104 protein-coding genes and 2 tRNA genes (2 of these 106 only partly in view) are annotated in these 115343 nt (G+C 35.1%); 86 read left to right on the top strand and 20 right to left on the bottom strand.

What is annotated here, in order from left to right:
- The 3 genes from K412_RS0120120 to K412_RS0120110 all read left to right on the top strand — a co-directional run.
- Positions 1 to 126 carry the 3' end of a hypothetical protein gene (locus K412_RS0120120; protein ID WP_157833863.1) on the top strand. It extends 339 nt beyond the left edge of the window, so 126 of the gene's 465 nt are visible here — the last part of the coding sequence; its start codon lies beyond the left edge, outside the window; its stop codon occupies positions 124 to 126.
- 183 nt (positions 127 to 309) lie between these two features.
- Positions 310 to 855: a hypothetical protein gene (locus K412_RS0120115; RefSeq protein ID WP_024834759.1), complete on the top strand. Its 546-nt coding sequence runs from the start codon at positions 310 to 312 to the stop codon at positions 853 to 855.
- A gap of 490 nt (positions 856 to 1345) precedes the next feature.
- A complete protein-coding gene (locus K412_RS0120110) occupies positions 1346 to 2407 on the top strand; it encodes a beta family protein (protein WP_024834758.1) in 1062 nt (353 codons plus the stop codon).
- Here K412_RS0120110 and K412_RS0120105 read toward each other — a convergent pair.
- Together K412_RS0120105 and K412_RS22440 are read right to left on the bottom strand one after the other, a co-directional pair.
- Positions 2388 to 3236 (bottom strand): sce7726 family protein, encoded by an 849-nt coding sequence (locus tag K412_RS0120105; RefSeq protein ID WP_024834757.1) that lies wholly within the window; start codon positions 3234 to 3236, stop codon positions 2388 to 2390. The two genes, K412_RS0120110 and K412_RS0120105, sit on opposite strands and share 20 nt — an antisense overlap.
- Positions 3237 to 3412: 176 nt before the next feature.
- Positions 3413 to 3580, bottom strand: coding sequence for a hypothetical protein (locus K412_RS22440; RefSeq protein ID WP_157833862.1), 168 nt, complete (start codon positions 3578 to 3580; stop codon positions 3413 to 3415).
- 726 nt (positions 3581 to 4306) lie between these two features.
- Here K412_RS22440 and K412_RS0120090 point away from each other — a divergent pair.
- The 6 genes from K412_RS0120090 to K412_RS0120060 all read left to right on the top strand — a co-directional run bounded on the left by K412_RS0120090 (position 4307) and on the right by K412_RS0120060 (position 9006).
- Positions 4307 to 4930, top strand: a complete 624-nt coding sequence (locus K412_RS0120090; protein WP_024834756.1) for a hypothetical protein — start codon at positions 4307 to 4309, stop codon at positions 4928 to 4930.
- Positions 4931 to 4970: 40 nt separating this feature from the next.
- Complete coding sequence (locus tag K412_RS0120085) at positions 4971 to 5810, top strand: hypothetical protein (RefSeq protein ID WP_024834755.1); 840 nt, start codon at positions 4971 to 4973, stop codon at positions 5808 to 5810.
- A 230-nt stretch (positions 5811 to 6040) separates the two neighbouring features.
- Complete coding sequence (locus tag K412_RS21575; protein ID WP_024834754.1) at positions 6041 to 6955, top strand: DUF4062 domain-containing protein; 915 nt, start codon at positions 6041 to 6043, stop codon at positions 6953 to 6955.
- A gap of 958 nt (positions 6956 to 7913) precedes the next feature.
- The gene (locus K412_RS0120075) at positions 7914 to 8099 is read left to right on the top strand and encodes a helix-turn-helix domain-containing protein (RefSeq protein ID WP_024834753.1); all 186 of its coding nucleotides are present in this window, start codon (positions 7914 to 7916) and stop codon (positions 8097 to 8099) included.
- A 131-nt stretch (positions 8100 to 8230) separates the two neighbouring features.
- Positions 8231 to 8515, top strand: a complete 285-nt coding sequence (locus tag K412_RS0120065) for a hypothetical protein (RefSeq protein ID WP_024834752.1) — start codon at positions 8231 to 8233, stop codon at positions 8513 to 8515.
- 107 nt (positions 8516 to 8622) lie between these two features.
- A complete protein-coding gene (locus K412_RS0120060) occupies positions 8623 to 9006 on the top strand; it encodes a helix-turn-helix transcriptional regulator (protein WP_024834751.1) in 384 nt (127 codons plus the stop codon).
- 634 nt (positions 9007 to 9640) lie between these two features.
- Here K412_RS0120060 and K412_RS0120055 read toward each other — a convergent pair.
- Positions 9641 to 9716: transfer RNA gene (locus K412_RS0120055), tRNA-Trp, on the bottom strand.
- A 156-nt stretch (positions 9717 to 9872) separates the two neighbouring features.
- Between K412_RS0120055 and K412_RS0120050 the strand changes: the two genes are divergently transcribed.
- From K412_RS0120050 to K412_RS0119960, 18 genes are all read left to right on the top strand, one after another.
- A complete protein-coding gene (locus K412_RS0120050; RefSeq protein ID WP_024834750.1) occupies positions 9873 to 10604 on the top strand; it encodes a DUF881 domain-containing protein in 732 nt (243 codons plus the stop codon).
- Positions 10582 to 11286 (top strand): DUF881 domain-containing protein, encoded by a 705-nt coding sequence (locus tag K412_RS0120045; RefSeq protein WP_024834749.1) that lies wholly within the window; start codon positions 10582 to 10584, stop codon positions 11284 to 11286. Before K412_RS0120050 ends, K412_RS0120045 begins: the two co-directional genes overlap by 23 nt.
- Positions 11287 to 11458: 172 nt before the next feature.
- A complete protein-coding gene (gene pdaA / locus K412_RS0120040) occupies positions 11459 to 12388 on the top strand; it encodes a delta-lactam-biosynthetic de-N-acetylase (protein ID WP_024834748.1) in 930 nt (309 codons plus the stop codon).
- 18 nt (positions 12389 to 12406) lie between these two features.
- Positions 12407 to 12748 (top strand): sporulation protein YqfC, encoded by a 342-nt coding sequence (gene yqfC / locus K412_RS0120035; protein WP_024834747.1) that lies wholly within the window; start codon positions 12407 to 12409, stop codon positions 12746 to 12748.
- Positions 12749 to 12780: 32 nt separating this feature from the next.
- Positions 12781 to 13977: a sporulation protein YqfD gene (gene yqfD / locus K412_RS0120030; protein WP_024834746.1), complete on the top strand. Its 1197-nt coding sequence runs from the start codon at positions 12781 to 12783 to the stop codon at positions 13975 to 13977.
- A gap of 6 nt (positions 13978 to 13983) precedes the next feature.
- Positions 13984 to 14964 (top strand): PhoH family protein, encoded by a 981-nt coding sequence (locus K412_RS0120025; RefSeq protein ID WP_024834745.1) that lies wholly within the window; start codon positions 13984 to 13986, stop codon positions 14962 to 14964.
- 22 nt (positions 14965 to 14986) lie between these two features.
- Positions 14987 to 17224 (top strand): HD family phosphohydrolase, encoded by a 2238-nt coding sequence (locus K412_RS0120020; RefSeq protein WP_024834744.1) that lies wholly within the window; start codon positions 14987 to 14989, stop codon positions 17222 to 17224.
- Positions 17211 to 17696 (top strand): rRNA maturation RNase YbeY, encoded by a 486-nt coding sequence (gene ybeY, locus K412_RS0120015; RefSeq protein ID WP_024834743.1) that lies wholly within the window; start codon positions 17211 to 17213, stop codon positions 17694 to 17696. Before K412_RS0120020 ends, ybeY begins: the two co-directional genes overlap by 14 nt.
- An 8-nt stretch (positions 17697 to 17704) precedes the next feature.
- Entirely contained in the window at positions 17705 to 18094 is a 390-nt protein-coding gene (locus K412_RS0120010) for a diacylglycerol kinase family protein (RefSeq protein WP_024834742.1), read from the top strand.
- A gap of 16 nt (positions 18095 to 18110) precedes the next feature.
- Positions 18111 to 18500, top strand: a complete 390-nt coding sequence (cdd, locus tag K412_RS0120005; RefSeq protein WP_024834741.1) for a cytidine deaminase — start codon at positions 18111 to 18113, stop codon at positions 18498 to 18500.
- Between the two features lie 19 nt (positions 18501 to 18519).
- Positions 18520 to 19416, top strand: coding sequence for a GTPase Era (era, locus tag K412_RS0120000; protein WP_024834740.1), 897 nt, complete (start codon positions 18520 to 18522; stop codon positions 19414 to 19416).
- Between the two features lie 88 nt (positions 19417 to 19504).
- On the top strand, positions 19505 to 19639 hold the full coding sequence (locus tag K412_RS22090) for a YqzL family protein (protein WP_081741838.1): 135 nt from the start codon (positions 19505 to 19507) through the stop codon (positions 19637 to 19639).
- Positions 19640 to 19659: 20 nt separating this feature from the next.
- Positions 19660 to 20409: a DNA repair protein RecO gene (gene recO / locus K412_RS0119990; protein ID WP_024834739.1), complete on the top strand. Its 750-nt coding sequence runs from the start codon at positions 19660 to 19662 to the stop codon at positions 20407 to 20409.
- Between the two features lie 3 nt (positions 20410 to 20412).
- On the top strand, positions 20413 to 21873 hold the full coding sequence (gene cls, locus K412_RS0119985) for a cardiolipin synthase (protein WP_024834738.1): 1461 nt from the start codon (positions 20413 to 20415) through the stop codon (positions 21871 to 21873).
- A 490-nt stretch (positions 21874 to 22363) separates the two neighbouring features.
- On the top strand, positions 22364 to 22855 hold the full coding sequence (locus K412_RS0119975; RefSeq protein WP_024834737.1) for an HD domain-containing protein: 492 nt from the start codon (positions 22364 to 22366) through the stop codon (positions 22853 to 22855).
- 53 nt (positions 22856 to 22908) lie between these two features.
- A complete protein-coding gene (locus K412_RS0119970; RefSeq protein WP_024834736.1) occupies positions 22909 to 24660 on the top strand; it encodes an ABC transporter ATP-binding protein in 1752 nt (583 codons plus the stop codon).
- Positions 24657 to 26402, top strand: coding sequence for an ABC transporter ATP-binding protein (locus tag K412_RS0119965; protein ID WP_024834735.1), 1746 nt, complete (start codon positions 24657 to 24659; stop codon positions 26400 to 26402). Before K412_RS0119970 ends, K412_RS0119965 begins: the two co-directional genes overlap by 4 nt.
- 23 nt (positions 26403 to 26425) lie before the next feature.
- Entirely contained in the window at positions 26426 to 27214 is a 789-nt protein-coding gene (locus K412_RS0119960; protein WP_024834734.1) for a hypothetical protein, read from the top strand.
- Positions 27215 to 27300: 86 nt separating this feature from the next.
- On the opposite strand, the gene K412_RS0119955 is transcribed toward K412_RS0119960, so the two are convergent.
- Positions 27301 to 27504, bottom strand: coding sequence for a DUF896 domain-containing protein (locus K412_RS0119955; RefSeq protein WP_024834733.1), 204 nt, complete (start codon positions 27502 to 27504; stop codon positions 27301 to 27303).
- Positions 27505 to 27667: 163 nt separating this feature from the next.
- Between K412_RS0119955 and K412_RS0119950 the strand changes: the two genes are divergently transcribed.
- Complete coding sequence (locus K412_RS0119950; protein WP_024834732.1) at positions 27668 to 28135, top strand: chemotaxis protein CheW; 468 nt, start codon at positions 27668 to 27670, stop codon at positions 28133 to 28135.
- 161 nt (positions 28136 to 28296) lie between these two features.
- On the top strand, positions 28297 to 28590 hold the full coding sequence (locus K412_RS0119945) for a YmaF family protein (protein ID WP_024834731.1): 294 nt from the start codon (positions 28297 to 28299) through the stop codon (positions 28588 to 28590).
- Positions 28591 to 28687: 97 nt separating this feature from the next.
- On the opposite strand, the gene ychF is transcribed toward K412_RS0119945, so the two are convergent.
- Complete coding sequence (gene ychF / locus K412_RS0119940; protein WP_024834730.1) at positions 28688 to 29782, bottom strand: redox-regulated ATPase YchF; 1095 nt, start codon at positions 29780 to 29782, stop codon at positions 28688 to 28690.
- A 270-nt stretch (positions 29783 to 30052) separates the two neighbouring features.
- On the opposite strand from ychF, the gene K412_RS0119935 reads away from it, so the two are divergent.
- Complete coding sequence (locus tag K412_RS0119935) at positions 30053 to 30451, top strand: NINE protein (RefSeq protein ID WP_024834729.1); 399 nt, start codon at positions 30053 to 30055, stop codon at positions 30449 to 30451.
- Positions 30452 to 30514: 63 nt separating this feature from the next.
- Here the strand turns inward: K412_RS0119935 and K412_RS0119930 are convergent, their stop codons facing one another.
- Positions 30515 to 31105, bottom strand: coding sequence for a MerR family transcriptional regulator (locus tag K412_RS0119930; RefSeq protein WP_024834728.1), 591 nt, complete (start codon positions 31103 to 31105; stop codon positions 30515 to 30517).
- A gap of 93 nt (positions 31106 to 31198) precedes the next feature.
- On the bottom strand, positions 31199 to 32098 hold the full coding sequence (locus K412_RS0119925; protein WP_024834727.1) for an RluA family pseudouridine synthase: 900 nt from the start codon (positions 32096 to 32098) through the stop codon (positions 31199 to 31201).
- 164 nt (positions 32099 to 32262) lie between these two features.
- On the opposite strand from K412_RS0119925, the gene K412_RS0119920 reads away from it, so the two are divergent.
- From K412_RS0119920 to K412_RS0119770, 31 genes are all read left to right on the top strand, one after another.
- Complete coding sequence (locus tag K412_RS0119920; protein ID WP_024834726.1) at positions 32263 to 33549, top strand: methionine gamma-lyase family protein; 1287 nt, start codon at positions 32263 to 32265, stop codon at positions 33547 to 33549.
- 48 nt (positions 33550 to 33597) lie between these two features.
- Positions 33598 to 34851, top strand: a complete 1254-nt coding sequence (locus K412_RS0119915) for a biotin/lipoyl attachment domain-containing protein (protein ID WP_024834725.1) — start codon at positions 33598 to 33600, stop codon at positions 34849 to 34851.
- Positions 34844 to 35551, top strand: coding sequence for a YggS family pyridoxal phosphate-dependent enzyme (locus K412_RS0119910; RefSeq protein ID WP_024834724.1), 708 nt, complete (start codon positions 34844 to 34846; stop codon positions 35549 to 35551). The genes K412_RS0119915 and K412_RS0119910 overlap by 8 nt, the downstream gene beginning before the upstream one ends.
- 57 nt (positions 35552 to 35608) lie before the next feature.
- A complete protein-coding gene (locus K412_RS0119905) occupies positions 35609 to 36079 on the top strand; it encodes a cell division protein SepF (RefSeq protein WP_024834723.1) in 471 nt (156 codons plus the stop codon).
- A 31-nt stretch (positions 36080 to 36110) separates the two neighbouring features.
- Positions 36111 to 36401 (top strand): YggT family protein, encoded by a 291-nt coding sequence (locus K412_RS0119900; RefSeq protein ID WP_024834722.1) that lies wholly within the window; start codon positions 36111 to 36113, stop codon positions 36399 to 36401.
- Between the two features lie 6 nt (positions 36402 to 36407).
- Positions 36408 to 37190 (top strand): YlmH family RNA-binding protein, encoded by a 783-nt coding sequence (locus K412_RS0119895; protein WP_024834721.1) that lies wholly within the window; start codon positions 36408 to 36410, stop codon positions 37188 to 37190.
- A gap of 29 nt (positions 37191 to 37219) precedes the next feature.
- Complete coding sequence (locus tag K412_RS0119890; protein WP_024834720.1) at positions 37220 to 37684, top strand: DivIVA domain-containing protein; 465 nt, start codon at positions 37220 to 37222, stop codon at positions 37682 to 37684.
- Between the two features lie 147 nt (positions 37685 to 37831).
- Complete coding sequence (locus K412_RS0119885; protein ID WP_198527710.1) at positions 37832 to 40363, top strand: DNA translocase FtsK; 2532 nt, start codon at positions 37832 to 37834, stop codon at positions 40361 to 40363.
- 198 nt (positions 40364 to 40561) lie between these two features.
- Positions 40562 to 42325: a tetratricopeptide repeat protein gene (locus K412_RS0119880; protein WP_024834718.1), complete on the top strand. Its 1764-nt coding sequence runs from the start codon at positions 40562 to 40564 to the stop codon at positions 42323 to 42325.
- A 102-nt stretch (positions 42326 to 42427) separates the two neighbouring features.
- Positions 42428 to 44482: a YgiQ family radical SAM protein gene (locus K412_RS0119875; protein WP_024834717.1), complete on the top strand. Its 2055-nt coding sequence runs from the start codon at positions 42428 to 42430 to the stop codon at positions 44480 to 44482.
- A gap of 52 nt (positions 44483 to 44534) precedes the next feature.
- Positions 44535 to 45389 carry a bifunctional methylenetetrahydrofolate dehydrogenase/methenyltetrahydrofolate cyclohydrolase FolD gene (gene folD, locus K412_RS0119870; RefSeq protein WP_024834716.1) on the top strand — a complete coding sequence of 285 codons (855 nt, stop codon included), beginning with the start codon at positions 44535 to 44537 and terminating at the stop codon, positions 45387 to 45389.
- Positions 45390 to 45834: 445 nt separating this feature from the next.
- Complete coding sequence (gene rny / locus K412_RS0119865) at positions 45835 to 47403, top strand: ribonuclease Y (RefSeq protein WP_024834715.1); 1569 nt, start codon at positions 45835 to 45837, stop codon at positions 47401 to 47403.
- Positions 47404 to 47587: 184 nt separating this feature from the next.
- Positions 47588 to 48382: a TIGR00282 family metallophosphoesterase gene (locus tag K412_RS0119860; RefSeq protein WP_024834714.1), complete on the top strand. Its 795-nt coding sequence runs from the start codon at positions 47588 to 47590 to the stop codon at positions 48380 to 48382.
- A 10-nt stretch (positions 48383 to 48392) separates the two neighbouring features.
- Positions 48393 to 49220, top strand: a complete 828-nt coding sequence (pgeF, locus tag K412_RS0119855; RefSeq protein ID WP_024834713.1) for a peptidoglycan editing factor PgeF — start codon at positions 48393 to 48395, stop codon at positions 49218 to 49220.
- Positions 49221 to 49261: 41 nt separating this feature from the next.
- The gene (locus K412_RS0119850; RefSeq protein WP_024834712.1) at positions 49262 to 50908 is read left to right on the top strand and encodes a peptide ABC transporter substrate-binding protein; all 1647 of its coding nucleotides are present in this window, start codon (positions 49262 to 49264) and stop codon (positions 50906 to 50908) included.
- Between the two features lie 31 nt (positions 50909 to 50939).
- On the top strand, positions 50940 to 51431 hold the full coding sequence (lspA, locus tag K412_RS0119845) for a signal peptidase II (RefSeq protein ID WP_024834711.1): 492 nt from the start codon (positions 50940 to 50942) through the stop codon (positions 51429 to 51431).
- 25 nt (positions 51432 to 51456) lie between these two features.
- Positions 51457 to 52371 carry an RluA family pseudouridine synthase gene (locus K412_RS0119840; protein WP_024834710.1) on the top strand — a complete coding sequence of 305 codons (915 nt, stop codon included), beginning with the start codon at positions 51457 to 51459 and terminating at the stop codon, positions 52369 to 52371.
- Between the two features lie 255 nt (positions 52372 to 52626).
- The gene (gene pyrR, locus K412_RS0119835) at positions 52627 to 53163 is read left to right on the top strand and encodes a bifunctional pyr operon transcriptional regulator/uracil phosphoribosyltransferase PyrR (protein ID WP_024834709.1); all 537 of its coding nucleotides are present in this window, start codon (positions 52627 to 52629) and stop codon (positions 53161 to 53163) included.
- 13 nt (positions 53164 to 53176) lie between these two features.
- Entirely contained in the window at positions 53177 to 54118 is a 942-nt protein-coding gene (locus tag K412_RS0119830) for an aspartate carbamoyltransferase catalytic subunit (protein WP_024834708.1), read from the top strand.
- A complete protein-coding gene (locus K412_RS0119825) occupies positions 54102 to 55388 on the top strand; it encodes a dihydroorotase (protein ID WP_024834707.1) in 1287 nt (428 codons plus the stop codon). The genes K412_RS0119830 and K412_RS0119825 overlap by 17 nt, the downstream gene beginning before the upstream one ends.
- Before the next feature lie 60 nt (positions 55389 to 55448).
- Positions 55449 to 56387 carry an orotidine-5'-phosphate decarboxylase gene (pyrF, locus tag K412_RS0119820; RefSeq protein ID WP_024834706.1) on the top strand — a complete coding sequence of 313 codons (939 nt, stop codon included), beginning with the start codon at positions 55449 to 55451 and terminating at the stop codon, positions 56385 to 56387.
- Positions 56388 to 56414: 27 nt separating this feature from the next.
- Positions 56415 to 57497: a carbamoyl phosphate synthase small subunit gene (locus tag K412_RS0119815; protein WP_024834705.1), complete on the top strand. Its 1083-nt coding sequence runs from the start codon at positions 56415 to 56417 to the stop codon at positions 57495 to 57497.
- Between the two features lie 22 nt (positions 57498 to 57519).
- Positions 57520 to 60735 carry a carbamoyl-phosphate synthase large subunit gene (gene carB / locus K412_RS0119810; protein ID WP_024834704.1) on the top strand — a complete coding sequence of 1072 codons (3216 nt, stop codon included), beginning with the start codon at positions 57520 to 57522 and terminating at the stop codon, positions 60733 to 60735.
- Positions 60736 to 60751: 16 nt separating this feature from the next.
- Entirely contained in the window at positions 60752 to 61528 is a 777-nt protein-coding gene (locus K412_RS0119805) for a dihydroorotate dehydrogenase electron transfer subunit (protein WP_024834703.1), read from the top strand.
- A 15-nt stretch (positions 61529 to 61543) separates the two neighbouring features.
- Entirely contained in the window at positions 61544 to 62467 is a 924-nt protein-coding gene (locus K412_RS0119800) for a dihydroorotate dehydrogenase (protein WP_024834702.1), read from the top strand.
- A 54-nt stretch (positions 62468 to 62521) separates the two neighbouring features.
- Positions 62522 to 63208, top strand: coding sequence for a histidine phosphatase family protein (locus K412_RS0119795; protein WP_024834701.1), 687 nt, complete (start codon positions 62522 to 62524; stop codon positions 63206 to 63208).
- Between the two features lie 20 nt (positions 63209 to 63228).
- Positions 63229 to 64086, top strand: coding sequence for an orotate phosphoribosyltransferase (locus K412_RS0119790; RefSeq protein WP_024834700.1), 858 nt, complete (start codon positions 63229 to 63231; stop codon positions 64084 to 64086).
- A gap of 73 nt (positions 64087 to 64159) precedes the next feature.
- Entirely contained in the window at positions 64160 to 64852 is a 693-nt protein-coding gene (locus K412_RS0119785) for a DUF1287 domain-containing protein (RefSeq protein ID WP_024834699.1), read from the top strand.
- A gap of 20 nt (positions 64853 to 64872) precedes the next feature.
- A complete protein-coding gene (gene ybaK, locus K412_RS0119780; RefSeq protein ID WP_024834698.1) occupies positions 64873 to 65349 on the top strand; it encodes a Cys-tRNA(Pro) deacylase in 477 nt (158 codons plus the stop codon).
- 11 nt (positions 65350 to 65360) lie between these two features.
- Positions 65361 to 65636 carry a hypothetical protein gene (locus tag K412_RS0119775; RefSeq protein WP_024834697.1) on the top strand — a complete coding sequence of 92 codons (276 nt, stop codon included), beginning with the start codon at positions 65361 to 65363 and terminating at the stop codon, positions 65634 to 65636.
- A 114-nt stretch (positions 65637 to 65750) separates the two neighbouring features.
- Positions 65751 to 67592 carry a beta propeller repeat protein gene (locus tag K412_RS0119770; RefSeq protein ID WP_024834696.1) on the top strand — a complete coding sequence of 614 codons (1842 nt, stop codon included), beginning with the start codon at positions 65751 to 65753 and terminating at the stop codon, positions 67590 to 67592.
- 126 nt (positions 67593 to 67718) lie between these two features.
- Here K412_RS0119770 and K412_RS0119765 read toward each other — a convergent pair whose 3' ends face one another.
- Entirely contained in the window at positions 67719 to 68969 is a 1251-nt protein-coding gene (locus K412_RS0119765; RefSeq protein ID WP_024834695.1) for a YibE/F family protein, read from the bottom strand.
- A gap of 11 nt (positions 68970 to 68980) precedes the next feature.
- Positions 68981 to 69334 carry a DMT family protein gene (locus K412_RS0119760; RefSeq protein ID WP_034848393.1) on the bottom strand — a complete coding sequence of 118 codons (354 nt, stop codon included), beginning with the start codon at positions 69332 to 69334 and terminating at the stop codon, positions 68981 to 68983.
- 242 nt (positions 69335 to 69576) lie between these two features.
- Here K412_RS0119760 and K412_RS0119755 point away from each other — a divergent pair, with 242 nt between their 5' ends.
- The 5 genes from K412_RS0119755 (at position 69577) to K412_RS0119735 (ending at position 75210) form a co-directional block, all read left to right on the top strand.
- Complete coding sequence (locus K412_RS0119755) at positions 69577 to 72150, top strand: ABC transporter substrate binding protein (protein WP_024834693.1); 2574 nt, start codon at positions 69577 to 69579, stop codon at positions 72148 to 72150.
- 150 nt (positions 72151 to 72300) lie between these two features.
- The gene (locus tag K412_RS0119750) at positions 72301 to 72684 is read left to right on the top strand and encodes a DUF134 domain-containing protein (RefSeq protein ID WP_024834692.1); all 384 of its coding nucleotides are present in this window, start codon (positions 72301 to 72303) and stop codon (positions 72682 to 72684) included.
- 13 nt (positions 72685 to 72697) lie between these two features.
- A complete protein-coding gene (locus K412_RS0119745; RefSeq protein ID WP_024834691.1) occupies positions 72698 to 73945 on the top strand; it encodes an iron-sulfur cluster carrier protein MrpORP in 1248 nt (415 codons plus the stop codon).
- Between the two features lie 238 nt (positions 73946 to 74183).
- The gene (locus K412_RS0119740; protein WP_024834690.1) at positions 74184 to 74834 is read left to right on the top strand and encodes a 4Fe-4S binding protein; all 651 of its coding nucleotides are present in this window, start codon (positions 74184 to 74186) and stop codon (positions 74832 to 74834) included.
- 28 nt (positions 74835 to 74862) lie between these two features.
- Entirely contained in the window at positions 74863 to 75210 is a 348-nt protein-coding gene (locus K412_RS0119735; RefSeq protein ID WP_024834689.1) for a C-GCAxxG-C-C family (seleno)protein, read from the top strand.
- A 250-nt stretch (positions 75211 to 75460) separates the two neighbouring features.
- Here the strand turns inward: K412_RS0119735 and K412_RS0119730 are convergent.
- A tRNA-Lys gene (locus K412_RS0119730) sits at positions 75461 to 75536 on the bottom strand.
- Positions 75537 to 75782: 246 nt separating this feature from the next.
- Between K412_RS0119730 and K412_RS0119725 the strand changes: the two genes are divergently transcribed.
- Together K412_RS0119725 and K412_RS0119720 are read left to right on the top strand one after the other, a co-directional pair.
- A complete protein-coding gene (locus K412_RS0119725) occupies positions 75783 to 76550 on the top strand; it encodes a DUF2087 domain-containing protein (protein ID WP_024834688.1) in 768 nt (255 codons plus the stop codon).
- A gap of 88 nt (positions 76551 to 76638) precedes the next feature.
- Positions 76639 to 77403: an SDR family oxidoreductase gene (locus K412_RS0119720; RefSeq protein ID WP_024834687.1), complete on the top strand. Its 765-nt coding sequence runs from the start codon at positions 76639 to 76641 to the stop codon at positions 77401 to 77403.
- Between the two features lie 26 nt (positions 77404 to 77429).
- Here K412_RS0119720 and K412_RS0119715 read toward each other — a convergent pair whose 3' ends face one another.
- From K412_RS0119715 to K412_RS0119700, 4 genes are all read right to left on the bottom strand, one after another.
- Positions 77430 to 78140, bottom strand: coding sequence for an SDR family oxidoreductase (locus K412_RS0119715; protein WP_024834686.1), 711 nt, complete (start codon positions 78138 to 78140; stop codon positions 77430 to 77432).
- Positions 78137 to 79150, bottom strand: a complete 1014-nt coding sequence (locus K412_RS0119710; RefSeq protein WP_024834685.1) for an SPL family radical SAM protein — start codon at positions 79148 to 79150, stop codon at positions 78137 to 78139. Before K412_RS0119710 ends, K412_RS0119715 begins: the two co-directional genes overlap by 4 nt.
- Entirely contained in the window at positions 79110 to 79949 is an 840-nt protein-coding gene (locus K412_RS0119705; RefSeq protein WP_024834684.1) for a 5'-methylthioadenosine/S-adenosylhomocysteine nucleosidase family protein, read from the bottom strand. Before K412_RS0119705 ends, K412_RS0119710 begins: the two co-directional genes overlap by 41 nt.
- 157 nt (positions 79950 to 80106) lie before the next feature.
- Positions 80107 to 80652 carry a DUF6512 family protein gene (locus K412_RS0119700; protein WP_024834683.1) on the bottom strand — a complete coding sequence of 182 codons (546 nt, stop codon included), beginning with the start codon at positions 80650 to 80652 and terminating at the stop codon, positions 80107 to 80109.
- Between the two features lie 191 nt (positions 80653 to 80843).
- Between K412_RS0119700 and K412_RS0119695 the strand changes: the two genes are divergently transcribed.
- The 4 genes from K412_RS0119695 (at position 80844) to K412_RS0119680 (ending at position 87340) form a co-directional block, all read left to right on the top strand.
- On the top strand, positions 80844 to 82562 hold the full coding sequence (locus tag K412_RS0119695) for an ABC transporter ATP-binding protein (RefSeq protein ID WP_024834682.1): 1719 nt from the start codon (positions 80844 to 80846) through the stop codon (positions 82560 to 82562).
- Complete coding sequence (locus K412_RS0119690; RefSeq protein ID WP_024834681.1) at positions 82562 to 84412, top strand: ABC transporter ATP-binding protein; 1851 nt, start codon at positions 82562 to 82564, stop codon at positions 84410 to 84412. Before K412_RS0119695 ends, K412_RS0119690 begins: the two co-directional genes overlap by 1 nt.
- 123 nt (positions 84413 to 84535) lie before the next feature.
- Positions 84536 to 85177 (top strand): FMN-dependent NADH-azoreductase, encoded by a 642-nt coding sequence (locus tag K412_RS0119685; RefSeq protein WP_024834680.1) that lies wholly within the window; start codon positions 84536 to 84538, stop codon positions 85175 to 85177.
- Positions 85178 to 85645: 468 nt separating this feature from the next.
- Positions 85646 to 87340 carry a S8 family serine peptidase gene (locus K412_RS0119680; protein WP_024834679.1) on the top strand — a complete coding sequence of 565 codons (1695 nt, stop codon included), beginning with the start codon at positions 85646 to 85648 and terminating at the stop codon, positions 87338 to 87340.
- 66 nt (positions 87341 to 87406) lie between these two features.
- Here K412_RS0119680 and K412_RS0119675 read toward each other — a convergent pair whose 3' ends face one another.
- Positions 87407 to 89035, bottom strand: coding sequence for an S-layer homology domain-containing protein (locus K412_RS0119675; RefSeq protein ID WP_024834678.1), 1629 nt, complete (start codon positions 89033 to 89035; stop codon positions 87407 to 87409).
- 174 nt (positions 89036 to 89209) lie between these two features.
- Between K412_RS0119675 and cobU the strand changes: the two genes are divergently transcribed.
- Genes cobU through cobT form a run of 3 tightly spaced genes read left to right on the top strand, consistent with a single transcriptional unit; the run spans position 89210 to position 91645 of the window.
- A complete protein-coding gene (gene cobU, locus K412_RS0119670; protein WP_024834677.1) occupies positions 89210 to 89782 on the top strand; it encodes a bifunctional adenosylcobinamide kinase/adenosylcobinamide-phosphate guanylyltransferase in 573 nt (190 codons plus the stop codon).
- Positions 89783 to 89802: 20 nt separating this feature from the next.
- Entirely contained in the window at positions 89803 to 90555 is a 753-nt protein-coding gene (cobS, locus tag K412_RS0119665; RefSeq protein WP_024834676.1) for an adenosylcobinamide-GDP ribazoletransferase, read from the top strand.
- A 31-nt stretch (positions 90556 to 90586) separates the two neighbouring features.
- Entirely contained in the window at positions 90587 to 91645 is a 1059-nt protein-coding gene (gene cobT / locus K412_RS0119660) for a nicotinate-nucleotide--dimethylbenzimidazole phosphoribosyltransferase (RefSeq protein WP_024834675.1), read from the top strand.
- 94 nt (positions 91646 to 91739) lie between these two features.
- Here cobT and K412_RS0119655 read toward each other — a convergent pair whose 3' ends face one another.
- Positions 91740 to 93419 carry a carbohydrate-binding protein gene (locus tag K412_RS0119655; RefSeq protein WP_024834674.1) on the bottom strand — a complete coding sequence of 560 codons (1680 nt, stop codon included), beginning with the start codon at positions 93417 to 93419 and terminating at the stop codon, positions 91740 to 91742.
- Between the two features lie 340 nt (positions 93420 to 93759).
- Between K412_RS0119655 and K412_RS0119650 the strand changes: the two genes are divergently transcribed.
- Positions 93760 to 99147 (top strand): OmpL47-type beta-barrel domain-containing protein, encoded by a 5388-nt coding sequence (locus K412_RS0119650; RefSeq protein ID WP_024834673.1) that lies wholly within the window; start codon positions 93760 to 93762, stop codon positions 99145 to 99147.
- Positions 99148 to 99625: 478 nt separating this feature from the next.
- Entirely contained in the window at positions 99626 to 101224 is a 1599-nt protein-coding gene (locus tag K412_RS0119645; RefSeq protein WP_024834672.1) for a dockerin type I domain-containing protein, read from the top strand.
- A 219-nt stretch (positions 101225 to 101443) separates the two neighbouring features.
- On the opposite strand, the gene K412_RS0119640 is transcribed toward K412_RS0119645, so the two are convergent.
- On the bottom strand, positions 101444 to 101749 hold the full coding sequence (locus K412_RS0119640; protein WP_024834671.1) for a hypothetical protein: 306 nt from the start codon (positions 101747 to 101749) through the stop codon (positions 101444 to 101446).
- A 234-nt stretch (positions 101750 to 101983) separates the two neighbouring features.
- Between K412_RS0119640 and K412_RS0119635 the strand changes: the two genes are divergently transcribed.
- From K412_RS0119635 to K412_RS0119615, 5 genes are all read left to right on the top strand, one after another.
- Positions 101984 to 104344 carry an ATP-dependent DNA helicase gene (locus K412_RS0119635; protein ID WP_024834670.1) on the top strand — a complete coding sequence of 787 codons (2361 nt, stop codon included), beginning with the start codon at positions 101984 to 101986 and terminating at the stop codon, positions 104342 to 104344.
- An 8-nt stretch (positions 104345 to 104352) separates the two neighbouring features.
- The gene (locus K412_RS0119630) at positions 104353 to 106479 is read left to right on the top strand and encodes an ATP-dependent helicase (RefSeq protein ID WP_024834669.1); all 2127 of its coding nucleotides are present in this window, start codon (positions 104353 to 104355) and stop codon (positions 106477 to 106479) included.
- 81 nt (positions 106480 to 106560) lie between these two features.
- Entirely contained in the window at positions 106561 to 107127 is a 567-nt protein-coding gene (locus K412_RS0119625) for a YqeG family HAD IIIA-type phosphatase (protein ID WP_024834668.1), read from the top strand.
- 21 nt (positions 107128 to 107148) lie between these two features.
- Positions 107149 to 108033, top strand: a complete 885-nt coding sequence (gene aroE, locus K412_RS0119620) for a shikimate dehydrogenase (protein WP_024834667.1) — start codon at positions 107149 to 107151, stop codon at positions 108031 to 108033.
- Positions 108034 to 108094: 61 nt separating this feature from the next.
- Positions 108095 to 108361 (top strand): late competence development ComFB family protein, encoded by a 267-nt coding sequence (locus tag K412_RS0119615; protein ID WP_024834666.1) that lies wholly within the window; start codon positions 108095 to 108097, stop codon positions 108359 to 108361.
- Positions 108362 to 108369: 8 nt separating this feature from the next.
- Here the strand turns inward: K412_RS0119615 and K412_RS0119610 are convergent, their stop codons facing one another.
- Both K412_RS0119610 and K412_RS0119605 read right to left on the bottom strand, forming a co-directional pair.
- Complete coding sequence (locus K412_RS0119610; protein ID WP_024834665.1) at positions 108370 to 109014, bottom strand: DedA family protein; 645 nt, start codon at positions 109012 to 109014, stop codon at positions 108370 to 108372.
- Positions 109015 to 109031: 17 nt separating this feature from the next.
- The gene (locus tag K412_RS0119605; protein ID WP_024834664.1) at positions 109032 to 110165 is read right to left on the bottom strand and encodes an LCP family protein; all 1134 of its coding nucleotides are present in this window, start codon (positions 110163 to 110165) and stop codon (positions 109032 to 109034) included.
- 274 nt (positions 110166 to 110439) lie between these two features.
- Between K412_RS0119605 and iorA the strand changes: the two genes are divergently transcribed.
- From iorA to K412_RS0119585, 4 genes are all read left to right on the top strand, one after another.
- Entirely contained in the window at positions 110440 to 112176 is a 1737-nt protein-coding gene (iorA, locus tag K412_RS0119600) for an indolepyruvate ferredoxin oxidoreductase subunit alpha (protein ID WP_024834663.1), read from the top strand.
- A 1-nt stretch (position 112177) separates the two neighbouring features.
- Positions 112178 to 112753 (top strand): indolepyruvate oxidoreductase subunit beta, encoded by a 576-nt coding sequence (locus K412_RS0119595; RefSeq protein WP_024834662.1) that lies wholly within the window; start codon positions 112178 to 112180, stop codon positions 112751 to 112753.
- A gap of 122 nt (positions 112754 to 112875) precedes the next feature.
- Positions 112876 to 114180 carry a phenylacetate--CoA ligase family protein gene (locus K412_RS0119590; RefSeq protein ID WP_024834661.1) on the top strand — a complete coding sequence of 435 codons (1305 nt, stop codon included), beginning with the start codon at positions 112876 to 112878 and terminating at the stop codon, positions 114178 to 114180.
- Between the two features lie 49 nt (positions 114181 to 114229).
- The gene (locus K412_RS0119585) at positions 114230 to 114661 is read left to right on the top strand and encodes an ACT domain-containing protein (RefSeq protein ID WP_024834660.1); all 432 of its coding nucleotides are present in this window, start codon (positions 114230 to 114232) and stop codon (positions 114659 to 114661) included.
- Positions 114662 to 114711: 50 nt separating this feature from the next.
- Here the strand turns inward: K412_RS0119585 and K412_RS0119580 are convergent, their stop codons facing one another.
- A protein-coding gene (locus K412_RS0119580) for a 4'-phosphopantetheinyl transferase family protein (RefSeq protein ID WP_024834659.1) crosses the window boundary here: on the bottom strand, positions 114712 to 115343 show its 3' portion. 58 nt of this gene lie beyond the right edge of the window; 632 of the gene's 690 nt are visible here — the last part of the coding sequence; the start codon falls outside the window, past its right edge — the gene reads right to left on this strand; it ends in the stop codon at positions 114712 to 114714.

The raw sequence follows: 115343 nt of genomic DNA, 5'->3' as shown, positions 1-115343 counted from the left end.
TATGAGGAAGCAAGGCAATATTGGGAAGAAGCTATTAGTGATGGGTACTTTGATGATGCTAATGAAATTTATATTTATCTACCAGAGAAACTAAAAAGAATGATTGAACATTATGAAAATAAATAATGAGAGCCTTCGGGCTCTTTTTTATAGATTATTTTTTAAGAAAGTGGTTGTAAAAAACACATTTTTATTTATAAAGGTAGATTAAGTTAGTGATAGCTGTGGGCATTGAGGGGTGTAATTTGACTACATAATGTTTAGATAATATTGTGAGAAATATGAAAAATGTGAATAGAGGTGTAATGTTTGAATGATACTCAAATAGCTCTATTAAGTGCTGGAGCAGGACTTACAGGAGCACTAGTTGGTTTTATAGGAGCAATAGTAAGTGGTCATATTGGTGGTAAATGGTCATATAAAGGTGCAATGGATGCAGTTACTAGAGAAATTACTGAAGAAAGAAATAGGCTAAAAGAACAGAAGAAAGAGAATAAGATATTAGCTGAATTTTTTATTAATTCTTTTTTAATACAAGAAATTGAAAGAAACTATACTCAAATAGATGACCGGTTAATGATGGCATTAAATTCAGGGTTGAAACAGGGACCACCAAACTTGAATTGGTCATATAAATTTTACTTTGATGAATATGATAAAGTTAAATATGATCTCGTGAAATTTAATGCTGAAATTATAAATGACTATTCATATATCTATAAATTATTTGCTATATTAGCAAATAAAAGGAATTACTACGACCTTACTGAAAATGAAAGGAAATTTGTAGCAAAAGCATTAAGAAAATGTAAAGAAATACTAAAAAATAAAGACGCTGAATATAACCAAACTTGAATGTTATATAAAAAGGAGATAGTCTTATCTATCTCTTTTTTGTTATTTAAGAAACAAGCACAAGGTAGCAAAAAGGTACTTCCGGGAAGTCAAAAAAGCTTGCGGTGCTCGCGAACCCCGGAAAAACGCTAGATAAATAAATTATGTTGTATTTCCTTCCAAGATGCACTTCTTACCTTAATTTATATTAAGGAAATTTTATGGAAATGAATATTGATCATTTCGTAAATAAATTATTGTTTACCTTTGTCCCTTTCTTAGGGATCAAAGTGCAAAATTATTTCGAAGAAGTGGATAAAATCCATAGCACTTTATCAAGTGGATGCGGCCTACTATGAGTATTAGTATATTTCCAGTTCATCACGTTCTCAAAATGCTATTAATCTAATACTTTAAAAAATGTAAAATATTGTATAGATATGTAAGTATATGGTATAATGCAATTAAGTGACACATTAACGTAATTACTAAATTTTCAAGGGGGATTTAAATGAAGTATGTACCTGCATTAATGAGCTTAGATGGGGAGCTCAATGCACTGTCTCATCAATTCTTTAGTGACAATGTAATGCCGCTTATCCGAATAGTTAAGGATATTAAGAAAGAGAAGGGAAAAGCAAGTATAATTGATGATATCGAAGAACTAATTAAATCGAAACCTGATAACGATTTTTTTATAACGATCCCAAGAAATCTAAATCTGTCACATAAAAAATTAAAAAAGCCTGTTGAAGCCTTTTATAAAAATATTAATTCAAATAGGAACTTCCATAGAGATATATTAATTAGATTTGCAAAATATACGAATGTTATACCTGTAATTGAAGTAAATCTTGATAATTACAAGGCTGGGGATTTAGCTGATCTAAAAAAATCACTCTCAAATATATCAAGCAGAATAGCTTATATGGTTGAGGTGAAGAAGCTGGCAACAATAGAAGCAGAACTTTTCAATTTAATTGGGAAAAAAGATTTTCTTATTTATAATTTAGAGAACTTTAGCTTTGAAAAAGCATCTATATCGAGAGAAGTAAAGAAAATCCAGTCATTTCAAGTACAAAAAGGATTTAAATCCATTGTAATTAAACAAATATATTCTGAATTGACTTTCCCAAAGCTTCCTAATAGAGATATCAGAATAAATGATGTTGCTTACGAATGTATAGATTTTGACTACTATGATGATTTTAAAAAATACTTTAATTATTTTGGTGATACGGCAGGTATAAGAACTAACCCAATATACAGTGGAGGTGTCTCTTATCCTGCATATCTGACAATTGAAATGGATACTTTTGTACATCATGGCTTTAGGGGAATAGAGAAGGATCCAAATTCATACGAGACTGATCTCTTAGTCAAATATCTAAAATCGGATCACTGGAATAATAAATTGACACCAAAACATAAAACTTCGTGTAATGGCTGTTCAATAATTAATAATTTTAATGGCAGAATTGAAAATCCAAATAATCCAACAAAATGGAAGACTGTAACAATAAGTCATTTTATTGATACAATGGACTATAAGATTAGCAATTCAATTGTTTAATATCATATTCATAAATATAGGCGTCTTGTAATTCAATGGGTTTAAGCATATCAAAATTATCTTTGATATGCTTCCATTTTTTTGACTGTTTATTTTTTATAGCTTCCTTAAATACATCGTTAAATTGGTATTTATTAAAATGCTTATTTACAAACTTAAGTTTCTCAGACTTAAACCTTGGAACTTGACTAACATTAATTATTTTTTTAATTATATAGTCTAGGTCGTCTGTATTCATAATTTCTAGCTGACTTAACTTTTTCATGTTTTTATTTTCTTTAGGCTTTCTGATTGAATCAAAAGCCATTCCATTTTCGTTGAATGTATATTGGATTATACCCACATTCCTGGGGATGAGAGATTTAATTTTTGATAAATGCTTTTCGTGTATAACAACATTTATGAATTCAAATACATTAATATAGTCGGATAACTGATCCAATAGCCTATTTGTATTGTCTAATTCAGTTTTGATTTCATATGCGTATGATCTGCCATTAATTCTTCCGAAATCTAATCTACTATTACCAACATTAAATTCATATAAGCATACTTCATTATCATTATTGATAAATTCTTTAGTTAAATAATATTTGACAATCCTTTCGGTTTTTCCGTATTTCATAATAATAGCATTATAAATATCTCTATAGAGATATTTTGACTTAAGATCATTTATATTTAAATTGACATTGTAAAATACTTGTTCCAATTCTAGCCAGCCATTCCAAAAGCTATTTAGGCGGAATGTCTTGTCTAGCTTTGTAGCAATTTTTTGTAATTCAATAAGGCTATATTTGCTTTCAAGTATGCTTAGTAGTTCCTCCATGATTTACCCCTTGTCACCCATTGTTATACTTAACATTATAACAATATACATTCCCAATTTCACCGCAACTTACAATCAATTTAGACAATTAAATGATATTGATTCTTTAAAAATAACTGTTTCAGTTCGAATCTATGTATTTCCTCTGACATACGCTGCAGAGGATAAGTATTTAATTACCTCTTTGAATTATAATATTCAAAATATGTCCTTTCACGATTCACATAAAGCTCAATTAACTCATCAAGTATGATTGGATTAAAGCCTGCAGATTCAATAATCCTCCTTACCATAAAATACTGCTCAGGATACCAAATATAAGATAATGACATTTTGTCTCTCATTGTATCAGACCCCTTTCAATAATAAATGCGTATGTAATAGAGGTCCACAGAAGGATATAAAAAGGCCAGAAAACATATTCTATGTAATCTGACCTACACTTTAATAATATAACAATTGGATAATATTGTCAACTATTAATTGCATGACTATTGATTACTGATATATCGTCAAAAATTTTGACAATATAATTAATGCAGAAAAGCTTCAGCCATCACTTTTATTCGTTGTAGGAGATGAAAATGAGGATCTGAAGGACTAGATCGAAAATATAATTAGCCAGTTTAAACAGAAAATTGAAGCCCTTATGGATAAAAATATCAGAACTGAATATTTAGACAAGAAGGATCTCGAAATTGATTGCTGAACCTCAGAAAATGGTTCGGGAACTAGAACTGTTGGACAAGCCTATTAAATCTGCTGTCATTGGAGAAGGTGGCAGCTGAAATCCAGTTGAGATTATACGGTACACTTCTGGAGACTCAGATGATTACTGCCTGTAACTCTACCAATCAGTTTGGTTGATTGAAAATACTTTTGCAAAATTTGCAAAACTCCACAAATTTAATTAGGCCCTAGTGATGCGGTAGTCGACGTTGAGAGAGTGAAAAGTAATGCTCAAGATCGAACTTTTTGGTTTTAGCTGTGAAAATGTCTATTTTTAAAAAGGAAAATTATGTATGAATGAAGAATAAATAACTATATAAGGGGTTTATATGGAGGATACTATGGGTTATGATTATGACAAATGGTCAAAAAGATTTTTAAACCGATCAGATATAACAGCAACACTTACACATTTAACAAGGGAACAATTACAAGACGATGGAAGTATACTAAGTTCAGTAGATGTGTTGCTAAAAATATTAAATGATAAACAAATAATTGGAAGTGATGTTAGGGGGTATATTCGTGGGGGGCACACTGCTGTCTGTTTTCAAGATGCTCCCATCTATGGTATTGGGCAAAATATATTGCATGAAAAGGAATTTCGAGAAGAACTAGGGGGTAAAACACGATATTCCTCAGACGGGCTTATTTTCTTAAAAAGAAACGTGTTCAAAAAAGGAGGAAGGCCTGTATTCTATGAAAAACCTGAAATTGCTGAAGGAATTTTGCCAAAAGAGGAATGGTGGCGTATAGTGTCATATAATTTAGATGACAAAGAAAATATTATAGATTGGTCTCATGAAAGAGAGTGGAGGGTTAAAGGAAACTTTGATTTTGATTTAAAATCCGTATACGTCTTATTAGGAACCAGTAAATCCTACAAAGAATTCATGGATAAAGCTGGCAAACATATACTCGAAAATATAGCTGGTATTACAGCGATTACGCCTATAGTGAAATAATTAAGTACTAAAATAATTTATAAATTAAACGGGGGCTATTATGTTTTCAAAACAAGTTATAACTGATATTGTAATGTCAATGCCAGAAGATCACGCGTCTTTAGACATGTATCTTTTGAAGTATGATTTGGATGATAAGATAGTTCTGGCACCTGCGGATTCTATAAAAAAGAAAAAAGTAGCAATAGCAAAATTCCTTGTTCAAAATCAAGGTATTCGGGATAATTATAAGAATGATATTGTAACTCTTATTGTTGAGGACCGAATATCCTATTTATTATCAAATTACAGTTGTTATAATTTCTATAGCACAGAAAGTATATGTTTTGATAAATATCCTAATTTGTACAAATATTTAAGATTTGACGGTTACGATATTGACATCGAAAACAATAAATTAATACGAAAATTACCGGAAGATTTTGAAATTTCGAATAAAGAAGATTCTATTATTGACATTCTCAATATCTATGGATTCGCTACAACAAAAGGTCATTATGAACAAGCTAAGGGAAGCTATTTGGGAGCAAATTATGCGGCATTAAACAGCCAATTAAGAACCTATACTGAAAGTTTATTTGTAGAAATGGCTCAATTCATAAAAAATAAGGAGACTTCAAACAGTAATATTGCAAGCATTGTTCCAGCAAATACTCCAACAGCAATGCAGGTTTTAGTAAAATGCTTTAAGCCAATACTTGATATAAATCTAAATGAATGGACAGGGGATAATAAAGGTTATATCCAAGGATTGTGGAATAGGCTCCATCCACAAGGATGTCATCCGGGATTGCCTTCTATTGATGAGGCGATATTTAGGTTCCAATTGGTGATTTTAAATACACATAATTTGCTTTGCAGATTTCAGTCCTTTTATTAATAATATACGTCGTTTTCAAGGAATACTTGAATGTAATTACTTATATGCAGTGTTAAGGTTAGAAATTTCGAATAATAACGCTATGTGGGGCATAGCAGAGGCATAAGAATTCTGGGTATTAAATTTTAGTGATGAATTACTTTAAATGTATATGAATGTATGCTGAGCCACAAGTTTTTAATAGCCTTGTTTTAATAATATTTTAAGGAAAAATATTTGAGGAGAGACATATGACATTAAAATACACAGTACTACGTGTTTTTATAGCATCGCCGAATGATTTAAATGAGGAAAGAAAGATATTTTTAAAAGTAATTGACGAAGTTAATGAAATTAAAGGACACTCTATGGGATACCATATTGAGCCATTGGGTTGGGAAGATACATTGCCGGGTAAAGGACGGCCTCAAGAATTAATAAATAAAAGTATATTGGAGTGTGATCTATTCTTAATGCTCCTGTGGCGAAAATGGGGTACACCCACCGGAAAATATTCCTCTGGAACCCAGGAAGAGTTTATATTGGCATCTGAACTCAGCAAATTATATGCAAAGCCGGATATTTGGATTTTTTTCAAAAATGCAAATTTACTTGATGATGACAAAGACTCTATAGCAATAAATGATTTTAGAACTAACATTGAAGCAAATAAGTCATTTTATTATAAGACTTTTAGTGACGGATATGAATGGGAGGGCATGCTTCGTAATCATTTATGCCGTTGGCTGGACTCACTAAAAATAAACAATACCGTCTTTGTCACTCCAACAAATGAATTACTTTTTGATATAACCTTCATAGACAATTTGGAAAAAAGTGAGATTTATTTTAATATTTCAGATGAACAATCTTTTGCTAAATGGAAAAGTATGAACGAAGATTCAAAAAAGCATTTCATGTATAATTTATTATCGCGATATCTTTATCTGAATCTCGGAGTGACCCCATACAAAGGGATATTTCGGTACAAAATAGATACAAATAAGCTATTACTTTTAGGAAGTGTAGCATTTAAATATGGTTCTTCATATGAAAACAGTACATATTTTATTCCGGATAACTATAATCAACTTTTTTATAAGGAGTATAAAGAAAGAAGTTTAACAGACTTCCATACAGGTCTTGCAAGGTTGAATGATAAGTAAATATAATATAAACCATGTGTTTTCCGGGTGCGTTTAAGATATTGTGTAAATATGGTTAACAATAATTTGACATAAACCACTTGAAAACCTATGAATTAAAAAACACAAATTTGTCAAGGAAGGATTATTTCCGTTATACAGCCGAGAATTCTTGCTTTAATTTTATATCAAGCCTTAATCAATTCTGAAAATCTGAATGATCTTTGATATATGCCATTCCACTCAGGCTGTTTACAGTCCCATCAACTATACAATATGCAATTTCACACACTATAAATAATCTTAAGAGGTTTTAATAAACTTCAAGGATCCAAGCGGTGCTTTGATAGTGTAGCATTTATGACAGGGCTATACAGCATTATCTCGTGGAATGATTACTTATTATCTTTGAAATAAATTCTTACGTCATAGGTTGTCAAAACTTTTGACAACCATTAATATCACTGAATGGTATGGTAATATTACAGATAAATTCAACCGTCAATACAGTTTGCAAAAATGCATTAGGCAAACTGCAGTTTCATTCTTTTATTGTTGTGAAAATTTTTCACAACATACTTATAAGCTCAAATATTAGTGTTACCTATTGTATTCAAATTTAAAAAATTCTAAGACTATCAAATGTCAACTTAATTCTTTCCAAAAAACCCAGTAGTTAAGTTGCCGAAATTTTCGGCAACATGTTTATGGTGTTGCATTCTGTATATTTACCAAATATATTTGGTAATGGAGCTTATAACCTGCAATTTGGGCAATCAAATTATATTACCGAACCGTTCGGTAATATAAGAATATGTGTGGATTTAACAATGAATCAAATGTTGAAGTTATAAGTCTATTCTGCTAAAGTATATAGATATTTGTTTCTATGAATTGCTAGTATATGATAATATATATTGACTAATGATAATATATGATATAAAATGATATCAAAATTGGAAAAGGTGGTGAAAAGGACTTGGGTTATGAAAAACTACCTGATATATTAACACTAAAGCAAGTTGCTGAATTTTTACAGGTCAGTAATCTAACTATTCAGAGAGCAATACATGCAGGAAAATTAAAAGCATTTAAGCCTGGAAGAGATTACAGGATACTTAAAGAGGATTTAATATTGTTTATTGAAGGTGAAAAAAATGAATAAAAGCAATGATAGCCCCTACAACCGTCCAAAGTCAGCAGGAGCTATCGCCGAACCATCCCTTAAGGATAAGCTCAATATCATTATATCATTTCTTGAGCTTCCTTCAAGGGTAAAAAAGAAGGAGGATGTCTATGTTAAAAGAAAGTGTAGTTCAATCACGAACCCGTGAAATAGTTGAATCAAGCAGTGTGCTGCAATACGAGGAATATCATGCTGCATCTGAACTTTCAAATAAAGCACTAACTTCAATCGAAAAACTTATACCACGAAAGCATAATAAAGAGTATAAAGACTTAGTATACAAGTATGAAGCTGCTCTAGATAAAACTATTCATGTTTATGAAATGGAAGCATATAAGCAAGGTATCGTTGATGGTTTTGAAATACAATCTATTTTAAATTCCATGAAAAAGTAGAGTTTATTACAAAAGATGAGATAATCAATCCACAAAAGCATAAGTCAGTTAATAATGGAGATTTCGCAACTTTTAGAAATTAGCAATATAAATAGGAGGCTTATGTCATGAATGTTAAAATATATAATACCGAAAGACTAGATTGCAATGGTTCGCAAGTAAAGATCTGTATTCCAATATGCCATGGAGAAGAAAGTGAGTTAGTGCTTACAAAGAATAAAGCTACTGAAATAGGAAATAGTATTTTATCAAAGCTTAGTAAATTGAATCGCAAAGGGTTTTTTATCTTAAAGATAGTCAGAATAATGAATGGAATAACTCAAGCTGAAATGGCTAAGTTATTATCAATGCCGGCGAGTACATATAGGCACAAAGAAAATCGCGACTATGGATCCGGGTTCATGATAACTGAAGTGTCCACTATATGTAAAAAGTTCAATATGAGTGCTGACTTGTTATTCCGTCAAGATGATGTTATAAAAATAGCTTAATTTATCAACTAGGAAGCAGATCAATTCTGCTTCCTTATTTTAAAAGATTAGTGATATTCTATCCGTTTCGATACTTACCACAAATCAAGAGGATTTATGTTTGTTTTTGATGTATAGGTAACTATGGCTAGCTGGACAGGAACAATTTATAATTTCTATCAGGAACAGCTTAAACAGTACCATACCAAATGATGCAGTATATTCCTTACTCGATGCAATACACAAGGCTTATTTGAATGCCAAGGTCAAGGAGATTATAGAAAAAGAGTTCGCGACAGATAAACCTGAAAAACTCAAAAGCTACTTATTCCTCTGGCTGGTTATAACATATGCAATTTTGTTTTTTGGGATCCTGATTGGTGTATTACCGGGTTTAAGAACAGGCTATAAATCCGTGTGGACTATGATTTCAAATTGTTATCGTGATATAGGAAATATTCCCCATATATTACAATGATACAGCTAAAATTATGATGGGGACTAAAACAAAATAAGGCAGTAACTTTGCAAATGTGAGGCGGTTTGAGTTCGTCAAAAATATGGTTAGTACCCAAATAGTACCCATAAAAAATTATGTTAACTGATTATTAAACATAAGAAAAGCCTAGAACCATTATGGCTCTAAGCTTTTCTTTGGCAGGGGAGACAGGACTTGAACCCGCAGCCGACGGTTTTGGAGACCGCTACTCTACCAATTGCGCTACTCCCCTAAGACGAATATTAGTATACAATAGACTATATAATTTTGTCAATGAAAAACTTAAAAAATAAGTAAAAATGTTTTTCCTTGAAAAAACTGTTTATAAAAAGTAAAATTATATAATAGGAAACCAAGGAGAAATAATAAGTATACAAAAGAGGCTATAATGAAGGTAAAAGACAATTTTATTATTCTATTTATCATATTTGCCATTTTGGGTATGCTAGTTACAGTACAGATAAGAAGTACAGTTAGCATGCAAAAACAATCTGCTCTTACACTTGATTATAACAGGTTAAAAAGTCAACTGGATACAAGAGTTAAAGAAGGAGAGCAGTATAAGGCACAGATAGCAGAACTGGAACAAAAAAAGGAAGATTTTCTAAAAGCTTCTCCAGGAACGAATTCTAGTAACAGCTTGAAAAGTGAGCTGGATTACCTTAAATTTATATCAGGATTAACGGATGTGACCGGGGATGGTATAGTTATAACCTTAAATGATGCAGAAAATCCTGACCCCGAAAGTCAAATGAATTATATAATTCACGATTACGAGATTTATGGTATTATAAATGATTTGAGAGTTGCCGGAGCACAGGCCATAGCAATAAATGATGAAAGGCTTATTGCAACTAGTGAGCAGATTTGCACAGGCCCTACCATAAAAATAAATAAAAACAGGTATGCAGTTCCTTTTGAAATAAAGGCTATTGGTGATCCTGGTAAATTATACTCTGCAATAAAGAACAGTAACGTAGTAAGCGGACTTATACAATATAAAAAGCGTGTTACTGTAGAACAGAAAAATAACATTGTTATACCAAAATTCATGAATGACATCAATGGATTGATTTCCAAGCTGGAGGTAGTAGATAATGAAAACAAAAAGGAGAAGTAGAAACATATCCATAGCGGTAGTTTGTGTAATTCTTGGACTTGCGCTGTCATGGCAGTTTCAAAGTATACGAAATAATGCAAAGGTAATGACATTGGAAAATCAGAAGAAAGATGATCTGGTGGTAAAAATACTGAATGAGCAGAAAAATAATGAGAATTTAAGAGCGAAGCTTAATGAATTACAAACTCAATTATCTAAGTTTGAGAATGCAAGAGGTAACTCAGATGAAAATCTAAAACTTTTGTCAGATGAAATACAAAAGCTGAAAACTGTTGCAGGATTAACCAAAGTTAAAGGCAGAGGGGTTATTGTTACCTTCAGCAAGGACGATGCTTTAAGTGTGGAAGATGATGATCTTTTGTTTGTATTAAATGAACTGAGAGCTACAGATGCCCAGGCACTTTCAATAAATGACCAAAGAATAATTGATACTAGTGAAGTCAGAGGGGCTGGTGGATACATAAATGTTAATGGCAGGCATGTACTTCCACCATATGTAATAAAGGCTATAGTAGATCCTGATGACGCAGTTAATGCATTAAATATGGTAGGAGGGGTTTTTGAGCAAATTAAAGTATTTGTAGATGTCAGTGTTCAGAAATCAGATAATATTGAAATTCCTCCAATAGGTGAAGAGTTAATAAAAACAGATAAACTTAAAGTAGTGGAAAACACCAAATAAACATAAAATTTGTATTGTAAGAATCCTTAGAGAGTGATATAACTCACTTCTTTGAGGATTTTTTTGTTATAGGTAAAAGTTGTTCTAAAAAGGTAGACGAACTATATATAAATATATGAGAAACATTTTTATTTCAGATTTTTACATAACTGTGATGACGGAGGTAATAAGATTGAAAAAAAATAAGGCGATTACCATAATGACTTTGATAGTGTGCGTTACTTTGATTTTTGCATTTTTTATAATAAAGAAACATAGGGATTTAAATTCTTATTCCGAGTTTTCTGATATTGAAGGGGTATACACTTCAAGCAGTAGCAAAGTTGATTTTTCTACTGAGCTGACAGGAAGGCTTGTTGAAGGAAATAGCTTATCTACAGAAGGAAAAGTAGCCGATAAAAGCTCCTATCCAAACGATAAAAAAAGATGCTGGGGAATGGCGAGACAGCCAAATAACCAAATACCAAGAGCTGATCCGGGAACTCCTGAGCTGCTTTCAAAATATGGAGCTAAATATCTTGGAGATGTAAATAAAAAGATAATTTATCTTACATTTGATGAAGGTTATGAAAATGGATATACAGCGCAAATTCTTGATACACTCAGGGATAATAATGTAAAGGCAGCTTTTTTTATAACTGGTCCGTATCTCAAAGAGCATCAGGATTTAGTACGTAGGATGGTTGAGGAAGGACATACTGTTGGAAACCATACAATACATCACCCAAGCCTCCCAGAAAAAAGTGATGCTCAAATCGAAGAGGAAGTGGTGGGGCTGGAGCGTGCATTTACAGAAAAATTTGGTGCAAAAATGAATTTTCTAAGACCACCAAAGGGGGAATACAGTGAACGTACACTGAGTATTACAAGTAAGCTTGGATATTGCAACCTTTTCTGGAGTTTTGCATATGATGACTGGTACAGGGATAAGGTAAGAGGTCCTGAATATACATATAAAGTAGTAATGCGTAATCTTCATAATGGTGAGATTATGTTGCTTCACGCGGTGTCGAAAGATAATGCAGATGCTTTGGGTATGATTATCAAAGGTGCCCGGGAACAAGGCTATGAATTCGGTAATGTTCAGGATTTGGCAAATTAAACGATTAGAGGGTTGGATATGGCGGGGAGAATGAGGTCAGCAGCTAAAAGCAAAAATAATAAAAGAATAAAAACTCCTTCGGTAAAAAGTAATAAATCTACTTTAAGAGAAAAAATTACTGAGATGCTTGAGTTACCTAAAGAGATTGTTTTAAATATGCCTAAACTTGTTATGCTGGGCAACGGGGATGTTATTATCGAAAACTATAAAGGAATAGTAGAGTATGGGGAAGGAGTAATACGTGTGAATACTACGTCCGGGATTATTAAATTAACAGGAACTGATATTTATATTAAAGAAATTACTGCAGAGAATATTATGGTATACGGAAACATACTGTCACTTGAATTCCTAAAGTAATTACTTCAAGGGGAAATACGGGGGTAACGAAAATGTTAATTTGGAGGTTGTGGAATTATATACTTGGATATGTTATTATAATAGTCGAAGGATATTTTTTGGAAAAATTTATTAATATATGTACCCATCGGCAGATTAGACTATGGAATATAAAATGGATTAGCAGTAGCAAGCTGGCTATGAAAATCAGCATAGAAGATTTTAGAAGGCTAAGGCCTGTTGCAAAGAAATCCCGGTGCAGAGTACATATTAACAGTAAAAAGGGTCTTCCCTTTTTAATATATAAATACAAAAACCGAAAGGCATTTATTATCGGTTCAGCTGTATGTATAATTACTTTTTTCATAATATCCTCATTTATATGGGATGTGTCGGTTACCGGAAATGACAAGGTTGCCACAGAAGTTATATTAGAGAAGCTGTCTGAGAACGGAATAAAGCCCGGAGCGTTAAAGTTTAGCATAAATCCTGATAACGTAGTAGATAACATAATGCTTGGGATAAATGATCTCTCAAGGATTAGTGTTTCAGTTCGGGGGACAAGGGTTTTTGTTAATGTTTCTGAAAGGGTAAAACCTCCGGATTTAATAGATAAAAATTTACCATGCGATTTGGTTGCAGCAAAGGATGGTGTTATATACTCAATAGTAGCTAAAGAAGGCCTTGAAACAGTTAAAATTGGTGATACAGTAACAAAAGGCCAGCTGCTTGTTACCGGAACAATAGAGAACGTAAAAAATCCTGAAGCTCCTCCGCTTATGGTGCACTCAATGGGCTCAGTAAAAGCCAGGACATGGTATGAAGCCAGCAGTCAGGTGGAGCAAACCCTTGTTAAAACAAAAAGAACGGGTTTTGAGAAAGATAGGTACTCTCTTGTTTTTTTTACAAAAAAATTCAAATTATTTCATAGAAAAATTCCATATAATAATTCTGAACATGTAGAGGTAAAAAAGAGACTTTGTTTAGGCAAGAATCTTGCTTTACCAGTGGAATGGGTTGTTGATAAATACTATGAGTACGAATTGATACAGGAGAACCTTGATATTGACAGCGCAAAACAACTAGCAGCCGAAAAGGCGTATAAACAAGTACAGGAACAGATACCGCAAGGAGCAGAAATAGCTAAAAAGAATGTATATTATACCGAAAATGATGATGGTAAGATAATTGCCACGGTGATGGTAGAATGTATAGAAGAAATTGGAGTTACACAGATGATAGGAGGCTAATTATATTTGGCGGATATAACTGAGAGAAGTATAGAATTTTTTAAAATTGAACATGCAATGAATATATTTGGTAATTATGATGAAAACATAAAGATTATAGAGGAAGCATTTAAGGTAAAAGTTTTAACACGAGATACATCTATCAGAATAAGTGGCGAGTCCGATAGCGTAAGCAAGGCGGAAACGGTTCTTAACAAGCTTCTTGACATTGCAAAACAAGGACAGTCTATTACTAGGCAAAATGTGTTGTATTTGGTAGGTTTATCTAATGAGAAACAGATAGAAAAGGCGGATGAGATTCTTACAGATTATGTTTGCCTTACTGCAAAGGGAAAGCAGATTAAATATAAAACCCATGGTCAAAAGATTTATGTTGATGCCATTAAAAAGAATGACATAGTCTTTGGTATTGGTCCTGCCGGGACTGGAAAAACTTTTCTGGCTGTGGCCATGGCTGTAACGGCATTCAGAAATAAGGAAGTTGACAGGATTATCCTGACAAGGCCGGCAGTAGAGGCTGGAGAGAAACTTGGATTTTTACCCGGGGATTTACAGAATAAGGTTGACCCATATTTAAGACCTTTATATGATGGGTTATATGAGATTATGGGTGCGGACCTTTATTTAAAGTATCTGGAGCGAGGCATGATTGAGATTGCACCTCTTGCATATATGAGAGGAAGAACATTGGACAATTCATTTATAATATTGGATGAAGCCCAGAATACAACTCCTGAACAGATGAAAATGTTTCTCACAAGAATTGGGTTTAATTCAAAGGCAGTTATTACTGGTGATATTACACAGATTGATTTGCCGGGAGACAAGAAATCAGGCCTCAGAGAGGTTACTAATATACTTGCGGATATAGATGGAATATCATTTGTTAATCTTACAGAAAAAGATGTTGTGAGACATGAACTGGTGCAAAAGATTATAGTCGCATACGATAAACATGATTCGAAACATGATTCAAACAAAAAGTGAGCTTGGATTCGGGGGAAAGCCAATGATAAAAAAGAAGAAAACTAATAGCAGGCTGAAAAAGATTACGAGAAATTTCGCTTTTCAGCGTGCTTTTCTTGTTATTATTACAGTACTGATTTCGTTTATATTAATTCAGACAGGGGCACTGCCTAAGAAATACAGATTAAGTGTAGGGGATGTGTCTACTTATGATATTACTGCACCTAGAGATTTGGTTAACGAGGTTCTGACAGAAAAAAATAGAATCTCTGCAAGAGATAGTGTTGAGCCTGTTACTAAGGAAGATACAAAAGCTTTTGTAGAGGTTATTTATAAGAAAGATGATTTTTTCAAGGCAGTATCATCTGCCAGAGATAGCATTGATAGATATTTAAGACAGCTTGGTGTAAGTACAAACAGCCGGGATTATGATGTCTATTTGAAACAGGCCCGTGAGGAAGCAATAAATAGCCTTACACAGCATGTCTCTCAGCTTAATATACCGTTGTCAGCAGATCAGATAAATTATCTTGTAACCAAAATTTCAGAAACAGAACTTGATAATTTTGAAGAGATTACCCGACAACTTGTCTCGGATGCTATGTCTGAAGAGGTAACTGAAAGCAATCTTGCTATTCATATACATAGGCTGCAAAACAGTTATCAAAGTGAACAGGGAATAAGTCAGGAATTAAAAAACATAGGTAATCAGCTTGTAAAAGCAATATTAAAGCCAAACAGGGTTATAGATGAAGAGGCTACTGCAAAGAAACAGCAGGAGGCCTACAATAATGATGCAAATATTGTGAAAATCAAGAAGGAATCAAGGATTATAAGCTTTGGTGATGTGGTAACTGAGGATAAGCTGCAGCTTCTTGAAGAGCTAAATTTGCTGGAAACAAGAAGTAAATATGATTATCTTTTTTCAATAGGTATTCTTGCAACTATTCTATTTCTTGCAGGATTAGTTATAGTGTTTCTAAAAAAATACAACAATAAAATATATAACGACAGAAAGGACTTGCTATTATTATCCTTAATAGTATCTATAATACTTGTTCTGGCCAGATGTCTCTATCCATACTATGAGGGTCTTGTAATACCCATTTTTGTAGGTACAATGCTGGTCTCAATACTTTTAAATATGGAGCTTGCTGTTGTAATAAACTGTGTACTTACAGTCGGAATTTCTATTATGGTTAAGGGCGACAATAAGTTTTTGATTATGGGCCTAATTTGTGGGGTTATTTCTGCTTTTCTTGTAACAAAAGCAAGCCAACGCAGCAAATTGTCCATGAATGGGATACTGCTTGGGTTGATAAATGTCGTGCTTATAACTGCACTAAACTTTATATACAAAAGTGACCTGCAAACAATAATAACTGACAGCATAGCAGTCTTTCTAAACGGGCTGGTATCAATGGTACTTACTATAGGATTCTTGCCATTTTTAGAAAGTGTTTTTAATATTGTAACGCCATTAAAATTGCTAGAAATTTCTAATCCTAATCATCCGTTGTTAAAAAGATTACTGATAGAAGCACCTGGAACTTATCATCACAGTCTCATGGTAGGAAATTTAGCAGAGATAGCTACGGAGGATATAGGAGGAAATGCTTTATTGTCCAGAGCAGGTGCTTATTTTCATGATGTTGGAAAGTTGAAAAGACCGGACTTTTTTAAAGAGAATCAGATGAACGAAAACCCTCATGACAGGATGACCCCCAATCTTAGTACTCTAGTCATAACATCACATGCCAAGGATGGGGTAGATATTGCTATAAAGTATAAACTTCCTACTGCAATCAGAGATATAATAAAACAGCACCATGGCACAACTCTGGTAGCTTACTTTTATCATAGGGCATTGAAAGCTGGGGGAGAGGAAGAAATAAAGCAGGAGAATTTCAGATATGAAGGTCCAAGACCCCAAACGAAAGAAGCGGCTGTTGTTATGTTGGCTGATTCGGTAGAAGCAGCTGTAAGATCAATGACAGACAAAACGGAAGGGAAAATAGAAGGGTTGATAAGGAAAATAATCAAGGATAAGCTTGATGACGGTCAACTGGATATGTGTCAGCTTACTCTTTCAGACCTTGATACTATAGCGAATTCCTTTATGAGAGTGCTCAGCGGGTATTTCCATGCGAGAGAACAATATCCTGAAATAAAAGAATCGTTGAAAAAGGATATTTTTATTGAGGAAAAGGAAGAGTATAATAAGGAAAAGGATTTGGAAGTTAAAAGGACTGGTGGAGGAAAAAAACTTGATAATAATTGAAAATGAGCAGGACAAAGTCATATTAGACAAAAAAATAGAAAGACTTATAGAAAAAACAATAGAACTGTGTATGAAGTCAGAGAAGCTTGAGAAAGATTACGAAATAAGTGTTTTAATTGTAGATGACGAGGAGATAAGAGATATAAACAAAGAACATAGGAATATAGATAAATCTACAGATGTTCTTTCTTTCCCTATGGTAGATTTTAAAGATGGTAAGCTTATATCTGATGAAGGGGACTATGACCTTGAAATGGGAGAGTTGATTCTGGGAGATATTATTATTTCTGCTGAAACTGCCATGAGACAGGCGGAAGCCTACGGCCACAGTTTTGAAAGAGAGATGGCTTTTCTTACTGCCCATTCCTGTTTTCACCTTTTAGGATATGATCATATGGAAAAGACTGAGGAAGAGGTAATGTTTAAAAAACAAGAGGATATTTTAAAGGAGATTGGACTTCCTAGAGATTGAGGAGTGCTATGAAAAACAGAAATCCTATAGAGAGCTTTAATAATGCTTTTCAAGGTATTTGGTATACTATTGTAAATGAAAGAAACATGAAAATTCATTTGGCAATAGGGACTATTGTAATATTACTGTCCTTGTGGGTTAGGGTTAGCAAAATTGAGTTTACTATTCTATGCCTTACAATAGCAATGGTAATTTGCTTCGAATTGATTAATACAGCTGTAGAAGTTGTAGTTAACATAATAGTTGATGTATACCACCCAAAAGCAAAGATAATTAAAGACGTTTCGGCAGGTGCAGTATTTGTATCGGCAATTTTTAGTATTGTAATAGGATTACTTATTTTGTGGGATAAAGTTATACATAAATTAAGTATGTTACTAGCATATTGTTATAAATAAAAAAGGAGGCATCAAGATGAATGATATGGAGCTAGCATCTTGTGCAAGAAAGGCCATGGATACAGCCTATGTCCCTTATTCTAAATTCAGGGTGGGGGCTGCACTATTAACAGCCTCAGGAAAAGTATATACTGGCTGTAATGTTGAAATAGCTTCTTTTGGCGCAACAAACTGTGCTGAAAGAACTGCAATATTTAAGGCTGTTTCAGAAGAGGGCAGAATAAAGATTGATAAAATCGCTATAGCCAGTGATGACGAGGATTACATATATCCCTGCGGTATTTGCAGGCAAGTAATGGCTGAATTTGCAGATGATGATATGGAATTAATCTGTACTAAAAAAAATGGTGAATATAAAAAAATAAGGCTTGGAGATTTACTTCCAAACGCATTTAGAACATTTTAATAATTTATTGGAGGAGACAATGTCATATAAATCAGGTTTTGTATCAGTAATAGGAAGGCCTAATGTAGGAAAATCAACACTTTTAAATGCGATAACAGGTCAGAAAATTGCAATAATGTCGGACAAACCCCAGACTACAAGAAATACTATAAGAGGTGTAATAACAAATGAAGAATGTCAACTTATATTAATTGATACTCCGGGTATTCACAAACCAAAAACCAAACTAGGTGAATATATGGTAAACGTTGCTTCCGAGACAATAAAGGAAGTTGATTTAGTTCTGTTTTTGGTTGAAGCGAATGCACAACCGGGAGCTCAGGATATTAGCATCATACAACAGTTAAAGCAGGCTAAAACTCCTGTCTTTCTTATACTGAACAAAGTTGATTTAATTAATAAGGAAAAATTGCTGACAATAATAGATAGCTACAATAAACTTATGGACTTTAAGTCAATCATTCCAATTTCGGCATTAAAGAATGATGGTATAGATATAATAATAAAAGAAGCACTAAAACATATTCCAGAGGGACCGCAGTTTTTTTCAGAAGATATGCTTACAGACCAGCCTGAAAAAGTAATAGCTGCTGAAATGATAAGGGAAAAAGTTCTTCTTAATCTTGATGACGAGGTTCCTCACGGTGTTGGTGTGGAAGTTACTTCTTTCAAGGAAAGAGAAGATGGGCTTATAAATATTCAGGCTACTATATACTGCGAAAAAAGTTCCCATAAAGGTATAATTATAGGTAAGCAAGGAAATATGCTTAAAAAAATCGGAAGTGCGGCAAGATACGAAATTGAACGTCTGTTGGATACTAAGGTTTTTCTTGAACTGTGGGTCAAAGTAAAGCCAGACTGGAGAAATAGTGATAATATGCTCAAAACACTGGGTTATAAAACCAGTAAGAAATAAAGGGTATACTCTTGGTGGATTGTGAGAGAATATATTATGTAGAAAAAATAATTCTAACAGAATATTTATGCCAAGGGGGATGACATTTATGTTACTGGACTTTGTATGGAATGTTTTTAAAACAACAGGAAGTATTGATTCTTATGTTCTGATGAAAGAGATCGAAGAAAAGTTTAAGTCTGAGACAGCAGAGAATGTCATGCAAGAGGAAACAGAAGTTTAAGCAACAAATCGGGGTTAATAATGAGTTATGTTAATTATAAGGGAGTAGTTATTAAAGAAGTAAATACCGGTGAAGCTGACAAAATCATAACGGTACTTACTGCTGAAGAAGGTAAAATATCAATAGCTGCAAAGAATGCAAGAAGAGCTAAAAGTTCATTGAGTGCAGGGTCACAGCTTTTTGCCTATAGTGAATATATGTTGTTTAAAGGAAAAGAACTTTACAACATGTCAAGCTGTCAGGTAATAGAGCCGAATTATGAAATAAGAAATGATATTGAAAAACTGACATACTGCTCTCATATACTTGAGTTGATTTCGGATAATGTTCAGGAGGGAGAACCATCGGAAGAGGTTCTTCGGCTTTTATTAAACACACTCTACGTAATATCCAAAACCAACCGTCCACTAAAACTTGTAACCAGAGTTTTTGAATTAAGGCTCATGTCCCTGTTGGGATATGAGCCCCATGTTATAAGTTGTGTATACTGTAAAAAAGCACAGGATGAGAATATGTACTTTGATTTTGACAGTTCGGGTCTGGTTTGTAAGGATTGCTCAAATCCAAAGTCAAGGTCTATATCTCTGCTGCCGGGTACAGTCAAAGCGTTAAAATATATAATATTTAGCAGCCCTCAAAAGCTGTTTAATTTTTCACTTTCCCAGGAATCAATAAAAGAATTAGGGGAAATATCTAAAAGATACATAAAGGAGCATATCGGAAAAGAGTACAGAAAACTTGATTATCTGAAACAATTAAAGCTGGAGTGAGATATGAATACTAACTTATATTCAGCACTTTCGTTAATTATAATAATATCAAACACTTTTTTTGTTATAACAGCACTCTTTTTTGAAAGAAAAAAGCCTGTTCGTGCTTTGAGTTGGATTTTAGCCCTTACTCTACTGCCTGTAGCAGGCTTATTATTATATCTGATATTTGGTAGGCCATTAAATTTAAAAAAGAAGAAATTTCATATAAAAAATCATAAAGACGTTGAGTACAGTAGAGAGATTTACCAAACGTTAGGTACTGTTTCATATGATGAAACCATGTTTGAGGAATCCTATAATCATTATGTAAAGCAGCTCATAAACTTTAATATTAATTTGTCCCAAAGTCCTTTTACAAATGACAACAAAGTAGAGATATTCACTTACACTCAGGATAAATACGATTCTCTGTTAAGGGATATAGAAGGTGCTGAAACTTCTATTCATATGCTTTATTTCATTATTAAAAACGATAAAATCGGTACAAAGATAATAAACGCTCTTGCTAAAAAAGCAAAACAAGGTGTTGTTGTAAGAGTACTATTCGATCATGGGCAAAATCTTTTTTTTCCGTATAGAGCATTTAAAACTATTATAGATAACGGAGGAGAGGTACTAAGTTTCTTTTCAAATTCAATAGACAACTACCTTAAAGTCAACTATAGAAATCACAGGAAGATAGTGGTCATTGACGGAAAGATAGGATATGTTGGAGGAATTAATATAGGTGATGAATATCTGGGATTGCACAAAAGAATCAAGCCTTGGAGGGATACTCATCTAAAAATAACAGGAAGCAGCGTTTATTGCCTTCAACTTAGGTTTATGACTGATTGGTTGTATGCTTCCAAAAAAGAAGTGGACTTTGGAAGGTTGGATATGTACTTTAAACCAATCAAAAAAGAAGAATGTGGAAATGTAGCTATTCAAATGGTGTCAAGCGGACCCGATACCAATGCAGAGGAGATAAAGAGGGGCATGATAAAAATGATTAATTCTGCAAAATACTCCATTCTCATTCAAACCCCTTATTTTGTCCCGGATGATTCATTTCTTGAGGCTATTCAAAATGCTGCAATGTCGGGAGTAAATGTGATTATACAGATACCTGAAGTACCTGACAAAAGAGTTGTGTATAAGGTAACAACATCCTATATTGAAGACGTTATGGATTTTGGAGTAAAGGTTTACCTATATCCAGGTTTTTTACATTCAAAAATGATAGTAATAGACGATACTTGCTGTTCTATAGGTTCTACAAATATGGATATGAGAAGTTTTTCATTGGATTTTGAAATCAATGCATTTATGTACGGCCGTGAAATTACTGATAAATGTTCAAGGATATTCTACAATGACCTTAATATATGCAAGGAGGTAACTGAAGAAGATTATAAAAAAAGGGGCACAGTGTCAAAAATGTTGGAAAGCCTTTGCAGGCTATTATCACCACTTCTCTAATAAATACTTTTTTTAGAAAAAGTTACAAATAAGACACAAATAAAACATATTTATTATTTATACTAGGAAACGTAGATGTGTTTTAGAATATTTGAATGCTTTAGAGGAGGGAGTATTCTTGAATAAAAAGATACTTGGATTAATTATTATGCTTCTCGCAGTAGTATTTCTTCTTTGGGGATGGAATAATATAGCCTGATATAATCAAAGTGGTTATATCAGGTATCTCCTTACAAAAGGTATCTTAGGTAAAATTATATAAACCAAAAGACCAATCCCTAGATTCATTAAATTAAGAAAAGGTATAGAAATAGCGGGATTGGCAATAGTACTCTCAATTTTAAGTCCTCTATAAGCTATGTTAAGGAAATCATGAAAAAGATAAACACAAAAGCTCTCCTGTGAAATTTTCTATTATGTGCATTGTTTTTCAAATATCAATGAAATATAATTGATAGAAATGGGTAAATTCGACTAAAGGGGGACAAATATGATACTAAATTCGGACAAAATAATAAAGGAAATGATAAACTATTTTAACAAAGATGTTAAACGTGTTAACCATGCTTTAAAGGTTTATAGCTTTTGTAATACTATAGGCGCATTAGAGCAGCTTGATGATAAAGAATTGCTGATTGTAAACCTTTCTGGAATACTTCACGATATAGGAATCAAAGAGGCTGAAAAAAAGTATAATTCATCTGCGGGACCATATCAGGAAAAGGAAGGACCTGCAATAGCTAAAGCGATAATGAATAAATACCATATAGATAATGATATTATTGAACGGGTTTGTTATATAATAGGACATCACCACAGTTATAATAAAATAGATGGAATAGATTTTCAAATACTGGTTGAAGCGGATTTCCTCGTGAACATATATGAAGATGACATGGATAGAAATGCTGTAACTGCTGTTAGAAATAAGTACTTTAAAACAAAAACTGGTTTAGCAATACTTGAAGACATGTATCTTTAGTTAGTTGTAATTTTGGGAAAATAAGTTAACGTAAAATTGGAGGAAGTTATTCATTGTTTAAATTAATAAAATATTTAAAGCCATATCTCAAACAAGTTGTTTTAGGTCCGGCATTTAAATTGTTTGAAGCAATACTTGAATTAACAATACCTTTATTAATGGCAAAACTCATTGACAATGGTGTAAAAGCAAACAATCCATCATATGTATACATGATGGGAGGGATAATGGTTGCAATCGCCATAACTGGAGCTGGTTCTGCATATATATGCCAGTATTATGCATCTATAGCTTCACAAGGGTTTGGAACATCAATGAGAAACCTTTTATTTAAAAAAATACAAGAATATTCCTTTAATGAACTTGATAAAATAGGAACTCCTTCTCTCATAAATAGAATAACCAGTGATGTAAATCAGCTCCAGTTTGCGGTGGCTATGCTAATAAGACTTGTAGTCAGAGTTCCTTTTCTTTGCATTGGTGGTTTGATAATGGCGATGACCATCAACTTTAAGCTGTCCGTAATACTATTTATAACAATGCCATTGTTTGCAGTGGTTATATATTTAATAATGTCAAGAACAATACCGCTCTATAAAGCAGTACAGAAAAAGCTTGATATATTGTCAGTAATAATACGTGAAAATTTGTCCGGAGTCCGAGTAATACGTGCATTTGCAAAACTGGACAAGGAAAGAGAACGTTTTTCAAAAGGTAACACCCAGTATGCAGATATGTCTATAAGTGTAGGTAAGGTTTCAGCACTTCTAAATCCGGCTACAACGGTTATAGTTAACCTTGGTGTTGCTGCAATACTATGGTTTGGCGGAATACAGGTATATCATGGTACAATGACTCAAGGTGAAATAATTGCTTATATCAACTATATAAATATGATTCTTTCCGCACTTATTGTATTTGCAAATTTGGTTGTTACATTTACAAAAGCAGCAGCTTCAGCAAACAGGGTAAATGAGATATTGGAGACTCAGCCTTCTGTAGTGGACAGATTAGACAATGAATTAGGTGTTCAGTCTATATGTGACGATTCAAATGGTAAACCATTGATTGACTTCAGAAATGTACAATTTACATATGATGAAGCCTCCGAATACGCTTTGAAAAATATTTCATTTGAAATAAAAAGTGGACAAACAGTAGGTATAATAGGTTCTACCGGGTCAGGAAAATCCACACTTATAAACCTTATTGCCAGATTTTATGATACTACGGATGGCCAAATTTTGATAAACGGATTAGATATTAGGAATATCAAACAACAGGAGTTAAGACAAAAAATAGGACTTGTTCCTCAGAAATCAGTGCTATTTTCAGGAACTATCGAGGAAAACATAAAGTGGGGAAATGAGCAGGCACATGAAAAGGATATTTATTGGGCTGCCGAAATTGCACAGGCAATGGAATTTATAAAGCAAAAACCTGAGGGCATTAAGACTCACATTACCCAGGGCGGAGGGAATCTTTCAGGTGGGCAGAAACAGAGACTTGCAATTGCAAGGGCGGTGGTCAAAAGGCCTGAAATACTTATTTTGGATGACAGTACAAGTGCTTTGGATTATGCTACAGATGCAGCTTTAAGAAGACAAATCAAGGATAATCTCAAAGGGCTTACAATAATAATGGTAACACAAAGAGTAGCTGCAATCAGAGACGCAGATATAATTATAGTAATGGAAGACGGAGAAATAGCAGGAATAGGTAAAAATGAAGAATTGCTGGAATCTTGCGCTGTTTATCAAGAAATATACTATTCACAAAGAAAAAGCGAGGTAGCTAAGTCATGAAAAGTGATGCCGTTAAACGCCTCTGCAGATACATTTTAATCCATAAGGCATATCTGTTGGGAGCAGTGCTATTTGCAGCATTAAGTAATATACTTATGGTAGCAGGTCCATTTATAATAGGTAAAGGTGTTGATGCTATTGTTGGACAAGGGCAGGTGGATTTCAAAAGTATACTAAATATTGTTATAATTATAGTAATTTTGTATCTAGTAAGTGCTTTTTTTCAATGGAGTTTGCAGGTAATTACGGCTGTATTGTCAAATAAAACAGTAGAGAAGTTGAGAAAAGATGCATTTGACCATATTCTCAAAATGCCTTTACGGTTTTTTGATCAAAAGCCCCATGGAGATATAATGGGCAGGCTAACAAATGACATGGAAAATATAAGTGAAGGGATATATCAGTCTGTTACTCAGTTTTTTACTGGTATAATATCCATTGTGGGTTCACTTATTTTTATGTTTGTTTTGAATCCTTGGATTACACTTATAGTAATTGTAATGACACCTGTTACATTTTTAATCGCATCATTTATAACAAGGCGTTCATCAAAAATGTTTAAGGAACAGTCAAAGGTTAATGGCGAGTTAAATGGTTATATTGAAGAGATTATAGGAAATCAGAAGGTTGTAAAAGCATTCAATTATGAGGAAAGAGCTCAGAAGAAATTTGAGGAAATTAACGGACGTTTGTATACCTGTGGAAGATGGGCACAGTTTTATTCATCCTTAGTAAACCCGTCTACCCGTTTGGTAAACAATATAACATATGTTTTACTTGGAATGACGGGTGGTATAGCTGCACTGGCCGGCAGGTTAAGTATCGGTTATATTTCTAGCTTTCTGACATATTCAACCTACTTTTCTCAACCCATAAACAATGTAACAAGTGTAACTACTCAGATACAGAGTGCTATTGCTTCTGCAGAAAGAGTTTTTGCGGTAATGGATGAAAAAGTTGAGAAACGGGCTGATATTACAGAGATTGAATTAAAGAAAACTAACGGCAATGTTAGATTCGACGATGTTTCATTTTCTTATGTTAAGGAAAAGCCTTTGATACAAGACTTTAACCTTAATGTTAAGGAAGGCCAGAGGATTGCAATAGTTGGACCAACAGGTTCAGGAAAAACAACTCTTGTTAATCTGTTAATGCGTTTTTACGAAACCGATAAAGGGAATATATATATTGATGATAAAAGTATAAGCAAAATATCAAAAGACAGTCTTAGACAGTCTTTTGGAATGGTTCTTCAGGACACATGGCTTTTTGCGGGGACAATCCGTGAAAACATAGCATATGGAAAACCTGAAGCTACTGATGAAGAAGTAAAAAAAGCTGCAGTTTCAGCAAATGCACACAGCTTTATCAAGAGACTTCCAAAAGGTTATGAAACAGAGTTGACAGAGGGTGGAGGTAACTTGTCACAGGGCCAAAGACAGCTATTGACTATTGCAAGAGTTATGTTGGTTATTCCTCCTATGCTAATATTGGATGAGGCTACCAGCAGTGTTGATACAAGAACGGAGTTAAATATACAGAAAGCTTTTTTGAAAATGATGGAAGGAAGGACAAGCTTTATAATTGCCCATCGTCTTTCAACCATTAAAGAAGCGGATGTTATACTTGTTATGAATAATGGAAGGATTGTTGAACAGGGAAGTCATGAAGACTTACTGAAAAAGAATGGATTTTATCAAAAATTATATTTAAGTCAATATGAGAATAATCAGAGTGACTAAATAATAAAGATAGGTGTTGCTAAGTGAATAAATTAATTGAACTATACATATTAAATAGGAAACTTTTGGCAGAAGCTTTAGTTGAGAAGGATTACATGATGCTGTATGAGGCTGAAATTCTTAAAAATGAATTTGTAGCCAAACTTGGAGAACCAAGGTATGAGCTTCATAAACTTGAACTTGCTATTGCCAGAAACAAACTAAAACTAGAAATGATAGAAACATGTGAAAAATTTAAAATACCAATAGACTTTTCATACATTGACAGAGAATTGGAAAAGGAATTTAAAAAGCACTACGAAGTACTTAAAAAAATGCGTTTAGAAATAGAGTACGTTCATTCAATAGACTATGCAATGGAAAAGAAGAGACGTGAAAGTGAATTGGAAATGAAGGAAATATATCTGGAAATAGCAAGTTATATTCATCCTGAGTTGGAAATGAATCAAGATAAAAGTAAAAAAAGAACCTGGAAGACAGTAGAAAAGGCATATAAACAGGGAGACATAGAAAAACTTAAAAAGCTTCATAAAAAAGTTATTAAAGATTTTGCCCATATAAGCGAAAAATATGAAGATTTGGAAAAACAGATTACTGCAATTAAAGAGCGAAGAGAAGCAGTTCAGAATGAGATACAGGCTATAAGGAATAGTTTTCCTTTTTCAGAATCAGATATGCTCGATGATGAAGTTGCTGTTATGAAATTCAGGGATGATATGGACACGGATATAAGGACTGCAAAAGAGGTACTGGATAAATTAGAAAAAAAGGTACTAGAGAAGTTGCCTCCCATGGGGAAATATATAAATTAAAGCTTACAGGACATAAACTAAACCGGGAAAGGTGTTACTATACCCTGTTCCCGGTTTATTGCTAATAAACCCGAATATTTAAGAAATTAATTGTCCTTTCTAAGACTTCTTCTGTTTCCGTTAGCGTCAACAATAACTGTGTTGTCAAGCGTAGCCTTTAAATTGGCACGAAATGCTTCGATATATTCTTTTCTTAGCTTATCTCTTTCAGCTAACTCAGAACTCGTAAGAGAACCCGATTTTGCCTTTCTTGCTAACTCATTCAATCGTTCAATTCTACTCTTTTCCATAAATATAACCAATCCTTATAAATCATTTTGCATAAAACACAAGAGTATTATAACAAAAAAATTTTGATTATAAAAGAATCTATCAATATTTCTTTAAAAAGCTTATTCGGTGTGATAATATAAATATGGCAGAGTTTAATTTATTCTTCGGGGGGTTGGAAAAATGAACGACATACAGGTTGTAGTATTTGAATTGAACAATGAGCTTTGTAGTGTGGAGACTTCAATTGTCTATAAAATAGAGAAATATGGATCAATATCACTAGTTCCACAAATGCCCGATTATATCAAAGGAATATATAATCTAAGAGGAAAAGTAGTTCCCGTGGTAGACCTTAATAAGAGATTTAATTTAGGAGAATCAGAGGTAACAAAAAAGACAAAGATAATAATAACTGAAAAGGATGATCAATTATACGGATTTATGGTAAACAATGTTACTGAAATAATAAATCTAAATGAGAATTCTGTTGATAGGTCTGAAGCAGTTATAAAATTAAACAGCAAGAAATATATAAAAGGTATAGGTAAAAATGACGGGAAGCTTTTTTCAATAATTGATTTAAATGAAATTTTAAATAGCGAAGAGATAGAAGAGGTAACAACGGCACTTTCAGAAAATGAAAATTAAAATATATTGTTTACATAACAAAACCCGAAAACATAAATTCGGGTTTTTTGTTTTTCTAAAATGTGTAACAAAAAGAAATATGTAAACATAAAATAGTATCAAGCGGTTAACTTATGTAATCTTGTCCGCATATGAATTATAAAGGAGGGAAACAAGGTAATATGGGAAATACGCTTCACTCACATAGTTTTGCCGGAAAGACTTCAAATAATAAAGGACACGTTCATCAATATTCCGGCAATACTAATGAAACTAGTGACCAGATAGGGCATATACACTATATTGAAGGATCAACTACGTTAGAAGATGGTCATGTTCATCATTATAGAATTGCCACTAGTCCTGCTATTTATGTATACGGTGGACATTATCATGTCTATATGGGAAATGCAGATTTTACAAAAAATCATGTTCAGATTATAGCAGGAGACACATCCTTCCTTAAGAAAAATTAATGTTTACAGGGGATTTATACGGTGCAGAATAAGCAATGGTGAATATAAAGGTAAAACCTGCTGTTTTTAATAAACAGCAGGTTTTATAATTGTAAAATTAAACATTAAATCTGAATAATGTAACATCTCCGTCTTGCATCACATATTCTTTACCTTCGGAACGAACCAGACCTTTTTCCTTTGCAACGGTATATGAACCACAGCTAATTAAATCATCATAAGCTACAATTTCAGCTCTGATAAAACCTCTTTCAAAATCACTATGGATTTTTCCTGCAGCCTGAGGTGCTTTAGTTCCTTTTGTAATAGTCCATGCTCTTACTTCCTGTGGACCGGCAGTCAAATAGCTTATAAGTCCCAAAATTTTGTAACTTGCTTTAATAAGCTTGTCCAGACCTGATTCTTCCAATCCCATAGCTTCGAGAAAGTCAGCTTTTTCAGCATCATCCAGCTGAGCAATTTCTTCCTCAATCTTTGCACAAATTACCATAACTTCTGAATTTTCTTCAGCAGCTACTTCTTTAAGCTCCGCAAGGAATCTGTTGTTATCCAGAGAAGATAGGTCTTCTTCGGAAACATTTGCAGCATAAAGAACAGGTTTTATTGTTATAAGAAACAACTGGTCAACCAACTGCTGTTGCTCTTGATCAAAAGACATTGACCTTACTGGTTTTCCGCTTTCAAGGTGTGCCTTTATGGATTCGTAAAGCTCCAATTCAACCTGAAATTTTTTGTCTCCTGACTTAAGCATTTTTTTTGTTCTGTCGATTCTTCTCTCTATCATTTCAAGGTCTGAGAAAATCAATTCAAGGTTAATTGTTTCAATGTCCCTTTTTGGACCGATGGAACCGTCAACATGAACAATATTGCTATCCTCAAAACATCTTACAACATGAACTATTGAATCAACTTCTCTTATGTGAGAAAGGAATTTATTTCCCAATCCTTCACCTTTGCTTGCACCTTTAACAAGTCCTGCAATGTCAACAAATTCGATTACAGTAGGGGTTACTTTTTCAGGGTTATACATTTTTGCAAGCATGTCCAGTCTTTCGTCAGGAACAGCTACAATTCCAACATTTGGTTCAATAGTACAAAACGGATAATTTGCACTTTCTGCACCTGCTTTTGTTATAGCATTAAAAAGGGTGCTTTTTCCTACGTTAGGTAGTCCTACAATTCCTAATTTCATTTATATATCTATCCTCTCATGGTTTGTAACATCAAAAAATACCATAAGAATTATATACTATATGATTTTTCATTGCAATAATATTAAAGTTTATGCATTGTATTATTGATTTTATTTTTTTGATAAATTAATATATAAAGCAGAATAAAATAATCAGACATACAATCTTCACAATCGTATATTATAATGTAAATACAATTAAGAAATTTGTATGTTCAGTAATTAAATATTATTAACCATATATTTTTGAAAAAATCAGGAGGTATATTTATGTATTGCAGAAATTGCGGAAACGTTATGAATGATCAGGCTGTTATATGTGTTACATGTGGGGTTCCTACAGGAAAAGGGAATAATTTTTGTCCTTTATGCGGTGAGGCAACTGATTCAATGTCTCAAATATGTATGAAATGTGGATTTAGTTTAACTAATTACGGACAGCAAAAATCAAAGCTTGCTGCAGGATTGTTTGGAATCTTCCTGGGTATGTTCGGTGTTCACAGATTTTATCTAGGATATATAGGGATTGGTCTTGCACAGTTGTTACTAACGGTTTTATCTTGCTTTATATTTTCACCAATCATTTGGGTTTGGGGACTTATAGAAGGTATTTTGATTCTTGCCGGTTCTATTAATAAAGATGCTAAAGGTATAGCGTTGAAGGATTAAAATATAAAGTTTTTAGCAGATAGGAATTATGAATTCCTATCTGCAGATTGGAAAGGGGATCGCCTATTTTCCGATGAGCTTTTTCAGTTTACCTGCGAGAGTTGTGTTTTTTCGTTCTCTCCAATTGGTAATATACCTGTCTACCTCCTGAAAATGCTTGTCCATTTTAATTTCCAGCTTACGGGAACTATTTTCAACACAAGCTCCAAGTTCTAGCTTGGAGCTATGAATTTCCTTTGAAATATGTTCTCGAGTGCTTACAAATTCTGCGGCAACATTATTAAAAAGCTGCTCTTTAATACCGTTTAAGGCATCTAGTATCATAGACAGTTCAGCACTGCTCAGTTCTTCCATTCTTTTTGAAACCACGGCAGGAAGTTGTTCAACCGGTATAGGGATACTAATATCTTTAGGTTTTATAATATTTTCGTCCTCAAGAATTTTCCTTATTGCCTTTAGTTCCAGACCTTGGTCACGCATTGCTTTTATCTGGTACATTACGTTTGCCAGATCAGTAGTGTAATACCGTCTTCCTCTGTTATCTTTGGGAATGTTTAGCCCAAATTCCTTTTCATAAAACCTTAAAGCATGGTCTGTTATATTTAAAGCTGTGCTTAGTTCTGTTATTGTATATCTTTCCTTGAGTACATCCATAGAACTATCTACCCCCTATTACTATGTATATAGACACGTACATTTCTATTTTGATAGTATCATAAGACATACTTAGTGTAAAATATTTACATATTATTTGCTTAGTATTTCCAATAATCCGGCTATATCAGAAGGCAGCTCTGCCGTGAATATAACTTCTTTTCGGGTAACAGGATGAAGTATCTCAGTTCTATATGAATGAAGAGCCTGCCGGGAAATGAATAAATTTGTATTTTCAGAATATAAAGTGTCACCATAGATTGGAAAACCCATTGCGTGACAATGAACTCTTATCTGGTGTGTCCGTCCTGTTTCAAGTTTAAATTCCAATAAGGCAGAATTATGTAAAGGAAAGCTCTTTAGAACCTTATAATGTGTTATTGAGGGTGCGCCTTCCTCGGAAATATGCCTTAGCATAATACTGTCGGGCTTTCTTGCTATTGGAAGATTTATAGTCCCTTCATTCTTTTCAGGTATACCCTGTACTACACCTAAATATTCTTTTTTAAACAAATTGGAATGCATTTGCCGGATGAGCATTTCCTGAGTAAACTGGTTTTTTGCAAAAATAATAATACCTGAAGTTTCTCTGTCAAGACGGCTGACAGGTCGCACTTTTTTGGTAATACCCTTTTGTTTCAGGTAAAAAACAATGCCATTGGCTATAGTGTTATGAGGGTGGTAACTGGTAGGATGCACCACTATATTCGGCTGCTTATTTAAAACCAGCATACATTCATCTTCATATATAATATCAAGAGGTATATCCTGGGGCTCAATATGCTCACATTCTTCCTCTAAATTAAGTATTACTTTGATCCTGTCCGCAGCCTGCACTATATAATTAACTCTTTCAGGATGTTCGTTTACATAAATTTTTTGTTGTAATTTTAGTTTTTTTATAAGTCTTTCAGAAAGCTGAAGTTCATTTTTCAAAACATATTTCAGAGTTTTTCCAACTTCATTCTCATTTACTATCCTATCTAGTATCATTAATATCCTCCTGACATATATGGCAGCAATAAATGTTATAGCATGCTTGATATATTGTACTATAAATGGAATTTGATACGCAAAAGTTTTATAATTAACTTGATAAAGCAAAACAAAGTAGATAAAATCATGTATATATAAACTACGAAAGAGGAATTTTACCAATGGATTTACAAACAAGAGAATTTTTAAAGAAGAAGTTTGAAATAGATGATAAGGTTATCGAATTAGCTGAACAAGCTGAAAATAATGCGCAAGAGGTATTTGTACGAATTGACAGCATAAAGCAACTGAACCAGATGAAAGTAATAAAGGCAATGCAGGAAAACAAACTAAGCGATTCTCATTTCAATGGAACAACTGGCTATGGCTATGATGACAGGGGAAGAGAAGTTCTGGACAGTGTTTATGCTGATATATTTCAAACCGAGGACGCCCTTGTACGCCATCAGATTGTTTCTGGTACCCAGGCACTTGCACTTTGCCTTTTTGGAAATCTCAGACCTGGTGACGAACTGGTGGCTGTTACAGGAAAACCCTATGACACTCTTGAAGAAGTAATTGGAATAAGAGGTGAAAATTGCGGCTCCTTAAAGGAGTTTGGGGTAACTTACAAACAGGTTGATTTAAAGGATGGAAAACCTCAACTGGATAAGATAAAGGCAACAGTGTCTGCTAAAACTAAAATGGCAATGATTCAACGTTCAAGGGGATATTCCTGGAGAGATGCATTATCCATTCAGGACATTAAAAGTGTAATAGAAGCAGTTAAAGAAGTTAACAGTAACATAATAGTAATGGTTGATAACTGTTATGGAGAGTTTGTTGAGGTTTTAGAGCCTACACAGGTAGGAGCAGATATAATAGCAGGTTCATTAATAAAGAACCCCGGTGGAGGGTTAGCATTAACCGGCGGTTATATAGCTGGAAAGAAACACCTGGTAGAGCAGGCAGCATACAGGCTTACATCTCCGGGCCTTGGCAAAGAGGTGGGTGCTTCTTTGGGAAATAACAGGCTTATGTTCCAAGGTTTATTTATGTCACCCCATGTGGTAGCAGAAAGCCTCAAGGGTGCCGTATTTTGTGCTGCACTTATGGAGCTGGCAGGATTTGAGACAATGCCTTCCGTAAAGTCACACAGAAGTGATATAATACAATCAGTAAAATTTAATAATAAAGAAAGCCTTATTGCATTTTGTCAAGGCATACAGAAGGGTTCACCAGTAGATTCTTATGTTACACCACAACCATGGGACATGCCGGGATATGATTCACCGGTTATTATGGCAGCTGGAGCATTTGTACAGGGGTCTTCCATTGAACTTAGTGCTGATGCACCTATCAAAGAGCCTTATGTGGCATATATGCAAGGTGGTCTTGTATATGAACATGTAAAGCTGGGTAATATTATTGCTTTACAAAAATTATTCCATCAGGGAATGGTAAAGTAGATGCAAAATAAATAACACTAAAGAAAAGGTAATATGTAGGGGGAACAAATGGGGAATGTATTCAAAATCAAAGGCATTAAAACAGGCACACTGATTACGGGAATCTTTCTACTGATATATCTGCCATCATTGCTTTACATAACATTTGGCAATACTGTTGAAAAAGACATATTGAAGAATGGCAAAATAGAAGTAGTTCAGAATGTTGATGGTATATTGATAAGAAATGAAAAGGTTATAGATTCTCCTGATGACGGTAATTGTGTTATGGATGCGGTAGAGGGTGAAAAGGTTCCTGCATTTTACAGAATAGCTACTATAGTTAAAAATGTTCCCGTTTCAACTTACGAAGAACTTAAAAAAAAGGAAATGCAAATAAGCAGTGCACAAAAAGCTCAAAAAGAAAATTTAGGTGTTTTCTCCGGGGACATAATAAAGCTAGACTCTGAAATAATTGAAAAGGTGAAAAAATTAGGGCAGCAGTCAATAAGAGGAAGCTTGGTTGAAAGCTACGATACTATGTCCGATATTGACAGCATTGTTTACAGAAAGTCCGATATATTTGGTGATAACAGTAAATCTGCAAAATATATAAACAGGCTAATCAGCGAAAAAGCCGAAATTGAAAGGAGACTAAGCAATAATGTTAAGGAGGTAAGGGTTGATTCAGCTGGATTGATATCCTTTGCCATAGACGGTTACGAATCGCTTCTGACTCCGAACTTTATTAAAAGTGCTACTCCTCAGGATTTAGAAAATATCACAGTTAAAAATACAAACAGGGACTTTAATGTGGTTGATGTAAAAAAAGGAGAGCCTATTGCCAAGATAGTAAAAGATTTGGATAATTATATGGTTGCTGTAGTGGACCAAAAAGCAGCAAAGGACTTGACTAAGGATAAGCTTGTAACTCTCCGAATTAATGATATAGGCTACAGTATGGATGCAGTGATAAATTACAATTCAGATGTTATTAACGGAAAAAAGGTTATTTCGTTTAAATATGATACTGGTTTAGATGAAACTATAGGTATGCGAAGGATAAATGTTGATGTGGTATTATCCAGTTATAGTGGTTTGAAAGTTCCTCGCAGTTGCCTCCAAGATATTAATATCAATAACCAGACTGCTAAAATATGTTTATTAAAAGGAAATACAGCTACGTTTAAAGAGGTAAAAATAGTAGGGATGAATGATGATGCAGCAATAATTGATAATCCCGATGGGGAGTCATCAGTAGCGCTTTATAATACATACATTTTAAATCCAAAAAACGTACAGGAGGGACAGATAATTGATTGATGGAACTATAAATAAAAACCTGGATGATATATACTCCAGAATAAAAATCGCCGCAGAAAAAAGCGGGAGAAAAGCAGAAGACATCAAGCTTATTGCTGTCACTAAAACCGTTGGGGTTGATAGAATAAGAAATGTTAGTGAATACGGAGTTCTGGACTTTGGTGAAAACAGGGTACAGGAACTCTTGGAAAAGTACGATAAGTTTGATGAATCAATAAAATGGCATTTAATAGGGCATTTGCAAACAAATAAAGTGAAGTATATCATTGATAAAGTTCATATGATACATTCTGTAGACAGCTTTGAACTGGCAAAAGAAATTAACAGCCGAGCAGGTAAAGCAGGCAAAAAAATGAATGTTTTATTACAAGTAAATGTTTCAGGTGAAGAAACGAAGTTTGGAATTCGACCGGAAGAAGTTAATGAATATGTGGAGTATATTTCCCAATTAGAGAATTTATCTTTAAGGGGAATGATGACTATAGCCCCATTTACCGAGAATACCCAGGAAATAAGACCTATATTTAAGAATCTTTACGACATTTTTATTGACATAAAGAGTAAAAGAATAGATAATGTTAGTATGGATTATCTTTCCATGGGTATGAGCAATGATTTTGAGGTTGCCATCGAAGAAGGTGCAAATATTGTCAGAATCGGAACAGGTATTTTTGGAAAGCGAAATTATCCTCAAAAGTAGTATAAATGAACAATGGACAAAAAATATATTTACTAAAGACTCAGGGGGTATTTGAAAATGTCAAAACTTCTTAACAAAGTGTTTAATTTTGTAGGCTGGGAAGCTGTTGATGAGGATGAATATGAATATGAAGAGCAGGAATTGAGTGCAAAGGAAGATGTTAAAGAAGAGCCTATTCAGACACACTTCTTTAATAGCTCAAAAAAGCAGCAGTCAGGTAAGGTTGTAAATATTCATACCGGAAATCAGTTTAAAATGGTTGTATCACAACCGAATACTTTTGACGATGCACAAGATATTTGCGATCATTTAAAGAACAAAAAACCTGTAGTTATAAATCTTGAAGGCATTGAAAAGCAGGATGCTCAGAGAATAATTGATTTTCTAAGCGGTTCTGTATATGCACTTGATGGAAGCATTCAAAAAGTTTCCTGTGATATTTTCGTTATAGCTCCTAATAATGTAGATGTTAGTGGCGATTTAAAGGATGAACTAAGAAATAAAACTGTTTTCCCATGGGCAAAATAGTTTTGTCTCTTACATTGGAGGAATATTTTAGATGTATTCAGTTTATAGAGCTATAAATAGTGTGTTGTTTGCCTTTGAGTTAGTTTTGGTGGCCAGAGCAGTTCTTTCATGGTTTCCAATATCAAGGGATAACAAATTAATAGATTTGTTACATGCTATTACCGAGCCGGTACTTTCACCTATTCGTAATATGCTGAGCAGATCTAGTATATTTAATAATTCCATGCTGTCTATGATGGATTTTTCTCCAATTGTTGCATTTCTGCTTATTGAAGTAATTAGAAATGTGGTTTTTAGTATATTTAGAATATTTGTATATTAGGAATTTATGGATAAAAACGAATTATTAAAGATGGTTTCAAAACTAGAGGATAGGGTGCTTGTTTCGCGTTTATTGGACAAGGTTGAACAGTGCCATTATTCCTCTTTTGCGTATACGGATTTTCTTTCTCCTTATGAAGCTTCTGTTGCTAAAAAGGTTTTGGACAGGGTTAAAGATGTCTTTTATAAATTAGCAGGTGGTTATGAAGGGGCAGAACGGACTATAGTTGTAATAAGCAGTGATTTTATTGAGGAGGATATTCCTTATAATACTCCTATAAGCTTATTGAGAATAACACCCGTTATTGAAAATAAGCTTTCACATAGAGATTATCTTGGCTCATTACTTGGATTGGGAATCAAAAGAGAAAAAATTGGAGATATACTTGTTAGTGAAAAATTTGCAGATGTTTTTGTTGTTGATAAAATAGCGGAATATATATTATACAATTTGGACAAAATTGGTAATGTAAAGGTTCAATGTCAAGAGTGTGATATATATCAATTTACTCCGCCCCATAAGAAAGAACGGAGCATAAGCACCACGGTAGCTTCTCTTCGTGTGGATTCCGTTGCATCCAGCGGGTTTGGATTGTCAAGAACCAAGATAATGGACTATTTTAAAGCACAGAGAGTTAACGTAAACTGGGAACTGGTTCAAAGCCCATCCAAAATGTTGGCTGAGGGAGATGTAATTTCAATACGGGGAATGGGAAGAATTGTTCTGGAAAAGGTTTTAGGAAACACCAGAAAGGACAGAATCAGCATAGTTATAAAACGTTTTGAATAATTTGATGTCTCAGGAAAGGATGACCATTTATGAATTATACGCCTAATGATCTTGATAATATAAAATTTAAGAAAAATTTTATGGGATATAATGAGGACCAGGTTAACGAAGTATTGGACAGTGTAATACAGGATTATGAGCTTTACATAAAAGAAAATATAGAGCTTAAAGATAGGATTTCAGTATTAAATGAAGGTATTCAGCATTACAAAAATATTGAGGAGTCCCTTCAAAATACACTGATAGTAGCGCAGCAAACCGGCGAGGAAATTAAGAAAAATTCCTATGAAAAGGCAGAAAATATTATAAAAGAGGCGGAATTGAAGGCTCAGAGGATAATCGATGATGCCAACCAAGAGGTTATTAAAATTCGTTTTGAATATGAAGAAATGAAGAAAAGACTCCACCTTTTTAAAACCAAGTCGGAAACACTTTTATTATCTCAGCTGGAATTACTTAAGCAATTATTTGACACAGATACTGATACTGAATAAGTTAATACAGAATTAAAACTTTTAAGCCCTTAGAAACAAGGCGAAAAGACCTGTTTCCAAGGGTTTTGTGTGTTAATGGAATAATAATCGAAAATATGATATAATTACAAACATATTTTATGTAGATTATATCATTTAACATTAACTGTGGGGTGTTATTTTTTGCAGGCCAAAAAAGTAAAAAAGAGGAAAAAATATAGACGAGTTGAAAGCGGCTTTTCGAAATATAAAAATGAAATTTTAGGTCTTATTCTATTTGCTTTCGGAATTCTGTCTTTTTTCAGTTTTATATTTACAAAATCCATGGGTGTTTTCGGAAAAGGTATAACAAATGTTATGCTTGGTTTTCTTGGTGTAGTAGCCTATGTGGTTCCTGTTGTTTTAATAGTGTATGGTGTGGCTATGATTTTTAAAATGGATAGTCATAATTTTAGACGACGGGTAATATATTTTGGAATACTATTGGTATTACTATCAGCATTTATTCAAGTATCAGTATTCGATTACGAAGAGTATTCGGGCAGAGGCTTATTTTATAGTATTTCAAAATTTTATGTGGACGGAAAAGTATTGTCCGGTGGGGGTATACTCGGAGGTCTATTAAGTCTGCCGTTTTTGATGACTTTTCAGGTTTTGGGAACTGTAATAATTCTTACAACTATATCTATTATAGATGTAATTTTGCTTACTAATGTTTCTATGGCTGCTTTCCTTAAAAATGTTTCGTTATACTTCTCCAATAAAATGAAATCAGCTAATGAGAACAGAAAGTTAAAGAAGCAAGAGAGAATGGAAGCTCAGGAAGAGGCTGAAAATGACGCAGAAGTTACTGAAGATAGCGAGGAAAAACCTAATAAAAAGAGAAAAATAATCAACTTTAAAATAGAGCGTGAGAACAGAGGAAAATCAGCTAATAAGATTGAGTCAGAACCCGAAAATCAGGAGACAGAGGTTGAAGCTGCTGAGGAAGAGACAGAAGAATTTACTGTTAGTCTTACAGGATTTAACGATGTTGCAGATGAACTTGTAATATCCGACATAAAGGATGCGGGATTATGTCCGGACACCAATTCCATTGACGATTTGGAGAGTCACAGTATCCCTGATGAAAATACAGATAGTCAAGTAAGTCAGCCTTCAGAGACAGAAACAGTTGATGCTGATGAAAGTAATCAAGATGAAGTTGTTATACCTCAGACGGAGATACAGAAACCTAGAGTATATAATTATCCTTCAACGGATTTACTTGATTCAAATAAGGACGATCTCAATGTTAAGGCATTAAAGAATGTTGCACTTGAAGGGGCAAAGAAGTTAGAGGATACGTTAAAAAGCTTTGGAGTTGATGCACGAGTTATTAATATCAGTCGTGGGCCTGCTGTTACCAGATATGAAATACAACCAAGTCCCGGAGTAAAGGTTAGCAAGATTGTAAATTTAGCCGATGATATAGCCCTTAATCTTGCAGCAGCAGGCGTAAGAATAGAAGCGCCAATTCCGGGAAAAGCTGCTGTTGGCATAGAAGTTCCAAACAAGGAAATGTCAGCTGTGCTTTTAAAAGACATTATAGAATCAAGAGAATTTTCAAATCATCCATCAAAACTTGCTTTTTCGGTGGGCAAAGATATTTCAGGTGAAACTGTTGTTGCAGATATTGCTAAAATGCCACATTTGCTGGTTGCAGGTGCTACCGGCTCCGGAAAAAGTGTATGTATCAATAGTTTGATAATGAGTATTTTATTTAAGGCATCACCAGAAGAGGTTAAACTTCTTATGGTTGACCCAAAAGTAGTTGAGCTTGGAATTTATAACGGTATTCCTCATTTGCTGATACCGGTGGTTACAGACCCAAAGAAGGCTGCGGGAGCTCTTAATTGGGCAGTACAGGAAATGGTAAACAGGTACAAATTGTTTGCTGATAAGGGAGTAAGAGACTTAAAGGGATACAATACAATGCTAAAGGCAAATAATGAGGAGGGTATGTTGCCTCATGTTGTAATTATAGTAGACGAACTTGCGGACCTTATGATGGTTGCTCCTAATGATGTAGAAGATGCAATATGTCGTTTGGCACAGATGGCAAGAGCAGCCGGAATGCACTTGGTTATTGCAACACAAAGACCTTCTGTAGATGTAATTACCGGAGTTATAAAAGCCAATATACCTTCAAGAATTTCTTTTGCCGTGTCGTCACAGGTAGACTCAAGGACAATCCTTGATATGAGCGGGGCAGAAAAGCTTCTTGGAAAGGGAGACATGTTGTTTTATCCTGTTGGAGAGCCAAAGCCTTTGAGAGTAAAGGGTTCATTTGTATCTGATATGGAAGTCGAAAGAGTAGTAGAATTTATTAAAACACAGGGTTACACCTCATATGATGAAGATATAATTGAAAAAATAAATGATCAGGCTACAGGAAAAGATGAAAACCCTGGAGATAACGATGAACTTTTGAATCAAGCTATAGAGATGGTTGTTGATGCTGGACAAGCATCCGTTTCACTAATTCAAAGGAAGTTCAAGGTAGGTTATTCAAGAGCTGCTAGAATAATAGACCAAATGGAAGCAAGAAATATAGTTGGTAGGTTTGAGGGCAGTAAACCAAGACAAGTGCTGATTTCAAAACAGCAGTGGATGGAAATGCAAATGAACCAGAATGACAGGCAAAAGTCAGAACAGTAATATTACATATAATTTAATATAAAAAAAATTATTGGATAATGTATGGATTACAAAAAAATAATTCATACATTATTTTTTTGAATCAATTATTTCCCGTCGGGGTATAAATATCTGCATTTTCTCATAACTATTTTATAAATATACACTTTGATAGTGGACTAGCTAAAGAAAATTTATAAAATACGTGGGGGTGCAAAAATGTTTATTTTAACTACATTTAATGCTTTATTAATGATTTTACTTCTTTCTTATGTATTTTACAGACTTTTAAAAACTAAAAAGGCTGTAACCCTTGTTTCTTTTACAATTCAGCTTTCAGCATTAACCATAGTAATTCTATCTCTTGTGAATGATGTAAAAATCAGTAATAGTGTAGAAATTTTCTATATTGCATTCGGGATAGCAATTCCCTTATGTTTTATTATACAGGATTATAGGTTAGCGATAAAAGGTCACAGAACTATAGAAAGACATCAGGAGTATATAACAGTTGAAAATAAAATAATGCCGCAAGCTGAAAATAGTTTGCCCGAATCCTCATCTGTCAGTACACCGGAGACATACCAAAGAGTTATGGATGTATTGGAAAATGAAGATTCTGTTGATGATATTATTGCTGAATTAAATTCACTGAAAGATGATTTATTTTTTGGAATAAAAAAGAAATTAATTCAAGCTGTGAACGGATACAGTCAAGGAAATTATGATTTTGCATACGAAATATATAAAGGTATGCTTGACATTACACAAACTCCAGGAAATCTTTTTTTCAACTATGGAAATGTATGCTTTAAAAAAGGAATGTTTAGAGAGGCAGTATCTTGCTATAGAAAGGTATTGGAGTTGAATGAGCAATTTGAAAAAAAATATCTAGTTTATGTAAATATAGGTATAACATATTTCAATATGGGAAAAACAGAACTTGCCTTGGAAAATTTCTTTAAGTCCCTGGAATTAAATCCTGAGTGTACTAATGCAAAGGAAGGAATTGGCAGGATTTATACAATAACAGGCAGGCAAGCAGATGCGGTGATGTACTATGAAGATTTACTGAAAAATGATGATAGCAACTATGAACTATCATTATCCCTGGGAAAACTTTTAGTTGAACTGGGCAATACAGAAGAGGCGAAAGTACGTTTTGAAACATGTATTAAAAACAATCCCAGGCAGAAAGAAGCATATATCTTCCTTGGTAAGTTGTATATGTCGATAGCACAGTATTCCGAAGCTATTAAGGTTTTTAAAACATATATAACAATTAACGACGTTGATTATGTTGGACATTATAACCTTGCAGAATGTTATTTTCAAAATAAAGAGTACAAAAATGCAATTACTGAATATAAGCAAACCATAAGTCGTAATCAGCAAAATTACGAAAGTTATTTCAAACTGGGTTTAATCTATGATGAGACTGATGAAGCAGAAAAAGCAATAGATTGTTACAGGGCTGTAATTCAGATAAAGCCAGATTTTATAGATGCATATAACAACCTTGGAATAGTGTTTGCAAAATGTCAAAGACATGTTGAGTCTCTTGCTGCATATACTGCAGGAATTAAAGTGAATCCTGACAATTTCAGACTTTATTTTAACATGGGTGTTGTTTTGTTTGAACTGGAGAGATATGAAGACTCTGCAGATGCCTTTGCAAGAGCTGTTGAGCTAAATCCAAAGGACAAGGATGTATATTACTATCTGGGGGCATCATTAACCGAATTAAAGCAATATGATGAAGCAATCAAGGCATATGGAAAAGCTCTCGATGACAGAATGGAGGAGAGCGAATTGTATTATAATATAGCAGCTGTTTATGCATTAATGAAAAAGCAGGATATTGCACTAGATAATCTAAAGAAGGCAATAAGTAAGGATTCAGACATAAAAGAGGAAATTTCCCGTAACAGCGTTTTTGATTACATGAGATCAAATTCTGATTTTATAGAATTGGTTTCGTAATTATTGTTTACTGTAACCTTATTTGTGTTAAAATAACATAGAAAATATCAAATAACAAATAAGGTAGTACTGACATTTACAAGGTTAGTACAAGGTGAATAAATGAGTTTTTTACCAATAAGTTTTGAAGACATGAATGAAAAAGGCTGGGATCAGCTTGATTTTCTGTATATAAGCGGAGATGCTTACGTGGATCATCCCAGTTTTGGACATGCAATAATAACCAGAGTTTTGGAAAGCGAGGGCTTCAAGGTTGGAATAATCGCCCAGCCCAACTGGAAAAACAACGAAGATTTTAAGAAACTGGGAAGGCCAAAGTATGGTGTACTTATATCCTCAGGAGTTATAGATTCAATGGTAAACCATTACACAGCCAGTAAAAAGAAAAGATCCACGGATTTGTATTCTCCGGGTGGTAAAGCCGGATACAGACCTGACAGGGCTGTTATAGTATATGCAAATAAAATAAAAGAGATATTTAAGGATACACCTGTTATAATAGGAGGGCTTGAAGCAAGTCTTAGAAGATTTGCACATTATGACTACTGGGAAGATAAAGTAAGGAGATCAATTCTTGTAGATTCAAAAGCTGACCTTCTGATTTACGGAATGGGTGAAAAGCCAATAACTGAGATGGCCAGGTTGCTAAAAAAAGATGTTCCTATCCACAGTATCAAGAATTTACGAGGCACCGCATACCTTGCAAGGTACGAAGAACTTCCTGCTGAAATCAGGGAGGCTATTGATTCAAATGGAAATAAGAAAGTAGCTGTATTGCCTTCCTTTGAAGCAGTACAGGAAAATAAAAAAGTATATGCTGAAGCCTTTAAAATCCAGTATAACGAGCAGGATGCAATAAATGGAAGAACATTAGTACAACCCCACGGGGACAGGTATCTTGTTCAGAATCCTCCTACAATGCCTTTATCAACTGCTGAGTTGGACAGGATTTATGCACTTCCGTACGAAAGGACATACCATCCGGTTTACGAAAAGTACGGTGGTATTCCTGCAATTAATGAGGTAGAATTTAGCATAACTAGTCACAGAGGCTGCTATGGCGGCTGTTCTTTTTGTGCCTTAAATTTTCATCAGGGCAGGGTAATTCAAAAAAGGAGTCAGGCATCAATATTAAATGAGGCAAAAAAACTCACCTGGACACAGGGATTTAAAGGATATATACACGATGTTGGCGGCCCTACAGCTAACTTTAGGAATGTTGCCTGTAAAAAACAGGTTAAAAACGGTGTCTGCAAAGATAAGCAATGTTTACATCCTGAACCTTGTAAAAATCTGATAGTAGATCATTCTGAGTATCTGGAACTATTACGTAAACTCAGAGCACTTCCTGATGTTAAGAAAGTATTTATTCGTTCAGGAATACGTTACGACTACTTAATGCTTGACAAAAATGACGACTTTTTTACTGAATTATGTGAGCATCATGTCAGCGGTCAGCTTAAAGTTGCACCTGAGCATGTAGTGGATAGGGTTTTAGAGAAAATGGGAAAACCAAAAAGACAGCTTTACGATCGATTTGTAAAGAAGTTTTATGATATTAACAAAAAAATTAATAAGGAGCAGTATCTAGTTCCATACTTGATTTCAAGCCATCCGGGCAGTGACTTAAATGCTGCAGTAGAATTGGCTGAATATTTGAAACAGCAGGGATATATGCCTGAACAGGTTCAGGATTTTTATCCGACACCTGGAACACTTTCAACCTGTATGTTCTATACAGGTTATGATGCAAGGAACATGAAGAAGGTTTATGTGGCAAAAACACCTAAAGAAAAAGCCATGCAAAGAGCCTTATTACAGTACCGAAAAAAGGAAAATTATCATCTTGTTATAGAAGCACTAAAGGAAGCGAATAGAGAAGACCTTATCGGATTTGGCCCTAATTGTCTTGTAAAACCATTAAGAGGCAAGCAGTATGGTAATGTACCCAGCAAGGGAAAAACAGCCGGTGAAGGCAGCAAAAGAAGAAGTTCAAGAGGAGAAAAAAAATCAAATACTGGAAAAGACAGGAAATCCACAAAGCAAACATATAGGGAAAATAGTAACAAAAATAGAAAACAAAGTAGAAAGACAGCTTATACAAATGCTAAATCAAAATCGGGTGACATGAAAAATTTGACAAGAAAAAAACGATAAAATAAAATGTAATAGTTGTAAAAATACTTAGGAAAAAGGAAAGGAAGAAACCATGTCTGCCAAAGTTTTGAATGGAACTGAGCTTGCAGCAAAAGTTAAGTCTGAGCTGAAAGCAAAAATAGAAGATTTGAAGTTAAAGGGTATAAATCCCGGACTTGCAGTTATTATTGTAGGCGATGACCCTGCGTCAAGAGTATATGTAAACCACAAAAAGAACGATTGTGCTGAAATTGGTATTAAATCATTTGAATACGCTCTTCCTGCAAGTACTCAAGAAGAGGAATTACTGGATTTAATTGAAACATTAAATAATGATGCCTCTGTAAACGGAATACTTGTACAACTACCGTTACCGGCGCATATAAATGAAGATAAGGTTATTGCAGCAATAAGTCCAGATAAGGATGCTGATTGTTTTCATCCTATGAATGTTGGAAAGCTAATGATTGGAAAACCTGAATTTTTGCCATGTACTCCAGCTGGGGTTGTAGAATTGCTGGAAGAAAATAATATTGAAATATCAGGAAAGAACTGCGTTGTAGTTGGCAGAAGTAATATAGTTGGAAAGCCACAGGCTATTTTGCTTCTTGCAAAGAATGCAACAGTAACCATATGTCATTCCAAAACTGCCAATATTCAGGATGTATGTAAAAATGCAGATATTCTGGTAGTTGCCATTGGTAAAGCTGAGTTTATTAAACCTGAATTTGTAAAACCGGGTGCAGTTGTTATTGATGTAGGTGTGTCAAGGGGAGCAGATGGAAAACTAGTTGGGGATGTTCAATTTGCTGAGGTTTCCGAAATAGCATCTGCAATTACAAAGGTAACAGGTGGAGTAGGCCCCATGACTAGAGCCATGTTGATGAAAAATACATATAAAGCAGCCTTGTTGCAAAACAGTCTGTAACTTCCTTGGTCAATAATAACAAAATCAAAGGAAGAGTGTTTGTACTTTTCATTCTTGACATAAAAATTAAATAAGTTTACAATTAAATTGATTATGGAGTAAGAGACAGTTCGTATTGTAGAGTTATATTAATTGATTATTAAGCTATTTAGGCTAATATATATATGCAGGTTTGTTTTATTAATGTTAAAAAAGCTTCAGCTAGGATTATAGGAAAATTCTGGTATTATGTGTAGTTTAAATGACATATTTAGTAAAACGTCTCATATGATTGAGTTTTATACATTATTTGTATCGGTCATAGCCATATACTGCTTAGTTATTATTATTTGTGCTATTCTACAGTACATAGACCTTTATAGGTTCATTTCTGTTTTTATTCCAATTTAAAAATCGTTAATTACGAATTATGAAAATTGAGCTTTGAAAACTGAATAAGGAGGAGGTGTTTAAGATAATAGTTAATATTCTAATTGGATTGGCCTGCGGATTAATTATTGCAGTTATTGCTTCTAAAATATTTTATGATAGAGGATTTGAGGCCAGAAAAAAGCAGGCAGAAGCCCATATAGGCAGTGCCGAGCAGGAGGCCCAAAGAATTGTTGGAGAGGCTTTGAAACAAGGTGAGAGTAAGAAGAGGGAAGCACTTCTTGAAGCTAAAGAAGAAATTCATAAAAGCAGAGTAGAACTTGACAGGGATATCAAGGATAGACGAAATGAGTTTATGAGGCTGGAAAGAAGGCTCGTTCAGAAGGAAGAAACACTCGATAAGAAAGTAGAAGCTCTTGAACAGAAAGATGAAGCTTTAAATAAAAAACTGAAGGATATTGAAGTTTTGCAAGAGCAGTCCGAAGAGCTTGTTAAGAAACAAACTGAAGAGCTCGAAAGAATTGCAGGATTATCTGTAGAAGATGCTAAAGAATACTTGCTTCGTAACATAGAAAACGAAGTAAAACACGAGGCTGCGGCGCTAATAAAGGAAATTGAGTCTAACGCAAAGCAGGAAGCAGACCGCAAGGCAAAGGATATATTGGCAACTGCAATTCAGAAGTGCGCTGCCGATCATGTATCTGAAGCTACCGTTTCTGTAGTACCTTTACCTAATGATGAGATGAAGGGAAGAATCATAGGTCGTGAGGGTAGAAACATAAGGACTCTTGAGACCTTGACAGGAATTGATTTAATTATTGATGATACACTGGAGGCTGTAATATTGTCCGGATTTGATCCTATAAGAAGAGAGGTTGCCAGATTAACTCTTGAGAAGCTTATTCTTGATGGAAGAATTCATCCTGCAAGAATCGAAGAAATGGTTGAAAAGGCTAAAAAAGAGGTTGACAACACTATTCGTCAGGAAGGTGACAATGCAGCATTTGAAACAGGAGTGCACGGCTTGCATCCGGAACTTGTAAGGCTTTTAGGTAAACTTAAGTTCAGAACAAGTTACGGACAGAATGTACTTAACCATTCTATAGAGGTATCTCACCTGGCAGGTATAATGGCTGCTGAACTTGGTGTTGATGTTCAACTTGCAAAAAGAGCAGGTTTATTGCATGACATAGGAAAGGCTATTGACCATGAAGTGGAAGGTTCCCATGTTACTATCGGTGCCGATGTGGCTAAGAAGTACAAGGAAAGTGCTGATGTGGTAAATGCAATCCTTTCTCACCATGGTGATGTAGAGGCAACAAATGTAGTTTCAGTTCTTGTACAGGCTGCGGATTCTATTTCAGCTGCAAGACCAGGTGCGAGAAGAGAAACACTGGAATCCTACATCAAGCGTCTTGAGAAGCTTGAAGAGATTGCAAACTCCTTTGATGGAGTTGAAAAGTGTTTTGCAATTCAGGCAGGAAGAGAAATCAGAATTATGGTTAAGCCTGATGTTGTAAATGACACAGATATAGTTCTGAAAGCAAGAGAAATAGTTAAGAAAATTGAAGATGAGCTTGAATATCCCGGACAGATTAAAGTTACTCTGTTAAGGGAAACTAGAGCTATTGAATATGCAAAATAATTAATTAAAATAAATAAAAAAGCGTGGATTCCACGCTTTTTTATTTATTTAGCATGTATCTATTAAAGTGTTACTTTTTATTGATATATGTATTATAATTGTTATAGATTACGGCATTACGTACTTAAAAATGAATGTCTGTACATAATAATAATAGCTTAATTAAATTTTTGGAGGCAAAGAATTGAAGATACTTTTTATTGGTGACATTTTTGGAAATCCCGGAAGAAAGGCTGTAAAAGAATTTGTTCCACAACTGAAAAGGGAACTGGGAATAGATTTTTGTATTGCCAACGGCGAAAATTCAGCTGCAGGAAGCGGCATAACCTATTTGATTGCTCAGGAGCTATACAAATCAGGTGTTGACTGTATTACAATGGGAAATCACACATGGTCAAAGAAGGAAATTCTTAATTTTATAGACTCTGATGAAAATATTATTAGGCCGGCAAACTTGCCTGGAAATGTTCCGGGTAGAGGATACACTATACTGAAATCAAATGGTAAAGAACTGGCTGTATTAAATCTTATGGGAAGGGTTTATATGGATAGCATTGATTGTCCTTTTCAGGTTGCAGACAGAGAATTACAAGAGATAAAATCAAAAACCAAGGTGGTTTTTGTAGATATGCACGCAGAAGCCACATCTGAAAAGTGTGCTCTTGCTTGGTATCTGGATGGAAGAATATGCTGTCTTGCAGGAACACACACACATGTACAAACTGCAGATGAGAGAATTTTGCCATGCGGTACTGCGTTGATTTCCGATGTTGGAATGACAGGGCCTTATGACGGTGTAATTGGTGTAGATAAGGAATTAATTATTGAGAGATTTATTACTAGAATGCCTCAGAAATTTGAGGTTGCTAGGGGCAGAGTACAGTTTTGTGCTATTCACCTAGAAGTTGATGAAAAAACCGGAAAATGTATTAATATTGAGCGTATATTTAAAGTAGCAGATTCTTTTGACGGAAAATAATGGGGGCAGAATGATAACAAGCAATGAAAAAATTACATTAAATCAAAAGAATGATTTAATATATATTCAGTTTCAAAACCTTAAAGAATACGAGCATATGCTTACACACTGTTTTACTACAAGACTTGGAGGTGTAAGCCAAGGAGAGTTTTCTTCTTTGAACCTTAGTTTTAACAAGAATGACATTAGAGAAAATGTTTGTGAAAACTATAGGCGGCTTACAGAGGCAATTGGGGTTGATTACAATAAAGTGGTTCTGTCTAACCAGGTACACGACAAAAAAATTAAAATAGTTAGTGAAGCAGATGCAGGGAAAGGTTTGACTGTGGAAAGTGATATTGTTGGTTTTGACGGTCTTTCAACAAATCAGCCGGGGATTCCTTTAGTAACCTTTTATGCTGACTGTGTCCCTGTACTATTTTTTGACCCTGTAAAAAAAGCCACAACGGCAGTTCACTCCGGTTGGAAAAGTACGGTAAAAAATATATCATACGAAGCATTAGTTCTTATGAAAAATACTTATAATAGCAATTATGAAGATATTATTGTTGCAATCGGGCCTTCCATATGTAAGAATTGCTTTGAGGTAGGTAAGGAAGTATATGACAGCTTTAAGGAAAAATTCAGTTGGTGTGATAGGTATTCGGAATATAGGAACGGAAAGTACTATATGGATTTGCAAAGAATCATAAGGCATGTTTTGGTGGAGACAGGTGTTCCAGAAAAGAATATTCTGATAAGTGATATATGTACGAAATGCAATACTGACCTTTTTTTCTCCTATAGGGGGGATAAAGGGAAAACGGGTAGTTTGGCAGCGGTTATGATGCTTAAATAAGATAAAATGTTTTTAATAAGATTATTTGTTGGAGAAAAACAATGGCAAAATCTATAAGACTTATTTCTTTACTGATAATTACAGGACTAATGCTTTCAGCATGTACTGTTAATCTTAATATAAAATCAAATAATCAGGTTGAGGATATCTATGAAGGAAAATATGATGTGTTGGACAAAGGCCCTGAAAAAGGAGGTTCAGTACGTCTTTTCAGTACACCTGTAGATACACTTAATCCAATTGTAACAAACAACCAGTATGTTCAAGATTTTTTGGGTTTGGTATTTGAGGGACTTTTCAAATTAGATGAGAAACAGCAGCCGGTTCCTGTTTTAGCTCAAAGTGCAGTAACCTCGGCTGATGGGTTAAAAATAACAATAACTTTAAAAAATGGAATCAAATGGCATGATGGTGCACCGCTTCAATCAGGGGATGTTGTGTTTTCAATAAACAGTATCTTAGATACTAAGAACGGCAGTGTATATGCGGCGGGTTTACAAAATATTGCATCTGTTTCAGCAGGTAATAATAATTCGGTTGTAATTTCTTTGAAACAACCCGATGCCTTAATGATATATAGCCTGACTTTTCCAATTATACCAATACATTACTATAACAAAGAAAAACTAAGCGAAAAAAGTTCAAAGAAAAATCTTGCACCTATAGGTACTGGGCCTTATACTTTTGTCTCATATGATGCAAAAACAGGGGTAAAACTAAAAGCCAACGATAATTGGTGGAACAAAGGTGATTCTGAGTTGACAACTCCTTATATACAATCTGTGGAGGTCAAAATATTTCAGAACACAGGAAAAGCTACTAATGCCTTTCAGTCCAGAGATGTTGATGTTGTAACGACTGATTACAGTGAGTTTAAAAATTACATTGGTCGGACTGATATTTCACTAAAACGTTACCCAAGTAAAAATTATGAATTTCTATCCCTGAATATAACAAAAGGGCCAATGGCAAATAAGAGTTTGAGAAGTGCCCTAGCAGGTTTTATTGATAAGAAAAAGCTTATTGATACTGCGGCATATGGTATAGCTGTACCTGCTGAGTTACCTCTTTTTCCAAACTCATGGATAAACCAACTGGTAAACATTGAACAGTATTCAGATTTAAAAAAATCAAAACAGCTTATGACACAAAACGGATATGTTCTTTCCCATAATAAATATGTAAGTAAAACAAACAGTAAAGCATTTTCACTGAAGCTTATTGTTAATCAGGAAAATGAATTAAGAGTAAATACTGCTAATGCAATAGCTGCTCAATTAGCTAAAAATGGAATAACTGTAGAGGTTGAAAAGCTTACTTGGGAGAATGTACAGAACAGAATAAAATCAGGTGCATATGATATGGCTTTGCTGGGATATAAGATTTCAACAAAACCCGATTTGTCTTTTGCATACTCTTCGGATAATATTAAGACAGGTCTTAATACGGCAAAATTCAGCAATCCTGTAGTTGATGGGTATCTTCAACAGATTTTATCTCAACCTGATGGTGAAAAGCAGAAAAGTTTATATACTAACCTTTTAAAAACTGTTTTAGATGAAAGGCCATACATAGGTTTGTATTTTATCAATAATAGTCTATTGTGCAGTAAAAATATAAAAGGAGCTGTAAATCCAAATATATGGAACAGCTATAACGATTTTTCACAGTGGTATGTGCCGCAATAATTATATTTTAAAAAATGAATGGAGGATTAATATGCTTTGGGCGTTGATAATTATAGTGGGATTTGCAATAGACAGACTTTCCAAGGTCTGGGTATTGGATAAAATTGTAGGTAATCCCGTAACCGTCATAAAGGATTTTTTTTACTTGAGGCATCTAGAAAATAAAGGTGCTGCTTTCAGTATTTTACAAGGAAAAACGATTTTTCTTATTTTAATGGTATCAATAGTATCTTTGGCCATATTGTACTTTCTCATAAAGTATAAACATAAGTTTTTACGTCTTTCCTTGTCGCTTATTCTTGGAGGTGCTTTGGGAAATCTTTACGATAGGATTTTCAGCGGTGGAAGCGTTGTAGATTTTCTGGAATTTCATTTTGGCTCATACGTTTTTCCAACCTTTAATGTTGCGGATATACTAGTTGTTGTAGGAACAATTCTACTTATGATATATATATTGTTCCTGTATAAAGAAGAAAAACCTGAAACTGCTAAACCAGAACAGGTTCAGGGTGAAACAAAATAATTCATATATGTTCACGGAGGTTGCTTTGAAAGAGTTTATTTTAGAATGTGATACAGATGGAGTAAGAATTGATTCGTGGCTTGCTGGCAAACTGGAAGACTATTCGAGATCCTATATACAAAAGCTTTGCTTAGATGGTAATATATGGGCCAATGAAGTGCAGGTAAAGTCAAACTATAAGGTGAAGCCGGGTGACAGTATAAAAGTTAATGTTCCCGACGCTGAAATTCTTGACGTAGAGCCGGAAGATATTCCTTTGGATATTGTATATGAGGACAAGCATATTATAGTTATAAATAAGCCAAAGGGAATGGTGGTGCACCCTGCTGTTGGAAACTACACAGGTACTTTAGTTAATGCACTAATGAAACACTGCGGTGACAGTTTGTCCGACATAAACGGGGTTATTAGACCCGGAATTGTTCATAGAATTGACAAAGATACATCTGGACTGCTAGTGGTTGCCAAAAGTAACATTGCTCATGAAAGGCTTTCTGAGAAGCTTAAAACTCATGATATAAAAAGGGAATACATTGCGCTAGTTGACGGTATTATATATGAAAACGCCGGAAAAATTGATGCCCCTATAGGAAGACATCCTGTTGAAAGAAAGAAGATGTGTGTTAATATCGAAAACGGAAGAAATGCTATTACCCATTTCAAGGTAGTGGAGAGATTTCAAAATGCCACCTATCTTGAGTTAAAACTTGAAACAGGAAGAACTCATCAGATAAGAGTGCACATGGCCTATATAAACCATCCTATTATCGGAGATTTGGTATATGGAAGGAGAAAGCAAAAGTATAAATCAAAAGGCCAGGTACTTCATGCATGGAGACTTTCATTTCAACATCCTGTTACCGGTGAAGATATGAAGTTTGAGACAGCAGTGCCTGAATATTTCCAAAGTATATTAAATCAATTGAGAGAAAATGTCTAGACAAGCAGTTGTTGATATGGTATCATTTCATGTGAAAAGAGAGTTACCTTTAAATTAGTCCAGAGAGGCTATAAGGTGAGATATTAAAATATACTTGGATTTTTGTATAATCATCAAAGGATGGTTGTATTTGTATATGTTAAGCTTCTTGCCTTATGGCAGGAAGCTTTTTTAGTAGGTAATAAAATCGGCGAATCAATTGTATGTACAGGTTTATATTAAATATATGCTGTAAAAATGAGAGGAGACGAACTTATGGGACATACCGAGTTAATGGATGAAAACGCAATAACAAGAGCTATAACAAGAATTTCCCATGAAATTATTGAAAAAAATAAGGGAGTGGAGAATCTGGTTCTGATAGGAATTCAGAGAAGAGGAGTTCCTCTTGCAGCCAGAATAGCAAATAAAATAAAAGATGTTGAAGGTAAAGAAATTCCAGTAGGAATTCTAGACATAACATTATATCGTGACGATCTAAGCCTCTTAAATGAGCATCCCGTTATAAACGGTACAGAAATAAACTTTGATATTGCGGGAAAGAAACTGGTCCTTGTTGATGACGTAATTTATACGGGAAGAACCGTAAGAGCAGCCATAGACGCACTTATGGACATAAACAGACCCAAAATGATTCAGCTTGCAGTACTAATTGACAGAGGACACAGAGAACTTCCCATAAGGCCTGATTATGTAGGAAAGAACGTGCCTACATCAAGAAGTGAGATAGTACACGTTAATGTTTTTGAAATTGACGGTTTAAATAATGTTACTATAACGGGGAAGGAATAGGAGAAAAAGAAATATGAACTTGAAATCCAAAGATTTACTGGGACTGAGGGATATTTCAGCAGAAGAAATTGAGTATATTCTGAATACTGCAAAAACAATGAAATGTATTGTTACATCAAACAACAAAAAAACAGCGCATCTACAGGGAAAATCAATCATTACACTATTCTATGAAAACAGTACAAGAACAAGACTTTCATTTGAACTGGCTTCCAAGTATATGGGAGCCAGCGCCGCAAATATATCCGCATCAAGCAGCAGCGTTCAAAAAGGTGAAACATTAATTGACACAGGAAAAACAATTGACGCTATGGGCTCAGATATAATAATAATGAGGCACCCCATGTCTGGAGCACCTCATCTTCTTGCTAAAAACGTAAAATCTTCAATAATAAATGCCGGAGACGGTATGAATGAACATCCCACACAAGCTTTACTTGACATGTTTACAATACTTGAGAAAAAGGGTACATTAAAAGGCCTAAAGGTGGCTATCATAGGAGATATACTTCACAGCAGAGTTGCCAGAAGCAATATATGGGGACTGACAAAAATGGGAGCCGAAGTTAATGTATCCGGGCCTGCCACATTGATGCCTCCTGAAATTGAAAAAATGGGCGTAAATGTTTTCAGTACGGTTCAGGAAGCAATGCTTGATGCTGATGTTGTCATGGGACTAAGAATTCAGTTAGAGCGTCAGAAGAAGGGGTTGTTCCCCACAATAAGAGAATATGCAAGATTTTTCGGAGTGGACGACAAGAGGTTAAAGCTTGCCAAGGAGGATGCAATAGTGCTTCATCCCGGCCCTGTAAACAGAGGGGTTGAGCTTTCTACCTCAGTTACTGACGGAGAACAGTCCTTCATAAACGAACAAGTAACTAATGGAGTTGCAGTGAGAATGGCACTACTATATCTTTTAACAAGGAGGGGAACCGTAAATGAAGTTACTGATTAAAAACGGACATGTTGTGGACGCAAAAACCGGTTTAGACAGTGTTACAGACATATTGGCAGTGGATGGAATTATCCATGATATAGGAAGTGACATAGATGAAACTGGATGTGAAGTAATCGATGCAAATGGCTTGTATGTATTTCCAGGCCTTGTAGATGCTCATTGTCACTTGAGAGACCCCGGTTATGAGTACAAGGAAGATATTGAGACAGGAACGAGAAGTGCGGCAAAGGGCGGTTTTACCTCGGTTGCATGCATGCCAAATACCAACCCGGTATTGGATAATGAAGCACTGATTAAGTATGTAATAAATAAGGCAAAAACTGATGGTATTGTAAACGTATTTCCTATTGGAGCAGTGTCAAAAGGGCTGAAAGGAGAGGAACTGAGTGAAATTGGGGAGCTCAAATTTGCCGGAGCGGTTGCACTTTCAGATGACGGCAGACCTGTGGGTAATTCTTCATTAATGAAAAAGGCAATGCAATATGCCTCAATGTTTGATATAACAATTATTTCACACTGTGAAGATCTTGACCTGGTAGACGAAGGGCTTATGAATGAAGGCTTCCAGTCATCAATTCTAGGGTTAAAAGGCAATCCTGCTCCTGCTGAAGAAGTAATGATTGCAAGAGATTTGATACTGGCAGAATACACAAAGGCAACAATTCACATAGCTCATGTAAGTACAGAGTTGGGAGTTGACTTAATAAGAAATGCAAAAAGAAGAGGTGTAAAGGTAACGGCAGAAACTTGTCCTCACTATTTTACACTCACGGATAATGCATGTGAAGGTTTTAACACAAATGCAAAGGTAAATCCTCCATTAAGGACACAAAAGGATGTGGATGCAATAATTCAAGGCTTGAAGGATGGCACCATAGATATTATCTCAACAGATCACGCACCTCATCATATTGACGAAAAAAATGTAGAATTTAAAATTGCCGCAAATGGGATGGTTGGTTTTGAAACAGCATTTCCACTGGCAATTACCTATCTGGTCAAGCCTGGGCACCTTACACTAAAAGAACTTGTATATAAAATGAGTTTTAATCCGTCACAAATGTTAGGACTTAACAAAGGTACCATTGAAGTTGGCAAACTGGCTGATCTCATGATTTTTGATATAAATGAACAATATAAAGTAGATGTTTCAAAATTTGAGTCAAAGAGCAGAAATTCACCGTTTAACGGGTTTTCACTATACGGTCAGCCCCAGTATACCATTGTGGGCGGAAACCCTGTGGTGAGAAAAAAGGTACTGTTATAAAAATTATTATGCATTGGGCTTAAAAAATAGTTTATAAATTGCCCGGAAATGGAGATAAAAATGTTTATTGACAGACTTATTGAGAGTATACAGGAAAAGAATAATCCTACTGTTGTAGGGTTGGATCCAAAGACTGAATATGTGCCGGCTTTTATTAAAGACAAAGCCTTTAAAGAATACGGTAAAAATTTAAAGGGAGCTTCAGAAGCTATTCTAACCTTTAATAAAATGATAATTGATTCAATATACGATGAAGTGCCAGCAGTTAAACCACAGCTTGCTTACTACGAAATGTATGGAATTGATGGATTAATTGCTTTCCAGGAGACCTGCAAATATGCAAAGAGTAAGGGGTTAATTGTTATAGCAGACGCAAAGAGAAATGATATTGGTACAACTGCCGAGGCTTATTCAAAGAGTTTTCTTGGTGAAACTGAAATAGACGATGGAGTAAAGCAAAAGGTTTTTGATGTAGATGCTCTTACAGTTAGTCCATATCTGGGTATTGATGGAGTTAAACCTTTTATTCAGGACTGTATAAGTTTTGACAAGGGAATATTCATACTAGTAAAAACATCCAATAAATCCTCTGGTCAGCTTCAAGATTTGGTAACTGAGCAATGCAAGAGCATTTATGAAGTTATGGCCGGATATGTACAGGAATGGGGAAAACCTCTTATGGGTAAATATGGCTATAGCAGTGTTGGAGCAGTAGTTGGAGCCACATATCCTAATCAGGCAAAATTGTTAAGGTCAATTATGAAAAATGCATATATTCTGGTTCCTGGATATGGAACACAAGGTGGGACAGCAAGAGATTGTGCAAATTCCTTCAACAGAGATGGACTTGGTGCAATTGTGAATGCTTCCAGAAGCGTAATTTGTGCATATAAATCAGAAACATGGAAAAATGAATATACTGAAGAGAAATTTGCGGATGCTGCTAGGGCAGAGGTTTTAAGAATGAAAGAAGATTTAAACACGGCACTTGGCAGGTAAATAAAAAGAAGACACAGAGGTGAGAATATGAAGGCATTTTTATTGCTGGAAGATGGTACGGTATTCGAGGGAAACAGCTTCGGAATGGAAGGAAAGGTAATTGGAGAAGTGGTTTTTAATACAGGTATGACAGGGTATCAGGAAGTTCTGACAGACCCGTCATACTGCGGACAAATAGTATGTATGACTTATCCATTAATAGGCAACTATGGTGTAAATATAGATGATATTGAATCCTTGAAACCTCAGGTAAAAGGTTTTATAGTCAGGGAGCTTTGCAAAACTCCCAGTAACTGGAGATCAATTGAAACCTTGAATGAATACTTAAAAAGAAATGAAATAACAGGTCTTGAAGGTATTGATACAAGGGCATTAACTAGAATTCTTCGTAACAATGGAACCATGAAAGGTACTATAATTACGGCAGAACAGCTTGAAAATATACAAGAAGAACTTGCAAAGGTAAACAGCTATACAATTAGCAACCCTGTATTACAGGTAACTACAAATGAAATAAAGCACTACAAGGGCGAAGGTTACAAAATAGCTCTTATGGATTACGGCTTAAAGCAAAATATTGTAAGATCATTATTAAACAGAGGCTGTGATGTTCATGTTTTTCCGGCTACGGCAACGGCGGATGAAGTTTTGGGAATAGAACCGGATGGAATAATGCTTTCTAACGGACCTGGGGACCCAAAGGATTGTCAGTTCCAAATAGATACAATTAAAAAACTTATTGGTAAAAAGCCAATGTTCGGAATTTGCCTTGGACATCAGTTAACAGCATTAGCTAACGGAGCCAATACAATAAAACTCAAATACGGGCATAGGGGCTGTAACCATCCAGTAAAAGATATAGAAAAGGATCTCACCTACATTACTTCCCAAAATCATGGGTATACAATTGTCGAAGAATCACTTAATAAAGAAACCATGACTGTAAGCCATATAAATATGAACGATGGAACTATCGAAGGAATAAAGTACAAAAATGCTCCTCTTTTCACTGTGCAATTTCACCCTGAAGCATCACCGGGGCCTGGAGACACAGCATATTTGTTCGACGAGTTCATTAAAATGATAGATTATTCAAAAAATAGCTTATAAAAGAAGTTGGAGGATATAACACATGCCTAAACGTAATGATATACATAAAGTATTGGTTATCGGCTCAGGTCCGATAATAATAGGTCAAGCGGCAGAATTTGACTATGCCGGAACCCAAGCGTGTCAGGCTCTCAAAGAAGAGGGAATAGAAGTAGTACTGGTAAACAGTAACCCTGCTACCATAATGACTGATACGAATATAGCTGATAAGGTTTATATAGAACCCCTAAAAGCGGAAGTAGTAAAAAATATAATAAGATGTGAAAAACCTGATAGCATCTTACCTACGCTGGGAGGGCAGACAGGCCTAAATCTGGCAATGGAACTTGCAGAATCAGGTTTTTTACAGGAACATGGAGTAAAGCTTCTGGGAACAGCTACTGAAGCTATAAAAATGGCTGAAGACAGACAGGATTTCAAGGACACAATGGAGCGTATTGGTGAGCCTTGTATTGCCAGTAAGGTTGTTACCACAATAGAGGACGCTGTAGAATTTGCCCGTGAGATTGATTATCCGGTTATTGTCAGACCTGCGTATACCCTTGGAGGTACCGGGGGAGGAATCGTCTATAATGAAGAAGAACTGAGAGAAATAGGGGAAAACGGACTTAGACTCAGCCGTGTTCATCAGGTACTTATTGAAAAATGTATATCAGGTTGGAAAGAAATAGAATATGAGGTAATGAGAGACGGTAAGGGAAATGTTATAACAGTATGTAACATGGAAAACATCGACCCTGTAGGAGTTCATACCGGAGACAGTATTGTTGTTGCACCTTCCCAGACACTTGCAGACAAAGAATATCAAATGCTTAGAACCTCTGCACTGAAAATAATATCAGCCTTGGGAATACAGGGAGGTTGTAATGTACAATTTGCCTTGCATCCAACAAGTTTTGAATATGCAGTAATAGAAGTAAACCCAAGAGTTAGCAGATCATCGGCACTTGCATCAAAAGCAACAGGATACCCAATAGCAAAGGTTGCTTCAAAGATTGCAATAGGCTACGGTCTAGATGAAATAAAAAATGCCGTAACAGGAAAGACATATGCTTGCTTTGAGCCTACTCTTGACTATGTTGTAGTAAAAATACCAAAATGGCCTTTTGACAAATTTGTAAAGGCAAAGAGAACACTGGGAACCCAGATGAAGGCAACAGGAGAGGTAATGTCCATAAGCAGTTCCTTTGAGGCGGCTCTAATGAAAGCCATCCGTTCACTTGAACTGGGAATATTCACACTGGAACAGGAAATATATAAAAATCTTGAAGGCAGCGAGATATTAAAAAAGCTTCATGACATTAACGATGAAAGAATATTTGTCATTGCAGAAGCAATAAGACGGTCTATAACAGTTGAAGAAATTCATGAAATAACAAAGATAGATTATTTCTTCCTTTGTAAGATTAAAGAACTTGTATTAATGGAAGAAAAGCTTAAAACTGTAAGCAAAGAACAGCTGGATAAGGATATTCTAAAAAAAGCTAAGAAAATGGGCTTTACAGATAGAATTATTTCCAAGCTGTCAGGAATTCCTCAAAAAGAAATAACTGAACTTAGAAAACAGAAAAAAATAACTGCGACATATAAAATGGTTGATACCTGTGCTGCTGAGTTTGAGGCTGTAACGCCATATTATTACTCAACTTACGATGATTACTCGGAAGTAAAGGAATCCAAACGAGATAAGGTTTTGGTTCTGGGGTCAGGACCAATAAGAATAGGTCAGGGAATAGAATTTGACTATTGCTCTGTCCACTCTGTATGGGCCTTGAAAGAACTTGGATATGAAACCATAATTGCAAACAATAACCCCGAAACTGTAAGTACTGATTTTGATACAGCCGACAGGCTTTACTTTGAACCATTGACGCCTGAGGATGTAGCAAATATAGTTGAAGCAGAAAATCCAAAGGGTGCTATAGTACAGTTCGGCGGACAAACTGCTATTAAGCTTACAAAAGCTCTGGATGATATGGGTGTTAAGATATTTGGTACCGAAGCTAAAAATGTTGATGCAGCCGAAGACAGGGAAAAATTCGATGAAATACTTGAAAAGACAGGTATTCCAAGACCTCAAGGAAAGACAATTTTTACTCTTGATGAGGCCATAGCAGCAGCTAATGAACTAGGATACCCTGTACTTGTAAGGCCTTCCTATGTACTTGGCGGACAAGGTATGGAAATAGCCTACAATGATAAGGATGTCAAAGAGTTTATGGAAATCATAACTAGAAATGTTCAGGAGCATCCTATACTGATTGATAAATACATGATGGGTAAAGAAATTGAGGTTGACGCTATATGTGATGGCGAGGATATATTGATACCCGGAATTATGGAACATCTTGAAAGAGCAGGTGTTCATTCAGGTGACAGTATATCTGTATACCCTTCACAGACCATAAGCGACAAGGTTAAAGAGGTTATAGTAGACTACACTGTAAAACTTGCAAAAGCCCTGAATGTAGTAGGTATGGTAAATATACAGTATGTTTTATATAACAATCAGGTTTACGTAATAGAAGTTAATCCACGGTCAAGCCGTACTGTTCCATATATCAGTAAAGTTACGGGAATTCCTATGGTAAATCTGGCAACAAAAGTAATGATGGGTAAAAAGCTAAAGGATTTCAAGTATGGTACAGGATTATACAGAGAACCCGGATATGTTTCAGTAAAAGTTCCTGTATTCTCATTTGAAAAACTCCATGAAGTTGACACTAGTCTTGGGCCTGAAATGAAGTCCACAGGTGAAGTGCTTGGAATAGCAGATAATTTCCCAGAAGCTTTGTACAAGGGCATAATAGCATCAGGAATCAAGCTTCCAAAGCCGGGAGACGGAATACTAATGACAGTTAGAGATACTGATAAGCCAGAATTGATTCATATTGCTGAGGAATTTGAAAAGTTGGGCTTTAACCTATATGCAACAGGCAAGACTGCAAATATGCTTAATAATAACGGAATAGCAACAAATGCTGTAAGAAAGCTGGATGAAGGCTCACCAAACATTATTGAGCTTATTCATGCAGGTAAACTTTCAATGATAATAAATACGCCCACAAAAGGCAGAAACTCAGACAGGGATGGCTTTAAAATAAGAAGAAAAGCTGTTGAAATGTCAATACCATGTCTGACTTCACTAGATACAGCAGAAGCAATAATAAAATGCCTAAAGCTCGGAAAAACCGAAGGTGAGCTTGAAGTACTGAATTTAAGCATATTCGACGAGTAGAAATCCGGAGGTAAATATGGGTAATATTCTTAATGAACAGATTGTAAACACAAAAATGCTGTGCAAGGATGTTTTTAAAATGACTATCAGCTCTGAATATGTTGCTTCCAATGCAAAACCGGGTCAGTTTGTTAATATAAGATGCGGGGGATTGGATGCGATGTTGAGGCGTCCTATAAGCATTTGCGATGTAGATAAGTCTCAAAATACCTTTGATATAGTTATTCAGGTAAAGGGAAGAGGTACCGAAAAACTTTGCAGTATGTGTCAAGGGAAAGTTGACATAATGGCGCCCCTGGGAAATTCCTTTATGATAGATGATAAACATGAAAATATATGTGTAGTTGGGGGAGGGATAGGGACCTTCCCTCTCCTTTATCTGTTAAAATGCTCTCAAGCAGCCAATAAGACTGCTTTGCTAGGATTCAGAAACAAAGAGTCAGTTGTTTTGGAAGACAAATTTAGGGCTGCCGCAGGTAACGTGGAAATTGCTACAGATGATGGTTCATATGGTAAGAAAGCCTTTGTAACAGAATTGCTTGAAGAGAAAATTAAGTCTCAAAAACCGGACATTATTTATACCTGCGGTCCTGCTATAATGATGCAGAAGGTTTCCGCTATTGCTGAAAAAAATAAAATACCATGTCAGGTATCTATGGAACAACGTATGGGGTGCGGTATAGGAGCCTGTTTAGTTTGTGCTTGTAAGACTAAAAATGGTAACAACTGGGAATTTAGCCATGTATGTAAGGACGGGCCTGTATTTTGGAGCACAGAGGTTTGCTGGGACTAAATGGGAGGTTTATTTATGTCAAATAAGATAGATTTAAGCACAAATATTGCAGGAGTACAGTTTGACAACCCTGTTATAATGGCATCAGGTACTTACGGGTTTGGTAAGGAATATAGTGAGTATGTTGATTTGAATCAAATCGGAGGAATTTCAGTAAAAGGACTTACCCTAAAGGAAAGAAAAGGCAATAAGCCCCCGAGAATAGCAGAAACCCCTGCAGGCATACTTAACAGTGTTGGATTGCAAAATCCGGGAGTTGAAAGCTTTATAAGGGAAGACCTGCCGTTTTTAAAAAATTATAAAACTAAAATAATTGCAAACATTGCCGGAAATACTATAGAAGAATATTGCGAAATGGCAGAAATACTAGGAGACTCCCAAGTGGATGCTATAGAAATGAATGTGTCCTGCCCTAACGTTAAGGCCGGATGTTTGGCTTTTGGGACTACTCCTAAAGGAATAGAGGAAATTACATCTGCAGTAAAAAAATACTGCAAGCAGCCATTGATAGTAAAATTGACCCCAAATGTTTCGGATATTAGGTCAATAGCCATAGCTGCCGAGGGAGCAGGTGCAGATTGTATATCACTTATAAATACAATACTTGGACTTGCAATTGATATAAATAAAAAGAAACCAATTTTAGCTAACAATTTTGGAGGTCTGTCAGGGCCAGCAGTAAAGCCTATTGCATTACGAATGGTATATGAAGCTGCCCACGCGGTTAAAATACCCGTAATAGGAATGGGAGGCATTAGCTCTTGGGAGGATGCCATAGAATTCATGCTTGCGGGCGCATCAGCCATAATGGTTGGGACTGCAAATTTTGTTAATCCTATAATCCCAGTAGAAATTGTTAACGGAATTGAAAAGTATCTTGAGAGTCATGGGCATACAAACCTAAATGAAATTATCGGAAAGTTGGAATTGAATGACTGATTAATTTGATATAATTATTACTGTTGCATTATATTTATAATATTGGAGGTACTCATGAAAACACGGCTTATATTTGTAAGACATGCGGAAGCAGAAGGAAATTTCAACAGAGTATTTCATGGATGGTATGACAGCAGGATTACGGAAAAAGGACATAAACAGGCAAAGGCAGTAGCAGAAAGACTTGCGGATATTCCTATTGACATTATATATTCAAGCAGCTTGACAAGAACCCTACAGACAGCACAGTATATAGCTGATATCAAAAAGCTTCCTATTATCCGCACAGACAAAATGAAGGAAATAAACGGGGGAGATTGGGAAAATGTTGCATGGGAAGTTCTTCCTAAGCTATATCCAAATGAAAACTATACATGGGAAAATGAACCTCATATGCACCAAATGCCAAATGGTGAAAGTATGGAGGAGTTCTATAATCGCCTTTTAAAAGAAGTAATGGATATAATAGGACAAAACAAAGGAAGAAGTATATGTATAGTTACACATGGCACAGCCATTAGGGCAATGCTATGCAGGTTTTACGGGAAGTCCCTTAAGTATATGAAAAATGTTTATTGGCATGATAATACCTCAGTGACAATTGTTGATTACAATGATGAAAATGATGAATTTCAGGTTGTTTTAGAAGGTGATATTGAACATTTAGATGCGGAGTTAAGCACTATTCAGAATCAGGAATGGTGGAAAAGCTACATGGAGTCAAGACAAAAAAATAAATAAGGTTTTGTGGGAGGTTAACAATGGAAAAAAATAATTTAATCAACTGGCTGTTTAAAACCAACGCCGTCAGGATATGTCCTGAAAACAAGCCATTTTGGTATACGTCATCCAAGATAGGCCCGTATTACATAAATACACATTTTCTTTATGGCAGTGAAGAAAAGGCAAATAGCCTTTTAAAGGTAATTGATGTATGCAAAGAAAACAAAATGGATTGTTCAGAGATAATACTTGAACTTGCCCATAAAAATTTTGAAACTGACGATATATACAGAGGTCTAATAACGACCATGTGTGAATATATAAAGAGTAATATTGATATAAAAGATATAGGATATATATCAGGAGGAGAAAGAAGGGATTGGTTCTTTTCACTGATAATAGCAGATATACTAAAAATGCCACACATAACAATATTCAAGGACATGACAGCTGTATTGTATAAAGATGGAGTATCATCAGATGTTACTGACCTTGGAGGAGCAAATGTCCTTCATATTGCAGATATTATAACAGAGGCCTCCAGCTATTTGCGTGCATGGATTCCGGCTGTTAATAAACTCAAAGGTAATTTGAAATACAGTCTTGTGGTAATAGACAGATTACAGGGCGGTACTGAAAAATTAAAGGACGCAGGTGTACAATCCCATGCACTTATGAATGTTGATAAAGGGCTTTTTGATGGTGCTCTTTCAGGCGGATATATTTCATCGGAGCAATACGATTTGCTGATGAAGTATCTGGATAATCCCACAGGTACAATGAAAAATTTCTTGATAAACAATCCAGAATTTTTGGAAAATTCTCTTAATGCAGATCCAAAGACTGCGCAAAGAGCACGTATTTGCATAGAAGAGGATATTTATGGTCTGAAATAAATAATTACTGAATACATATACCTTTGAAAGAACATGAATTCAATAAATAGCTCAAGAAGGTTGGAGTGATTTAATGAAAAGGTTTGTATTTTTAGCATCCATAATACTGGCAGTGGGTTTTATAGCATTATTATCTTACAGCCACTTTGCCTTTCAGGATGCTTTTTTCTTTCTTAAAGGGGAGGTTAAAATTGATAGAATAATTTGCCATGGAGATATGGATGGCGATGGAATACCTGATAATGAGGATATAGTACAGGGTGCCAGGCTGGAGATATCCAACAGAACAAAGTACCAAAGTACTTACTATGAGGGAGGATATCCGCCGAAATCAGAAGGTGTATGTACTGATGTTGTGTGGAGAGCACTAAAAAACGCAGGATATGATTTGAAGGCCCATATGGATGCTGATATTTCAAAGAATACAATTGATTACAAAAAGGGTGTAATTATACCTGATCCCAATATAGATTTCAGACGTGTAAAAAATCAGTATGTATTTTTCAAGAAATTTGCTACTAATCTGACAACAGAGGTAAAACCCTTTGATAGGAAAAACTTGTATGAGTGGCAGCCAGGTGATATAGTAGTATTGAAAAACAGTGACCATGTTGCTATAATATCGGATAAACGCAGGAGAGATGGAGTTCCTAGTATAATACACAACTCAAGCACATTTCCAATGGAAGAGAACTTACTTTTAAAATGGAGCAAAGATGACCGAATAATAGGACATTTTCGATTTCCTCAAAATGATTTGGAATAATATAGAAGAGGTGGTTTTGTGTGGCAATTCAAAAGACAAATGTAATGAGAATTTTGGATACTGCTAAAATCAATTACAATGTGTATACATATGACAGTAAAGGCGGTGCCATAGACGGTGTTTCAGTAGCCGAAAAAATCGGACAACCCGTTGAAAGAGTTTATAAAACTCTTGTAACCAGAGGAAATAGCAAAAATTATTATGTATTTGTAATTCCCGTTAGCAAAGAACTTAACCTTAAAGCTGCTGCAAAAGCAGTGGGAGAAAAGTCAATAGAGATGATAAAAGTTGATGAAATTAATAAGGTTACAGGATATATTAGGGGAGGATGTTCACCAATAGGAATGAAAAAGGACTATAAAACAGTTGTTGACAGTAGTTGTAAAAACTTGGATACATTTATTTTCAGTGGTGGGAAAATTGGTTTTCAGGTTGAGGTAAGCCCAAAGGATTTAATTGATTTTATAAAAGCAGATGTAGATTTGATAACAGAATAAAGGAGATTTTTATGGATTTAAATACAGTAATAGCAATTATATCAGTACTATTATCAGTTTATCTTACAATTGAGTTAGTACTTAAATATAGGATAAAGAAGGAGCAAATTAAAGCAGATGCAATGGTTAAGGCTGAAGAAATAAAGGCTAAAAATCAGCTTGAAATTGAAAAGCTGATTCACCAGGATAATAATGAAAAACTGATTAATGTGTCTAGTGATGAAGATGCCATAAATAGTGACGAAAATTTTAATAGCCGAAGAAACCGTATAAATGACAGATTCTAACTTTGAGCGGATAAAAAAATATATATATTGTGTGGAATTTAATACATATTTTATTTACAATTATATACAAATCATATAATATATACCTATAATAATTTATTAGGAGGGGTATATATGAAAAAACATCTTGTAATTCTCTTGGTTATGTGTATGCTCTTTACCAGTTGTTTTTCTATGCTGGTAATCCAAGCTGAAGGTTTTGAGGATCTTCCTGCACCTCAAGATCGTTATTTGTGGTCAATAGCAGCAAATGACAACGGATTGTTTGCCGCAGTTGGAGATTACGGAATCATTAGGTTGACAGAAAACGGAGTAGATTGGAAAGACATTCAGCTTCCAATTGATTCCCAACTAAATTCAGTTGCCAGCAGAGGAACTCAGTTTGTAGCAGTAGGTGATTTGGGTGCAATTTATACTTCAGAAGAAGGTTATGACTGGAAAGAGGTAATGCCTCCAAAGTTTGATTACAATCTAACTTCTGTGGTATCAAACGGAAAAGTATTTGTTGCTGCAGGAAGCAACGGAGCAATACTTTATTCAGAAGACGGGTATAAATGGGTGAAGGCTGAAAAAGTATTCGCATCATATAAAGAGAGTGTTTCTAATGTAACTAGTCTTGTATGGAACGGAAATATATTTTATTCTATAACTGATATAGGGACAAGCCTGATATCAGAAAATGGTTTTGTTTGGAAAGAGCAAAAAATTTATCCTCAAGTTGAGTCTAAATTTGGATTTTTATTAAAAAAAGTAGCTTGGGCTAACGATAAGTTTGTTGCAACAGGCGAAAATGGAACCATAGAAGTATCTTATGATGGAGTTTATTGGAAACCTGTTTATCAGGACAAAAATGCATCCTTTAGAAACGTAGTTTGGAGTGAAACCGAAAAAGGTTTCTTTGCAACTGGAACCCGCGGACACATTAGTTTTTCAAAGGATGGTTTTGAATGGGTTAAAATTTCAAAAGATGATTTGTCCCTTTATGCATTTGAGCATATGGCTACATTCAAAGATATAGACATTATTGTAGGTGGAGGCGGATTAGTAGCTAGAATAAAATATCTGTCTCATACCGTTGAAGTTATAAATGCAGGAGCGGTTGACGGTCAGCAGTTATATGATGTGGCTTCTAACGGTAATGTTATTGTAACCGTTGGTACTGGCGGAAGAGTAAGAAGATCAACTGATGGCGGTTTAACATGGTCACTCTATAAACTTAACACAATTGATGATTTAGTTGGTATTGCTTACGGCGGAGGAGCTTTTGTAGCAGTGGGTCCTGATGGTACAATTATCAGATCTACTGACGGAGGAAATAACTGGTACCAACCTATAACTGGTCTTGGTAATGATATAAAAGGCATTACATATTCAAATGGAAGATTTATAGCTGTTGGAAGCAACGGACTTGTTCTTACATCCATTAATGGTGCTACATGGAATTACAGTGTTATTTCATCGTCGGTTCAATTCAATAAGGCGGAATATAACGGAAGCGCCTTTGTGGTTGTTGGAAACAACGGTAAAATATTTACTTCTACTGATGGGCAAACTTGGACTCAACGTAGTTCAGGTACTACCCAGAACTTGGAAAGCGTTGTATGGGACGGCAGTAAATTTATAGCTGTAGGAAACAATGGTACAATACTTACTTCACCTGACGGGATAACATGGACATCTACAGTTTCAGGTTTCTTCCAAGCTAATTTAACTGACGTATTTGTAATGGATAGCTCATCTAATTCCATTGGTTACAAAATTATTGCAATAGGTCGTTCGGGCAAGGCTTTTGGTTCTAATGATGGAATAAAATGGTTCCCATTGAATACAGAGATTTCAACTAATATGAATGGTGGAGCTTGGTGCAATGGCAAATACGTTATAGTAGGATGCCATGATTGTATTTCAATATCCAATGATGGAGCAACTTGGACTCAAGTTCTTGGACATTATTAATCAATTTGAATAAGTTTCTATAAAGGCCAGCAGCGTAGGCTGCCGGCCTTCTAGAATATTATTAGACAAAAACTCCTCACTCATTTTTGGCTTTTGTGTGAGGATGATTTTTTACTTATATAAATACTATTTCCAACCGTCGTTGTATTCATCATTCCCAGACTTTTCTGTCATATCAAGGTCAGAATTGTCTGCAATGGGAAGCTTAATTTTTTCTGCATACAGGTAAGCACAAACAAGTGATGTCAGAGGCATTGTAAATAGTATACCTATGCTCCCTACCAACGACTGAAGAATCTCCACAACTATCATTTCCTTGTTAAGTAGTTCCAAAAGTGAACTGTTATATGAAACCAGAAGCAAAACAACGGATAGGGAGCTGCCAATATAAGCAAGGATAAGGGTGTTAGCCATTGTTCCCATTATATCTTTTCCAATTGCTATTCCGGATTTCACCAATAAACTAAAAGGAGTATATTCCAGTTTTTCCTGCATTTCAGCAAGTGAAGCTGCAATTGACATTGACACGTCCATTATTGCACCGATTGCTCCAATGAGAATTGCAGCAAATATTATTGCTTTTAAATCTATGGGATTCTTAGTATTAATACGTAAAAGGTAGAGAGATTCCTCGCTGACAAACCCTGTAAGCTTTAATACTTTGTCCATAAAAGTAATTAAAACACCGGATACAAGAATACCTACCATACACCCAATACCAGCAGCAAGACTTTTCTTGCTTGGACCATACACGATAAGTAGAGTCATGCAGATAATAAAAAGACAGGTTATTATGGACCATATATATATGTTGAAGCCCTGTAATATCGCTGGAACAAAAACGGCAAAAATGGCTGCAAACGTAAATATGAGTGACAAAATTGTATTGAAGCCTTTAGATCTTCCAAATATCAGAAGCAGGATAAAAAAGACGATTCCTAGTACCAAAAGTGCATTAGTTCTGTGATATTCCGCCATGACCCAATCAAATTCAGAATCCTTGTTATCTAGTTTATATAAAATTATTTTATCTCCTGGCTCAATTTCTTTTTGTGAGCCACTTGAAAATGGATCTATGGTTTGAAGAGCGATAATCTGCTTACCCTTGTCTTTACCGGATAAAAGTTTTGCCGAAAAAGCAATATCCTTTCCCTCATTTGGGCTGTCTCCACCAAGATTATACTCGGTTTTACTGGTTTTAATTATCTTAACAACAATTGCACTTTGGGCTTCAACACCGTCAACGCCTTTAAACATATCAAGATTATTAGTGGTAAATCTGTTCCCTATGTACAACAGAACTATAGAAATAACAATAGTAGAGATGTAAATGAGGGTTTTTTTATTTAAGAGTTTTTTTAAGTAGTGTGCTTCCATCAAATTCTCTCCTAAAATTTTTTAAATGCAAAGAAGACTGCTCCCAAAATACATATAAAAGATAAGATATAATTAAGTTTGAAGCTTTCCTTTAAATAAAGTACTGAAAAAACACCAAAAACAACCAGTGTTATAGCCTCCTGTATAATTTTTAACTGAGCTGTGTCAAAATTCTTTGAAGCCAACCTGTTAGCCGGTATCATAAAGCAATATTCAAAAAAGGCAATTCCCCAGCTTATTAAAATAATAAGAGGAAGAGAAACTGAACTATTTTTAAATTTTAGATTACCATACCATGCAAATGTCATAAAAACATTTGAAACTACCAAAAGTAAAAAAGGCCAAAATTTAATAATGGAATACATATATAAAACCCCTCTAATCATGCTTTTATCGTTCATGCATAAATATCATTATAATGTAATATTCATAATTTTCAACAGTCATTGTTATATTTAATCTATTAAAATGACAATAAGATTGAAAATTTTAACATAATTAGTATAATATTAGTAGGGTATTATATATTTGCCGGCAAGTGTTTTATAAAAAATATAGAGGATAGCCAGCAGCTGGGTGCTGATATATAAGGGCTTGAGGTAGTATAATGACATCAAAAAAAACAAAAAAGGTTATTGTGAAGTGCTTTGCAGTTGTAGTTTTTTTATTTTTTTTCGGAAATGCGTTTGCTCAAGCAATCAATAATGAAGTAATGGAAGATGTCTGGCCAAAAAAGAATATTTTGATATTACATTCGTATAATGAAGGCTTGGCATGGACGAGTGACCAAAATACAGGAATAATTGAAACAATTGAGAAAGAATATCCAAACGCTAGTATATATGTAGAATATATGGATTGGAAAAATTATCCTACCTCTAGTATATTCTCTTATTTAACTGACTATTTCGAATTCAAATATAAACATAAACCTCTAGATTTGATAATTACTACTGATGATGCTGCATTAAAATATGCATTAATCAATAGAAAACAATTGTTTTCCGATGCACCTGTTGTGTTTTCAGGAGTTAACCAGGATGATGTTTCAGAGATTGCCGGACGGTATAAAAATTACACCGGAGTAATTGAAAAAATTGATCCTACAGAAACTTTCAGAATGGCTTTGAGAATAAACCCTTACATAAAGAAAGTTTATGTGGTGTTTGATAATTCAGAAAGCGGCTTGTCAACAGGCCGCTTAGTGATGGATAAGGTAAAAGCAATGAATCTGGAACCCATACCAATGAATAATATGAGTTTCAATGAACTTTTGCAAACTGTAAGTAAATTGGATAATACTAGCATCGTTTTTTTTGCAACTTATTACAGTGATGGAAATGGAAAGATGTTGGATTTTAATCTGGCTTCCAAAGAAATAAGCAAGCACAGTAGTGTGCCTTTGTATCACCAATATGACTTTGGATTAAACAAAGGAGCCTTCGGCGGAGAAATGCTAAGCGGCAGGCTGTATGGAAACTACGCAGCAAAACATGCCGTCAGAATATTAAAGGGAGAATCTGCTTCAGATATAAAGATTATATCACCTAATGCAACAAGAATAGTATTTGACTATGAGCAGTTAAAACGTTTTGAAGTACCAGTGTGGAAATTACCTAAATCTGCAGAAATAATAAATAAGCCATTTTCATTTTTTGAAACTTACAAACGTCTTGTTTTATGTGTTATAGGAGCATTTTGCATACTGACGCTGTTTATAGTTATTTTATTGGTATATATTAAGAAAATTAAGATTATTCGAAAGCAGTTATATGAAAGCAATGAGGAGCTAACACAAACATATGAGGAATTAGTTGCCTCAGACGAAGAATTGAAACATCAACTTGAAGAAATCCGTTCCATACAAAAAAGTCTGGCCCAAAGCGAGGAAAAGTACACTTTTCTGGCAATGCATGATGTTTTGACGGGGCTTCCTAACAGGCGTTCGCTGATAGAGGATTCTACCAGGCTTATGTCCTACAATTCAGGAAAAAAGATTGCATTACTTTTTATTGACATGGACAATTTTAAATATATAAACGATACAATGGGACATGAATTTGGTGATGAACTAATAAACGAAGCAAGCCAAAGACTTAAAACGACTCTAAAAGATATCGGGACACTGTACCGCCTTGGCGGTGATGAATTTATCCTGCTTATACATGATATAGAAAACAAGTTTGAGGCAGAAGAGTTTATGTGTCAGGTTCTTCAAAGTTTCAAGGATGAATTTGAAATCAGAAACAGCGTGCTTCATATTACTATCAGTATTGGAGCAGCACTATATCCTGACCACGGGAACAGTACAGAGGACTTAATAAAATGTGCAGATATAGCAATGTACAAGGCCAAAGAGCAGGGCAAAAACAGGTATGTTCTTTACAATAAGGATATGGATAAGGCTTTTTCCGAGAGAATGACTATAGAAAAGCTGCTGCATACGGCTATGGAAAAAAATGAATTTGAGATATTTTATCAGCCACAGTTTGACTTAGAGACACAAAAAGTAACCGGTCTTGAGGCCCTACTTCGATGGAAAAGTTCAGAGCTTGGAAATGTTTCACCTATGAAATTCATTCAGGTTGCGGAAGATACTCATTTAATAATACCTTTAGGTGAATGGGTACTGAATCAGGCTTGTGCATTTATAAAAGAGTTACATGAAAAAGGTTTAAAAGATTTGACCGTATCGGTAAATATATCTACAATACAAATTCTCCAGTCGGGGTTTACACGTAAAATAATTGATATTATAAATAGTTATAATCTTAATCCAGAATGTCTTGAGTTGGAAATTACCGAAACTATTTTAATAGAATCATTTACTACTGTTTTTAGAAAGCTAAACAAACTAAAAAATATGGGTGTAAGAATAGCTCTAGATGATTTTGGAAAAGGGTATTCTTCTCTAAATTATCTAAAACAGCTTCCAATATCAACACTGAAAATTGATAAATCTTTTATCGATAGTGTTTCAACAGACGAGGAGGGAAGAACTATAACTCGCCACATAATAACATTGGGAAGGTCCTTAGGAATGACTATAATTGCTGAAGGTGTAGAGTATACCGAACAACTGGAATACTTGAAAAAATATAACTGTGACAGGATTCAGGGATATCTGTTCTCAAAGCCTTTGTCCGGAGAGGATGTTAAGAAATTGTTAATGTATAATTAGTGAATTCGATTTATTCTGGCCATGAAAACCAGTTAAATACTGGTTTTCATGGCCGTTTTATTGTTTCGCGGCACCAACTTCTTGACGTATTTCTTATATTTGGTATAATAATTATGGGCATATGCACATAATTATTATGAGGTGAAAATAATGCCAAGACCAAAAAAATGCAGAAGAGTTGGCTTTATACCAGGAAATGCGTGTTTTCATCCCGAAATAAAAAGTCAGGTTCAGGTTATTTTGAGCATTGAGGAGGTTGAAGCCATCAGACTTGCAGACTATCTGGAAATCGGTCAAGATGAGGCCGCAGATAGTATGAATGTTTCCAGAGGCACTTTTCAGCGTATAATAAATTCTGCAAGGAAAAAGACGGCAGATGCATTGGTGCATGGGAAGACTATCCGAATAGACGGGGGTAATTATCAGGTAGAGTCAGGCAGAAGTTGCTGCAGGAGACAAAGTGGGGAATGCAGCACAATAAACTGTGACAGATGTGAGGGTTGTATGGACTGTCACAAACCAACAAATATATGACGAGGTGAATTATATGGTAGACAATGGATGCGGTTGTGGTGGAACGGATTGCGGATCAAGTGATTGCGGAGGCAGTTGTCCTTCAGGCGGAGGCCGCCCACAAAACTTTTTGGAAAAGACTCATGAACTCAATTCAATTAAAAGAGTTATTGGGGTTGTAAGTGGCAAAGGTGGGGTAGGAAAATCTCTTGTAACTTCAACCTTATCGATAATGATGAGAAGAAAAGGCTATGAGGTAGGAGTACTCGATGCAGATATTACAGGGCCTTCAATACCAAAAATATTCGGCATTAATCAAAAGGCACAGGGAAGTGAATTGGGTATTTATCCCCAAACATCCCAAAATGGCATCAAGGTAATGTCGGTTAATCTTATGCTTGATCAGGACGATGCTCCCGTTATATGGAGAGGACCAATTATAGCAGGAGTTGTAAAACAATTCTGGACTGATGTAATATGGGGAGAGGTGGACTATCTGTTTCTGGATATGCCGCCGGGAACAGGGGATGTTCCACTGACAGTTTTCCAATCAATCCCTTTGGATGGAATAGTTATTGTTACTTCTCCTCAGGATCTGGTTTCCATGATAGTTAAAAAGGCCTACAATATGGCGAGGGAAATGAATATTCCAATTCTGGGGATTGTTGAAAATATGAGCTATTTAAAATGTCCTGACTGCGGTAAGGAAATAAATATTTTCGGCAAAAGCAAAATCGATGAAATAGCGGCAGGTCTAAACCTCAAAGTACTGGGTAAAATGCCAATAGATCCGTCTATTGCGGAATTATGTGACAAGGGTGAGCTTGAAAAAGTAAATCATGAACATTTGGCGAATGCTGTATCTTATATTGAAAATAAATTACCTGTTGGAAAGGAGAACGGTATAATGAAAATTGCAATTGCAACGGAAGGTAACAATATTTCCTCTCATTTTGGAAAGTGTGAGCGTTTTACAGTAGTTGAAATAGAGAATAAATCTATAAAAAGCAAGGAAGTAGTTAGTACAGAAGGAAATCAGCACGGACTTCTTCCGAGTTTTCTGGCTTCACTGGGTATAAAAACCGTTATAGCCGGAGGAATGGGAGATGGTGCAAGGCAAAAGCTTGAAGAAAATAATATACAGATTATATCGGGAATCAGTGGAAATATAGATGAAGCAGTACAGCTTTATATGGATGGGAAGTTGAAATCAGCAAGTTCCGGATGTTCAGGTCATGAACATAATCATGGTGAGGAAGGCTGCAGCTGCGGAAATCACTAAAAAATGATAAAAAAAGCGTAATAACCTTAGAATTTATCTTTTCTGGGTTATTATGCTTTTTTGTATATTTGATTAAATAAGATTCAAGTATAAATTAAGGGATAGAATTTGGAAGATATAGTAAATAAAATTATATTTATATATCGTAATATTTAAATATATAGATTGACAATGGTAAAGTGGTTTAATATAATAAATATATCCTCGAGGTGCACAAAATTTATATAAGGAGTTAAAAATGAACACATTAAAAAGTTTTGTACACAAATGGGTATGGTTGATGCTTATTTTATTTTGTATTGGGGGTTTGGTATATCCAAAGGTAGGTATTGCCGCTATAATATGTATGTTGGCTCCTGTAGTGGCATCAATCTTTCGAGGAAGAATGTGGTGCGGAAGTTTCTGCCCAAGGGGAAGTTTTAATGATATACTACTTTCTAAAATAAGTCATAATAGGAAGATTCCTCGGCTTATGAAAAACAAGTGGTTTAGATTACTTTTTGTAGTTGTACTTATGGGGGCTTTTGCGGTGCAGTTAACATTTGCATGGGGTAACATGGTGCAAGTCGGCCAGGTGTTTGTAAGAATGATATTAATAACCACTGGATTGTCTTTAATTCTAGGAGTTGTTTACAGTCATAGAGCATGGTGTGTTGTTTGTCCAATGGGTACAATGGCATCTTGGGTTACTAAGGCCGGCAATGACTCAAAAAGCAAAAATGTAACTTTCCATAAGGAAAAATGTGTTAGCTGTAATCTTTGTACAAAATCCTGTCCCATGGAAATAGATGTACTTAAATTCAGGAGCAATGGAGAGGTTACACACCCTGACTGTCTGAAATGCAGTGAATGTGTAATAAAGTGTCCGAAAGGCGCACTTGAAATATAAATAAGTTAATTATCATGGAGGTTATAAAATGTCCGCTATTGAAGCTAAAAATAATTATATAGGTGCAAATGGCAGTAGAATGAATTGTGCACAAGCAGTACTCAGCGCTTTCAAGGAGAAATACAATATTGAAGATGATTTGGTTGAGCGCTTTAGAAATTATGGGAGTGGCAGGGCACCAGATGGCCTTTGCGGAGCTTACTATGCTGTTAAGTATATTTTAAGTAAGTACGATAGTGAGAAGGTTGCAGAACTGGAAAACTATTTTATTGAAAATGCAGGAGCCCTGCAGTGCAGCAACATAAAGGGGCTAAAAAAGCTTTCATGTATGGGCTGTGTTGAAAAAAGCTCTGAATTTCTGGAGAAGCTAGGCTGATATAAAGGATTGATTTTTATATAAATATTTGAAAATGGGATGTTGAAAAACTGACTTGCTCCCTTTTTACTACCTGTACTCCCGAATAAAATTGTATCAATGATTGTTTCCATTGATACAATTTATACTAACGTACAGCTATAGAAAATAAAATCTAAGTTTTGCGACACGCATTTTTGATTTTTTTATAAAAGACAGTTATTATTGAGCAACAAAAAGACACTCATAAATGAATGTCTTCCTAATTTTTTGGTGCGCCATCAGGGATTCGAACCCGGGACACCCTGATTAAGAGTCAGGTGCTCTACCAACTGAGCTAATGGCGCAAATATTATTTTGTAAATGCTTTGTTTTCACAAAGCGTTTTTTATTATAAAAGTAAAAAACAATATTGTCAATACATTTTCAATAATTATAGGAAAAAATATATGTTAAGACAGGTAAATTAAATTAATAGGTGGGATAAAAGTATAAACAGCTTTATTTTGAGTTGCTAAAACCTAGTTGACAAATAATCAATGTAATTATAAAATGTTTATAGAATTAATAAACGTTTTAAGGAGTTGTGCAAAATGATTGATAGCATTTTAAAATTATCCTTGGATGAAATTAAAAAAGGATACTCATACAACCCGGACAAAGGTATATTTACCTGTCTTACCTGCGGAAAAGTCTTTGAATTGGGAGAAATGTTTTCTATTGGCGGAAGGTTCTATGATGCGTCAAAGGCTGTGCAAATCCACAGACAAAAGGAACATGAGGATATATTGGATACGTTGACTTCCTTTGATAAGAAATATACTGGTATTACGGAGAATCAAAAAGAGCTGCTTTTTATGATGTATAATGGGATGTCTGACAATGATATTGCTGGAAAAACAGGAGTTGCTCCAGCTACTGTTAGACGTCAGAGGTTTGCTTTCAGAGAAAAGGCGAAGCAGGCTAAGCTGTTTCTTGCCATATTTGAACTTGTGGAGAATAAATATTCTCAAAGAAAGGAAAAACAAGTTGAGGATGAATTAATAAATATTCATGCAGGTGCAAAAATGATTGATGACAGATATTTGACAACTAAATCGGAGGAGGACAAAATTATCGAATCCTTATTTGAATCCTTGGAGCCGCTAAAACTCAGGGCTTTTTCGCCAAAAGAGAAAAAGAAAATTGTAATACTCAGTAAAATTGCAGCGCAGTTTGAGAAGAATAGAAAATATTCTGAAAAGGAAGTAAATGAAATATTGAAGGCAATTTACCCGGATTTTGCCACAATAAGAAGATATCTTATTGAATACGGTTATATGGAAAGGACAAAAGATTGTAGCGAATACTGGCTGAAATAAGTATAATAAATCTCTTTCTTTTTTGTTTATATTAATAAAAAAAGGATATAAATAAATTGTAAATAGAAACAAGAAAGAGGTGTATTATATGAATTTATTTGATTTAACTGGAAAAGTTGCGGTAGTTACAGGGGCATCATCTGGCTTGGGTGTACAGTTTGCAAAGGCCTTGGCAAGACAAGGGGCTGATTTGGCAATAGTAGCAAGAAGACTTGAAAAGCTGAATGATGTGTCTGAAGAAATAAAGAAAATTGGAAGAAAATGTTTGACATTTAAGTGTGACGTTACTAATGAACAGGAAGTTAAGGATACAGTTGCTTCTATAATTGAAAAGATGGGCAAGATTGACATTTTGGTTAACAATGCAGGAGTAGCAGAAGTTGTTCCTGCAGAAAATCATACAACTGACCAGTGGAATAGGGTACTAAATACTAACTTAACAGGAGTATTTATGTTTGCCAGAGAAGCAGGAAAAAACATGATAGAAAATAAGTATGGCAGAGTAATTAATATAACTTCTATGTTTGGTCATATAGCCAATACAGCAACTCAAAATTCTAGTTACCATGCATCAAAGGGTGCAGTCATAAATCTTACACGTGCATTGGCTGCTGAATGGGCAAAATACGGAATTACAGTAAATGCGATTGGACCGGGATTTTTTGAATCAGAAATGACTGGAGATATTTTAAACAATCAAGAGTTTAATAATTTTGTTAGTTTCAGATGTCCTATGGGAAGAGTCGGAAACATGGGCGAACTTGACAGTACACTAATATTCCTTGCAGCCAATTCATCAAGTTATGTTACGGGACAAACTATATTTGTAGATGGAGGTTGGACAGCAGTTTAAAACTTTTACCACCAGCCGGATTAAATTTATTCTCCGGCTGGTGATTTTCTTTTTATACGGTTTTTTTGAGGGCGAATGGTTATATCATTTACAACCATGTTTTCTGAACAGCTCAAAATATATTCCACTGCTTCTGCAGTCTGCTCTTCAAGCAAAAAAGCATCTGAATCACTGTCATAAGTAAAATCAAGATTATCATAAAAATTGCTGCTGGTAATGTCAGGGTGAACGACAGCTACCTTTACGCCATATTTTCGTACTTCTTCAAATAGGCTTGATGAAAAGTGTGAAAGCCCTGCTTTGGAAGAAGCGTAGGCACAGCCATGTGTACTTATTTTCTTAGCGGTTACAGATGAAATGGATATTATAGTTCCCTTGCTCTTTTTTAATGCTCTTAAGAGTAATTTACATAAAATAAGAGGAGCTTCAAGATTTATACGTATCATGGTCTGAATATCCTTTATTTTCAGCTGCTCATGGGGAGCGAAAAAGCCTACTCCTGCATTGTTGATTAATAGGTTAATTTCAGCTTCTTCAGACTCGATTTGATTTATTATCTTTTCCAGTTCATGGGTGTTCAAAACATCACAAGTAATTTTGATAAAATTTTTATGAGAATACTCTGTATTTTCAAAGGAACGGGCTAATCCATATACTTTGTAATCCATTGAATTAAGTTTTTTTGCAATAGCCAGGCCTATACCTTTTGAAGCTCCAGTTAATATTGCTGTTTTCATAGTGTAAATATCTTCTCCTTTGGTAAATATTCTTGTAAAACTTTCAGATGATTATCCATTACCATTTTAATAAGGTCAGGGGGGTAAGAAACTATGCCTTCTTTTATAGTGTAATCATCTGCAAAAATTTGTGATTTTCTATTTTGCTTTTCAATTCTTTTGAATAAATCCTTTGACATTCTAAAAAAGCCGTAGCCTACATCTTTTAATTTATCCGGGTTAATTTCAGCGAACAGATTTCTGAAAAATGGTTCATATAGCTTTTCACTTCCAGAATTAAGAATAACCGGATCAAGACACAATCGTACTTTAAAGCCTCTAGAAATAGCGGATTTTACCGCTTTAATCCGGGCTGCAAGAGGAGGGGTGTGCCTTTCAAATTTTTTAATGATTTCTTGTGGAGCCAGACTAAAGGCTATCACAGTGTTTTCAGCAGGTTGAATCTCGCTGTAAAACACTTCGTTGGCGCTTTTAGTACGGATTTCAACGTTAATGTCGGGATGTTGAGCAAAAAAGTCCTGAAGGAAATTCCAGTATGGAATCACATTATGAAAACCAATAAGATCAGTATCATAGGAAACAGCCAAATAAGCTTTTTTTCCAGCCAAAGTGTTTTGGATTTCATCTATGAATTCATCTGCATTAACAAATGCAACTATATTTGCAGAAGGATACATTCCTTGCAGATAACAATACTCGCAGTTAAAAATACAATTAAGAATAAAAGAAGTATAATAAAAGTTGGAATAGCCGAAATCCTGACATACTTCAGGGCTTTTATAAAGAAATTGCTTGCTTTTAACCGCCAATATAAGGGATTGGCGGTGCTTTTGAAGCTGGAAACACTGATTTCCGCGGTTGAATATGTCTTTGTAATTGCGTATGGTAATTACGGGTACATCAGGGAATTTCTCTAAAACCATACGTGTAATCGGATAATCATATGCATTTTCTTCTATGTATATTGAATTAAACAGATTTTTGCCTGATTTTTTTAATAATGTATTCAAAATATTTCTTTCCTTCCTCTTTAGAATCAGCCTTTATTCCGTTAAATTCTTTTAATGAGGATAAAGGCTCCAAACCATTTATTCCGGCTCTTTTAACTTCTTTTGTCAGAATCACCTTCATAGCCTGAGTAAATCTTAGGTCTAAGCACAATGATTCTATTAAATCCTTTTCAGCCTCTAAATTCAATTCAATAAAACCTTCGTTTAAGTGTTTCATTTCTTTTATTATACTATCGAGGATAGTCATGTTCATTTCAATATAACTTTTAAGCTTTGCTTTATCCAGTTTCTCAGGCTCCAGATAATCTGATATTATTTTAAGTACAAGTACATTGTGGGAAAAGAAAAACTTTTTGGAAGCTTCCATGATACCTGCAGATTCCATATCGCAGAATAATTCCTTTTGCTCAGTTAAATCTGTTGATTTTACAACCTTTGAATAGCATTGCACAGGTATTTGGGGAATTCCTTCACCGAAAAATACATCAGGATAATAGTCCATTCCAGTATCTATGTCGGTAATCTTGTTTGCAATCAAAAGGCTTCCTGTATTAAAGCGTTTGCTGTTTGTACCGCAAAAGCCAATATTTATTAAAACATCATTTTTCCCTGAACCGTATAAATTATATAGAAAGACTGAGGCCATGGCACTTTTTAGCTTTCCGACACCACTAACAATCAAAGCAATATCAGAACCTTTATAAACAGAGTAGGGATGTATTGTCATATCTTTTTTTAGTTTAAAATAATCAATAATAGGTGCAGCTTCCAGCATTAGTGCTGTCACAATAAATATCATACGTATTCTCCCATTATTACGTTATCGCTTAACATAAGTATAAAGGAAATTATATCAAATTTGCAGTTTAATGGAAAGATGCTTAAATACGTGAATTCTAAATAAAAGTGCCTGAACAGATAAAGGTTCAAGCACTTTTATTTCTGAAAGATATGTTCTATATTCCGTATTTGCCATTAACTTTATCAAAGAAAAGAGGGAGGTGTGGTGGCTCAAATGTCCAGTAAACAAATAATATACAAATGAGAGTAATAAGTAAAATTGAAATCAATATCCCCAAACCTTCAGAATATCTGTAGAAATGAAGACCCAGACACGGACCTATAATACTACATAATAAAAAGATAAATATGTCTACATAAAGTGATTGAAATCCAAATGCCTGAGTATAAAAATAGTAAAAAAACATTACTGAAAGGATAGAAGAAACAATGGCAACCAGCAATCCTGTAAACCATAGATTAGCATCTATTCCATATTTCTTTTGCTTTGCTATATAATAAACTAACCACCATAGTAAAGTCGGAACCAGCAGCAGCTTTCCATGTTCCCACACGCTTTCATTTAGTGGGGAAATCAGCCCGACAAAATCCTTTTGTCCTGACCATAAATACAGATAGTGAAGAATAAAACCTGCTATGAATACAAATGGAATACCAAATAAAATCCATTTTTCAGGATGAGTAAACCTTTGCTTTTTCATATTGACACGACCTTTCTTATTATTGCACTATTAAATCTATGGCAGGAAAAACTGGAATATGACATTTTGATTTTCATATAGCTTTGTAAATTGACATGACAAAAGGGATTTAATATAATATGTTAGGATTCTAACAATTAGGGGGCTTACTATTTATGATATTTTGTTTGAACACCTTTAGGGGGTAGGTTATGGTTATTTACCGAAATTACTTTAAAAAATACAGGTTTAAGTTTCTGATAGCTGTTAGCTGTGTTTTTTTTGAGGCGGTTTGCGATTTACTTCAGCCGGCTATTATGTCACGTATAATAGATACCGGGATTAAAAACAGCAGAGTGGACTTAGTTTTAAAGCTTGGGCTGATGATGCTTATTATAACCATTTGTGGTGCTGGTTTTGCGGCAACTAGAAATATACTTGCCAGTAAGGTTTCTCAAAGTTTTGGAGCTGATTTGCGTTATGATGTGTTTTCCAAAATAATGAAGTTTTCGGAAGAAAGTGTTGACAAATTAGAAAGTGGTTCTCTTATTACAAGGATGACAAATGATACAAATCAGATTATTCAGTTTGTCAATGGAATGATGAGAATATTCTTTAAAGCACCATTGACATGTATAGGCAGTATAATACTTGCTGTTATTTTGAGTCCAATCATGAGCATAGTTCTCTTTTGTGCTATTGTTGTCATAGCAATTCTTATTATAATCAGTATGAAAATGAGCTACTCGCGTTTTGCAAAAGTCCAGTCTGCAATAGACAGGTTAAATACTACGGTACAGGAATATCTCCTTGGAATCAGGCTTGTAAAGGCTTTTGGACGTTTTAAGGATGAAGAAAAAAAGTTTGATGCAGTGAATACGGATTTATTTCAAAAGAGTGTTTCATCTCAATTGGTAGTTTCATATTTTTCTCCATTAATGTCATTAACAATCAGCATAGGGATTGCATTTATAATTTATCTGGGGAGTATTTTGTTTGGTAATGGTTATATTGAGGTTGGTAAGGTTGCAGCATTTATAAACTATATGATGCAGATACTAACATCATTGATTATGATAACGAATATTTTTAATACTTTTATTAGGACAAAGGCTTCAACTGAAAGGATTGTAGAGATATTAGAAAGTGAAGAAGACTTTTCCGGCTCTGATAACAAAGTAGTCTTTAGTGAAGGAAGTCTGGAGTTTAAAAATGTTACTTTTGCATATCCCGGTGGGAGCGGCCTTCCAGCTTTGGAAAACCTGTCTTTCAAGGTGAATGATGGTGAAACTCTAGCGGTTATAGGGCCCACAGGCTCAGGAAAATCTACTATTGCGTGGCTATGTCTTCATTTTTATGATGTGCAGGAAGGAAATATTTATATAAATAGTAAAGATATCAAAGAGCTTGATACAGATTATATAAGAAACAATATTGCACTGGCACCTCAGAAAAGTATGCTTTTTACAGGTACAGTTTTTGATAATATAGCCTGGGGGATGAGGGACACAAATAGAGAGAAAGTGATAAATGCTGCAAAACAGGCACAGGCAGACGAATTTATAAAAAAAATGCCTAACGGATATGATAGCTTACTTGGTCAAAACGGTGTAAATCTTTCAGGAGGACAGAAACAAAGAATTTCGATTGCTAGAGCTCTTGCGAAGGAATCTCCAATAATGATACTGGATGATTGTACCAGTGCTCTTGATGCCGTTACAGAGACAAGAGTAAGGCGGGCTTTACGCAGCACTGAGGATAAAAAAACCATTATCATGATAACTCAGAGAATAGGTACTGCAATGACTGCCGACAAAATTCTTGTTATGGATAATGGGATAAATGCAGGTTTTGGAAGCCATGAGGATTTAATGAGAACTTGCAAGACCTACAGAGAAATTTACGATTCCCAGATTGGAGGCGACTTATAATGGCTGGTGCAAATAAACCCGGAAACATAGGCAATATGCCAAGATTGGGAAACAGAATGGGAGGGCCGCCTCATCAAAGATTTCAACCTACTGCTAAACCAAAGAATAGTAAAGGTACAATGCTAAGACTTGTTAGTATGTTTGGTAAATGGAAGAACTCGCTTATTGTGGCTACTGTACTTACTATTCTTTCAGCTTCGGTATCACTTATCACACCTTATTTATTAGGAGAAGCAATAAATACATTTAATATTAAAACAGGAAATGTAGAAAAAAATGTGTTGAATATTATACTGACAACACTTATTGTTTGCTACCTGGCGAGTTGGTTAATAGATACATCAAACGGTATTCTTATGGCAAAGGTTACTCAAAATCTTGTAAAAAGCATAAGGACAGACTTTTTTTCAAAACTGCAGAAAATTCCTTTGAACTTTTATGATACCAGAGCCCATGGAGATACTATGAGCAGGATAACCAATGACGTTGATAACATCAGCAGTACTGTAGCTCAGACAACTACTCAGCTCATATCCAGTATTTTTTCAATAACGGGTTCATTTATAATGATGTTGTATTTAAGTCCTGTTTTAACTCTTGTTGCACTAATTACTATACCACTTGTATTTATACTGACCAAAACAATAGCCATGCACAGTCGTAAATACTTTAAAAGTCAACAGAACAATCTGGGGTTGTTAAATGGGGTAATTGAAGAAAATATTGTGGGATTAAAGATGGTTAAATCCTTTAATCGCCAGCAGAAGGTTTTGGAGGAATTCAAAGAGGTTAATAGTAAGCTTTGTAAAGATTCCACTAAGGCTCAGATTTGGGCAGGTTTCCTTATGCCATTTATGAATGTCATTAACAATTTGAGCTTTACTTTTATTGCCTGTGCAGGAGGAGTGTTGACAGTAAATAAAATACTAACAATAGGTGTTGTAGTCAGCTTTCTTACGTATTCAAAGCAATTTGGTATGCCACTTAACAATATTGCAGGAATGTTCAATACTATTCAATCAGCTCTGGCAGGAGCTGAAAGAGTTTTTGAAATTTTGGATGAAGAAGAGGAAAAAGCTGACAAAAAGGACATAAAGGAATTTTTTGATGCTAAAGGTAAAGTGGAGTTTAGAAATGTATCATTTGCATATAATCCGGAGCATATAGTTCTCAATAACATTAGCTTTCAGGTCCAACCGGGAGAAGTTGTTGCCCTTGTTGGTGAGACTGGAGCCGGAAAAACTACGATTGTAAATCTTCTAACCAGATTTTATGAGGCTGATGAAGGAGAAATATTAATAGATGATATCAGTATTTCCGATATTTCTAGAAAAGACCTGAGAAGTTGCTTTTCTGTAGTTTTGCAGGACACATGTCTTTTTACTGGTACAATAATGGACAACATAAGATATTCAAAGCCTGAAGCAACGGATGAGGAAGTTATGGAAGCTTCAAAAATGGCTCATGCCCATGAATTTATATCAAGGCTGCCCAAGAAGTATAATACACATATTACAGGAAGCTCCGATAATCTTAGCCAGGGGCAACGTCAGTTGATTGCAATAGCAAGAGCTATTTTATGTAATGCTCCGATACTTATCCTGGATGAAGCCACAAGCAGCGTTGATACAAAAACAGAAAAAGAAATTCAACTGGCTTTACTCAAGCTTATGAAAAACCACACCAGCTTTTTGATTGCACACAGACTTTCAACAATACGTGATGCTGATAAGATTTTTGTTATAGGGAATGGATGTATTCAAGAATATGGAACTCATATAGATTTAATGGATAGAAAAGGCATTTACTATAAAATGGTTATGAATCAGATGGGACTTGATGAGAATTAATAAATATAAACAAGAAACCTTTTGTATGATTTTTATGTATACTTTTTGGAAGAGGCTTAAAGTATATTTACATTTTATATGCAAATATTATAAATATCCAAAAAAATTATTGGGGGGATATTTATGAAAAAGCTGCTATATATTAGTGTAAATTCAAAACCGGAAGAGATGTCTTCTTCAAAAACAGTTGCAAGAAAACTCATCAACAGCATACTTGAAAAACACCCAAGTATGGTTCTTGAAGAAGTAGATTTATATAAAGAGCATATACCACAATTGAAATACAGTTACTTTGAAAGCAGGAGTGCTATTATAAACTCAGAGGCTTTGGCAAAGTTGCCTCAAGATGAACAGAATGAAGTAAATCAGATAATAAAGCTGTGTGATCAGTTTAGAGATGCGGACATTTATGTAATTGCGTCGCCTATGTGGAGCTTGTCTTTTCCTGCTCCCTTAAAGGAATACATTGATTGTATTATCCAGTCCGGTAAAACAATTGCTTTTGATGAAAATAAACCTCATGGTTTATTAAATGATAAAGAGCGTACGTTTATATATGTACAGTCTTCAGGAGCAAATATTCCTTGGATTATCAGGCCTGCTATAAATAAGGGGGTAAATTATGTACACGATATTATGAGATTTTTAGGTATTAGCAAATTTGAAGAACTGTTGGTGGATGGAACAGGAACCACAGAACTTGAGAGGCAGGAAGCAATTGAAAAGGCAGTTTCAAGGATTGAAACTATAGTTGATGGAATATAATTTCTAAGTACCAAGTAAAACAGGGATTTTGTACATCCCTGTTTTTTTGTAGCAAAAGCACAGAAAAAATTCCAAAAAATTGAAAAAAATATATTGACATCCATATAATGGAAGTGGTATATTATTTTAAAGTGAATAAGGAAGCATGCTTTATTCATTTTACTCTAGAGTTATCCATAAAAGGTTAGGAAATATCTTTACACAACGTTGTGAAAAGCATAAACGTAAAACATCTATAAGTATATAATTCACACTATGCCAGTTTTATACGTATGATGCAAGAGTGCAAGTATGTATTATTGCATAAGAGTTCCAAGGCAGGCGTGCCATTGGTTGTTTTGCTATACAAATTTGAAGTTGTACAGCTTTAATAATTATGTCATCAAATTAATTAAGGGTAAAATTATGTAAATTTGTGGTACGGTAAATTCAATAACTATAGTAAAAATTGAGGGGAGAGTGACAAATATGAGAAAAAGTAAACTAATAAAGTTATTTCTTGTTTTAACATTGGTGTTTACAATCGTAGGTACACAGACACTTACTTTTGCTAAGCCTTTAAGCGAAGTAGAAAAATCTGAAATTCCGAAATTAAAACTTACCAAAAGTCCCAACAGTAAATTGTTTGTAAATCTTAAAGAAAAAGTTGACGAAGCATCTGACAGCGCTGAAATACCTGTTACAGTATTATTTAATAAGAAGCTCTCTCAAGATGAATTTTCATCAATTGAAAAGCTTTTGGGTAATCCCAAACTAAAGCATAAATTCGATAATATCCCCGGAGTCGCTTTAAATTTAACAAAAAAGCAAATAAGTCAACTTGAAAAATCTGATTTGATTCAGCAGGTTGAGTATGATGCACCGGTTCATGCTACTTTGAACACTGCAACAAGCTCCTTTGGGGCAACTCAGGCCAGGACAGATTTTAATGTAAATGGCGATGGTGATAACGCACCAACAACATATAGTACCAAAGACGTTGTAGTTGCAGTTATTGACACAGGAATTGATGCAAGCCATGTGGATCTTGACGGCGGTAAGGTAATAGCATGGAAAGATTATGTTAATAATAAAACAACTCCTTATGATGATAACGGGCATGGCTCCCATTGCGCAAGCATTATTGCAGGCACAGGAGAGGGTAACTCAAGCTATAAGGGGGTTGCACCGGGTGCTGCGCTGATTGGTTTGAAAGTTCTGAATGCATCCGGCAGCGGTAGTATGAGTAATGTTACAGCTGCAATAGACTGGGCTGTAACAAACAAAGATAAATACAATATCAAAATTATAAGTCTAAGTCTTGGTACTGATGAAAGTTCAGATGGAACTGATTCAACTTCTGTAGCAATTAATAAGGCTTTCAATGCAGGAATAGTACCTGTAGTTGCAGCAGGTAATTCAGGACCAGGGAAGGCAACTATTGGTTCTCCTGGAGCAGCATCAAAAGCTTTGACAGTAGGCGCCTTTGGAGATTTGGGAGAAAAGGGTTTCTTTTTGGCGAACTTTTCAAGCAGAGGTCTGACAGCTGACGGCAGAGTTAAGCCTGATATAGCTGCTCCAGGCTATCAAATAACAGCTGCAAAGGCTAATTCAACCAATAAATACGTAGCATACAGCGGAACAAGTATGGCAACACCTTTTGTAGCAGGAACAGCTGCATTGATTTTTGACGCAAATCCTAGCCTTACAGCTTCGCAGGCTGTAAATATAATTACAAGTACTGCTCAGGACTGGGGTCCTGCAGGACAAGACTTGGATTACGGCTTTGGCAGACTGGATAGTTATGCAGCCGTAAAGCAAGCAGGTAATTTCACAGGTACCGGCCCTGCCGTACCAAACCATATTTATAAAGCTGATTCTTTAGCAAACAGCAAAAGCTACGATGAATATACAATCACTATACCTAACACTACATATCCTATAGCTATAACATTGATTCACCCTAATTGGACATCTTCTCAGGATTTTGACTTATATCTCTACAATCCTAGCGGAACAGAAGTTGCAGCTTCAGAAACATCAAAAAGACAAGAAACAATAAGCTATACTCCAACTACTGCAGGAACATACAAGATAAAGGTTCTTTCATACAAAGGAAGCGGTTCATATTTCTTTGATGTAAGCTCCGGCGCATCAACTATTACACAGACTACTAACCAATAATTATTCTTAGCAAAAAACAGCAGAGAATTCCTTTCTTTGGAACTCTCTGCTGTTTTTGCTCAAATCTTATCTCGCTGGTACAGTTTCTGGATTTTGAATTTTACTTGGTGATATTGTAAATCCACCCGGATATTCCAATAATGCGGATATTACTCTGACAGCTTCAGCTCTGGTAATAGTTTTTTTAGGTCTGAAGGTGCCATCCGGATAACCTGAAAGAATATTATTCATAGAAAGAACAATGATTGATTTATTTGACCATGAGTTACTTTCAGGACTTACGTCACTAAAAATTCTTTGAGAGAAATCTACAGTATCGGGAGAGAATAGTATCTTGTCACATACTACAGCAAATTCCTCTCTGGTAATTTTTCTTTCAGGGTAAAACATGTTTTCTGAATATCCGCTGAATATGCCTTTTTCCTTTACTATGGCAATTTGCTTTGATGCCCAGTGAGTTTTAGTGTCGGAAAAGGAAGCAGTTGCAGATTCGTTTTCCAGATTAAGTGCTTTTACAAGTAATGCTGCAGCTTGAGCTCTGGTAAGACTGTCGTCAGGAACAAAACGCTTGTCTGGCATACCGCTGACAATGCCTTTTTGAAATAAATCTATAATGTAGCTTTGAGCCCAGTGATTTGAAATATCAATAAATGGTTTACCCATAAGCCACTGACTGTAATTATTCCAGAAACGCTGCGGTTCCTGACCTAATGCCCAACTTCCAGCGCCCAACAGATTGTATTTTGAGACAAGTGACAGTTTTTTTTCTAAAGAAGTTTCATCTTCATACCAAATATCGTAAGTACCTGCTGAAAGTTTGCTGCTTCCCCAGATAACTGCGTTATCTGATGAAGTTACTGTTACGGTTGCACGAGCACATTGGGAAGTACTGTCATACCAGGTTTTGGATTTACAGATTGATACCAGACGTTCGACGTCTGAAACAGTAATTCCGTACCCGCCACTTGTTGAACCTTGCTTCCAAAATCTTCCATAAAATGGTATTCCTAAAACTATTTTTGTTGAAGGAACATATTTCAGTGTGTAGTTTACACTTTTTTCTACAAAAGAAAAGCTGGCTACCGCTCCCGGTGCACTTCCGGTGTAATGCTCATCATAAGCCATTATAAATATTTGATCGCAAACGGCTCCTAATGTGGCATAATCATAGGAACCCTGCCAACCAATAGTAGAACCCCAAGGATTAGCAGCTACACATATCGTTAATAATTTTGATTTCGGAAGATAAGAACGTAAAAGTTTTATAAATGCAGTATATGCGTTACGGTCTGATTCTGTAAGATTTTGAATATCTATATTTACACCGTCACATCCAAGTCGTACAATTTCGGCACTTAGACTGGCGACAAATGAGTTTTGATTTGCCAATGCGGCTCTGCCAAGGGTTCTGTCCCAGTTGTTGCTTAGATAGGGTACGACTTTTATTCCCTTTGCGTGCATGCTTTCTACAAAAAGTGGGTCTACTTTTATAGTGTTTTTTAAAGTTCCGTTACTGTTTATTTCAAAATAATCGGGAGAAACTGTTGTTAGGTTTGTCCCGGTACGGTTAACATTATTTATATAGGTTGTTGTGTTTCCTGCGTATAGGTAGCTTAAGCTTTCATAAGCGGAAGTGCTTGTCTGAAAAAGGAATAAAAATATAAACATTGATATTATACATTTTTTTAGTCCCATGTCATTTTCCTTTCAATATTCGTTTACATATAATATGTGTTACAACTAAAAAAAATAAACGTGATGAGCATATGAGAGACTACTTAATAAGTTACTTGACAGTAATGGCAATAAATAGTTTATAATTTTAGGTATGTGTTTGGAAAGATTGGAAATTCATTGGGAGGATAAAACATGGAAACAGAAGTTTCAGGAAATATTATGTTAATAACAGGGGGCGCAAGAAGTGGAAAAAGTACATTTGCAGAAAATTTAGCTAAGGAATATGGTGATGATATTATATACGTAGCAACAGCAATAGCTTTTGACGATGAAATGAAACTAAGAATTAAAAAGCATAGAGAGCAACGGCCTGCATATTGGGAAACTGTTGAGGCATATAAAGACTTGGATATATTCCTTGAAGAAAAGTGTCGAAATAAAAAAGCAGTTCTTCTGGATTGTATCACAGTAATGATTACAAATATAATGTTTGAAGTATGTCCTGATTTTGATAAAATGTATCAAGAGGATATAATTGCAGTGGAAGAGGCTGTAAATATTCAAATAGAAAGACTTTTAGCCGTCGCAAGGCGCTCAGGAATTCCATTCATTTTGGTTACAAATGAAATCGGAATGGGCATAGTTCCTGATAATAAGAGTGCAAGGCTCTTTCGTGATATTCAGGGAAGAGTAAATCAAAAACTCGTGTCCGCTGCTAAAGCCGTTTATTTGTGTGTTTCAGGAATTCCTGTGAAAATTAAATAATACATGAAAGAAGAATAAAAATGATATTTTTAAAACGTTTTTTACTTTTGCTTCAGTTTATGACTACCATTCCTATTTCTGTGAATTTGGACGCAGACGAAGAGGATTTTGGCAAGGGACTGGCATTAGCACCGCTGATTGGGTTGATGATAGGAGTGGTGATAGCTGGTGCGGGTTATGTTTTGAATATGTTTTTTGCTCCTGCTATATCTGCCGTACTTATAGTTATTACATACATACTGTTAACAGGTGGAATTCATCTGGATGGTTTAGGTGACACTTTTGACGGTATTTTCTCCAACAGACCTAAAGAAAGAATATTGGAAATCATGAGAGACAGTAGAGTAGGAACATATGCAGTATTGGTAACTTTCTGTATTTTAGGACTGAATGTGGTTCTCGTGTATTTTATGATTTCAGCTCATATGTATTTTACTTTGTTACTTATGCCTGTGGCAGGAAGAATAGGCTCTGTTACAGGGGCAGCTCTTTCAGAGTATGCAAGAAGCGGACCGGGGTTGGGAAAATCCTTTATTGATTATTGTGGAATAAAAGAAATGATAATTGCAGTGATAATCAGTATTATAACGTTTTTTTCTTTTAGAGGATTTAATGGTATTTTTATCTGTATTTGCATGTTTTTATCAGCCACGATACTGGTTAAATTGCTGGGCAGAAAAATAGGAGGCGCCACGGGAGATGTTCTTGGTGCTGTCTGCGAATTAAATCAGACCATATTTTTAATGATATCATATTTACTGGTATTTCGTTAATTAATAATACATAATTTGTGAGGGATAGATTATGACTTTTATAGAAGTATTGAATGTTATTGGAGGGCTTGATATTGAAATAATTCAGAAGGCACAAAAAAGACTGGACAGTCTGACGAAACCCTTGGGAAGTTTGGGGCGTCTGGAGGAAATTGTAAAACAGCTTGCTGGAATAACCGGAGAATTAATTCCTTGTGTAAAAAATAAAAAAATTATAATTATGTGTGCAGATAATGGGGTAGTTGAAGAAGGGGTGAGTTCATGCCCTAAAAGCGTTACTTCCAGTGTAACACAAAATTTTATGAAAGGTTTTACCGGAGTAAATGTGCTTTCAAGACATTCTGGAGCCGATACAGTTGTTGTAGATGTTGGCGTTGATGATGATATTGACTGTCCAGGAATAATTAACAGGAAAATAAGAAAAGGTACATGGAATATTGCTAAAGGCCCTGCAATGACAAGAGACGAGGCTATAAAAGCCATTGAGGTTGGAATTGAAATAGTAGGAATACTGAAAGAGCAAGGAGTAAATCTTCTTGGTACAGGCGAAATGGGGGTAGGAAATACAACTACAAGCAGTGCGGTAGCATCTGTACTTACTGGGTATGAAATAGATGAAATGGTGGGTCGGGGCGCCGGGCTGACTCAGGAAGGTCTTATCAATAAAATAAAAGTTATTAAGAAGGCAATTGATTTAAATAAGCCAAATCCCTCTGATCCTGTAGATGTGCTGGCAAAGGTGGGGGGCTTTGACATTGCAGCGCTTACTGGTTGTTTTATTGGGGCAGCTGCTTACAGGCTTCCTATTATGATAGACGGATTTATAACGGCTGCAGCTGCTTTGGCTGCTATAAAAATAAAGCCAGAGTGCAGAAATTATATTTTTCCTTCACATAGTTCTGCTGAACCGGGAAACAAGAAAATAATGGAAGTACTTGACATGAGGCCTATGCTTATGTTAGATATGCGTTTAGGAGAGGGTTCCGGAGCCGCATTGGCATTCCATGTTTTAGATGCTGCTGTTGCAGCCTATCGTGAGATGGGAACTTTTGGTGATGCTCAAATTGAACAATACAAACCTTTAGAGTAAGAAAGCGTAAATATAAAAAGTCCTTCTTTTGATATAATAGAGTAGGTTTCGCCTATCACTCAATCAAAAGAAGGACGACACATTAGATATTTAACTATTGGGGAGAATAAGGCAAGCTTGCAATATCACCTAGCAGATATTTTTTGAAAATGGCAAAATCAATTGCATCGATTACACTGTCGCTATTGAGGTCTCCTACTGCAAGAGCATTTTGTACTGGTAATTCAGTAATTGTCCCAAGCAGGTACATTTTCATCAGCGCATAGTCTGTTGCATCAACGCTGTTATCTCCATTCATATCTCCTGAAAGAACAGGTGCTGCATCTTTTTTAGTAAATTTGAACCAGTTAAGGTTGAATAAGTAGCCACTTCCACCTGTAAATTTCAGATATAAATCATGTTTTCCGGTTACTCCGCTGATACTGCACTTTGCATCAGTCCAAGTCTGCCAATCCCCAGTTGAAGTGACTGGACAAGTTCCTATAAGAGTACCTGTGATACTGTCAAGTCTAATTTCTATATTACCACCATTGGTGCTACTAGCCACTCTAGCTTGAAAACCTGCTGCATCGGTACCAAAATCCACATTGTTGTATACGACATAGTCTCCATTTTCAATATACCCTATGTCCTCACCGCCTTCGCTACAGGCTTCAGCCTGAATTCCAGATTGGTCACTAAAATTCTCTGCTTCTATCTGTGTAAAGGCTGATATAGGTTGAGTATCAGCTTGATCCAAGCTAGCACCATCAAAGGGAACAACGATAACCTTACTGCCATGCCTATCATTGCCAAGTTCCTTGTCTTTTGCAACATCAATTGCTGCAAGTGTCATTGCGACAACATGACCATCCTCTATATATACATTAGGACGTTCCAATTTATTCCAATGATTAACGGTACCATTTGTATATCGAATAAAATTAGATGTGGGATCATATGCATATCCAGATTGAAGCTTCCAGTTGCTGATACCATCTTTTGAAGTAAGGTGATATGCTTTTCTCGTGTCCCACTTGTTTACAACAATATGATACTGACCCCCACTGTACCAGATAACCGGGTCTTCCATATTCACTGTAGGACACCCCGGAGTCTTGGCATATATATTAGTTCCCTGAATAGTATAAGGGCCAAGAATATTATCAGATATACCAATTACTGCATCTCTCCCAATGGCCTCATAACGTCCATCTGGGCGCAGCATAATATAAACATTTGACGCAGTGAAAAGGGATGAGTATTCATTTGAAGCAATTGTCATACTGCCCAGCTTTGACCAAGGTCCATCAAGAGAATTGGAAACAAAAATATCTGCCGGACGCCTTGTTTCACTAACAACAATAGCATACCGCCCATCTTTAAGTTGAAGGGGAACCACGTTATGGCCTTTACCGCCCTGGTCATTAGGCCAGCATAAACCTTGATCTGTATATGGGCCATAAAGGTTAGTACTTGTTGCATGAATAGCTGCCGAGCCGAACCATCCGTTATGGCCAGCACTCTGATCCCATCGACTTGCAAACATATGGTATCTGCCATCCTCGCCTTTTATAATTCCTCCATCCCAATAACAATACTTTGACATTGTTCTGTCTTCCAAACCGTTAGACTGATCCCGGGGGCCTACATCAGCGGCACCCCAACAAGTAGATGACAAAGAATCTATAATAGGTGTTTCTGTAAAGTAGTTAATGAATGGTGCAGCATATACTTGCCCTTGGATTACCAGTAATAGAATTAATCCAATTATAAATATGACTCTTTTTTTCATATTTCCACTATTCCTCCTTAGATTAAAATTATAGGTCTTATCAAAAAAACTCTATATTATTCCATATATGCATTTATTATACAACTTACTTTTATTATGAATAATGGAATATTTTTAGTTTAAAGTTGAATTTATTAACTGTTTATCTTACTTTTACATCATTATTTTAGGATGTCATCTTAATATACTGTAAGGAATACACTCAGAAATATATCTGTAAACATTGTTTGCACAAGTAAAATATAGTAAAATTTGGGTATAGATATGAAGAAAAATATCAATTTATATCTATAAAGCTAAGGGGGAAAGTGAATATTTTTAAAAAGAAAGGTAGGGTCAAATGATGAAAAAAGGAGCATTTTTAAAATTCCTCAGTTTGCTTTTAGTGATATGTTGTCTCAATTTGATGCTTTTACCAACAGGTATTTTAGCAGCGTCTAATAGCAACATTTTACCACCAAGCAATCTGACGGTTCAGCTTACATCCCCTGATGATGTAAAAGTAACATGGAATCCCGTATATGGAGCAAATGGCTACAATATATACGGAATAAGTGAGGGACAGCTTAAACTGCTTGGAACGACTACATCTACGTACTTCACTTTTAATGATCTTCCGGAAGGCACTTATACTTATGTAGTATCTACACTTAGTGAAGAGGGTGAATCAGGGCCATGCGCACCTGTTTCTGTTGATGTTGTTTATCCAGAAATGCAAGCACCAGACACACTTACCAATACTTTTCAGAATATCAACGACGTTACCTTGAATTGGTCAGCCGCGCAATATGCACAGTCATATAACATTTACAAAATTTCTGCTGATGGTGAAAAAACTCTGATTGCATCTTCAGCAAGTAATAGATACACTTTAACCAACGTACCCGAAGGAAGTTATACCTATGCTGTTACAGCAGTAAATTCTTTATATGGTGAATCCTCTCTTTCGACTTCTTTAGAAGTTAATGTTGTTTTTCCTGTCATAGCAGCGCCGGGTAATTTAGCTTCAAAGATTCAAAATGGTACTGATGTTATACTTACATGGAAATCAGCAACCTATGCTAACAGCTATAATGTTTATGAACTTATTGATGGACAGGAAGTATTGAAAGCAACGGCTAGTACAACAACAATAACACTTGCAAATGTATCTGCAGGCACTCATACATATGTTGTTCACTCGGTAAGTTCACGCTTTGGTGAGTCTGCGGAAGGAAGCAGCGTAACGGTAACTTTGGGAGATGTTTTAATGCCGCCTCCTGATAACTTTACTTATACTGTAAATAATGGTAAAGATATAGTTTTAAGTTGGGCAAGTGTGCCTAATGCAACAAACTACAGAATATATCAGGTAATAGATGGGCAAAAAACTCTAATAAGCACAGTAACCAGAACAACTGTTACTTTTTCTAATATGCTTGCCGGTGATTATACCTATGAAATTCATTCTTATTCCAGTACTTATGGGGAGTCAAATGAAGGAAGCTCTCTCACTGTTACAATAGAAGGACAGACAATGCTTCCACCTGCAGATTTACAGTACAGCCTTAATAATTATAATGATATAACATTAACTTGGTCGGCAGCTGCAAATGCAAACAGCTATCAGATTTATCAGGTAGTTAACGGAGAAAAGAAGTTGGTAAAAACTGTAAGCACAAAATCAGTAACTTTCACAAATATGCCCGAAGGAGAGTACCATTATATAGTTACTTCGGTATCCACGCTTTATGGAGAATCTCAAGATGGCTCTGAAGTTACTTTTTCAATAGTTTTTCCTACCATGAAAGCGCCAGAGAATTTGACTTACAAGATCCAGAATGCTAATAGTGTTGTACTTTCATGGAGTGCATCTGAGAATGCCAACAGCTATAGAATCTATGAAGTAACTGACAATCAAAAAACTCTAAAATCAACAGTTACTGCTTTAACTGCAACAATTTCAAACGTATCTGCAGGAGACCATACATATGAGGTTCACTCAGTAAGCAGTCGATTTGGAGAATCTGTGGAAGGAAGCAGTGTATCCCTGACTATAAAGCAGGAGATGTTGCCTCCCACCGACTTGGTATATACTATTTCAAATGGAAATGATATTACATTGAAATGGACAGCAGCAGATTATGCTACTAGCTACAACGTATATCAGGTTATTGACGGAGAAAAAGTATTAAAAAAGAATGTTACAACTACTTCTGTTGCGTTTACGAATTCACCTGCTGGAGATTATGAATTTGTTGTTACATCAGTATCCAGCGTATTCGGAGAGTCATCAAAGGGAGCAGAGATTAAATTTTCATTAATTTTCCCGGTTATGAATGCTCCTACTGATCTCACATATGCTATTCAGAATGTAAACAATGTTGTACTTACATGGTCAGCTGTTAACTATGCCAATAATTATAAAGTATATGAATTGGTTGGAGAGAAAGAAGTACTTTTAACTACCGTTAATACTTCCACTGCAAGAATTTCAAATGTAACAGCAGGTGATCATACATACGTTGTTCGATCAGTAAGCAGTCGATTTGGAGAATCTGTGGAAGGAAGCAGTGTATCCCTGACTATAAAGCAGGAGATGTTGGCTCCCACCGACTTGGTATATACTATTTCTAACGGAAATGATGTTACTTTGAAATGGACTGCATCACAGTATGCAACGGGATATAATATATATCAAGTGGTAAACGGAGAAAAAGAATTAGTAAAATCCGTTACAACTACATCAGTAAATTTAACAAACATGCCTGCCGGGGATTATCAATATATAGTAACTTCAAAGTCTACGGTATTTGGAGAATCCTCAAGTGGTGCAGAAATAAATTTTTCTGTTGTTTTCCCGACAATGACAGCACCAGGTAATTTGACGTACAAGATTCAAAATGCAAACAATGTGGTATTATCATGGGATGCAGTTACTTACGCAAACAGTTATAAAGTATACGAACTAACAAACGAGCAAAAAGTTCTTAAATCAACGGTTTATTCAAATACTGCTACTTTATCCAATGTTCTGCCAGGTGACCACACCTTTGTGGTACATTCTGTAAGCAGTCGTTTTGGCGAATCCCTTGAAGGAAGTCAGGTATCGCTAAATATAAGTCGCCAAATGTTACCTCCTGATAATTTGGAGTATACTTTCGTAAACGGAAATGATATTACATTAAAGTGGTCGGCAGCAGAGGCTGCAAACAGTTACAACATTTATCAGGTTATAGATGGAGAGAAAAAATTAATCAAGAATGTTACAAATACCACTGTAACATTTACAAATATGCTTGCAGGAGAGTATAACTATTTAGTTACTTCTGTATCAAGGGTTTTCGGAGAATCTTCTGAGGCTTCTGAAGTTAACTTCTCATTAGTTCTTCCGATTATGGCGGCACCCAGTAATTTCACTCAAAGTATAACAAATGGAAATGATATAGTCTTGAAATGGAATTCTGTAAGTTATGCAACAGGATATAACGTATATCAAATAGTTGACGGGCAGAAATCTTTGGTAAAGACACTAACCGGGAATGTTACTACCGTAACATTTGCAAATATGCCATCAGGAGATTATAGTTATCAAGTTAACTCGTATAGTACAAGGTTTGGTGAATCACCGGAAGGGTGTACTGTTGACTTTCAGTTAATTTGGCCTATAGTTGAACCACCGGTTGTTACATATAACATTTACGATGTTAACAATATAACTTTATCGTGGAAAGCGGCGAATTGGGCAAACGAGTATCGCGTGTATGAGATTATAGATGGCGATAGACAGTTGCTTTACGAAGGTACTGCACTTAGCTATAAGATATACAATTTATCAGAGGCTGTTCATACTTATGAAGTTACTGCATATAACACACGTTTTGGAGAATCAAAACCTTCTAATAGAATAACGGAAACTATCGTTTTCCCCGATATGCAGGCTCCTACTGCAACAGTAAAGGTACTTGATGGGACAACTGCTTTAGTATCTTGGAGTTTTGTTACATATGCAAACGGCTACAATGTTTATGAGTTGGTAGACGGAACTCCTGTATTACTTGTAAAGAACCTGAATAATCTTTCTTATCAGGTTAACAATCTTTCGTACAAAGACCATCAGTTCTATGTTACCGCATACAGTAATTCCTTTGGAGAATCAGAACCTTCTAACATTGTGACAGCGGTATTTGTTGTTGATACAAAAGCACCTGTGACAACTTCTGATGCTCCAGACAACTGGGTAAACAAGAGTCCTGTTGATGTAACTTTATCTGCAACAGATAATATGACTGGTGTTGCAAAAACCTATTATTCCTTAAATAGTAGTGATTATATTGAAGGAAATATTGTTACTGTTGACAAAGCAGGGGTTAATAAAATTTCATTCTATTCTGTAGACAAGGTTGGCAACAAAGAAGAAGTAAAAACAGCAGAAGTGAAGATAGACACTACCGCACCTGTTACCACAGCAAAAGTTCCCGCAGATTGGTCAAAGGCAGATGTTACAGTTACACTAACTGCAGCAGACGAACAGAGCGGAGTTGTAAAAACATATTACTCAATAGATGAATCAAAATTTGTTGAGGGAACCACCTTCACAGTAAAAGGTGATGGAATTCACAAAATAAGCTATTATTCAGTAGATGTTGCAGGCAACAAAGAAGAAGTAAAAACAGCAGAAGTGAAGATAGACGCTATCGCACCTATTACCACAGCAAAAGTTCCCGCAGATTGGTCAAAGGCAGATGTTACAGTTACACTAACTGCAACAGACGAACAGAGCGGAGTTGCAAAAACATATTACTCAATAGATGAATCAAAATTTGTTGAGGGAACCACCTTCACAGTAAAAGGTGATGGAATTCACAAAATAAGCTATTATTCAGTAGACGTTGCAGGCAACAAAGAAGAAGTAAAAACAACGGAAGTGAAGATAGACACTACCGCACCTGTTACCACAGCAAAAGTTCCCGCAGATTGGTCAAAGGCAGATGTGACAGTTACTCTTACTGCAACAGATGACCAGAGCGGAGTTGCAAAAACATATTACTCAATAGATGAATCAAAATTTGTTGAGGGAACTACCTTCACAGTAAAAGGTGATGGAATTCACAAAATAAGCTATTATTCAGTAGACGTTGCAGGCAACAAAGAAGAAGTAAAAACAGCAGAGGTAAAGATAAAGAAATCAGAGCCTGCAATTAAGTTGAATTTATGCGATGTATATAGTGTTTGTACTAATTTGAAATTGTCTTACAGTATAGAAAAAAATGGATATAATATAGTTAGTGAAAAAATGGTAGTATATGGACCTAATGATACTACTGGAAAAGTTGTAAAGAACAACTCCTGCATTAAGTTGGATAAACCCGGAAAATACACAGTTACAGTAACAATCAAAGATGCAGATGGTAATATCACTACAGTTGAGAAACGTTTTGAAGTTTATCTACCGGCAGTTGTAATCGTAACTCCTTGTATTGTTGTTTTCGACAAAGGCATACTTAACGTTAGCGTTATTGTACCGGGGTTGGGATGTAATAAGGAATTTGACCTTGATACTGCTACGCTCAATGGAGTAAAAGCTCTTTCAGATAACAAGTGTTATTATATGCAAGCAAAATTAGGGCAGTTTAAATTTGACAGAGCCGATTTTAAGTGGACTTTCTCATTAAATACTCCTATGGAGTTCCGTTGCTACGTAGATGGTTATTTAGTTATCGGACATACCAGCGTAATAGTACTTTAAATAATCCTAGTAATATTTAAATCTGCTTCCTTATCTGTTTACAGTGGATGTAACTTATAAGGAAGCATTTTTTTATTATGCTTTCAAAATTTTGATTATTATGGGTATAATGTGATACAATGTATTTATATGGATAATTTGAATATTGACAATTGGATATTTTGCTTAGTTATACATTAGCAACATATATGAATTACATTTGTTGTATTTTCTCTTTGCTCTTCTATAAATAATAAGAGATTCTCTCTTTTTATATTCCCTATAAAAATTCGTCAGTTAATCAAATTATTCAATAAAAGTCGTTCAAATGATTAGGTTAAAGGATTTAGATATCCTTTTTTGCCTAAATTTTATATTGGGGAGGTGAACTTTCTGTTTTTTACAAAAGAAGAAGTTTGCTCAATTATTTAGAGCAATTTATAAAAGCAAAAGAGAAAGAATGCAAATTAATGATAGACAGAGAATAGGAGGATTTTATATGAGAAAAATAATTAGCATATTAAGTGTAACTATGGTTTTGATGCTTTTATTGACTATGGCATTACCATTAAATCTATATGCAGCATCAACAGTTACTGTGGATTGGGATACCAATTATCAAACAATTGACGGTTTTGGCGTTTCAGAAGCTTTTCATCAATCAAATAATATTGCTCTTTTAGGAGATACCAAGAAAAAAGAAATCTATGATTTACTATTTTCAACATCAAAAGGTGCAGGATTTTCGATTTTTCGTTCTATACTTGGAGATGGAGGGACATGGGGTAATGCAACTGATGGACCAAATAAAACAATGCAGCCTTCAGAATCAAAATGGGACTGGAATGAATCAAATGATGACCAGATACCAATGATAAGAGAAATACAATCTGCTTACGGTATCGACAAAATACTGTATACTGTATGGAGTCCCCCTGCTTGGATGAAATCAAATGGCTCTACTTCAAGAGGATATCTCAGAACAGATAAATATCAAGCATATGCAACCTATTTAGCAGAGCATATAAAAAACTATAAATCAAAATTCGGAATTGATATTACTCATATTGGAATTTCAAATGAGCCTAATCTGGAGACAGACTATTCTTCATGTACATGGACATCAGCTCAATTCAAGACATTTATGAAGGATTACCTGGTACCAACATTTGATAAAGAAGGTATTACTGCAAAGGTTATTATGGGTGAACCAATGACCTGTACTGAATCATATGCAATAGACTGTTTAAATGATGCTACGGCAGTAACAAGAACAGATATTGTAGGTTGTCACAATTATGGATCATCATACACAACTTTTCCAGTCACAAAGTCAAAAGGAAAAGGAATATGGCAGACAGAAATATCAGATATGAATGGAAATGATACCACAATTACTGACGGATTGAAGTGGTCAAAGCAAATTTTTGATTTTATGACAATAACTCAGGGAAATGCTTGGAATTACTGGTGGGGTGCCTGCTATAAAACCTATAACGGAGAAGGCCTCATACAAATGGATATGAATTCAAAAACTTATAAAGTTGCAAAAAGACTTTATACAATCGGTCAATATTCAAGATTTATAAGACCGGGATGGCAGAGATTTTCTGCTACTTCAAATCCTGTATCAAATGTATATGTTACAGCATATAAAGATCCTGCTACCGGAAAATTTGCAATAGTTGCTATGAATGACGGTTATACAAGTCAATCTATTACATACAACTTGAAAGGATTCACTCCTGACTCTGTTACTCCATATACAACTTCTTCAACTCAGGATTTGGCTGAAGGTGCAAAGATAACTGTAAACGGCGGAAGCTTTACAGCAACTTTGGCGGCAAATTCTATAACTACATTTGTTGGGGGAGGAGATGTAAATCCCGGCATCTACGGTGATGTTAACGGTGACAAGGTTGTTGATGCCATCGACTTTGCACTTTACAAACAGTATCTTGTAAAACAAATTAGCACATTCCCGTCACCTGATGGAATGAAGCTTGCTGATGTAAATGGCGATAACAGTGTTGATGCCATTGACTTTGCATTAATCAAGAAGTATTTGCTGGGCTCAATACCAAAATTGCCTGTTTAAGGTGGAAAAAAGAGACAAAAATGATGGAGAAAAGGTGTAATTCTGAGATTATCGGAGTTACACCTTTTCTTCTGGATAAACAATTAAAACAGGGAGTGGCACAAAACTTAATTTTTATCTTTTCTAGCCCTACGTAAGTATAAATTGTATCAATGGAAGCTTGGAAGCAATCATTGATTCAATTATATACGGGAGTACAGGTATTAAAATCAAAAAACTTTATGTTTTGCAGCAATCCATATGGGGTTGATGTTGGCTGATTGCTTCTTGTAAAGCTTTCAGTCCTATTTTATTATCCCATTGATTAAAATAGCATCTGAACTTTGAACCGCAGGTACTACATTCAACAAATTGTTTTGTGTCTTTCTGCTCTCGGTTATCAAACATAAATGGAAGAAATTCATCTTTGTTTCTAAGGCCGGGAGCATCGGAATCAATTATATATGAGTAGACATAAGTAGCTTCGTATTTTATTAAAAAGTTGCTGTTGTTACAAACAGGGCATACTAAACTGTTTTCAGACATATGTGCCTCCAAAATAGATTTACTATTAAAATTACCATTACATTAATATGTTATTCATAATTTATTTTAATAATAAGGAGGTTTAGGAGTTGCCACATTGTAAAAGAATAGATTTATTGATATAATTAGAACTAACGTTCTTTGAAGAAGCTGATTGGTTTACCTGTCAGCTATTTTATTGATTACTAATTATTAATTAGTATTATTTGCTGATGGAGGCTAATATATAAGAATATGGGCAAACCCGAGATAAAAATTTCAATAAGAAACCTTGTTGAGCTGGTGTTGAGGTCTGGTGATATTGATAATAGACTTGTTTCCTCTAGCAGAATGTTGGAAGGTACAAAAGTACACCAGAAAATTCAAAAACAGGGTGGAGATTCCTACAACAAAGAGGTTTCCCTTGTCCATAATTTTGACACAGACCACTTTATATTCAGACTTGAGGGTCGTGCTGATGGTATAATATCTGAACCTGACGGAGTTGTAATAGATGAAATAAAATCCACAACACGTCCCCTTGAATTCATAGATGAAGATTTTAGTCTTCTGCATTGGGCACAAGCAAAGTGCTATGCTTTTATTTATGCCATTCAGAATGAACTTGACAGTATATATGTTCAATTAACGTATTTTCATATAGAAACTGAAGAAATAAAAAGAATCAGGAAAAAGTTTCTAATTCAAGAACTAGCTACATTTATTGAAGAATTGTTGGACAAATATGTGGTTTGGGCCAATATATCAGATTCATGGAATAAAAGAAGAGATACTTCTATAAAAATTCTTGAATTTCCCTTTAAAGACTACAGAAAGGGACAGAGGGAGCTTGCGGTTGCAGTATATAAAACCATAATGCAAGGCAAAAAACTATTTGCTCAGGCTCCCACAGGTATTGGAAAAACCATATCAACGTTGTTTCCAGCAGTAAAAGCCTTAGGGGAACAACACATTTCAAAAATATTTTACCTTACTGCGAAAACTATTACTAGACAGGTGGCTGAAGAGGCATTTTGGAAAATGAGAGAGTGCGGTTTGGTATTCAGAACCATAACTCTTACAGCAAAGGATAAAATATGTTTCAACAAAGAAGGAAGCTGTAATCCTGATTTCTGCGAATATGCAAAAGGCCATTACAACAGAGTTAACAATGCCATGGAAGATGTGCTTAAAAATTCTGAAAATCTGTCCAGGGATGTTATAGAAGAGTATTCACGCAAGCATATGGTATGTCCCTTTGAATTTAGCCTTGACCTTTCATTATGGGCAGATTGCATTATTTGTGACTATAATTATGCTTTTGACCCAAGGGTATATTTGAAAAGATTTTTTCTTAACAATACAGGAGATTATGCTTTTTTGGTTGATGAAGCCCATAACTTAGTGGACAGAGCAAGAGAAATGTTTTCCGCTCAAATACATAAATCGGGATATCTAGAAGCAAAAAAGCTAATGAAGTCAAAAGTTCCTAAAGTTGCAAGAATATTAAACAAGATAAATTCATATATGGTAGCTCTACGCAAACAATGTAAGGAGGAAGGTTTTATTGTTAGTAAAGCAGAATTAACGGACCTGTATAGATTGTTAAACAGTTTTATATCAGAATCAGAGGAATGGATACTAAAGAATCAAAATAGCAATATTGACGGTTTTGACCAGCTTCTGGAGACATATTTCAATTCAATAGCTTTTACCAGAATGGCTGATTTTTACGATGAAAGGTACGTTACATTTATAGAATCAAAGTCAAATGATGTCAGAGTTAAGCTATTTTGTCTTGACCCCTCTTTTTTGCTTGCAGAAGCTGTAAAAAGAGGTAAAGCAGCTGTATTTTTCTCTGCAACCCTTACACCCCTTAACTATTTTATGGATGTATTGGGCGGTGACAAAGAGGACTATAACATAAATCTTGCATCACCTTTTGCTAAAGAAAATCTCTGTCTTATTGTTAATGATAATATTTCTACTAGATATAAAAATCGTGATAAAAGCTATGATAAAATAGTAGACATAATATGGTCTACTATAAGCAAAAAGACAGGAAATTATCTGGTGTTTTTTCCTTCATATAAATACATGAACGAGGTTTATACCAGGTTTACAGAGCAATATCCTGAAATTGATACAATAATACAGGAAACTTCCATGACAGAGGAAGAAAGAGAGAGCTTTTTAAACAAGTTTCAATCCGGTACTGGAAAGTGCCTTGTTTCTTTTAGTGTTTTGGGAGGAATTTTTTCCGAGGGTATAGATTTGAAGGGAGATAGACTTATAGGAGCAATAATAGTAGGAGTAGGACTTCCTCAGGTTAGTCCCGAACAGGATATTATCATGAATTATTATCAAAATAAAAATGGAATGGGATTTGAAAATGCTTATATGTATCCTGGAATGAACAAAGTACTGCAAGCTGCAGGAAGGGTAATCCGCTCAGAAGATGATGTTGGATTAGTAATACTTTTGGACGAAAGATTTTCAAATGGTAACTATAGACGGTTATTTCCAAGACATTGGGAACATGCTTTACGTGTACATGATACTGGGCAGCTTGGAAAAAAGCTGGAGCAGTTCTGGATTGATAAAAATATTGAATAGGTGAATACATGACACAATCTGAAGTAGATAGAGAATATAATAAATTAAAGGATATAGAAATTGTAGACGAATTTAAAAATTTAAGTACTGAACAAAGAGAAGCTATACTTACTGTTAATGGGCCTGTATTACTTATTGCCGGACCCGGTAGTGGAAAAACAACTGTAATTGTAAACCGTGTTTATAATTTAATTAAATCAGGTGTCAATCCCAAAAGTATTTTGACACTTACTTTTAATAAGGCTGCACAGTTGGAAATGGAAAGACGTTTTGAAAAATTATACGGAAATAGGATAAGAGAAAAAGTACGCTTTGCCACCCTTCATAGCTTCTGTAACAGAGTGGTCAGAGACTATGAGATAATGAAAGGGCAGAGTTTAAGGCGTATTGAAGGTATAGATGAAGATATTAATAAGAAAATCCTTTTAAAGGACATATATTTTAGCATAAACAGCACCAAAATAAACGATGATGAACTGGATAATCTTATAAACGAAATAAGCTATATAAAGAATAAAATGATAAAAAATGCTGATGACAGCTTTTTTAGCTCAAAGAAATTCAAAAATGTATATAAAACATACGAAGAATACAAGAAAAAGAATCTCATGATTGACTTTGACGATATGCTTACATATGCCTATAGTATTCTTTCAAGATATCCGCAAGTTTTAAAAGAATATAAAAAACAATATAAATATATACAAGTTGATGAAGGCCAGGATTTATCCAATATACAGTTTGCCATTCTCAAGCAGTTGGCAGGGCCGGATGGGAATATATTTATAGTAGCTGATGATGACCAGTCAATTTACCGATTCAGAGGAGCCGAACCCCAGTATATTCTGAATATTAGCCATGAATTTAACAATCTCAGGCTTTTCAGGCTTGAAAACAACTACAGGTCTTCAAGTAATATAGTAGACCTTACAAGTAAATTCATAATGAAAAATGATAAAAGATATTTGAAATCACATAAAACCAAAAATAAAAGGGCAGACGACCCGGTGATTATCAGAGTTGTTAATGAGAGTGAGCAGCAGGATTTCCTTCTAAAAAAGATAGAAGAGCTGCTAAAAGAAAAAAAGTCAAAAAGCATAGGGATATTGTATAGAAATAATCTCTCATCAATTCTTGTTTCAGAAAAATTGCAAAGAAATGGAATTTCTTTTAGAATAAGGCAGAATAGGCTGTTTTATTTTAAACACTGGCTTGTACAGGAGGTATGTGCTTTTTTATTATTTGCACTTGATAGTTCTGATACCGAATCATTTGCAAAAATATGCTTCAGAATGAATAGATTCATATCAAAAACCATGTTGGAATGCGTCTTACAGGGTGAAGGAAGTGGTGAAAATGTAATTGACAGAATAATTAATAGTCATGACCTGAAACCTTTCCAGCTCACGGCAATGAGGGATTTAAAGGGAGAATTTGCTTCATTGGCAAAGAAGAATCCTTGGTCGGCATTAGAATATATAAAAAATAACTTCCGATATCTGGATAGTATTAAGGATTACAGTGCCATATCCGGTCAGTCCTTCGACTATCTGAATAAACTGTATGGTATTTTGCATGGAATATCAATTGATTGTCCCACTATTTCCTCATTCCTAATGCGGTTACAGGAGCTGGAGAAAATATTTCAGGATGGAGGATATAAACACGACGGCGAAAAGAATGAAATAACTCTGAGTACACTGCACTCTTCAAAGGGACTTGAATATGACAACGTATTTATGATAGACCTTATAAACAGTGAAATTCCGGGGGATAAGGCTCTTGAAAACTCTGAAAAAATCGTAATTGAAGAGGAAAGAAGACTTTTTTATGTTGGAATGACTAGGACAAGAAAAAAACTTTTTCTCATCTATCCTGATACTATAAATAATGAAAAAGTTATGCCTTCTATTTTTGTAAATGAGGTTGTACAACTTTTGCAAAAGGACATAATAGACAATATAGTAGAAGGAAAGTTTGTCAGTCATGTTAAATTTGGCAGAGGCATAGTAATTTCAATAGAACAGGACACTCAAACCCATAAGGATTTAATCGAAATAAAGTTTTTCAAAGTGGGATGCAGAAAGTTTGATTTGCAGCTTTGCCTTAACAATAAACTCTTGAATTTTGAATAGCACACAATACAATAAGAAGTACGAAATGGTTTGCAAAACATAGTAGGTTTTGCTATCATAGGTTGATATGGAGGAATTTACATGATCGAAAAATATTATCCTGACTTATATTATGATAGTATAAGACATATTGATATAAATAGACTTAAAGAAAGAGGTATCAAGGGAGTTATACTTGATATAGACAACACTCTTGTACCTATGCATACAAAGGATGCTGATGAGAATGCAATAACTTGGGTAGCTGAGCTGCAAAAAACTGGGTTTAAGGTATGTATACTATCAAACGCTTCACTAAAAAGAGTAACAAGGTTCAACAAAGAGATGTCGGTAATGGCAATACACAGAGCATATAAACCCAAAGGGAAAGCTTTTCTTAATGCAGCCGAAAAAATGGGGCTTGAGCCAGAAGAAGTGGCAGTTATTGGTGACCAGATATTTACCGATATATATGGGGGAAATAAAGTAAATATGCTTACAGTCCTTGTAAAGCCCATTGATAAAAAGGAAATTCTATATGTCAGATTAAAAAGGCATATTGAAAAAAGAGTATTAAAGCGCTTTAGTAATGTAGAAACTTCGAGACTGGAAGTAAGAAATGAATGGAAGAAGAAAAGGCTTCAAATAGAAAAAAGTCGTTTAAAATGACATTGGGGGTGGGGCAAACCAATGAATTTGGTTGAGCTTGTTAATGGAAAAACACAATTGTATGGTGTGCTTGGAAATCCAATTGAGCATACAAAATCACCTTTTATTCATAATACACTATTTAAAAAATTTGGAGTAAATGCTGTATATTTACCTATACTTGTTGAAACCGGAAAATTAGAACAAGTTATGGATGGATTAAAAAGTATAAACTTTTTAGGTTTTAACGTAACTGTTCCATATAAAAAAGATGTTATAAAATACCTGGATGAAATTTCAGAAGAAGGTAGGCTTATGGGTGCAATTAATACCGTAAAAAAGCAAAACGGAAGGCTCATAGGCTTTAATACAGATGCTGAAGGTTTTGTCAGGGATTTTTGCGATGGTTTTGAAACTACATTTAAAGGTAAGAGGGTAATGCTACTGGGAGCAGGGGGAACCTCAAGGGCTATTGCTGTCAAGCTTGCAATGGAAGGCATTGAACATCTCACCATAGTAAACAGGTCAGAGGCCAACGCAAAAAGTATCTCTAAGCTTGTAAATAGTAATTTCGGAAACATTGTAAGTACAATGTCCCCGGAGAAAGACAAAATTGATAAAGAACTTGAAAATAACCAGATTGTTATAAATACAACACCTGCTGGTATGAGTACATATCTCGACTCAACTCCTTTTGATATTGACTTCAACTTTAATGGGACTCAGATGGTGTATGACGTTCTATATGACCCTAAGAAAACAAAATTTATGACACAGGCAGAAAAAGCTGGTTGCAAAATAAGAAACGGATTTGGTATGCTGATAAATCAAGGGGTTTCAGCTTTTGAAATTTGGACTGATATACAGGTTGAAAGAAAGCAAAGAAGCGAACTTTTAAAAATTATAGAAAATATAGAGGGATTTTGAAAATATTACCGAAATGATTAATGTGTGTAATTATATAAGTCGGGTATAAGGGGATGAAAGTATGGTAACGTTAAAAAATTATATGGAGGAAGTTGTATTCAATCTAATGGACGGAGTCCTAGACGACATTAACATGTGTAAATGTGAATTGTGTGTTAAGGATATAGCTGCCCTTGCGCTTAACAGCCTTCCTCCGAAATACATTGCCTCTGAAAAAGGCGAACTGTATTCAAAAGTAAATAGTTTAAGAAACCAATTCGAGGTAGATGTCATTTCAGCTATTACAAAAGCAGCAGTTCTTGTTAAAAGCGCACCCAGACATAAATAACTCAATAACTATTTGCTTCCCATAGATTTATTACTTTCTCTACGGGAGGAAATAACCTTGTAAATTACAAATAGGACGATGCAGATTAAAATCAGTGCTATTACTATATTTTCAAAACCCTTAAAATACGGCCTGATTTTAGTCTCATAATCCTTTCCAAATACAAAACCCAGATAGATTAGTGTAAAATTCCAGGGAAGCATTCCGATTGTTGAGAAAATAACAAACTTTAATTTATTTATTTTAGCGATTCCAGCAGGTAAAGAAATAAATGTTCTGATTACGGGAAGAAGTCTTCCTAAGCACACAGCCAGCATACCTCTTTTTTTTAATACCTCTTCCGCTTTATAAAAATTCTTTTCCGATACAAAAAAGTATTTTCCGTATTTAAGTATAAAAGGCCTACCCCCATAAGAACCAACAAAGTAGGCAAACATGGAGCCAATAAGACTTCCTATGGCTGCTGCAATATTTGCTTCCAACAGAGTAATGCTTCCTTGAGAAGCCATCATTCCTCCAAAAGGCAGTATAATTTCACTGGGAAGAGGAATACAGCTGCTTTCAAAGAGCATCCAAAGACCAATTCCCCAAGGTCCCATACCTTCGATAATATCTATTAAAGGCATTAGAATATTATGAATAAAAGTAGTCATTTTTTACACTCCTTACTTTATCCCTTTGACGTTCCTTTGGTGTCGGTATCAGTATTTGAGGGATTTTGCTTCTTAATAGCAGGCGTTTTTTTCGATGTACTAGGAGCTTTTACTTCATCCTCGTCATCGTTACTTTCAGTAGGAACATATAGTTCGCCTGATGGAATTGCTATACCGTTGGCAGAATAAAAATATTCATTAACTATATCAGCCGCCGGAAGAGATTCTTTTGTCTCAATATTGATTATGTTACCGTTGTATACGTAGTACCATCCTTTATTTATAACCTTGTCTTCACCGTCAAGACGGAAAGAATTAAAATTGTCAGGAGAAATACTTATGAGCCCAGAAGTCATCTTTAGTGCATCTGATAAAGTCATATTGGTTATAACATTTTGAAAGGCATAATTAAGCACGGGATTTAGCTTTGGAATATTTTGTACCTTTAGCTTCTGTTTTATAAATTCTTTTATGAACTTCATCTGCATTTCTGTTCTCTTTATATCACTGCCGTCATAAAACTCTTTTAACTCTTTTGTATATCGGTCTCCGTTTGGTTTTCTGAAACGAAGTAATTGCTCAACCTTGTCACCATCCAACAACTGATAACCTTTTTTCAAATTAATATGAAGATTCTGAGAAGGGTCATCATACTTCATATCAACAGGAACGTCAAAATAAACTCCGCCAAGCATGTCTGTAATCTTTTTGATTGCGGAAATATTAATATGAACATAATAGTTAATATTGATTCCCGTTAAGTTACTTACTATCTCGGCTGCATATCTTGCACCTTCGTGATTGCGTCCTCCTGCTGCATAGGCAGCATTTATTTTGGGAAGTATATTGTTTTTTAATTTAACCTTAGTATCTCTTGGTATTGTAACGATACTTATCTGTTTTTTTTCTGGATTATAATTTGCTACCAGCATTGAATCCGTATTGCCACTTGACTTATCACCAACAAGGAGGAAGAAGTTCATAGGCTCTTTATTGGTAGTGGCATTAAGTCCTTCTAGTATCGCGGGAACAGCATTGCTGCCATCAGCTCCTGTTATGCTGTTTGCATAATAAAGAAAAACTGTTCCCATTCCAAAAAGAAATAAACCTACTACTATAGTAATTATATAAGTAAATTTTCTAGTGTTCATTTTAAGACCTCTTAATAGTTTATTGTTTATAGTCAGCAATTATTATATCATATATTTATAGGAATTTTATAAAAATAATCTATTCGTTGCATAATTAAAAGTTCGCTTAGATAAAATTAAACATGCTTAAAACAACAAAAAACGCTGTATAGCGCTAAATGTGTCGAATTTCTTCATTTACTTTAGGCTGATAATACTTTATAATAATAAACAATGTATGATGATTGTAATCAAGTATTACAATAATTAATCAAATAGAGATGGGGGAATATCAATGAAGAAACTCATGCTCGGCAATGAAGCCGTGGCAAGAGGAGCATATGAAGCAGGCTGCTCAGTAGCGGCGGCTTATCCTGGAACTCCTAGTACGGAAATTACTGAGTACATATCCAAATATGATGAAATATATTCAGAGTGGGCACCAAATGAAAAGGTGGCACTGGAGGTAGCTATAGGTTCATCCATCGGAGGAGCAAGAGCCATATGTTCCATGAAACATGTAGGACTTAATGTTGCAGCAGATCCTCTCTTTACAGTATCATATACAGGCGTAAACGGAGGTCTTGTTATAATGGTTGCTGATGACCCTGGAATGCACAGTTCACAGAACGAGCAGGACAGTAGATTCTATGCAAGGTCATCAAAGGTTCCGATGCTTGAACCTTCCGACTCTCAGGAATGTAAGGACTTCGTAAAACAAGCATTTACCATAAGCGAGACATTTGATTGTCCTGTAATCGTAAGACTTTCCACCAGAGTATCTCATTCTCAAAGTGTTGTTGAACTTAGCGATAAAGAAGATTACAAGTTAAAGCAATATTCTAAGGATGCAAGCAAATATGTAATGATGCCTGCTATGGCAAGAAAAAGGCATGTTGAAGTTGAAAAGAGAATGACTGCTTTGAGAAAATTCTCAAATGAAAGTGGATTAAACAAGATTGAAATGATAAGTAATGACATCGGTGTTATAACCAGCGGAATTTCATATCAGTATGTAAAAGAAGCGATACCAGATGCATCTGTATTAAAGATAGGAATGGTTCATCCGATTCCTGAAAAACTAATTGAAGAATTTGCGTCAAAAGTAAAAACACTTTATGTTGTAGAAGAATTGGAGCCATTCTTTGAGAATCAAATTAAGAAAATGGGCATAAAAGTAATTGGTAAAGAAAAGCTTCCTATAACCGGTGAGTATAGTGCGCAATTGCTTGCAGAGAAACTTCGTGATAAAAAGTTTGATTCTAATGAAGCTTCCAATAATGCCGTTCCTGTAAGACCACCAGTAATGTGTCCAGGATGTCCTCATAGAGGTATGTTCTATGTTCTCAAAAAAATGGGACTGACCGTAAGCGGAGACATAGGATGTTATACGTTAGGTGCATTGCCTCCTAACGAAGCAATGGATATATGCGTGTGTATGGGTGCAAGCATTGGTATTGCACATGGATTGGAAAAAGCACGTGGGACTGAATTCAGAAAAAAAACTGTAGCAGTTATCGGCGACTCAACATTTATACATTCAGGAATTACGGGCTTAATAGATATTGTATATAATAAAGGTAACTCCACTGTAATTATTCTTGATAATTCAATTACGGGAATGACTGGGCATCAACAGAATCCTACAACAGGATTTACAATTAAGGGTGAGCCTACAAAACAGGTAGATCTTGAACTTCTTTGTAAATCTGTGGGTGTTGACAGGGTTACGGTTGTAGATCCTTTTGATATAAAGGAATTTGAGAAGGTTGTAAAAGCTGAAATAGATGCAGATGAACCTTCTGTGATAATTTCTCAGCGTCCATGTGCACTTTTAAAGTATGTAAAATATGAAGGAAGTCACAGAATAGTACAGGATAAATGTAAAAAGTGCAGAATGTGCATGAAAATAGGATGCCCTGCCATAGTTGAAAAGGGTGATCACCTTGAAATAAATCCGGCACTTTGTGTAGGTTGCAAACTCTGCACAAAGATATGCGGATTTGGTGCTATCGAAAGGGCAGGTGAATAAGGTGAAAAAATTAAATCTTCTTATTGTTGGTGTTGGCGGACAGGGAACTCTTCTGGCCAGCAGAATACTGGGAACAGTTGCATTAAAACTGAATTTTGACGTTAAGGTCTCAGAGGTACACGGTATGTCTCAGAGAGGCGGCAGCGTTGTTACATATGTAAAGTATGGAGAAAAGGTATATTCACCTTTAATTGAAAAGGGTGAGGCAGATCTAATTATTGCCTTTGAACAGTTAGAAGCACTCAGGTGGGTGGAATATCTCAATAAGGAAGGCAAGATGATAGTAAATGAGCAGGAAATTGATCCAATGCCTGTAATCACAGGAAAGGTTAAGTATCCTGAAAAAATACTTGAAACATTAAAGGCATCATATAGAATTTATTCACTTGATGCACTTAAAATTGCCAAAGAATGTGGAACAATAAAAGCGGTGAATATTGTTCTGTTGGGAGTAATGGCAAAATTAGCAGGTATTGATAAAAACATATTTTTAGAAGCCATAAATGAAGTGGTTCCTGCAAAGGTACTAGATGTAAACATCAAAGCCTTTGAGGAAGGTTACAATTATCATAATTAAGAATTTAAGCCTATTGCTTTTGTGTGGGGCTACATTTTGTAAGTAAACCCTGAAAGCCATTCCGAGTGGGATGATGGCAAAGAATATATAAATTATATTTATTCTTGGGAGGGTGAAACGTTATGTCATGTTGGAATCAGACATACGAATGTATGTCCAGAGAAGAAATGCGTAAGGTTCAATCAGAAAGATTAATTAAAACTGTAAAGCGGGTATACGAAAATGTACCTACTTACAGAAAGAAGATGCAGGAAAAGGGAATACTGCCGGGAGATATCAAGTCTGTTGATGATTTGAAAAATTTACCCTTTACCTATAAGCAGGACCTGAGAGATACATATCCATACGGATTATTTGCAGTACCTATGAGTGAAATTGTCAGAGTTCATGCATCATCTGGAACAACTGGTAAGAAAACGGTGGTAGGTTATACTAAAAATGACCTTGATGTTTGGTCTGAGGTTATTGCTCGAACATTTACAGCGGCAGGAGCAGGAAAAGACTCTTTTCTGCAAGTTTCTTACGGTTACGGATTATTTACCGGAGGCCTAGGTGCTCATTACGGCGGTGAGAAACTGGGAGCAACAGTTATACCTACTTCATCAGGAAATACAAAGTTACAGCTTTCAATTATGCAGGATTTTGGTACAACTCATATTGCATGTACACCTTCTTATGCTTTGTATTTGGCTGAGGAGATGGAAGAACTGGGAATAAAGAGAAGCGACTTAAAGCTCCAGGCCGGTATTTTTGGGGCGGAACCTTGGTCAGAAAGTATGAGGCAGGAAATACAGGACAGACTAAAGATTAAAGCTTTTGATATATACGGGTTAAGTGAGGTAATAGGTCCTGGGGTTGCATTTGAATGTGATTATCAAAATGGTATGCATATTCCTGAAGACCATTTTATCCCGGAAATTATTGATCCTGACACAGGTGAAGTCCTTCCAGAAGGGTCAAAAGGGGAAATTGTTTTTACAACTATTACAAAAGAAGGCCTACCGTTAATTAGGTATAGAACCAGAGATCTTTCGTCATTGAACTATGATAAATGCGAATGTGGACGTACAGCGGTAAGAATGAGTAAGGTTACCGGCAGAACAGACGACATGCTCATAATCAGAGGTGTAAATGTTTTCCCTTCACAGGTTGAAAGTGTTCTATTATCAATTGGAGAGACTGCACCTCATTATATGCTGGTAGTTGATAGAAAAGACAATTTGGATACACTGGAAATTCAGGTTGAAATTACTCCAAGCTTATTCTCGGATGAAGTAAAAAAGCTGGAAGATGTGGAAAAGAAGATTTCTAAGGAAATTAATAGTACTTTAGGAATAAGTGCAAAAATCAAGCTGGTTGAACCAAAAACCATTCAGCGCAGCGAAGGAAAAGCAAAAAGAGTTATTGACAAAAGGGTTATATATTAAGGGTTAGGTTATTCATTAACAATAACAAATATAAAGGAGGCCGTTAACCATGCTTGTTAAGCAGATTTCAGTTTTTCTAGAAAACAAATCAGGAAGGTTGGCTGATGTAACCAGAACACTTGCGGATAATAACATTAATATCTGTGCTATGTCTATAGCAGATACTACGGATTTCGGCATATTAAGACTTATTGTAAATAAGCCGGAAGATGCTGAACGTTTTTTGAGTGAGCAGCAGTTTACCGTAAGCTGTACCAGTGTTATAGCAATTGGTGTTGAAGATAAGCCAGGAGGACTTGCAAAGGCATTGGATATTCTTCATGATAATGGTATAAGCATTGAGTATATGTATGCTTTTGTAGGAAAAACAGGCAATGAAGCATTTGTTATTTTAAGAGTTGAAAACCCTGAAACGGCAATAGAAACATTATTGAAATCCGGTATAGAAATACTACCAAGCGATAAGATTTATTGTGCATAAATAATCTTTAATAGGCTGCCTCTTATATTTTGAGGCAGCCCTTATACTATTTACAAAGTATTCAAAATATCCTGAACGGTTACAAGACATATTTTATCCGAAAGACAATCTTCCTCAGAACAAACGGAAACGATATGGTTATCGTCAATTTCAAATTGACTGAAAAAGTAGTTTGAAAGATTGCTTGTATCTTTTGTTGAGAGAGATATCTTGCCTGAATCTATGTTAAAAGAAAACGAATCAAGAGGAATTGATAATCCTCTTCCGTCAGCTTTTATATAACTTTCCTTCAATGTCCACAGCATAAAAAAGTATTTGGTACGGTAATGTTCCGGTTGGCTCATAAGATTTTCATACTCACTGGGTGAAAAAAATCTTTTTGCAATGTCGAATTTTGTTTGTTTTATAAGTTCTACATCTATTCCGCAGGGCTTATCTGAAAGAATACAGACAACCCAATCGCCGGAATGGGATATATTATAAAAAACAGAATGGCTCGCAATTGGAAAGTATGGTTTATTATTAGAGTCTGTTTTGAAACTAATAACTTCATTTTTATAGTTTAAGTTTTTACATATGGCATATCTGGCTATAACTTCGCCAAGAAGGCACCTTATAGAATCCTCCTTAAATAGAAACCTTTCCATTTTTGCTTTTCTTTCATCAGAAATCAATCGCTTTA

It is taken from the genome of Ruminiclostridium josui JCM 17888, from assembly GCF_000526495.1.
Taxonomy (GTDB): Bacteria; Bacillota; Clostridia; order Acetivibrionales; family DSM-1351; genus Ruminiclostridium; species Ruminiclostridium josui.
Note: the sequence above shows the minus strand (reverse complement) of the source record. Positions and strands in the feature narration are given on the sequence as shown.

Excerpts from the sequence above, each read along its gene's own strand:
- K412_RS0120110 (WP_024834758.1), top strand. The coding sequence starts at position 1,346 with ATGAAGTATGTACCTGCATTAATGAGCTTAGATGGGGAGCTCAATGCA.
- K412_RS0120105 (WP_024834757.1), bottom strand. The coding sequence starts at position 3,236 with ATGGAGGAACTACTAAGCATACTTGAAAGCAAATATAGCCTTATTGAA.
- K412_RS22440 (WP_157833862.1), bottom strand. The coding sequence starts at position 3,580 with ATGAGAGACAAAATGTCATTATCTTATATTTGGTATCCTGAGCAGTAT.
- K412_RS0120090 (WP_024834756.1), top strand. The coding sequence starts at position 4,307 with ATGGGTTATGATTATGACAAATGGTCAAAAAGATTTTTAAACCGATCA.
- K412_RS0120085 (WP_024834755.1), top strand. The coding sequence starts at position 4,971 with ATGTTTTCAAAACAAGTTATAACTGATATTGTAATGTCAATGCCAGAA.
- K412_RS21575 (WP_024834754.1), top strand. The coding sequence starts at position 6,041 with ATGACATTAAAATACACAGTACTACGTGTTTTTATAGCATCGCCGAAT.
- K412_RS0120065 (WP_024834752.1), top strand. The coding sequence starts at position 8,231 with ATGTTAAAAGAAAGTGTAGTTCAATCACGAACCCGTGAAATAGTTGAA.
- K412_RS0120060 (WP_024834751.1), top strand. The coding sequence starts at position 8,623 with ATGAATGTTAAAATATATAATACCGAAAGACTAGATTGCAATGGTTCG.
- K412_RS0120050 (WP_024834750.1), top strand. The coding sequence starts at position 9,873 with ATGAAGGTAAAAGACAATTTTATTATTCTATTTATCATATTTGCCATT.
- K412_RS0120045 (WP_024834749.1), top strand. The coding sequence starts at position 10,582 with ATGAAAACAAAAAGGAGAAGTAGAAACATATCCATAGCGGTAGTTTGT.
- yqfC (WP_024834747.1), top strand. The coding sequence starts at position 12,407 with ATGGCGGGGAGAATGAGGTCAGCAGCTAAAAGCAAAAATAATAAAAGA.
- yqfD (WP_024834746.1), top strand. The coding sequence starts at position 12,781 with ATGTTAATTTGGAGGTTGTGGAATTATATACTTGGATATGTTATTATA.
- K412_RS0120020 (WP_024834744.1), top strand. The coding sequence starts at position 14,987 with ATGATAAAAAAGAAGAAAACTAATAGCAGGCTGAAAAAGATTACGAGA.
- K412_RS0120010 (WP_024834742.1), top strand. The coding sequence starts at position 17,705 with ATGAAAAACAGAAATCCTATAGAGAGCTTTAATAATGCTTTTCAAGGT.
- cdd (WP_024834741.1), top strand. The coding sequence starts at position 18,111 with ATGAATGATATGGAGCTAGCATCTTGTGCAAGAAAGGCCATGGATACA.
- era (WP_024834740.1), top strand. The coding sequence starts at position 18,520 with ATGTCATATAAATCAGGTTTTGTATCAGTAATAGGAAGGCCTAATGTA.
- K412_RS22090 (WP_081741838.1), top strand. The coding sequence starts at position 19,505 with ATGTTACTGGACTTTGTATGGAATGTTTTTAAAACAACAGGAAGTATT.
- recO (WP_024834739.1), top strand. The coding sequence starts at position 19,660 with ATGAGTTATGTTAATTATAAGGGAGTAGTTATTAAAGAAGTAAATACC.
- cls (WP_024834738.1), top strand. The coding sequence starts at position 20,413 with ATGAATACTAACTTATATTCAGCACTTTCGTTAATTATAATAATATCA.
- K412_RS0119975 (WP_024834737.1), top strand. The coding sequence starts at position 22,364 with ATGATACTAAATTCGGACAAAATAATAAAGGAAATGATAAACTATTTT.
- K412_RS0119965 (WP_024834735.1), top strand. The coding sequence starts at position 24,657 with ATGAAAAGTGATGCCGTTAAACGCCTCTGCAGATACATTTTAATCCAT.
- K412_RS0119955 (WP_024834733.1), bottom strand. The coding sequence starts at position 27,504 with ATGGAAAAGAGTAGAATTGAACGATTGAATGAGTTAGCAAGAAAGGCA.
- K412_RS0119950 (WP_024834732.1), top strand. The coding sequence starts at position 27,668 with ATGAACGACATACAGGTTGTAGTATTTGAATTGAACAATGAGCTTTGT.
- K412_RS0119945 (WP_024834731.1), top strand. The coding sequence starts at position 28,297 with ATGGGAAATACGCTTCACTCACATAGTTTTGCCGGAAAGACTTCAAAT.
- ychF (WP_024834730.1), bottom strand. The coding sequence starts at position 29,782 with ATGAAATTAGGAATTGTAGGACTACCTAACGTAGGAAAAAGCACCCTT.
- K412_RS0119935 (WP_024834729.1), top strand. The coding sequence starts at position 30,053 with ATGTATTGCAGAAATTGCGGAAACGTTATGAATGATCAGGCTGTTATA.
- K412_RS0119930 (WP_024834728.1), bottom strand. The coding sequence starts at position 31,105 with ATGGATGTACTCAAGGAAAGATATACAATAACAGAACTAAGCACAGCT.
- K412_RS0119925 (WP_024834727.1), bottom strand. The coding sequence starts at position 32,098 with ATGATACTAGATAGGATAGTAAATGAGAATGAAGTTGGAAAAACTCTG.
- K412_RS0119920 (WP_024834726.1), top strand. The coding sequence starts at position 32,263 with ATGGATTTACAAACAAGAGAATTTTTAAAGAAGAAGTTTGAAATAGAT.
- K412_RS0119915 (WP_024834725.1), top strand. The coding sequence starts at position 33,598 with ATGGGGAATGTATTCAAAATCAAAGGCATTAAAACAGGCACACTGATT.
- K412_RS0119905 (WP_024834723.1), top strand. The coding sequence starts at position 35,609 with ATGTCAAAACTTCTTAACAAAGTGTTTAATTTTGTAGGCTGGGAAGCT.
- K412_RS0119900 (WP_024834722.1), top strand. The coding sequence starts at position 36,111 with ATGTATTCAGTTTATAGAGCTATAAATAGTGTGTTGTTTGCCTTTGAG.
- K412_RS0119895 (WP_024834721.1), top strand. The coding sequence starts at position 36,408 with ATGGATAAAAACGAATTATTAAAGATGGTTTCAAAACTAGAGGATAGG.
- K412_RS0119890 (WP_024834720.1), top strand. The coding sequence starts at position 37,220 with ATGAATTATACGCCTAATGATCTTGATAATATAAAATTTAAGAAAAAT.
- K412_RS0119880 (WP_024834718.1), top strand. The coding sequence starts at position 40,562 with ATGTTTATTTTAACTACATTTAATGCTTTATTAATGATTTTACTTCTT.
- K412_RS0119875 (WP_024834717.1), top strand. The coding sequence starts at position 42,428 with ATGAGTTTTTTACCAATAAGTTTTGAAGACATGAATGAAAAAGGCTGG.
- folD (WP_024834716.1), top strand. The coding sequence starts at position 44,535 with ATGTCTGCCAAAGTTTTGAATGGAACTGAGCTTGCAGCAAAAGTTAAG.
- pgeF (WP_024834713.1), top strand. The coding sequence starts at position 48,393 with ATGATAACAAGCAATGAAAAAATTACATTAAATCAAAAGAATGATTTA.
- K412_RS0119850 (WP_024834712.1), top strand. The coding sequence starts at position 49,262 with ATGGCAAAATCTATAAGACTTATTTCTTTACTGATAATTACAGGACTA.
- lspA (WP_024834711.1), top strand. The coding sequence starts at position 50,940 with ATGCTTTGGGCGTTGATAATTATAGTGGGATTTGCAATAGACAGACTT.
- pyrR (WP_024834709.1), top strand. The coding sequence starts at position 52,627 with ATGGGACATACCGAGTTAATGGATGAAAACGCAATAACAAGAGCTATA.
- K412_RS0119830 (WP_024834708.1), top strand. The coding sequence starts at position 53,177 with ATGAACTTGAAATCCAAAGATTTACTGGGACTGAGGGATATTTCAGCA.
- K412_RS0119825 (WP_024834707.1), top strand. The coding sequence starts at position 54,102 with ATGAAGTTACTGATTAAAAACGGACATGTTGTGGACGCAAAAACCGGT.
- pyrF (WP_024834706.1), top strand. The coding sequence starts at position 55,449 with ATGTTTATTGACAGACTTATTGAGAGTATACAGGAAAAGAATAATCCT.
- K412_RS0119815 (WP_024834705.1), top strand. The coding sequence starts at position 56,415 with ATGAAGGCATTTTTATTGCTGGAAGATGGTACGGTATTCGAGGGAAAC.
- carB (WP_024834704.1), top strand. The coding sequence starts at position 57,520 with ATGCCTAAACGTAATGATATACATAAAGTATTGGTTATCGGCTCAGGT.
- K412_RS0119805 (WP_024834703.1), top strand. The coding sequence starts at position 60,752 with ATGGGTAATATTCTTAATGAACAGATTGTAAACACAAAAATGCTGTGC.
- K412_RS0119800 (WP_024834702.1), top strand. The coding sequence starts at position 61,544 with ATGTCAAATAAGATAGATTTAAGCACAAATATTGCAGGAGTACAGTTT.
- K412_RS0119795 (WP_024834701.1), top strand. The coding sequence starts at position 62,522 with ATGAAAACACGGCTTATATTTGTAAGACATGCGGAAGCAGAAGGAAAT.
- K412_RS0119790 (WP_024834700.1), top strand. The coding sequence starts at position 63,229 with ATGGAAAAAAATAATTTAATCAACTGGCTGTTTAAAACCAACGCCGTC.
- K412_RS0119785 (WP_024834699.1), top strand. The coding sequence starts at position 64,160 with ATGAAAAGGTTTGTATTTTTAGCATCCATAATACTGGCAGTGGGTTTT.
- K412_RS0119775 (WP_024834697.1), top strand. The coding sequence starts at position 65,361 with ATGGATTTAAATACAGTAATAGCAATTATATCAGTACTATTATCAGTT.
- K412_RS0119770 (WP_024834696.1), top strand. The coding sequence starts at position 65,751 with ATGAAAAAACATCTTGTAATTCTCTTGGTTATGTGTATGCTCTTTACC.
- K412_RS0119765 (WP_024834695.1), bottom strand. The coding sequence starts at position 68,969 with ATGGAAGCACACTACTTAAAAAAACTCTTAAATAAAAAAACCCTCATT.
- K412_RS0119760 (WP_034848393.1), bottom strand. The coding sequence starts at position 69,334 with ATGTATTCCATTATTAAATTTTGGCCTTTTTTACTTTTGGTAGTTTCA.
- K412_RS0119755 (WP_024834693.1), top strand. The coding sequence starts at position 69,577 with ATGACATCAAAAAAAACAAAAAAGGTTATTGTGAAGTGCTTTGCAGTT.
- K412_RS0119750 (WP_024834692.1), top strand. The coding sequence starts at position 72,301 with ATGCCAAGACCAAAAAAATGCAGAAGAGTTGGCTTTATACCAGGAAAT.
- K412_RS0119745 (WP_024834691.1), top strand. The coding sequence starts at position 72,698 with ATGGTAGACAATGGATGCGGTTGTGGTGGAACGGATTGCGGATCAAGT.
- K412_RS0119740 (WP_024834690.1), top strand. The coding sequence starts at position 74,184 with ATGAACACATTAAAAAGTTTTGTACACAAATGGGTATGGTTGATGCTT.
- K412_RS0119735 (WP_024834689.1), top strand. The coding sequence starts at position 74,863 with ATGTCCGCTATTGAAGCTAAAAATAATTATATAGGTGCAAATGGCAGT.
- K412_RS0119725 (WP_024834688.1), top strand. The coding sequence starts at position 75,783 with ATGATTGATAGCATTTTAAAATTATCCTTGGATGAAATTAAAAAAGGA.
- K412_RS0119720 (WP_024834687.1), top strand. The coding sequence starts at position 76,639 with ATGAATTTATTTGATTTAACTGGAAAAGTTGCGGTAGTTACAGGGGCA.
- K412_RS0119715 (WP_024834686.1), bottom strand. The coding sequence starts at position 78,140 with ATGAAAACAGCAATATTAACTGGAGCTTCAAAAGGTATAGGCCTGGCT.
- K412_RS0119705 (WP_024834684.1), bottom strand. The coding sequence starts at position 79,949 with ATGATATTTATTGTGACAGCACTAATGCTGGAAGCTGCACCTATTATT.
- K412_RS0119700 (WP_024834683.1), bottom strand. The coding sequence starts at position 80,652 with ATGAAAAAGCAAAGGTTTACTCATCCTGAAAAATGGATTTTATTTGGT.
- K412_RS0119695 (WP_024834682.1), top strand. The coding sequence starts at position 80,844 with ATGGTTATTTACCGAAATTACTTTAAAAAATACAGGTTTAAGTTTCTG.
- K412_RS0119690 (WP_024834681.1), top strand. The coding sequence starts at position 82,562 with ATGGCTGGTGCAAATAAACCCGGAAACATAGGCAATATGCCAAGATTG.
- K412_RS0119685 (WP_024834680.1), top strand. The coding sequence starts at position 84,536 with ATGAAAAAGCTGCTATATATTAGTGTAAATTCAAAACCGGAAGAGATG.
- K412_RS0119680 (WP_024834679.1), top strand. The coding sequence starts at position 85,646 with ATGAGAAAAAGTAAACTAATAAAGTTATTTCTTGTTTTAACATTGGTG.
- K412_RS0119675 (WP_024834678.1), bottom strand. The coding sequence starts at position 89,035 with ATGGGACTAAAAAAATGTATAATATCAATGTTTATATTTTTATTCCTT.
- cobU (WP_024834677.1), top strand. The coding sequence starts at position 89,210 with ATGGAAACAGAAGTTTCAGGAAATATTATGTTAATAACAGGGGGCGCA.
- cobS (WP_024834676.1), top strand. The coding sequence starts at position 89,803 with ATGATATTTTTAAAACGTTTTTTACTTTTGCTTCAGTTTATGACTACC.
- cobT (WP_024834675.1), top strand. The coding sequence starts at position 90,587 with ATGACTTTTATAGAAGTATTGAATGTTATTGGAGGGCTTGATATTGAA.
- K412_RS0119655 (WP_024834674.1), bottom strand. The coding sequence starts at position 93,419 with ATGAAAAAAAGAGTCATATTTATAATTGGATTAATTCTATTACTGGTA.
- K412_RS0119650 (WP_024834673.1), top strand. The coding sequence starts at position 93,760 with ATGATGAAAAAAGGAGCATTTTTAAAATTCCTCAGTTTGCTTTTAGTG.
- K412_RS0119645 (WP_024834672.1), top strand. The coding sequence starts at position 99,626 with ATGAGAAAAATAATTAGCATATTAAGTGTAACTATGGTTTTGATGCTT.
- K412_RS0119640 (WP_024834671.1), bottom strand. The coding sequence starts at position 101,749 with ATGTCTGAAAACAGTTTAGTATGCCCTGTTTGTAACAACAGCAACTTT.
- K412_RS0119635 (WP_024834670.1), top strand. The coding sequence starts at position 101,984 with ATGGGCAAACCCGAGATAAAAATTTCAATAAGAAACCTTGTTGAGCTG.
- K412_RS0119630 (WP_024834669.1), top strand. The coding sequence starts at position 104,353 with ATGACACAATCTGAAGTAGATAGAGAATATAATAAATTAAAGGATATA.
- K412_RS0119625 (WP_024834668.1), top strand. The coding sequence starts at position 106,561 with ATGATCGAAAAATATTATCCTGACTTATATTATGATAGTATAAGACAT.
- aroE (WP_024834667.1), top strand. The coding sequence starts at position 107,149 with ATGAATTTGGTTGAGCTTGTTAATGGAAAAACACAATTGTATGGTGTG.
- K412_RS0119615 (WP_024834666.1), top strand. The coding sequence starts at position 108,095 with ATGGTAACGTTAAAAAATTATATGGAGGAAGTTGTATTCAATCTAATG.
- K412_RS0119610 (WP_024834665.1), bottom strand. The coding sequence starts at position 109,014 with ATGACTACTTTTATTCATAATATTCTAATGCCTTTAATAGATATTATC.
- K412_RS0119605 (WP_024834664.1), bottom strand. The coding sequence starts at position 110,165 with ATGAACACTAGAAAATTTACTTATATAATTACTATAGTAGTAGGTTTA.
- iorA (WP_024834663.1), top strand. The coding sequence starts at position 110,440 with ATGAAGAAACTCATGCTCGGCAATGAAGCCGTGGCAAGAGGAGCATAT.
- K412_RS0119590 (WP_024834661.1), top strand. The coding sequence starts at position 112,876 with ATGTCATGTTGGAATCAGACATACGAATGTATGTCCAGAGAAGAAATG.
- K412_RS0119585 (WP_024834660.1), top strand. The coding sequence starts at position 114,230 with ATGCTTGTTAAGCAGATTTCAGTTTTTCTAGAAAACAAATCAGGAAGG.